We start from the raw sequence: 115,343 nt of genomic DNA on the forward strand, positions 1-115,343 counted from the left end.
AAATAGTCTGAAGTAAATTATCGAGTTTCCATAAAACAAGAAGCTGTTGGGGAAAACAACAGCAGCGGCGGTTAGACATAACAATATTGGTATTGCCATTTTTATTGAAGTGTCATGACTACCAACAAATGGCAATGCTATTTTTTCAGCTCTTTAGGCTTACCACCAACAATCTACGACCTGTTACATCAGCGTCATCAGCGTTCAATTTTTTGGAACACAGATGACGCAGATTATGCTGATACCCGCAGATTAAAAGTGGAGTTCTGTTACCATAAAACCGCGCAAATCTGCTAAATCAGCGTTATCAGCGTTCAATATTTTGGAACACAGATGACGCAGATTATGCTGATACCCGCAGATTAAAAAGGAGTTCCGTTATCATAAAACCGCGCAAATCTGTTACATCAGCGTCATCAGCGTTCAATTTTTTGGGACCCAGATGACGCAGATTTTGCTGATACCCGCAGATTAAACGCGGAGTTCTGCTATCATAAAACCGCGCAGATCTGTAACATCATTGTTATCAGCGTTCAATTTTTTTTGGAACACAGATGACACAGATTATGCTGATACCCGCAGATTAAAACGGGTTTCCGCTATCGTAAAACCACGCAACTCTGTTACATCAGCGTTATCAGCATTCAATTTTTTTTGGAACACAGATGACACAGATGACACAGATGACACAGATTATGCTGATACCCGCAGATTGGAAGCGGAGTTCCGCTACCATAAAACCGCGCAACTCTGTTACATCAGCGTCATCAGCGTTCAATTTTTTGGAACACAGATGACGCAGATTATGCTGATACCCGCAGATTGGAAGCGGAGTTCCGCTACCATAAAACCGCGCAAATCTGTTACATCAGCGTTATCAGCGTTCAATATTTTGGAACACAGATGACGCAGATTTTTGCTGATACCCTCAGATTAAAAACGGGTTTCCGCTACCATAAAACTGCGCAAATCTGTTAAATCAGCGTCATCAGCGTTCAATTTTTTTTGGAACCCAGATGACGCAGCTTTTGCTGATACCCGCAGATTAAAAAGGAGTTCCGCTACCATAAAACCGCGCAAATCTGTTACATCAGCGTTATCAGCGTTCAATTTTTTGGAACACAGACGACGCAGATTATGCTGATACCCGCAGATTGAAAGCGGGTTTCCGCTACCATAAAACCGCGCAAATCTGTTACATCAGCGTCATCAGCGTTCAATTTTTTTTGGAACCCAGATGACACAGATTTTGCGGATACCCGCAGATTGAAACGGAGTTCCGCTACCATAAAACCGCGCAAATCTGTTACATCAGCGTTATCAGCGTTCAATATTTTGGAACACAGACGACGCAGATTATGCTGATACCCGCAGATTGAAAGCGGGTTTCCGCTACCATAAAACCGCGCAAATCTGTTACATCTGTGTCATCAGCGTTCAATTTTTTTTGGAACCCAGATGACACAGATTTTGCGGATACCCGCAGATTGAAACGGAGTTCCGCTATCATAAAACTGCGTAAATCTGTTAAATCAGCGTTATCAGCGTTCAATATTTTGGAACACAGATGACGCAGATTATGCTGATACCCGCAGATTAAAAAGGAGTTCCGTTATCATAAAACCGCGCAAATCTGTTACATCAGCGTCATCAGCGTTCAATTTTTTTTGGAACCCAGATGACGCAGATTTTGCTGATACCCGCAGATTAAACGCGGAGTTCTGCTATCATAAAACCGCGCAGATCTGTAACATCATTGTTATCAGCGTTCAATTTTTTTTGGAACACAGATGACACAGATTATGCTGATACCCGCAGATTAAAACGGAGTTCCGCTATCATAAAACCGCGCAGATCTGTTACATCAGCGTCATCAGCGTTCAATATTTTGGAACACAGATGACACAGATTATGCTGATACCCGCAGATTAAATGCGGAGTTACGCTATCGTAGAACAGCACAAATCTGTTACAACCGCGTTATCAGCGTTCAATTTTTTGGAACACAGATGACGCAGATTTTTGCTGATACCCGCAGATTAAAACGGGTTTCCGCTATCATAAAACCACGCAACTCTGTTACATCAGACCTCACAGGTTTCCAAAACCTGTGAGGTCTTTTTGTTTTCTACGATCAAGCCAATTGATAAATGGGAAATTGAATGATTTAATAGTTCAAGTGAATCAAATATTGGGCAGTAAAAGCGTCAGGTTTTCGTAAAACCAGAAGATGTTGGTGGAAAACACCAACATCGGCGTCGCGAATCAAATAGTCTGAAGTAAATTAACGGGTTATTATAAAACAAGAAGCTGATGATGGAACATGCCAACATCTGCCGCGGTTGGATCAAACAATATTGGTATTGCCATTTTTATTGAAGTGTGATGTCTACCAGCAGATGGCAATGCTATTTTGTTCAGCTCTTTAGGCTTACCACCAACAATCTACGACCTGTTACATCAGCGTTATCAGCGTTCAATTTTTTTGGAACACAGATGACGCAGATTTTTTCTGATTCCCGCAGATTGAAAGCGGGTTTCCGCTACCATAAAACCGCTCAGATCTGTTGCATCAGCGTTATCAGCGTTCAATATTTTGGAACACAGATGACACAGATTATGCTGATACCCGCAGATTAAAAGCAGAGGTACGCTATCTTAAAACAGCACAAATCTGTTACATCAGACCTCACAGGTTTCCAAAACCTGTGAGGTCTTTTTGGTTTCTACGATCAAGCCAATTGATAAATGGGAAATTGAATGATTAAATAGCTCAAGTGCATTAAATGTTAGGAAGTAAAAGCGTCAGGTTTTCGTAAAACGAGAAGATGTTGGTGGAAAACACCAACATCGGCGTCGCGAATCAAATAGTCTGAAGTAAATTATCGAGTTTCCATAAAACAAAAAGATGTTGGTGGAAAACAACAGCAGCGGCGGTTAGACATAACAATATTGGTATTGCCATTTTTATTGAAGTGTCATGACTACCAACAGTTGGCAATGCTATTTTTTCAGCTCTTTAGGCTTACCACCAACAATCTACGACCTGTTACATCAGCGTCATCAGCGTTCAATTTTTTGGAACACAGATGACGCAGATTTTGCTGATACCCGCAGATTGGAAGCGGAGTTCCGTTATTATAAAACCGCGCAGATCTGTTACATCAGCGTCATCAGCGTTCAATATTTTGGAACACAGATTAAAAACAGCTTCTAATAGCCTAGTTTCTTCCGAACGCGCTCCAATACGGCATTGGCCACCAGTTTTGCTTTTTCAGCACCAATGGCCAAGGCTTCGTCAATTTCATGATGGTTGTTCATAAAATGGGTGTAGCGTTCACGAGGGGTTTCGAATTTGGTCAGGATCAATTCGTATAGCGCTTGCTTAGCGTGGCCATAACCGTAGTTTCCGTTTTCGTAATTGGCTTTCATGCTGCCAACTTCAGCTTCCGAAGCCAATAAACTGTAAATCGCAAAGCAATTACAGGTGCTCCAATTTTTAGCGGCTTCCAAAGGGGTGCTATCGGTTTCGATGGACATGATTTGCTTCCGTAGCTGTTTTTCTGGCAAGAACACGTTGATGTAGTTGCCCTTGCTCTTACTCATCTTCGCACCGTCGGTACCAGGGATAAGCATGGTGGATTCTTGAATCTTCCCTTCTGGAATCACAAAAGTATCGCCCATTTTAGCATGGAATCGCGAGGCCACATCTCGTGTGATTTCTATGTGTTGCATCTGGTCTTTCCCCACCGGAATGATTTCGGCATCATACAGTAAAATATCGGCAGCCATGAGCATGGGATAGCCAAAAAGTCCGGCATTGACATCTTCCAATCGATCTGACTTGTCTTTGAAACTATGCGCCAAAGTCAAACGTTGAAACGGAAAGAAGCAGCTCAAATACCAACTGAGCTCGGTAGTTTGTGGCACATCACTTTGCCTGTAAAACACCGTTTTTTCAATGTCCAACCCAAAAGCCAACCAGGTTGCTGCGGTAGAATAGGTGTTTTGCTTAAGCGTATCGGCATCTTTGATTTGGGTCAATGAATGGAGATCGGCAATAAATAAAAACGAGTCGTTCTTATCCGTTTTTGAAATTTCTATTGCCGGTAAAATTGCCCCCAGGATGTTCCCCAAGTGCGGTGTGCCGGTACTTTGTATGCCTGTTAGTATTCTTGCCATGTTTACTTCCCGCGCAGGCGGGAATCTTATTTTAATTAAACTATTTTTTCAGTCTTCAGTCGCAGTCTCCAGTCTCCAGTCCCAGTCCCAGTCGCAATAGCAGTCCAAGTAAAGTTCTTGCAATTTCAAGTCAACAAACTCTGCGCCCCTGCGCACAGGCAGGCAGGTCTGCGAGCAAATTCAATTTCAACCTCATCTTCGTCTTCCGTCTTCATCTTCAACTTCATCTTCAACTTCAACTTCAACTTCATTTTCGTCTCCCGTCTCCCGTCTTCATCTTCATCTTCATCTTCATCTTCAACTTCAACTTCATTTTCGTCTCCCGTCTTCATCTTCATCTTCATCTTCATCTTCGTCTTCGTCTTCCGTCTTCCGTCTTCCGTCTTCCCAAATCGTCAGCAAAGGTAATTTTTTTGCATCAAATGTTGAATTAAAATGAGTAGTTTTGAGCCTTATGAGAGTTTTGAAAATTATTTTTTGGGTCGTGTACCGTATTTGGTTCTACGTTTTGGTTGGCCTGCCAATTATTGTGCTGCTGCCTTTTTTGATGGTTTCCATCTTAAAGGAATCTTGGTATCCCTTCTTCTTTAAGTTGGCGCGATTGTGGGCCAGGTCCATTTTATTTGGGATGGGCTTTCGGGTAAAGATTGAAAGAGACGAGGTTCCAGACCCCAAAAAGAGTTATATGTTCATCGCCAACCACACCTCAATGGCCGATATCATGTTGATGTTGGTCACCGTAAAAAACCCATTTGTGTTTGTGGGGAAGGCAGAGTTGGTTAAAATTCCCTTGTTTGGGTTTTTCTATAAGCGGACTTGTATTTTGGTAGATCGCAACAATCCGCAGAGTAGGCAAGCGGTGTTCAAGAGGGCACAAAGACGGCTGCATCAAGGGCTTAGCATTTGCATTTTCCCCGAAGGAGGCGTGCCAGACGAACATGTTGTAATGGATAGTTTCAAGGATGGTGCCTTTAGATTGGCCATCAATCATCAAATCCCAATTGTGCCCATCGCCTTTGCCGATAATAAAAAACGCTTTTCCTTTACATTTCTAAGCGGAAGTCCGGGGCAAATGCGGGTCAAAATGTTGCCCTTTGTGGCGACTGAAGGCTTGACAAGCAAAGATGCAAAAACATTGAATCAAAAGCTGCGGGAAACCATATTCCAACAATTGAAGAAATTCCATTAAACCGAAAAAGCCGCTCTTGGCACAGAGCAGCTTTTCGTCGGTACTGCAATAAGATTGCAGTACCATCTAACCAACTAAAAAAACACTAACACTTAAAACTTAAAACTAAGTCCGGTATAAACACCAATAAAGAAAGGCTGAAAGTCGCCCGACGTATTGTTAAAGGTGTTTAATTGATATTTGAACGTAGGTTCAAGGTTTACTTTCAATTTTTTGCTAAGCTCATAGTCCAGGCCAATCCCGAAATTGGCACTATAGCTTAGATCGTTAACATTTGTGGCTTCGCCCATAAGGGTTTGGTTACCATTGGTTTCCACGGAAAAAATTTCGTTATTGTTTAAAAAAAAGGTGCTAAAACCACCAATAAGATTCAATCCCAGCTTGGTATTCAATACACTGTATTCAATTTCTATGGGCACTTCAATAAAGCCTAGGTTTTGATCTAGTGACACTTGCTCTTTGCTGAATAAAATATCTGGTGCTGAGGCAAAAGTCACATTTTTGGCGCTTAAAAAACTGTTATTGCTTTCGGCTGCGTTTAATTCAATGTTTGATAGTGAGGTTTGCGACCTTCCCAAGGTATTGGCGCTGTCAAAAATAAGTACATTGTTGGTTCTGTAGCCCAAATCGACTTTATTCATCCCAGCCCTGATTTTGAGTTTTTTGTTGATGGCATAACTGCCCTTGATACCATAACTTACATTCACATCGCCCTGCTTGGAGTTGTTCGCAAATTGGGCATCTAAGCTAGAACCACTGTTGCCTAATGAATTGAAATAAACAGGAGCCACATTTGGTGAAACGCTCCACTTGCTCTGTTGGGCTTCGTCTTCATCCTCAAGATCTTCAGGGTCATTTGCCAACGCAATGGCGGTTTCTATGGCGTTTTCTTCTTGGTTTTGCAGATTGTCTGTTAGCGTTTCCAAATTGTTTTTCGCTTCGGGATTAAAGGCTGCAATCCTGATTTTCGAAGCTGTATTTTCCTTTGAAACCAGCGCATTTGATTTTGAATCCTCAGCATCAGAATTTTCTACAGCTAATTTAGCTTCTGGATTCATTGGCTTTTGAGATTGTGCAATGGCTTCCGTTTGATTTATGGCAGCGCTTTTAAGCCTTGCTTCTTTCTGCGGAAGGGTTTGCTGCTGTGCTACTGCATTTTCAGATTGACCAGCGCTTTTCTTGGGTTCAGCTTTTTCTTCGGAAGCATTTGCAAGTGCATTTCTAGTGGTGGATGCCTCCCCATCTTTATTGGAGACCACAGCTGTGCTGCCCTGTGTTTCTTCGGAAGACTGCTGGTTGCCATTTGAAGCTGCTTCCGAAGCATTTTCAATAGTTTTGAGGCTGTCGGAATTGGTTTCAGTAGTTGCAACACGCTCTTGGGTTCCGTTTTTTGAAGAGAAATCACTTTGTTCTGAAGGATTTGCGTTTTGGCTATTGTCCGAATCGTTTTGTGCATTGGCATTCGAAGCATTTCGTCCTTCCGAAGCATTGGTGTCTGTATTGCTTTTGCTATCTACAATGGGGTTGTTCTTTATAGCGTTATTGTCGTTGTTGAAAACACCTTGGCCTACCGTAAACAACAGTGCCAAAAGGGCTGCAACCCCAGCGATTTTCAACCAGATAGGGATGATGCGACGTTTGCGCTTGTCTTTATGCAGTTCTTGTTCGATGTTTTTCCAAATGGCATCATCTGGGGTCACTTCAAAATCTTTGAACTGTTCCTTAAAGAGCTTGTCTATGTTCTTTTTTTCACTCATTATAAACTTTGCGAATTCGACTTCGCTTTGTACTGTTCTATTTTATCTTTTAAAATCGACCTTGCTCGCGCAAGATTGGATTTTGAGGTGCCAGTGGATATCTCGAGAAGGCTTGCAATCTCTTTGTGGGGATAGTCGTCCATCACATAGAGGTTGAACACCAAACGGTAGCGATCTGGCAATTCTTGGATGATGCCCAGTAAAAAATCAAGGCTAATGTTGTCATCATCCATCTCAATAGTGACCTCTTCAATTTGGTCTTCATTGACAATGTCAAATACACCAACGCTTCTATAGCGTTGCAAGGCGGTATTCACGGTTATGCGCTTGAGCCAGCCCTCAAAGGAGCCTTTGGCCTTAAATTGGTCTATTTTTTTAAAAATCGTGATAAATGCGTCTTGCAGGTTGTCTTCCGCTTCGGCATAATTACGCGAATACTTCAAGCAAATCGAAAACAGTTTACTCGCATATAGCTTATATATCTGGCTCTGAGCTTGCGTATCATTTCGCTTACAGTCGTCAATGAGTTGTTTTAAACTCACATGATTTAGGTATTAATTGATTTCTAATTTAATTAGTATTGACCGGTATTGCAATCTATATCTTTAATCCTTGTTGTTTGAAAAAGAAACAAGACTGTGAGAACAAAGAACAATCCCGAAAGCTTTCAGGATGATTGTATCTAGCTGACAAGCAGTTATAATTTGTATTGAAAATGCCATCTCACTCTCGCTAAAATTATTTCAAAAAAACAAGCTGTCAACTTGATAAGCTCTTAAACGCCCTGCCTCAAAAGGGTTTATTAGCTTTAATCACATTTAATCGGCCACTAATGATCTTTACTAAAAGTTCTAATCATTAAAAAAATTAGGCTTGCATAACAAAGCATTAAAAGTGAGTCCTAAATTGCTTACCGGCAGTTTTGCTCTTGATGCTTAACAACTATTCTACCACGGGAACTTCAACAATATAATAGGTGTCGTCGCCACTCTCATCTGTGCCTTGATAAAATCGGAACACATAAGGGTCTGTGCGTGTGACCTCAAAGTTAAAGGAAACTTCTACTTCCTCATCTTCGAGTTCCTCACAATTTTGTTCGGTATAAACGTTATTGATTATGGCAACGGTGCGTTCGTTTTCATTTATCTCATAATAAAAGTTGTGGAACACATGGCAGCTTGAAGGCCTAAAATAGGTCATTGATATCTCGTAAATGCCTCCAAACTCGAATTCCTCAGGAATAGTCACGCTCTCAATAGGCAAAATTTCTTGGTAAAAATTTGGAGTATCATCGTCTAAACTACAGGCGAATAAGGACATTGAAAGTACAACTAATAAAAAAATCTTTTTCATGTAATACTATTAAATAGGTTTTGTATCATTTATTAGATGCAATAGCTTTACAAAGGTTGCGTCAAAAACAAAAAAAATCCCAGAAGAGGGATTTTTTTTTGCTTTAGATCATTAATGTCCGATAAATGAAAATCAGATGGGCCTAATTATCAAATGTTTACGAATCAAGTCTTATGCCTGCCTGCCGGACAGGCAGGTCTTATGTCTTGAAGCGCAGCGGTCTTAAGTCTTTTTCGGACAACATTGATTTAGAAATATAAAAATACCCTGGTTGGAAAAAAGAATCCTACGTCTTACGTCCTACATCCTACGTCCTACGTCCCTTTCAAAAAGAGGTGTATGTTTTCTTTCTCAGAAATAGAACCTGTTAATTTTCTGGCTTGACTGCTTCCCTTACTTTTGCTTCCAGTTCATCCATCAATTCTGGATTGTCTTTAATCAAGGCTTTTACAGCATCTCTACCTTGGCCTAATTTGGTTTCGCCGTAACTAAACCAAGAACCACTTTTCTTGATGATTTCTTGTTCAACGGCAACATCTAAAATTTCTCCCACTTTTGAAATTCCCAGACCATACATAATGTCAAATTCAGCCATTTTAAATGGAGGTGCGACTTTATTCTTTACGACCTTAACTCTGGTCTTGTTGCCCATGACGCTGCCATCGGTCTCTTTGATTTGTGTGGAACGTCTAATGTCCAATCGAACGGAAGCATAAAATTTAAGCGCGTTACCACCGGTTGTGGTTTCGGGATTGCCAAACATCACTCCAATTTTTTCACGTAATTGGTTGATGAAGATCACGGTACACTTGGTTTTACTGATGGATCCTGTCAATTTTCTCAAGGCTTGAGACATGAGTCTTGCATGCAGTCCCATTTTAGAGTCACCCATTTCACCTTCAATTTCAGCTTTAGGTGTCAAAGCGGCTACCGAGTCAATTACTACAATGTCAATTGCTCCAGAACGAATCAAGTTATCTGTAATCTCCAAGGCTTGCTCTCCATTATCGGGTTGTGAAATGATGAGGTTGTCAATGTCCACACCCAATTTTTGGGCATAGGTACGGTCAAAAGCATGCTCTGCATCAATAAATGCTGCGATGCCTCCTGCTTTTTGCGCTTCGGCAATGGCGTGAAGCGTCAATGTGGTTTTACCAGACGATTCTGGTCCATATATTTCAATCACTCTTCCGCGAGGATAACCTCCAACACCCAAGGCGATATCCAAGCCCAAAGATCCCGATGAAATGGCTTCCACATCTACTACAGCTTGGTCGCTCATTTTCATGACCGTCCCTTTCCCGTAGGCTTTATCCAGTTTATCTAAGGTTAATTGAAGTGCTTTTAATTTAGCGTCTTTTTCACTGCTCATTTGTCTTGTTTTTTTGTATTAAAATGTCAGCTAAATTACAACATTCTTTAATTTCTTTGAGGCTATGACGCAACCTTTTTGAACTTTTCGCATCTACCAATTGTGATTGGGAAAGTTTGCTATGAAAAAGAAGACTTAAATAGTTCCAATTCCATTAAATCTAATTCCTTGTAAGAAATGAAATTTTTCAGGAAAATTGTTTTTAACAACGCATTAGGTGTTTCAGTTGCCATACATATAAATAGCAACTGTAAAGCCGATGGAGGCTAGCGCGTTATATATTTTTAAGTCACATTTAAAAATATTAATAACGAGTTAGTCCTCAGAAAAACCCTTCAGATCGTCTGAAGGGTTTTTTTTGCTTTAAATTCCAAATTCCAAATTCCAAATCCCAAACTCCAAACTCCAAACTCCAAATTCCAAATCCCAAATCCCAAACTCCAAACTCCAAACTCCAAACTCCAACTTGCTACCCACTACCAACTGAAGACTGATTTATAAATTTCTCGCAGACCTGCCTGCGGCAGTCAGGGGCGCAAAGCCCAATTCCCAATTTTAAATTACCTACTACCCACTACCCACTACCAACTGAAGACTGCAAACTGAGAACTGCCAACTGCCAACTGAGAACTGAGAACTGAGAACTATTTTTTTTCCCTACCTTTGCGCCCATTCATTTTTAACCTTAAAAACGTATAGCATGCAACTGTACAATACCTTAAGCGCTAAAGAAAGAGCAGAACTTATAGCTCAAGCGGGACAAGAACGCTTGACCCTCTCTTTTTACGCTTACGCCAAGATCAACGCTCCCAGAGCTTTTAGAAATCAGCTGTTCTTAGCTTGGAATCCTTTGGAGGTTCTGGGCAGGATTTACGTGGCACATGAAGGCATCAATGCCCAACTATCAGTCCCTGCGGAACATTTTCAGGACCTGAAAACCCATTTGGATAGCATTCCATTTTTAGAGGATGTGCGCATCAACATCGCCATTGAGCACGATAACTTCGCCTTTTTAAAGTTGAAGGTCAAAGTGCGCGATAAAATCGTTGCCGATGGTTTGGATGACGATACCTTTGACGTGACCAATAAAGGGATTCATGTGGATGCAGAAGCATTCAACAGCCTTATGGAGGATCCCAACACCATTTTGGTAGACATGCGAAACCACTATGAGAGTGAGATTGGCCATTTTAAAAATGCCATCACACCAAATGTGGATACCTTTAGGGAATCTTTGGATATCATTGAGGAAGACCTAAAAGACCATAAGGAAGATAAGAATCTGGTCATGTATTGCACGGGGGGTATTCGTTGTGAAAAGGCCAGTGCTTATTACAAACATAAAGGTTTTAAGAACGTATTTCAGCTGGAAGGCGGCATCATCCATTATGTGCGCCAAGTGGAAGCTGATCAAATGGAGAATAAATTTATTGGTAAGAATTTTGTGTTTGACCAACGCAGGTCTGAGCGAATATCAGATGATGTGATCGCCCATTGCCACCAGTGTGGACAACCTGCCGACACCCACGTGAACTGTGCCAATGATGCCTGCCACTTATTGTTTATCCAATGTGAGGATTGTCAACAAAAAATGGAAAACTGCTGTTCAAGCACCTGCATGGAAGTGAACCAATTGCCAAAAGACGAGCAAAAGGACATGCGAAAGGGGCAAGGCAACAGCAACGACATCTTTAAAAAAGGCCGGGCCGAGCATTTGTCTTACAAAAAGGATTTAAGAAATATTTTTGAGAATTTTCAGAAATAGCTTTTTTGGATTGACTTATGACAAAAGGACTTAAAACTTAATGACTTGAGTGTTTTGTTACAATGTTTAAAATTCGTCAATTGTCAATTGTCAATCGTCAATCGTCAATCGTCAATCGTCAATCCCAAATCCAAGCTTCATCCTTTCCTAATTTTTGAGGAGCTTTATGGTTTTTTGCTGTCCGTCATTGCCTTCCAAAGTGAGAAAATAAAGCCCTGCTGAAAGGGTTTCGAGATTGATGTGTTGTATCCCTTCCGAAATGTTAGAACTCCTTTTTATCATTTTGCCCAAAACATCAACCACGATGGCTTTAGTGACAGGAACTTTGGATCTGATCTGTAACACATCGTAAAAAGGATTTGGATAAACGGAAGTCTGCGAAAAGCTGGATTCATCAAGGTTGAGCGCATCGCTAACCGTGAAATTGGTAGTTTCGGTTTGGCCTTTAAAAGTAACTTCCCAAGTCCATTCGCCAACCGCATCCACCGGGAAAGACCAGTAATAATACCAAGAGGAGGCACTAGTCACCACAGTGATATTCCAGTCGTATAAGTAAGTGCCGTTTGGTCTAATGGCTTTGAGGTAAATAACATCGTCAACCACTTGGTCTCTCAAAAACGCGGTAAAGTAGATGGTGTCTGAAATATCAAATGCGCTACTTTCAAAAGTGGTTTCAGTGGTGGGACAGGTGGGAAAAAGATCTGGCACTTGCGAATGCGTCATCACGGCGTTGATGTTCGGTTTGAGATAAGGTTTTTGCTCCACCCACCAAGAGTCATTTCCGTTTAAGCTATTGCAGTCCCCGGCAAAAGGGTCAATCAATTGGGTGTAGCTGTTGTCTTCATAAACTTCAAAATGCAAATGTGGACCGGTTGAATTTCCTGAGCTGCCTACAATGCCTAAGTATTCACCCTCTGCCACCATATCACCAACAGATTTGGTGGTTAATGAACCGTTTTTCATGTGACCATACCAGGCCACGCTGCCATCACTGTGCTGCACATAGACCGCATTCCAAGGGTTGCTGTTAAAGTTACAGCTTCGGTCATATTGGCCATCACCTTTGGCGATAATCTGTCCGTCGGCAGCAGCAATGATCTCTGCACTGTCATCATCCATGAGTTTCCAAGGGAAAGGCCAAGTATAAATGTCAACGCCTTGATGGTTGTAACCCGCACTGGTATCGTAAGTAGTAGTGCCGCAATCGTAATCGGTAAGTTGGTTTGGGTAGGCAGCATTGTGATCTAAATAACCAGAAATACTCCAAACGTCATTAAAATCAATGCCATCTGCTTTTTGTACGGGCCATGAAAATAATACATGACCGTCTCTATGGGTTCCATTATAATTTAAGCGCTGCTCATTTTGAAGCATTGCTACATTGTTTTCAAGCTCTTGTATGATGCTTTTGCGGGCTTCGTTTGTGAGGCAAGGCGATTTTTCAGCATTGAAAACATACGCGCTTCCATTTACAGGCGTTTCTGGACTTTGAGCTTTTGCGATGTTAACGCCTAATAGCGCTAAGAGCAATATCGTAATTTGCGATTTCATAAGTCATGGGTTTTTGATTCATACCTGGTTACATCGTACTTGTTTGTAAATGTGAGCATTTCAAAATGTGAATTAGGCCAAAATAAAACAAACAATGGTTATTACAACGGTTTTTGTTGGGCAAACTCCTAAGATTATGCCAGGCGCAGTTTACACTACTCAATAAATAATCCTATCTTTACGCTTGAAAAATAAATTATTAATCTTCATTCAATACCTACTTTAGGCATTGAATTATATATAAAATTTCATGAGTTGTACGAGTTGCTCAACAAGTAAGGACGGACAACCAAAAGGATGCAAGAATAACGGAACCTGCGGCACAGATAGCTGCAATAAGTTAACTGTTTTTGATTGGTTGGCAAACATGTCCTTACCACAAGGCGAAGCCCCATTTATGGGCGTCGAGGTTCGTTTTAAGAACGGGAGAAAAGAATTTTATAAAAACACTGAGAATCTTACTCTAAGTATAGGTGATGTGGTTGCCACACAGGCCAAAGCTGGTCATGATGTGGGCATGGTCACGCTTACTGGAGAATTGGTAAGAATTCAAATGAAACGTAAGAAAGTGAGGCTCGACGACGAGGAAAACGTCTTGAAAATCTATCGTAAAGCCTCGCAAAGGGATATCGATATTTGGTCTGACGCTCGAGACAAAGAAGAGCCCATGAAGGTCAAGGCGAGACGCTTTGCCATTGATTTGAAACTTAAAATGAAAATCTCCGATATCGAATATCAAGGGGATGCCAGTAAGGCGACCTTTTATTATACTGCGGAAGAACGCGTTGATTTTAGGGAGCTTATCAAGTTGTTTGCCAGAGAGTTTAGAACCCGAATCGAGATGAAACAAGTCGGTTTTCGTCAGGAAGCTGCGCGATTGGGTGGGATTGGTTCCTGCGGAAGGGAATTGTGCTGCTCCACGTGGCTGACCGATTTTAGATCGGTAAGCACCTCTGCCGCAAGATACCAGCAATTATCCTTGAATCCGCTGAAGCTTGCCGGTCAATGTGGCAAACTAAAATGCTGCCTCAATTACGAACTCGATTCCTATTTAGACGCGCTTAAGGCTTTCCCTAAAAGTGACACCAAACTCTTTACCGAAAAAGGAAAAGCAGTATGCCAAAAAACCGATATTTTTAAAGGAGTGCTTTGGTATGCCTACGAGGGCGAATGGATGAACTGGCATGTGCTTACCACAGATCAAGCCAATGAAATCATTGATAAAAATATAAAACGTGAAAAGGTCACTAGCCTTGAAGAATATGCAGTAGACCTTGTTCAAGATACTAAAACCAGTTTTGAGAACGTTGTGGGTCAAGACAGTTTAACGCGTTTTGATAGTCCAAAACGCAACAAGAAACGTAAAAAGAAGAGCGGGAATCAACAAAACCGCAATAAGAAGCCTAGACCTGATGCAAAAAAGTAAGTTTTTCATTCTCATGTTCGTGAGTTCGCTCGTTTTTAGCTGTGACGATAAAAGAGTGTTTGACGAATACAAATCGGTTTCGGGAGCATGGGATAAAGACAGCGTGGTTGCATTCACAGTTACTGCACCAGATACCACCAACGCCTATAATTTATACGTCAACCTTCGCAACACTAACGATTACAAATACAGTAACTTATTCTTAATCGTTGAACTTAATTACCCTAACGGAAAAGCCATCAAAGACACCCTAAACTATACCATGACAAGACCAGATGGCAGTTTTTTGGGCACAGGCTTTACCGATGTGAAGGAAAATAAATTGTGGTATAAAGGCTATGAAGCCCCTTTTATGTTTGAAGAATCTGGAGACTATACCATCAACATCCAGCAGGCCATGAGACAAAACGGTATGGTCAATGGCATTCAAAAATTAGAGGGCATTACCGATGTTGGCTTTAGAGTGGAGCAGGCGTTAACAAATTGATTATGGCAAAAAAAACAGTCGCAAAAAAGAAGAACACTAACAAAGAAACTTCAGATTTTGCAAAATACATTAGAAGCTTTTGGCTCCTTTTCGCAGGAGCGATCCTGGCATTCTTTTCAATGTTCCTTTTGGCCTCTTGGGGGCTTTTGGGCGAAATGCCAGATTATACCATCCTCGAGAATCCGAAGACCTTTTTGGCCACCGAGATCATTTCTTCAGATAATAAAACGCTTGGTAAATTCTACCTAGACGATAATAGAACCCCAGTTGATTACAACGAATTGCCAAAAAACCTGGTAGAGGCGCTCGTCGCTACCGAAGATATTAGGTATTATGAGCATTCCGGGATCGATTTCCGTGGCACTTTGAGAGCCGTTGTAAAGCTAGGTGCCGGCGGTGGTGCGAGTACCATTTCCCAGCAATTGGCGAAACAGCTGTTTACAAAACAAGTGTCTTCCAACAAATTTCAACGTTTATTTCAGAAAGTAAGAGAGTGGGTCATAGCCATACGCTTGGAGCGACAATACACCAAGGAAGAGATCATTGCCATGTATTTCAATATCTATGACTTCGGAAACAATGCCGATGGTATTAGATCTGCTTCACGCATTTACTTCGGAAAAGAACCCATTGAATTGGATCTTAAGGAAGCTGCCATGTTGGTAGGGATGTTCAAGAATTCATCGCTTTACAATCCCATTCCTTCCAGAAATCCGGAAGGCACCAAGAACCGACGCAATGTGGTCTTGAACCAAATGGAGAAATACGAGTACATCAACCAAAAGACTGAAGATAGCCTTAGAAGTACCGGTTTGGATTTACAGTTTTCGCCAGAATCCCATCGCGAAGGTTCCGCCACTTATTTTAGGGCCTTTCTAGACAAATTTATGAAAGATTGGATCAGGGAGAATCCAAAACCCAATGGTGAGAAATACAACCTCTATAACGACGGACTCAAAATCTACACCACCATAGATTCCAGAATGCAGATGCACGCTGAAGATGCTGTGACAAGGCACATGCCTAGGTTACAAGCCGAATTTTTCAAGCAGAACACACCTGATCGCAATAAAACAGCGCCATTTTTAGAGCTCAATGCCAGCGAGATAGAAGATTTGATGAACCGAAGCATGCAGCGCTCTGAGCGCTGGCGTATCATGAAAGTGCAAGGCAAGACCAATGAAGAAATTCGTGAATCCTTTGAAGTGCCAACCCAAATGAGCGTTTTTGCTTGGGTTGATGGCAAGGCCAGTGAGATCGATACCATTATGAAACCCATTGATTCCATGCGGTATTACAAATCCTTCCTGCAACCAGGCATGATGAGTATGGATCCGCTAACAGGCCACGTCAAAGCTTGGGTAGGTGGGATGAATTACAGGCATTTTCAGTATGACCATGTCAATCAAGGCAAGCGCCAAGTGGGCTCTACCTTCAAACCTTTCGTCTATGCAACCGCCATAGACCAATTGCATCTTTCCCCTTGTGACACCATACCAAGACAACAAATTACCATTGAGGCCGATAAGTTTGGAAATCCGTTACCATGGACCGCAAAAAACTCCGATGGAAAATACGGTGGCTTCGTAACCCTTAAATATGCTTTGGCACATTCCATAAATACCGTGACTGCACGTTTAATGGATAAAGTAGGCCCGCAACCTGTGGCCGATATGGCTAGGAACTTAGGTGTAGAGAGCAACATACCCGCCGTGCCTGCCATTGCCTTGGGAACGCCAGATATTAGTGTTTATGAGATGGTGGCAGCCTATTCCACATTTGCAAACAAAGGGGTTTACAACAAGCCTGTGATGGTCACGCGTATCGAAGACAAAAACGGAACCGTGTTGTATCAATTTGTGCCAGAAACCAGAGACGTGCTTAGTGATGAAGTGGCCTACACCACCGTCAAACTTATGGAGGGTGTAGTAGAAAGCGGTTCGGGTGCTAGACTGCAACGCTCTTGGGATCCAGACTCTGGTATCTATAAAGAAATCATGACCGGTTATCCCTATGAGCTTAAAAACCCAATTGCCGGAAAAACAGGAACCACCCAGAATCAAAGTGATGGTTGGTTTATGGGCATGGTGCCCAACTTGGTTACCGGTGTTTGGGTAGGTGCTGAAGACCGTGCAGCGCATTTCAAAAGCATTACTTATGGTCAAGGTGCGTCAATGGCCTTGCCAATTTGGGGCTTGTACATGAAAGCCTGCTATGCCGATGAAGAACTCAACATATCTCAAGAACCTTTTGAAAGGCCTGAAAATCTATCGATTGAAGTCGATTGCAGCAAGGTTCCAACCGGTACTGAGGAGGTCGTTGATCCTTCCGATGAGTTGGAAGGCGTCTTGGACTTTTAGAAATAGCCATTTGAATACTAATAGCGAAGGCCATTCATTTTGAATGGCTTTTTTTGTAAACGGAATTTTTTAGATGCATTTACTGTGTTGTATTACTCATCAAGATTGGTCTGCTTTCCGAAGCTAAAAATAACCTTGGCTTTAACTTAAGCGCCAAAGCGCTGCGAAAGGGTTTTGTTTTTCTATTTTTGAAATACATAGTTCTAATTTCCAAACGATGTCTGTTCTAAAAAATGGCAGGACACAAAAGAGTTTCCGCAGTTTTAATAAAATTAGGTTTATACAAATAGTACCCAATTAATCATAGGTGTAGGTAAGATTTAAATTCGAATTCTAATGAAACATTTGCTAATTATTATTATTATTTTATTGAACTATCCGTTATCTGCCCAAGTGAAAAGTGGTTTTTTAACCTACGGCGAGTCTATAGTGCACGCCCCAGTAGACACCTCTAAAATTAAGGACAGACAAGTAAAAGAAATTATTGCACAGCAGAATTCAGCAATAGAGCAGGCCTTATCATCTGATTCAGACTTGTATGAATTGAGCTTTAACAGACAGGAAGCCAATTTTCAAGTTATTCCTTTTGTTGAAAATGACATAAATCCATATTTGAAAAGAGCAGTTTCGCCAGGTATTTATTATAGCAATTTGAAAGAGGATTTTAAGCTTCATCAATTATTTGCTTATGATGATTATTACCTGATAAGGCAGAATGCCAACGTTTACGTTTGGAACATATCAAAGGAGAAAAAGAAAATTGGCGATTATACGTGCTACAAGGCTACAACTACCATAGAAAATGGTAGAACTATTAAAACAGAGATTACTGCTTGGTTTACTCCAGAGATCCCTTTCCGGTTTGGGCCTAAAAACTATGGAGGGTTGCCAGGTTTGATTTTGGCTTTAGAAGAAAGAGGACATTATTTTTATGCTAAAAAGATTGTTCTAAAACAAGAAGAGAAAAAAGTAAAGATTCCACATAAAGGGAAGCAAGTTAGTCAAACAGAATTTACAGAAATAGGTAGGGCTGTTATGAAACAAATGAAAGGGGAAGATTAATTCCAGCAAATGGGAATGATGTTTATTTATGAAATTTTGCTAGATGTTAAAAAGGCTGCTTGTTTTAATACTGTTCTTAATTTCCTGTGTGTCGTTACATTCACAAAATATTGAAGTTTCTGGACGAGTCACAGACACCATCGAATCTCCCTTATATTACGCCAACATCCCAGCCATCCCAGATGCAGATGACCAAAAGCTGCGTTTTGCTGTTTTAGATGTCATTGATAATTTCAAATAAATTCAGTTTAAATGAAATTTTAACAGTTTTCGAAAAACAACCACCTATAAACCCTAGGGTTTCAAGCTTATTTTAAACCACCAAATTTTAAAATGTTAAATTCTACCGTTTTTAGACCTCCAAATTACGGTTTTACCGTACTCTTGATATTTGGTCTAGCTTCGCGAGCTAAATAACTTATTAACAATTAATTAAGTTAAAATTCAACCTAAAAAGGGTTGCAAAAACGTTTTTTTTATTCGATTTTTGAATCGTTGAAAATAGTTTATTGGATCATTTGCAAAGTCGCCCATAGATTATTCAAGACAAATTAGATTGACCTAAAAATCAAGCTTGTTTATTTTTATTTTGACAAGACTTTGCGACTTACCAATGGCTTTGCAACCTAGACTTTGTGATTTTTAGACTTTGCGGTATAATTAAATATGAACCAGCCTGTGTAAACTAATAACATGGGTTTAAAATTTAGAAATTATGAAAAAAAAAGATATTTAGCCTTATGGCTGCGGTTTTACTCGTATGTAGTTCCTTAAATGCTAATGCAGTTGTAAAACAGGATGCGGGTTGTTTCGAAGGTGCTGATTTAGCGGCATCTGCCTTAGGAGGTTTGTATGGTTATTCGTATTATCAAGAGTATTTACTTTTCAATGCTTTATACGATAACTGCGAATCAAATGGAGGATGGGATTAACATTTAATTAACTATCAGTAGTTAAGGCTACTGATAGTTATAATTCGATAACTTATGAAAGAGAAATTAATTATACTAATACTTTTAATTACTCATTGTAGTATTGGGCAATCATTGAGTGGATACGCAGATTACAATAAAAAGTCAATTGTCAATGATTCCTTATTAAAAAACAATGATGATATTGATCCTGAAATAGTTAGAACAATTCAAAAAGCGAGCAATAATTTAGAAAAAACAAATTACAGACTCTATTTCAATGATTTAATTGGTAAATATGAGAAAATAAAATCTTTATCTTCAGATAGTGAAAGTAAATTGTCTATTAATATGTCAAAACTTTTATCGGGCTTTATTGGTAACTCTGCATTCTACAGTAAAAAAGATAGAATTATTATAATTACAGAAGAAATTTACGGAGAAAAAATTCTGATCAAAACCAGTTTTGATAGTTTAAATTGGAAATTAACTAACGATACCAAAATTATAAGTAATCTGACTTGTTACAAAGCAAAAACAAAAAAAAGTGTAGAAGGTAGATCCGGAAAAAAAGTTATAGAGATTATAGCGTGGTACGCACCAGAAATTAATCTACCTTATGGTCCAGATGGTTATGGTGGACTCCCAGGTTTAATTGTTCAATTACAAAAGGAAAATATTATTACATTCTTAAAAAAGATTGAATTCCAAGATGAGATGATGAAGTTGAAGTTACCTAATAAAGGGAGAGTTATGACTGAAACTGAGTTTAATGCTCTTATGAAGGATGCTGTAATTAATCGAAGAAAACACTACAGGAAGAATTGATACGGAAAATTAGGCTAATAAATAATTTTTATGCTATTATCTTAATGATTAGAAATAGTATTTTTATTCTCATATTATTACATTTTTCTAATTCATATTCTCAACAAATTGAAGGAAAAATTATATACAAAAGCAAAATTGAAAAAGTTACTGATAAAGAAAATTCAGCTTTAAATGCCTTAAATAGAGTAATTGAAAATAACGATTATGCTGATTTTGAATTATCCTTTAAAAATAATGAAACCCTATTTAAAATTGCTCCAAATTTAGAGCAAGGGGATAATGAATTGAATTTGTCCAAAATATTGTTAGGTGCGAGGTATATATTTTATAGTAATAATCAAAAGCATGAGATGTTCTATCAATTAGAAGCATATGGCGCTTTTTTCCTTATTAGTTACGAATCAATTAAATGGGAGTTAACTAAGGATAGCAAAAAAATAGGAGATTACAATTGCTACAAAGCTACAACTACTAAAAAAGTGAGAAATAGCAGGGGCGTTTTTGAACATAAAGTTACTGCCTGGTACACACCCGAAATTCCAATTTCTATTGGTCCTAAAGGATATCATGGACTACCTGGGTTGGTTTTAGAGTTGCGAGAAAAAAATAAAGTTTATGTTGCCAAAAATATAAATTTAAATAATTTGGAGGAAAACATAACCATTCCAACGAAAGGAAGAAAAATATCACAATACGATTTTGATAACATTGGAATAGAAATGGATGAAGCTAGACAAAGAGACTAAAAATTTAGCGAATGTTCTGGGTCGTTTGGTTCTTATTATTTTACCATTTTTATCACTTAATAGTCAAAACATTGTTGTGTCAGGTCAAATAACAGACACCCTGCAAACCCCTCTATCCTACGCCAACATCCTAGCCATCCCAGATGCAGATGACCAAGAGGTGCGTTTTGCAATTACAGAAGCCGATGGTAGCTATAAACTTGGGCTTGCCAAAAACCAGAGTTACAAAGTGACCGTGAGCTATTTGGGCTATAGCTCCCAAATTTTGGAGATTACCACTACCGAGGAAGATATCATTAAAAGCTTTATACTTCAAGAAAACCCTGATCAGCTCAATGAGGTCGAGCTCAACTATACGCCTCCAATTTCAGTAAAGAAAGATACCATTACCTACAACGTCGATAGCTTTAAAACCGGGGAGGAACGCAAATTGAGAGATGTGCTTAAAAAGCTGCCTGGCGTGGAGGTTGATAGAGATGGTAACGTTACGGTGCAAGGCAAAAAGGTAACTAAGGTGCTGGTGGAGAACAAGACCTTTTTTACAGGCGATAGTAAATTGGCGGTCAACAACATCCCTGCCGATGCGGTTGACCAAGTTGTGGTGCTTGACAATTACAACGAAGTCGCCATGCTCAAGGGGCTTCAGGACAGCGACGATATGGCCATGAACATCAAGCTCAAGGAAGACAAAAAGAAGTTTGCCTTTGGCGATGTAGAAGTTGGCGCTGGCATCAAAGATCGCTATCTCATACATCCCAACCTGTTCTATTACAGTCCGAAGACCAACATCAATTTTATCGGCGACCTTAATAACCGCGGTGTCAAAAGTTTTACCTTTAGGGATTATCTGGAGTTTGAGGGCGGTTTTGGTAAGCTGTTGGAAGATACTGGTAATTATTTCAGCCTTTATAATAGTGATTTTGCCCAATACCTCAATAACCAGGATTTCAAGTCCAACACCAACCAATTTGGCGCTTTGAACATTAGACAGGCCATCAACTCTAAAACCGATATTAGTGGTTACATCATTACTTCCAACTCAAAAACCGAAACCGAGAGCAGCACTTTAAACGAATACCTCAATTTTACGGAGCCTTTTGTTGAAGAGCGTAACATCAATAATACACTACGTAACTTCTTTACCATAGCAAAAATCACGCTGGATTACGACCCAAGCTATGATGAGGATTTGGCCTATAACAGTTTTGTGAAACTCAGCAATAATGACAGCAACGGTTTGATTGCGACCATTAACCCAACCCAAAGCAACCGCATCAATACCAGGACCGATGTTACAGGTATTAATTTGAAACAGAACCTGAGTTACAGTAGAAAATTATCCACAAACCACACCGCCACTTTGGAGGCCACCTACGAATTTCAAAATGACAAACCCTTGACCGAGTGGCTTACCAACCGACAAATCCTGCAGGGCTTGATTCCGTTGGAAGATGATGTGGTTTATAACATACTGCAAACCAAACACTCCAATGCGCATAACGTCAACGCCATTGTAAAAGACTATTGGGTGCTCAATAATTTCAACCATCTCTATGCCAGTGTTGGTGTTAATGCTGCCTTTACCCATTTTGAAAATCAAGATGTGCAACTGTTGAGTGATGGAAGCGTTAATAATTTCAGTTCCGCAGGTTTTGGCAACGACTTTGGCTATGATTTTATAAATACCTTTGTTGGTTTTGAGTATAAATTCCAGATTGGTATCGCCACTTTTAAACCCATGTTGTATTACAATTTTTACAAGTGGAACACCAAACAATTTGACGAGCGCTTTTCCAACCAAAAAGCACTCTTGCTGCCAAAATTTACCACAAAGGTGGAATTCAACAACAGTGAAAAATTGAATTTTAGATACCAGCTAAATGCGCGCTTCCCAAGTATCGATCGCTTGGCCAATAATTTTGTGCTATCCAGTTTCAACTCGGTGTTTAAGGGCGACACTACTTTAGACAATCAATTGTATCATTCGGTCAATTTGAGTTATTACAAATTCAGTCTGTTCAAAAACCTCAATTTCAATATCAATTCCAGCTATAATAAAAAAATAAAATCGTTTAAGACTGTGACTCAATTACAGGGGATTGAGCAGTTTTCCACCGCCATACTTTTTGACAGACCCGAGCAGAGTTGGATGTTAAGCAGTCGATTTTCCAAAAAAATCAAGAAGCTCAAGTACAATTTCAGTGCACGATATAGCTATACTGATTTTTACCAGTTGCTCAACGGCCAAACCAATCTCAACATTTCAAAGTCGCTGTCATCAACGCTTAGTATAGAGACCTCATTTAAAGAGCATCCCAATGTTGAAGTCGGTTATACAAAGGATTTCAATAATTACAGGGCATTTGGAGCGCCTAATAATTTTGAAAACGATCGCTTTTTCATCAACTTGGATTATGACTTTTTGGAGAATTTTATCCTCAAGGCCGATTATAGTTTTGATGCCTATAACAACAAGAGCGCCAACATCAAGAATACCTTTGATACTGCAAATGCTTCGCTGTTCTATCAGCTTGAGGACAGTCCCTGGGGCTTTGAAATCAATGCCAGCAATCTATTTGATGTGGGTTTTAAGCAACAGAACAACTTTAACAGCTTTGTGATTAGTGATAGCAAGACCTTTATACTTCCTAGGATTATCATGTTCAAGCTGGCTTATAAGCTGTGAAATCGAGTTTGAGGGTCAATTATCTTTTCTTGCAAGGTTTTCACAAACTTGAAAGTCTTTTCGAATTTCTGAGTCATACCTACAAGGTCTAAAAAAAGACCTTGCAGGATATACAATAGCTATATGAAATTAGTACTGAGCGAAGTTTGAGAACGTGATTCAGTTTTATAGGGCCGAATTTATACAGAAAAATACCTTTGGTGTGTTCAATATCTTCCGTTTTCAAAGTCAAGACTTCAATAATTTCCAAATCCCTCTTTTATTTCGTAATTTTCAGAAGCAAAAACACACACAGATGATTAGTAAAAAAGTAGCCAATGTTTCCGAAGCTTTAGAAGGCATAAAGGACAATATGACCCTGATGTTGGGCGGTTTTGGGCTTTCTGGTATTCCCGAAAATTCCATCTCCAAATTAGTCGAACTCAATGTAAAGGGTTTGACCTGTATTTCCAACAACGCCGGCGTAGATAATTTTGGGCTGGGCCTTTTGCTCCATAAAAAGCAAATTGATAAAATGGTGTCGTCTTACGTGGGCGAAAACGCAGAGTTTGAGCGCCAAATGCTCTCGGGTGAATTGGAGGTGGAGTTGATACCGCAAGGCACTTTGGCCGAACGTTGCCGGGCAGCACAAGCCGGATTTCCAGCGATTTATACCCCTGCTGGTTTTGGTACTGAAGTTGCTGAAGGCAAGGAAACTCGTGAGTTCGACGGAAAAATGTATGTCTTGGAACATGCTTTTAAAGCCGACTTTGCCTTTGTAAAAGCATGGAAAGGCGACGCAGCAGGGAACCTTATTTTTAAAGGCACCGCTAGAAATTTCAATCCTGTGATGTGCGGCGCGGCAAAGATTACCGTCGCTGAGGTGGAGGAGCTCGTACCGGTTGGCGAACTGGACCCCAACCAAATCCATATTCCTGGTATTTTTGTGCAGCGCATTTTCGAAGGCAAGAACTATGAGAAACGCATCGAGCAACGCACGGTAAGACCGAAGTTATAAATGAGATGGTTCAAACAGACTAGACATCTGTTTTGTTCCTGAAATGACAAGTATTCAATTTGAGATTGTATTTTCAGAGAATGAGCAGATTTGTGTAAACCTGCCTACCGGACAGTCAGTTTCGGGATGTTCGTGGCCAAAAATTTTTACAAGATAAAGCGAGATGACTAAAGCACATCGCGACAGCTCAATTTAAAACCAATCCATTTCAGCTAAAAACCCAAGTATCCTTCAATAAAAATATATATAATCATGTTAGATAAAAACGGAATCGCAAAACGCATCGCCAAAGAGGTCAAAGATGGCTATTACGTCAACCTAGGTATTGGCATCCCAACGCTGGTCGCCAATTACGTGCGCGACGATATAGAAGTAGAGTTTCAAAGTGAAAACGGCGTCTTGGGCATGGGGCCTTTCCCTTTTGAGGGCGAGGAAGATGCTGATATCATCAATGCCGGGAAACAGACCATTACCACTTTGCCTGGTGCCAGTTTCTTTGATTCGGCCTTGAGCTTTGCCATGATCCGTGGTCAGCATGTAGATTTAACCATTCTCGGCGCTATGGAAGTGGCCGAAAATGGAGACATTGCCAATTGGAAGATTCCTGGCAAGATGGTAAAGGGGATGGGAGGCGCCATGGATTTGGTCGCCAGTGCCGAAAATATCGTCGTGGCCATGATGCATACCAATCGCGCAGGAGAATCTAAATTGTTAAAACGATGCTCCCTGCCACTAACAGGAGTGGGTTGTGTCAAAAAAATAGTCACAAATTTGGCAGTCATTGAAGTGACCGAAAATGGCTTTAAACTATTGGAACGCGCTCCAGGCGTATCTGTAGACGAAATTATAGCCGCTACTGAAGGCCATTTGCTTGTGGAAGGCGACATCCCAGAAATGCAGCTGTAAGCATTCCGAAGCTAATATCGAGACTGCGTATTCAAATGCGCTTAGTCAGGTCGTTTTTGGTTGTTCAACAGTGCCTTGCCTTCAGACGATAGCGGGTCTGTAACCATATGAAATAATCTGCCAGCCAGCCTTCGGAAGGGTCAAATGGTTATTGAAACCTTGACTTACCTGAAGGAGCATTCTTATAAATTTTCAGCCCCATTCAAAGGCATGCAAAACATGTCCTTTTCTGCGTCAATCTGCGAAATCTGCGGGATTCATTTCCAGATTTGCTTATGCGCAGATGACTCCGATATCTGCAAATGTTTTCAAGACAACACGCTGCCATTGTTGGTGTTTTTTACCAACAATCCCATGCGAGTGGGTTTTAGATTCAATTCAGGATCCTGTTTTAACCGGTATCCTGAAGACAGTCCTTGAGTCACTTTCCAACCAATTAGAAGATGTTGGTGGAAAACACCAACATCGGCTTTTTTGGTGTTTTTCAGAATGTCACGGATGCAAGACGCGATGTCTTGTATTGAAAATCGTCATCAACCCCCGCGCATCGGGAATACTATTTTCAGCCCCATTCAAAGGCATCGCAAAACATGTCCTTTTCTGCGTTTATCTGCGAAATCTGCGGGATTCATTTTCCAGATTTGCTTATGCACAGATGACGACGATTCCTATAAATGTTTTCAAGACAACACGCTGCCATTGTTGGTGTTTTTTACCAACAATCCCATGCGAGTGGGTTTTAGATTCAATTCAGGATCCTGTTTCAACCGGTGTTTGGGTGGTAGGTCTTGAGTCGCTTGCCAACAAGTTAGAAGATGTTGGTGGAAAACACCAACCTCGGCTTTTTTGCTGTTTTTCAGAATGTCATGGATGCAAGACGCGATGCCTTGTATCCAAAATCGTCATCAACCCCCGCGCATCGGGAATACTATTTTCAGCCCCATTCAAAGGCATCGCAAAACATGTCCTTTTCTGCGTTTATCTGCGAAATCTGCGGGATTCATTTCCAGATTTGCTTATGCGCAGATGACTCCGATATCTGCAAATGTTTTCAAGACAACACGCTGCCATTGTTGGTGTTTTCACCAACAATCCCGTGTGAGCAGGTTTTGGACTCAAATCAAGAACCTGTTTCAACCGATGTTTGGGTGGTAGGTCTTGAGTCACTTTCCAACGTATTAGAAGATGTTGGTGGAAAACACCAACATCGGCTTTTTTGGTGTTTTTCAGAATGTCACGAATACAAGACGCGATGTTTTATATTGAAAATCGTCATTAATCCCCGCGCATCGGGAGTACTATTTTCAGCCCCATTCAAAGGCATCGCAAAACATGTCCTTTTCTGCGTTTATCTGCGAAATCTGCGGGATACATTTCCAGATTTGCTTATGCACAGAGTACTCCGATATCTATAAATGTTTTCAAGACAACACGCTGCCATTGTTGGTGTTTTTTACCAACCAACCCGTGTGAGTGCGTTTTGGATTCAATTCAGCATCCTGTTTTATTGGTATTTGGATGGTAGGTTTTGAGTCACTTTCCAACAAGTTAGAAGATGTTGGTGGAAAACACCAACATCGGCCTTTTTGCTGTTTTTCAGAATGTCACGGATGCAAGACGCGATGTCTTGTATTGAAAATCGTCATCAACCCCCGCGCATCGGGAATACTATTTTCAGCCCCATTCAAAGGCATCGCAAAACATGTTCTTTTCTGCGTCAATCTGCGAAATCTGCGGGATTCATTTCCAGATTTGCTTATGTAAAGATTACTCCGATACCGGCAAAATCAAGATCCTGTTTTAATTGGTGTTTGGAGGGTGGTTCTTAAGTCACTTTCCAACAAATTAGAAGATGTTGGTGGAAAACACCAACATCGGCCTTTTAGTGTTTTTCAGAATGTTATGGATATATGACGCTATGTTTGGTTTTGGATTTCTCACTGCGCTCCAATTTGGTTTCCAACAGTGCAACTTGATTTTGAATGCTCCTGAGCTGCCATTGTTGGTGTTTTCCACCAACAATCCCATCCGAGTGAGTTTTAGATTCAATTCAGGATCCTGTTTTAACCGGTATCCGGAAGGCAGTCCTTAAGTCACTTTCCAACCAATTAGAAGATGTTGGTGGAAAACACCAACATCGGCTTTTTTGCTGTTTTTCAGAATGTCATGGATATAAGACGCGATGTTTGGTTTTGAAAATCGTCATCAATCCCCGTGCATCGGGAGTACTATTTTCAGCCCCGTTCAAAGGCATCGCAAAACATGTCCTTTTCTGCGTCAATCTGCGAAATCTGCGGGATACATTTCCAGATTTGCTTATGCGCAGATGGCTCCGATACCTACAAATGTTTTCAAGACAACACGCTGCCATTGTTGGTGTTTTTTACCAACAATCCCGTTTGAGCAGGTTTTGGACTCAAATCAAGAACCTGTTTCAGTCGGTGTTTGGATGGTAGGTTTTGAGTCACTTTCCAACAAGTTAGAAGATGTTGGTGAAAAACACCAACATCGGTCTTTTTGCTGTTTTTCAGAATGTCACGAATACAAGACGCGATGTTTTATATTGAAAATCGTCATTAATCCCCGCGCATCGGGAGTACTATTTTTTCAGCCCCATTCAAAGGCATCGCAAAACATGTCCTTTTCTGCGTTTATCTGCGAAATCTGCGGGATACATTTCCAGAATTGCTTATGCGCAGAGTACTCCGATATCTGCAAATGTTTTCAAGACAACACGCTGCCATCGTTGGTGTTTTTCACCAACAATCCCGTGTGAGCGGGTTTTAGATTCAATTCAAAAACCTGTTTCAGTCGGTATTTGGATGGTAGGTCTTGAGTCACTTGCCAACCAATTAGAAGATGTTGGTGGAAAACACCAACATCGGTTTTTTGCTGTTTTTCAGAATGTCATGGATATAAGACGCGATGTTTGGTTTTGAAAATCTTCATCAATCCCCGCGCATCGGGAATACTATTTTCAGCCCCATTCAAAGGCATCGCAAAACATGTCCTTTTCTGCGTTTATCTGCGAAATCTGCGGGATTCATTTCCAGATTTGCTTATGCGCAGATGACTCCGATATCTATAAATGTTTTCAAGACAACACGCTGCCATTGTTGGTGTTTTAACCAACAATCCCATGCGAGTGGGTTTTAGATTCAATTCAGGATCCTGTTTTAACCGGTATCCGGAAGGCAGTCCTTGAGTCACTTTCCAACCAATTAGAAGATGTTGGTGGAAAACACCAACATCGGCCTTTTTGGTGTTTTTCAGAATGTCATGGATGCAAGACGCGATGCCTTGTATTGAAAATCGTCATTAACCCCCGCGCATCGGGAGTACTATTTTCAGCCCCATTCAAAGGCATCGCAAAACATGTCCTTTTCTGCGTCAATCTGCGAAATCTGCGGGATTCATTTCCAGATTTGTTTAAGCGCAGATGGCTCCGATACCTACAAATGTTTTCAAGACAACACGCTGCCATTGTTGGTGTTTTTTACCAACAATCCCGTGTGAGCGGGTTTTAGATTCAATTCAGGATCCTTTTTCAACCGGTGTTTGGGTGGTAGGTCTTGAGTCACTTTCCAACGTATTAGAAGATGTTGGTGGAAAACACCAACATCGGCTTTTTTGGTGTTTTTCAGAATGTCATGGATATAAGACGCGATGTTTGGTTTTGAAAATCTTCATCAATACCCGTGCATCGGGAGTACTATTTTTCAGCCCCGTTCAAAGGCATCGCAAAACATGTCCTTTTCTGCGTCAATCTGCGAAATCTGCGGGATTGTTTTCCAGACTTGCTTATGCACAGATTACTCCGATACCGGCAAAATCAAGATCCTGTTTTAATTGGTGTTTGGAGGGTGGTTCTCAAGTCACTTTCCAACAAATTAGAAGATGTTGGTGGAAAACACCAACATCGGCCTTTTAGTTGTTTTTCAGAATGTTATGGATATATGACGCGTTGTTTTGTTTTGGATTTCTCACTGCGCTCCAATTTGATTTCCAACAGCGCAACTTGATTTTGAATGCTCCTGAGCTGCCATTGTTGGTGTTTTTTACCAACAATCCCATGCGAGTGGGTTCTAGATTCAATTCAGGATCCTGTTTTAACCGGTACCCTGAAGACAGTCCTTGAGTCACTTTCCAACCAATTAGAAGATGTTGGTGGAAAACACCAACCTCGGCTTTTTTGCTGTTTTTCAGAATGTCACGGATGCAAGACGCGATGTTTGGTGTTGAAAATCGTCATCAACCCCCGCGCATCGGGAATACTATTTTCAGCCCCGTTCAAAGGCATCGCAAAACATGTCCTTTTCTGCGTCAATCTGCGAAATCTGCGGGACTGTTGTCCAGATTTGCATATGTAGAGATTACTCCGATACCGGCAAAATCAAGATCCTGTTTTAATTGGTGTTTGGATTGTAGGTCTCAAGTCACTTTCCAACAAGCTGGAAGATATTGGTGGAAAATACCAACATCGGCCTTTTAGTGTTTTTCAGAATGTTATGGATATATGACGCTATGTTTGGTTTTGAAAGATTCAACAATTCCAGCATCGTGATTACTGTTTTCAGCCCTATTAAAGGGCATTCTCAAGATGTTCTTTTCTGCGTCAATCTGCGAAATCTGCGGGATACATTTCCAGATTTGCTTATGCAAAAATTACTCCGATATCTGCAGATCTTTTCAGTACAATACGAAAAATGAATATACCAGAAACTGTGATTTGAACACTACGAGCATTCTGAAAAAACCAAAACAGCCTAAGAAATGCTTAACACCACTTTATCACAAGTGGCTTTTTTAAGAATCAAACCAATAACATGTAGGAATATTCTACAAAATATCTGTTAAATGTTAAATAATGATGTCATTCATCGATTTTTAATGTCTTTAAACTGATATATCTAAAAATATGTTTCATATTAGCAGAACCAAATTGAAACACATAGAATGAATGTTTAACCTACTTTATGATTTGCCCCAAATCTATCATAAATTTTAAGCCTATGAACTTTTTTGCCCCAAACCTACCTAGTCCTACTATTGCTGAAAACAAGCTAACCACTGGTTTTCAAAACACTTTAAGATTGCTAAGTGGCATCTTAAAACTAACTAAAAAAATATTCATGCTATAACCCTTTTGGGATAGCATGAATAAGTTTTTTAGTGTATTCTTTTTTCGGCGCTGCATAAATCACATCGGCGTCATCCATTTCTTCGATATGCCCTTGATTCATCACAATGAGCTGATCCGACATATATTTGACCACCGCTAAATCATGTGAGATGAAGATATAGGTAAAGCCGAAATTGGCTTTCAAGTCATTCAGCAAATTCAAAACCTGCGCTTGTACCGAAATATCCAAAGCCGAAACCGACTCATCACAAACAATCAATTCTGGTTCTAAAGCGATGGCTCTAGCAATTCCAATACGTTGGCGTTGCCCTCCGGAAAATTCATGCGGATACCGATTGTAAACTGAAGCTTCTAAACCCACTTTCTCCAGTAAATCCAAGACTTTTTGTTTCCGTTCTTTGTCTGAAGATCCAATATTGTGAACTTGCATGGGTTCTAAAATGGCCTGCCCAACAGATAATCGCGGATTCAAAGACGCATAGGGATCTTGAAAAATGATCTGGATGTCTTTTCTAAGTGCTCTTACTTCCGTATTGGATAGTTTTGTAATGTCAACGCCTTTATAAAGGATCTGTCCTGCGGTGGCTTTATCCAATTGTAGAATGGCGTTGGCGAGTGTCGATTTTCCGCAGCCAGATTCGCCAACCAAACCTAAGGTTTCTCCTTTGTACAATTTAAAGGACACGCCGTCTACCGCCTTAAAATGTTCAGGTTTTGAGAACCATCCGCTTTTGGAGATGTATTCTTTTTCCAGGTTTACGACTTCCAATAAGGGCGATTGTGCGTATAATTTTTGATGCTGAATTTGTCTTTCTTCCGAAGAAATAATCGTTTTGTTGGCGCTATCATTGATAAAATCGGTAATGGTTGGCAATTGCAGCAAACGGGTTTCCATAGAAGGTTTGGAGTTGACAAGTGCTTTGGTGTATAAATGCTGTGGCGATTTAAAAACGGTACGTACATCGCCTTGTTCTACAATCTCGCCTTGGTACATTACCAAAATGCGATCTGCAATTTCTGAAACCAATGATAAATCGTGCGAAATGAAGATAATGCTCATGCCTTCTTCAGCTTGTAATTGCTTTAGCAGAAGAATGATTTCCTTTTGAACGGTCACATCGAGCGCTGTGGTGGGTTCATCGGCAATGAGGATTTTAGGTTTGCAGGCGATCGCCATCGCAATCATGACGCGTTGTTTTTGTCCGCCAGAAATTTCATGGGGATAAGCCTTATACACCCGTTCTGGCATTGGTAATTTCACTTTCTCAAAGAGGGAGAGCACTTCAGTCTTAGCTTCGGTTTTTGATAATTTGGTATGTTGTCTCAAGATTTCCAAAACCTGCTTTCCGCAGGTCATCGATGGGTTTAAGGAACTCATGGGTTCTTGGAAAATCATTGCGATGTCATTGCCACGTATTTTCTGAAAGGCTTTCGTTTCTAGGCGGGTTAGGTCTTTCCCCTCAAATAAAATGCTTCCGTTGGTGATTTTTGAAATCCGCTTCGGAAGCAAACCAAGAATCGCCAAGGACGAAACCGATTTTCCTGAGCCAGATTCACCGACGATGCCTAAGATTTCGTTGGGTTGTAAGTCGAAGGCTATATTGTGGATGATTTCTATCGCTTTGCCTTCCGAATAAAAGGAAATGGATAAGTCTTTAACCGTTAATAATTTTGATTCTGGCATGTGTAAATGTATGGAATTTCATCAAAAGTGCTGTGGTAAAACCGTACTCTAAAAAAAGAGGGTGCATTACAGCTAAAATGTTTTTGTAGCTCGTACATATTAACATTAATTTAATACATTCAACAAATTTACTAACACCAAAACCAAATCTTATCATGAAAAACAAGATTACTTTGACATTATTGCTTTTCGTTGCGCTGTTTTCAGTAAGCGCTCAAGAGCGTGAATGTGCCACTATGGCCAACCTCGAATTGCGGAAACAGTTAGACCCTGGATTAGAGTCCCGAATGCAGCAAATTGAGATTTTTACCCAGAACAAGATTGAGGAGCTGCAAACAAGCAGGATAGATGGGAGCGTTATTACCATTCCTGTTGTAGTGCATGTGCTGTACCGCAACAGTACCGAAAATATTAGTGTGGCACAAATACAGTCTCAATTAGATGTTCTGAACGAAGATTTTAGACGTACAAATACCGATGCCGACAACGTTTGGTCCCAAGCAGCAGACGCTCAAATTGAGTTTTGTTTGGTTAGCGTAGATCCTAACGGAAACGCGACAAATGGGATTACCAGAAAATCTACCAATCGCAGAAATTGGGGGCTTAATGATGAAATGAAAAGTGCTGCCACTGGTGGGGTTGATCCTTGGAATACGAGTGAATATCTCAATATGTGGATCGTGCCTCAAATGTTAAGACCAACTGGCGAAACAATTTTGGGTTATGCGCAATTTCCTGGAGGAGATGCAGCAACCGATGGTTGCGTAATGTCTTATAACTATTTTGGTAACACTGGAGCCGTTTCGGCGCCTTTTGACGGCGGTAGAACAACGACTCATGAAATAGGACACTATTTTAACTTACGTCATATTTGGGGAGATTCAAATTGTGGCAATGACCTTGTGAATGACACACCAACAGCAGCAACAGCAAACTACGGTTGTGCTACGGGGAATTTTTCCTGTGGTTCAACAGATATGGTTCAAAACTATATGGATTATTCTGATGATTCCTGTATGAACTTATTTACATCAGGTCAAAAAAATAGAATGCGCGCGGTTTTGGCTGCTGGAGGTGCGAGACGTAGTTTGGCATTATCAGATAAATGCGGCGCTGTGGCACAACCAACCTGTAATGACGGCATCCAAAATGGAGATGAAACTGGTGTTGACTGTGGCGGTTCTTGTACACCTTGCCAAACCGGTAACCAATATTGCGCGTCACAGGGCAATAGTGTAAACGATGAGTATATTTCTCGAGTTCAGGTTGGCAGTATCAATAAAGCTTCGGGTGCACAATTGTATTCCGATTTTACAAGTACCGCTTCAGATTTGAATAAAGGTGGCAACTATACTTTGACCATTACACCAACTTGGACGGGTTCTACCTATGCTGAAGGCTATGCGGCATGGATTGACTATAATGACGATGGTGATTTTACAGATTCTGGTGAGCAAATTTTCTCTAAGGCAGCTTCAACCGCAACGCCTGCAACAGGAAGCTTTACCGTACCCTCAGGAGCTTCAAGTGGCAATAAGCGTTTGCGTGTTGCAATGAAATACAATGGCATACCAACAGCTTGCGAAACTTTTGGCTATGGTGAAGTTGAAGATTATACGGTAAATATTACAACGGGCAGCAATCCGCCAGCGGGTTGTGCCAATGCGATTGCCGCGTTCCCTTATTCTGAAGGTTTTGAAGCTGGATTTGGAGCTTGGTCTCAAGCTACCGATGATGATTTCAACTGGACCAGACGTTCTGGCGCAACGCCATCTAGTAATACGGGACCTTCAAGTGCAAGTCAAGGCACTCAATATGCGTTTATGGAATCCAGTACGCCTAATAACCCCAACAAGCGTGCTATTTTGGTGTCACCATGCTTCGATTTGACAGGACAAAATCAAGCAAGCTTTAGTTTTGATTACCATTTATATGGTACAAATGCCATGGGTAATTTGAAACTGGCCATTAGTACTAACGATGGTGCGTCTTGGACCACAGTTTGGAGCAAAGCTGGCAACCAAGGCAATGCTTGGAATACCGCAACGGTAGATGTTTCGGCTTATGCAGGAAACACTATCAAACTGAGATTCGACGGAACTACGGGAACCACCTGGCAAGGCGATATGGCGATTGATGCCATAAGCTTGACCAATGGTGCGGCCGATAAATGTGCCGGTGTGTCGCCTTATAATGGAAGTCAGTCCTATGCAGTGGGCGATAAAGTAACCTATCAAGGCAATCTGTTTGAGCGTAGTAATTCTGGTTGGACCAATTTAGGTGCTTGTGGCACTGCAAGAGCGATAGTTGAAGGCTCGGTTGACCATTTGGGACTTGAGATTTCCATTTATCCGAATCCGGTTAAAGGAGAACTGCTTTTTGTGAAATCTTCTGCGGAAAACCTTTCATTCAACATTAAGACTATATTAGGTCAACAGGTATCAAAAGGTGCTTCGACCGAAAATGGTGTAGATGTTAGCAAGCTGAAAGCTGGCATGTACTTTATAAATATTCAGAATGGTGATGAGGTAATTACCAAGAAGTTTATTAAACAATAAACTTTAAATTTTAATTTTGAAAAGGTCCAGACTTCGGTTTGGGCCTTTTTTATTAGCATCAAATAGCGTTAAACTAAGTACTTTAAGACATGTCGCTTTAGCTTCTAAAACAGCCGCTAATTTTCACGAAACCATTCGTTTCCTTGAAACGCACTCAATGCGACACTATTCATATCGCGAATTCAAGAGACTTGCAGTCTGTCTCAAAAAATCAAATGCACTTTTTAGTCCATAGTGGCTTAAACAATGTATGTCAGACTTTCAATTGATAGGGCGATTTAAGTCTTAGGTCCTAAGTCTTGCTGTCTTAGGTCATTCACCAACTACTAAAAAGCACTTCTAAAAATCATACACTCATAATCTCATTGTCATGCAATAAGGTGTCGCCGCGTAATCTCAAGAAGATTTGGGCCACGGCGATGGTGTCTTTTTCGCAATAGGCAATGATGCGATCCAGTTCTTTTTCCTTGTAGTAGACCCGATAGACCTCAGAGCCATCAATATCATCTTTTGGTGAGGGGATGCCCAAAACATTGGTGAGCAATTTTAGAGAGGTGTAGGTTTTGTAATCGCCAAATTTCCAAAGCTCAAGCGTGTCTAGATGCGGGACTTCCCAAGGTTTTTTTCCGAAGAGATTTAATTTATGGGGCAGCTCTATATTGTGAATGATCATACGTCTCGCGATATACGGAAAATCAAATTCCTTCCCATTGTGAGCGCAGAGTAAGTGCTTGGTCTGGCTGAAATGCGTGATGATGAGGTTTTTGAAATCTTTCAGGATTTTGATTTCATTGCCAGAAAAAGAAGAGACTCGAAAGGTTCGTACATCGGCTTCCATTTTCACGTAACCAACGGAGATGCAGATGATCTTACCAAATTCGGCCCAGATGCCGGCACGGTCGTAGAAGGCTTCCGCAGTAAAATCCTCACGCCTTTGGTATTTAGATTTATGCTCCCAAAGCTCTTGTTTGGTGTGGTCCAACTCAGAGAAATATTCCGTCTCTGGAACCGTTTCGATATCTAGGAAGAGGATGTTTTCTAAGTTGAGTTTGCTTATCATATTTTTTTAGCTGTGTTTCTATAAAATTAATCTTTATTATCCCAATTATAAAAAATAATATATTGATTTTCAGGATCAAAGCTTAGTGATTGAGAAAACAACTTTACTAATACGCTTATTTGTTTAATCGGTTTTCTTAGCCTCGAGTAATAAAAAAGAGCATGATAGAAAGGAATTGCAAATGGCTAAAACTTGAGCGATAAAATAAAAAAAATCCAGTTAGTTACAACTGGACTCATTTATAGGCTTAAGTAATTAGAAGGTCGAATTACTCATTCAACATCTCATAAGCCTCTTCAATATACAAACCAATATCAGGTGTAAAGGTTTCTAAGGCATCGCCTGGGCCTTTGGAGTGGCCCAGTCTCACGATCATCACGTTATCTTCTGGCTGCACCATTACGTATTGGCCCAAATGACCACGCATCATGTAAAAATCCTTGCCTAAATGTTTTTTGAGCCACCACCCGTAGCCATATTCTGGACTGGATGGGAAACGTGGTTTTATGGATTTGGCGATGAAGGCGGAATCCAAAACCTGTTTTCCGTTCCATTTGCCATGGTCTTTGTAGAGTTTGCCAAAGCGCGCAAAGTCTTTGGCATTGCTCGCAATGCAGCAATAGGCCTTGACCAAGTCATGCGTTTCACTGTCTACTTGCCAAAGGGTGGCGTTTTCACTGCCTAAGGGTTTCCAAAAACTTTCCTCAAGATAGGTGTAAAGATTCTTACCCGTAGCTTTTTCAATAACCATTGCTAACATTTGAGTGTCGCCACTGGCATATTTGTAGGCGGTACCGGGTTCATTTACAACTTTGAGTCCGTTGATGACTTTCGATAAATCGTCGTCAAAATAAGCACGTGTGGTAATGGATAAGGGCGAATAATAAGCTTCAACCCAATCGGTGCCCGAACTCATGCTCGAAAGGTCACCCACCGTCATCTTTGCAGCTTTGCCTTCACAAAATGCGGGCAGAAAATCGCAAACGGGCTGGTCAAGACTTTTAATGTGACCCTCCATAATTGCTTTGCCTAACATGCCGGAAACATAGCTTTTGGCCATTGAAAAGGAATTGGATTTGGAATCTTCTCCAAAACCATCGTAATACTCCTCAAACCAGATGCTATCGTTTTTGATGATCACATAGGCAATCGTGCCCCAGTCTTTATTTGCTTTTTTGAGACGTTCGGTGGCATTTACACTATTATAATCGATGTGGTTTGGCCAAGGTTGAGGGCTGCCATTGGCAATAGCTTGATTGTCAAATTCCTTATAATCCTCTAAATAGGCGGTGCTGTGCCCTTTGAGATAAATGGTGCGCACTGCTTTAATAAGATAATCGGTATCGGTAATGTATAGGATTGCAATGATCAAGGCAATAAGAACGACCAGGAATTTGAGTAGGTTTTTTAGGAATTTCATTTATTGGATTGGTTTTTAATAGTGAAATAGAAATCATTAAATATAATCAAAAATTGAAAAGAGCTTGTTTTCACTTCGGACTACTACTGAAGAATGTATATTCAGGTTAGGTTTTAAAAAGTGTAGGACATCAGGATTTCAAAACAGGCTCTGCTGCTTATACGGATCCTCGTGCTCCAACAACCACTTTTTGCGATGTAAACCGCCGGCGTAACCGGTTAGGCTTCCGTCGCTGCCAATCACGCGATGGCAGGGCACAACTATCCACAGTGGATTTTTCCCGTTGGCATTCGCCACAGCTCTTATGGCCTTGATGTCGCCCAATTGTTTGGAAAGTTCTAGGTAAGAAATTGTTTTTCCGAAGGGAATCGCTTCTAAAAGTTGCCAAACCGATTTTTGAAAATCAGTGCCTTGCGGATTTAATTTTAGGTCAAAGTTTTGCCGAACACCCTCAAAATATTCGCGAAGTTGAATCACAGCATCCTCCAATTCATCAGGAATAACGTCGGTTTCTTTTTCTACGGAATTGAGTACGGTCACTTCAGAAATACCTTCCGTGTCGCCTAAGATCTTGGTAAAACCCAAGGGGGTGTTGATGATGCAGGACTCCATGCGGTTTTATTCGGTTTTATGGTCTTCTGCATCCTTTTCTGTATGCTCTTCGGAAGGAGTATTGCCCACGATCCCCAGCTTTTTAGCTCTTACCTCCCAACTTTTCCTGGCCATACTTTGAAGGTCTGATACGTTGTCACTCTCATCCATAATTTCCATACCCAAGAGGGTTTCAATCACATCTTCCATAGTAACCAAGCCACTTACCGAGCCATATTCATCGACCACCAAAGCCATATGGTTTCTGGTTTCCACCAATTGGTCAAACAAAAGTGGAATGGGCATTTCACGATCAATAACGATGATGTGACGTTTGATTTCAGATAATTTTTTATCGCCATTATCCAATGCCATTTCCTTAAAAACCTCATCTTTTAATACCAGTCCCCTAATATTATCTGCATCTCCAGCATAAATTGGGATTCTTGAAAACCGTAGATTTATATTTTTATTGAAGAAATCCTGAACGGTTGTGTTCTCGTCCTCGGCTTTCATAACGGTTCTAGGGGTCATCACATCTCTGGCGAAGACCTCTTTGAAGTTCAAGAGGTTTTTAATGATCTTACTTTCATTTGCCTGAAAAACGCCTTCTTCATGTGCCATATCGGTCATGACCAAAAAGCCTTCTCTACTCAAGATACTGCCATGGCCTTTCCCGCCAATCAATTTCGTGGTGAGTTGCAAAAGCCAGAGTATACCGGTGTATTTAAGCGGAAAGATCATGACCCTAAGCGCTGTGGTGGTAAAATTGGCGAGGTTTTTCCAATAGGTGGCGCCAATGGTTTTAGGAATGATTTCTGAAGCGACCAAAATAAGGATCGTCATGATCGTGGAGACGACGCCCACCATGATATCCACGGTGAAATTAATACCAAACAAACTCGATTGCTCGCTACCGTAGAGCTCGGCGTAGGCCACTTTAGCCTGTACACCAACTAATATCGCACCAACAGTGTGTGCAATGGTATTTAGGGTTAAGATGGCAATAAGCGGCCGGTCTACGTCATTTTTTAAAACTTGTAATTGCTCGGCATATTGCTTGCCTTCCTGTTTTTTTAATTTAATGAAGGTGGGCGTGATACTTAGTAAAACAGCCTCAAGAATAGAGCATAAAAAGGAAACGAAAATGGAGATAATGGCATAAAGAAGTAATAAGCTCATTGGTTTATGATTTGATCGCTAATTTAAGGATATAATAAGGTTAATAGTTGTGCTTTTGCTTAAATTACGCACGCAGATCAACTTTCTAAGAGGATACTGGTATTCGGGACACCGTATTGCGAGATGCGCTCCAAAAAAGTGATGAGTTCCTTATTGTCTTTGAAAAAAGCTAAGATACATAAGCAATCGTCGCCTGTGATGCGATCGCAGCGTTGCACTTCTGTTAAATGGGCTATTTGATTGTAGGCGGTTTTTAAGGTGCTCGATTGGTGTATTTTCAAAATGATGTAGGCCTTAGTGCGTATTCCCAATTTTTCGTGATTGAGCTTTAGGGAATAGCCTAAAATAATACCCTTTTCCTCCAACTGCTTTACGCGCTTGCCAATGGCGGGCGCCGATAATTCTACCGATTTCCCAATGTTAGCCAAAGATTCACGGGCATTTTTGCGAAGCATTTCGAGTATTTTTAAATCGATGTCGTCCATTTGTAATCCGAAGTTTTTTGTTGCTTTGGTTTGTTATCGAAACTAAATGTAGGAAATTAAATTGGATTGCTTATAAAATTCCAAATTCCAAATTCCAAATTCCAATTTTTAATCAACAATCAACAATCAACAATTAACAGCCCAACAACTTAACCACATCTTTGGCAAAATAGCTCGCAATCACATCGGCACCGGCACGTTTAATGGCAGTGATTTGTTCTAACATGACGGCATCATGATCGAGCCAGCCTTTTTCAGCAGCCGCCTTTACCATGGCGTATTCGCCAGAAACTTGATAGACGGCGACCGGCACATTGAAAGTGTTTTTGATATCGCGAACAATATCGAGATAGCACAACCCTGGTTTTACCATGACGATATCTGCCCCTTCATTGATGTCCATTTCGGTTTCCTTGATGGCTTCAGAGCGATTGGCAAAATCCATTTGGTAGGTTTTTTTATCCTTCGGAATGTCTTGTGCATCTACAGGCGCCGAATCCAATGCATCACGGAAGGGACCATAAAATGCAGAAGCATATTTTGCCGAGTAGCTCATGATGCCAGTATCAGTATACCCACTGCCTTCCAAAATCTCGCGAATGGCCAAAATACGACCGTCCATCATATCGCTAGGTGCTAAAAAATCGGCACCTGCCTGCGCGTGCGACAAACTCATTTTGGCAAGCACTTCAACCGACTCGTCGTTGCGAACACGTCCGTTTTGAACGATGCCGTCGTGACCATACGCACTGTAGGGATCAAAGGCAACGTCGGTCATGACCAACATATCGGGACAGGCATGCTTTACCGTTTTTATGGCACGTTGCATGAGTCCGTCGGGATTGTAGGTTTCCTTTCCGGTATTGTCTTTTAACTTATCTTCTACTTTCACAAAAAGCAGCACCGATTTTAAGCCCAAGGACCATAATTCCTTGACTTCTTTTTCCAGTAAATCCAAACTGTAGCGAAAATAATTTGGCATGGAAGCGATTTCGTCTTTTATATTTTTGCCTTCTACCACAAAGATGGGCACTAAAAAATCGTTGGGAGAGAGCACGGTTTCGCGCACTAGGCTTCTAATGGATTCGTTGGTTCTTAATCTTCGGTTTCTTATTAGTGGATACATAGTTTAAGTTTTTAATTTTCAGATTTGAATCTGCTATAATTTAATGATTCTTTTTTTAAATTTTCGATATCGCTCAGTGCTCCGACGAGAAATCTCAAACCCAATCCACCGGATTTTGTAAGACTTCAAGTAGTTTTTCCTCTGCACTTCCAGGGGCTGGATGATGGTCATATACCCATTGCACATGCGGCGGAAGGCTCATTAAGATACTTTCAATGCGCCCGTTGGTTTTGAGCCCGAATAGTGTGCCCTTATCATGTACCAAATTGAACTCCACATAACGACCACGTCTTATCTCTTGCCAGTTGCGCTGGGTTTCGGTATATGGCAAATCCTTGCGTTTTTCAACAATCGGGGCGTATGCATCCAAGAAGCTATCGCCCACTTCGGTTACGAAATCATACCAATCTTGCATGCTCATGGCATCGGTTTTCTTGCAATAGTCGAAGAAGAGTCCGCCAATGCCCCGACTTTCATTGCGGTGGGTGTTATAAAAATACGTATCACAACGGTTTTTATAATGTGGATAAAAACTCTCATCATGTTTGTCGCAAGCGGTTTTGCAAACTTGGTGGAAGTGCCGGGCATCTTCGTCAAATAAATAGAATGGGGTAAGGTCTTGGCCGCCACCAAACCATTGGTCCACGATATTCCCATCTTGATCGTACATCTCAAAATAGCGCCAATTGGCATGTACTGTGGGCACCATCGGGTTTTTGGGATGTAGCACGAGACTCAATCCGCAGGCAAAAAAATTGGCATCTTTAACGCCAAAATAGCTTTGCATGCTTTCGGGCAAGGCACCATGCACGCCAGAGATATTCACGCCGCCTTTTTCAAAAACTTTGCCGTTTTCAATGACTCGGGTTCTTCCGCCACCGCCTTCGGTGCGGTCCCAAAGGTCTTCTCTAAATTTGGCTGTGCCATCAATGGCCTCGAGTTTGTCGCAGATGCGGTCTTGCAAGTTTTGTATGTAAGTGTAGAATTTTGTTTTCATTGTTGACTTTTCGTTCAAACCTACAAGGTCTTCGAGACCTTGCAGGTTGTGATCATCTTGCGGGTGGTCCTGATGCAGGTTGCTTGATTGACCTGCAAGGTTTTCAAAACCTTGTAGGTCTGCACTTGTAATATTTGATGCTTGCTGCAAAGTTCTCAAATTTTCGACAGAATCAAAAACCCTTTCAATTTCTGAGTGGTCTAATGTGAAAGGAGCAGGGTTATTGCCGTTAACATAATAGAAATAGGATGAAAATGGATATTCTTTTATAGCATGTGTTGGATTTGAATGCACATAAAGTATTGCGTTTTTGAGATAGTCCTCAGAAATTAAACGCTTCCGTTTAAAATGTTTTTCAAACAAACTCCCGGTTCGGTGCTGTTGCTTGTTAAACGCTTTTGCATAAGCATTGAAAAGATTTGAAAACGCCTCAGTGATTTTGTTTTCATCGCTTACTTTAACAACCAAATGAAAATGAGTATTCATTAAACAAAACGCAATAATTTGTACTTTATGAGAAATGTGCTTCCCAACTAGATTTAGAAAATAAGATTTGTTGTCATCATTTTTGAAAATAGTCTCACTATGGATGCCACGGTTATAGATGTGATAGTAAAAATCTTTTTCTAATTTTTCTAATTTCATAATTGTCAAATTTAGAATAGGTTTAGAACATGATTCGTTTCAAACCTACAAGGTCTTTGAGACCTCGCAGGTTGGCCCTGATTTCAAACCTACAAGGTCTTTGAGACCTTGCAGGTTGGCTGTCTTTGCAGGTTGGTTGTCTTTGCACGTTAAACTCAGTATCAACTTTCAATATCTCTTATTTTTCAACTCATACAACTCCATGTCCAAAGCTGTGCCGCCATTAGGTGTAAATTCATTTTTCAGGGTTTTAATCCATTCAAATCCACAATTTTTGGCGACGCTCACACTTGGCAAATTGGTTTTGTGAGTGATGATTTGCAAGGTCTCCAGTTTTAGGGTATCAAAAGCATAAAGGGTTAATGCGTTTACGGTTTTTGAGGTCAAGCCTTTACCTTCAAAGGAATACCCAATGCAATAGGCAAACTCACCCTGTTTTTTCTTCCAATCCAGCTCCTTGATATAAAATAGTCCTGCGAGTTCTCGGGTTTCAGAATGTTTGAGTGTAAACACAAATTCTTGATTGCTTATGAATTGCTCCACCTTCTGGGCAACAAAAAGCTTGGAAAGGCTAGGGTTTAGATTCTGTTCTAAGGTCTTCGGAAAAAAACGCTTCAATCGATCGGCATTGGCGACCATGAAATCGCATATTTTCCAAGCATCACCATCATGAATGGCAGCGATTTCAAAACTGTCGAATGTTGCAATCTTCATGAGAAATTTTAATTTGAATGGCCTTCCTTCCGAAGCATTTTACCTGAAGCTGCCGCAGGGAGCAGGCCTTCTGTTTGCAGCAGGTTTACGGTTTTAATGGAGGCTGCCGTCACGCTCAAGGGCAAGACTAGAATAATACCAATTCCCGGAATGAACAGAAATAGCATAAATACCAATCCGTTGCCAATGGCGACACCGCGATGCTGTTTCACGAAATTAAGGCTTTCCTTATAATTAAAATGACGTTCCAAGGTATAATCCATATTCCCGAAACCTGCATAATAGGCTTGTACCAAAAAGAGTAAAATCGTGGAAAATATGTTGACCACAGGAATGAATTTGAGCAATAATAGTGGGATGGAGATCAGTAATTCTTTGACTAGGTTTCTTCCATTGATTCGCAGCCCTCGCCATAACTGTTGTTGAAAAGAGGTTTTGCGATGCTCGTGTTTTTGAATGCCTGTGAGATGGGCTTCTATTTTTTCTGAAACCGGACTCATAAATGGCGCAGAAAAGGCCATGATGATGTGCTTGTAAACAATGAGCCCAATGACCAAGACCATGATGCCGCCAAGAACACTGGAGAAGGAGGTAAAGCTGTCTTTGCCCCAATCCCAAATCCATATTTTAGCGATGAAACGGCCAATATCATCTGAAAGTCCGTAAGCCGAAAAACCAATTAAGCTTGCCGTAAGGATGCTGATGAGGATGGGAACGAAAAAGTATTTCCAGAGTTTGAGGCTTGCCATTAATTTGAACACGCCTGAATATGCCTGGATGCCTCTAAAAATGTTGTTGATCATAGGCCTATACTTAACTCTTTCCACAGGAAAGGGGGTTTATTCTGAGTCTTTCTTTATTTTAGATTGCTGTTATCAAATCAATATTGTCCGGCAGGCAGGCATAAGACTTGATTCGTAAACATTTGATGATTAAGCCCATCTGATTTATATTTTTAATTTCAAAACTTAAAATGTCTTTTAGAGCCTAAGCAAGCTATTATATTTAAAATTTGCCTAAGAGCTTGCTGCTGTCAACAAAATCATTGTTTATAAAAGTTTAATCGGACAACAATGTTACCAAATATTAAAATTAAGGATTTTAATAGACAGTTCTACATGTTTTTGAATAGCGTACGCTTCACAGTTCCTCGCTTTTGGAAAGCTTAGGATGGGCTCTTATAACTTTTAACCGCATCAATAAAAGCGCCTGCATTTTCAACAGGGATGTTAGGTAAAATGCCATGGCCCAAATTGACGATGTATTTATCCTTACCAAACTCGTTGATCATTTGGTGCACCATTGTTTTTATTTCTGAAGGCGATGAAAACAAGCGTGTTGGGTCAAAATTACCTTGCAAGGTTATGTTTCCTCCAGTTAAATAGCGCGCATTTCTAGGAGAACAAGTCCAATCTATACCTAAAGCGGAAGCACCAGAATTGGCCATCTCGCCAAGCGCGAACCAACAACCTTTACCAAAAGCGATGACTGGGGTTTCGTCTTTTAAGGCATTGATGATTTGCTGAATGTATTGCCAAGAAAATTCCTGATAATCAACTGGGGATAACATGCCTCCCCAAGAATCGAATACCTGCACGGCATCACAGCCTGCCTTTACTTTTTCCTTGAGATAGGCAATGGTGGTATCGGTAATTTTTTGAAGCAATTGGTGCGCTGCAATGGGATTTGTAAAACAAAATTCCTTGGCTTTATCAAAATTTTTGCTGCCTTGGCCTTGCACGCAGTAGCACAAAATGGTCCATGGCGAGCCTGCAAAACCAATCAACGGAATCTCGTCATTGAGCTTTTCTTTAGTGGCTTTAATGGCTTGGTATACATAATTCAAAGCCTCTTTGACGTCTGGCACAATTACATGATCCACATCCTTTTGAGTACGGATGGGATTTGGCAAATAGGGACCAAAATTGGGTTTCATTTGTACCTCAATGTTCATTGCCTGCGGAATCACAAGGATATCGCAAAACAAGATTGCTGCATCCATCCCAAAACGTTTTATGGGCTGTACCGTGATCTCACTGGCGAGCTCTGGCGTTTGGCAACGCGTGAAAAAATCATACTTGGCCTTGATTTCCATGAATTCTGGAAGGTATCGTCCGGCTTGGCGCATCATCCATACTGGTGGTCGCTCAACGGTTTCGCCTTTTAGGGCTCTTAGGAATAGGTCGTTTTTAATCATAATTATGAATATTGGCTTTTAGCTTTTAGCTATTAGCATTTGGCAGAGCTAATGATTTTTTAATTTCTCAAAATAGTTTTGAAAAAACCTGCAAGGTTTTCAAAACCTTGTAGGTTTCAATATCAGTTAATAAATTCTAAGACTTTATTAACAGCCAACACCTAATCGCCAAAATGTTCATTAACCAAATCAATCACACTCTCCACGCTGGGCATCTTTGCAATTCTAACATCCTCAAAATGTTTACTGGCTTCTAGTGCGGTGGTTTCTCCAATACAAAAGGCAACCATATCATCTGCGGCCACATTTTCTTTTTTGAAACTCTGTACGGTTGATGGGCTATAGAACATAACTCCTTTTACAGAATCCTCGATCTTTTGTGCATCATGTTTGGTTTCGTAGGCAATGACTTCCTTGACGTCAATGTGATTTTCGGCGAGAAGATTTGGCAACTCATCCAAACGAATATCACTGCAGAAATAAGTGACTTCAGTACCATCAATATACTCGATGAGGTGCTCAGCCAGTTTCTTGGCGCTGTTTTCAGTGTGCTTGACTTTGCCAATCTTGCGTTCTACCAAGCGTTTGGTGCGTCTCCCCACGCAATAGATGTTTTCAAATTTCAATTCTTCCGCAGAAAAATTGTTCAAAAGGGATTCTACTGCATTTTTACTGGTAAGGACCACGTTTTTTGGAAAGGGTCTCAAAACCGTTTGGGTCATGCGGTTGAAATTGATTTTTACGAAATCGGAGCTGTCTGAAATGACATCATCATGAAAGTGCTGTTTCTGCTCGTCACTCAAGGTTTTGGTAGAGTAAACATTGACTTCCTTGGAAGCCTTCTTAAGTTCATCCATGAGTCGCTTACCACCGCGATCAATGATAAAATTGGCGCAATAGGCCGCTATGTTATGATGTCTACCCAAGATTTCCTTGCGTTCGACTTCAATTTTTTTGCTTCCGTCGAGGCTTAACAACACGCCTTTAAAATTCACCTCCTCATTTTTGATATAGGCCAAGGCGCCAATAGGTGCGGAACATCCACCTTCCAAAAGATTCAGAAATTTACGTTCAATCGAAGTGCAGATTTGAGTTTCTTCATGGTTGATTTCGGCACAGATCTCCCGTGTTTCGGTATCAGCTTCCAAAGCGGCAACCATGATGGTGCCTTGGGCCGGTGCGGGTAACATCCAGTCCAGGTTAAAACTGTTCTCGGGCGTTTTATCGAGGCGTCCCAATCCTGCTGCTGCAAATATGGCAGCATTCCAGTCGCTATCTTCCAATTTTTGCAGGCGTAAATTCACATTGCCTCTTAAACCCACAACGGTATGGGTTGGGTAACGGTTGAGCCATTGGGCACGTCTGCGCAAACTGCCTGTGGCAACCACGGCTTCACGTTGTGAGATAAACTCCTCATTGTCATTGAAGACTAGGCAATCGTTATGATTGCCGCGTTTGATGACCGCTGCCTGCACGATTTGCTCGGGCAAGACTGTTGGGACATCTTTGAAGGAATGCACCGCAATATCAATGTCGCCGTTGATTAGGGCGAGATCTAAGGTTTTGGTAAAAACACCAGTGATTCCCAATTCGTTGATGGGGCGGTCTAACATGAGATCGCCAACAGATTTGATGGGAACAATTTGGGTGCGGTGACCTAAGGTTTCGAGTTGCTGTTGTACTGTGGTGGCTTGGTATAGCGCGAGTTCGCTATCACGGGTTCCAATTCTAATAAGTTTAGGCATTGTCTATAGCTGCTTCTAATTGAAACACTTTTTTTATGAGTTCTAGGCTATCGTCTGTAGAAACGTCGTCGCCTTTTAAATGATGTGCAAAATGATTCGTGATTTTTTGAATGATGTTATTGCTAATCAATGTGGCTTGAACCTCATTGAAATCGCTCATCTTTTTGCGTTGTGTATCCAATTCCGCCGTAGCGAAATCGTTTAATTTAAGTTTTAAAGCTTTAATGGTAGGCGCAAATTTTCGGGTGGTCAACCAAGCATGGAAGTCCAAGCGTATTTCTTCAATAATCGCCTCTGCAACCGGTATTTGGGCCTTTCTTTTCTCTAAGGTGTTGTCGGTGATTTTTGCCAAATCATCTAAATGCACAAGCGTGACATTGTCTAGTTCGGTTACATTACTATGCACGTTTTTTGGGATGGATAAATCCAAAATCAACAATGGCTTGCCGGTTTGGATGCAATGTTTATCTACCGTTGGATTTTGCGCGCCTGTGGCCACGATCAAAATGTCTGAAGCATTGATCTCTTCCTGAAGGTTGGAATAATCCTTGACCAAGAGGTTGAATTTACCGGCAATGGCTTCCGCTTTGTCTTTGGTTCTATTGATTAAGGTAATGTGTGAATTCTTGGTATGCTTGACCAAATTTTCACAGGTATTTCTGCCAATTTTTCCTGTTCCGAAGAGTAAGATATTTTTTTCTGAAACCGCTTCTATGTGGTTCATGATATATCTAACCGAAGCAAAAGAGACGGAAGTCGCGCCCGATGAAATCTCGGTTTCGGTCTTGATGCGTTTGGAAGCTTGAATGACTGCATTGATCAAGCGCTCTAAAAACGGATTGAACAATTGCATTTTTTTGGAAAGTCTTGCGCTTACTTTCAACTGACTTATAATCTCAAAATCCCCAAGAATCTGACTGTCTAAACCTGAGCCTACACGAAAGATATGGGAAATGGCTTCTGCATTTTTATAGACATGAGCCACTTTTTGAAATTCTTCAACCGTACCTTTAGTATTGTCACACAACAATTGGATAAGTTGAAAAGGGTGTTGGGCAAAACCATAGATTTCGGTGCGGTTGCAGGTTGATGTTATAATAAGACTCTCAATACCGCTTGCTTTGGCTTGGTTGAGAACCGCAAGTTTTGCAGTCTCGTCTAAACTAAAATGACCACGAACTTCGGCGTCTGCTTTTTTATAGCTGAGTCCAATCGCGTAAAATGTGGTGCCTTTTGACCTAGTGTAGTGCTCCATATGTGATTTGGGAAAACAATTCCGAAAAATTTCATGACAAAAGTATAAAGGACTTGTGATTAAAAACAACGCTAGACGAACTTTAAGTATCGCTTGTGGTTTTTTAAAGGTTTTTTTTACAAAAGACTGATAAATATCATATTTTTGCAGTATTCATAAGGCCTTAAACGGCTTTAGTTTAGAATCAATCTAAATAACAACAAAAAAGATATGGCTTTATCAAGTTTAGAAAATACCGCTAGAGGTTCTTTTAAGGAAACCAAAGTGGAAGATGGGTTTTTTGTGTTGACATTTCAAAACGAGGAGGATCATCTTCAAACCTTGGAACGGGATATCGACAATAATTTCATTCAGTTTCATTATTGCATCAAGGGCTCCAGTGAGTTTGTGTTTAATAATGGCGCGTATCGCTTGCAGATTGCTGAAGAAAATTCGTTGTTGCTTTACAATCCGCAACGGGATTTACCCATTCATTTAGACGTCAATCCCAAATCCTGGCTGGTTTCTATTTTGGTTTCGATAAAAAAGTTTCACGGACTCTTTTCTCAGGAAGCCGATTACATCACATTTTTAAGTGAGGATAATAAGGACAAAAAATATTATAAGGACGGAAAGATTTCGCCTTCCATGGCGATTGCGCTCAACCAATTGATCAATTACAATCTCAATGCCTCCATTAAGACGCTTTATTTCAAAGGAAAGGCCTTAGAATTGTTGAGCCTGTATTTTAACCGAAGCGAAGAGGCCGATATTGAGCAATGTCCGTTTTTGGAAGACGAGACCAACGTGATCAAAATTAGAAAGGCGAAGGACATCATTATTGCCAGAATGGCTGAGCCACCAACCTTGCAGGAACTCTCTGAAGAGATTGGATTGAGCCTGAAGAAGCTTAAAGAAGGATTCAAGCAAATCTATGGCGATACGGTTTACAGTTTCTTATTTGATTATAAAATGGAAGTCGCCCGTAAATTGTTGGAAGCGGGTAACCACAATGTCAATGAAGTGGGTCTAAAAGTGGGTTATAGTGCCTCAAGCCATTTTATCGCTGCCTTCAAAAAGAAGTATGGCACCACACCGAAGAAGTATTTGATGGCTTTGGGTTAGTGCGTTAAAAAAATGTAAAAATCTGACCCATATCTATATATTCTATCAATTGTAGTAATACTATCGTATTTTTGCAAAAACAAAACTTCATGAAAAATAGTCTTATACTAATACTCGCCTTGATGATGTCTGTTTCTGTCGCGAGTCAAGCTTACAAAGCCGACATCAAAAAAGAAGCCCAGACTTACTACGATCATTTAACCAACAAAAATTTCGACGCCATTTTTGATTACATGTACCCGAAGATTTTTGAGTTGGCTTCTCGCGAGCAAATGCGTGCTGGCATGGAGCAAATGTTCAATGGCAAAGACATGAAAATCGAGTTCATCGCCAACGATGTGGTAAGTGTGACCGATACAATGGAAGTGAAAGGCGTCACTTATGCTGCTGTGTTTTACAACAGTAAGATGCGTATGACCTTTCTTTCTGAAAAAGACAAGCCCGAAGCCGAACGGAAGGAGTTTTTAAAGCTGATGCAATCTACCATGGAAACCCAATTTGGGCAAGCAAATGTCATTTCTGAATTAGAAAACATGGCTTTGGTAATCAACATGGATGCCAATATGTTCGCAATCAAGGACCCGCAGTACGAAGGCTGGAAATTTATTGGTAATGATGATTCGATGAAGCCCTTGGTGGATTCCGTCATTCCTGAAACGGTTAGGACTGGTTTGATGGAAAACTAAGGATGAAGAACTCGTTTTAGATCGCAACAGGCCATTAGTTTGAAGAGATTTTAAAACTAGACATTACAAAAGCTAATAATTGTTAGAAAAACACAATCATTTTGAATAAAAAAGGAGTCTTGCTAGTCAATTTAGGATCGCCAGAAAGCCCCGAGCCTAAAGATGTTAAAACTTATTTGGGGGAATTTTTAATGGATGAGCGCGTCATCGATGTGCCCTATTGGGCAAGAGCTTTGCTTGTGAAGGGCATCGTGTTGAATACGCGCCCTAAAGCTTCCGCGAAAGCGTACAAAAAAATCTGGTGGGATGAAGGTTCCCCATTGATTGTACTATCGGAGCGGCTCCAGGAAAAACTTCAGCAGGAAGTGGAGTTTCCGGTGGCTTTAGCTATGCGTTACGGCAGCATGACCATTAAAAAGGGACTTCAGGAATTGGCAGATCAAGGCGTGGATGAGGTGTTTTTGATCCCACTCTACCCACAATTTGCCATGGCCACCACAGAGACCATTGTGGTTTTGGCAGAAGAAGTTAGAAAAGCCCACTTTCCGCAGATGAACATTCAGGAATTACCGGCCTTTTATAACGAACCGGAATATATAGAAGTCTTAGCCAACTCCATCGCCAAACATTTGGAAGGCAAGGATTACGAGCAACTCTTGTTTTCATACCACGGTGTGCCAGAGCGCCACATTAGAAAAAGCGACATTACCAAATCCCATTGCCAAATTGATGGTTTGTGCTGTAAAACGCCTTCCCCGGCGCACGAGTTTTGCTACAGGCACCAGTGTTTTGAAGTGACACGTTTGGTTGGAGAAAAACTGAAATTGAAAGAAGGTAGCTTTTCAACCTCCTTCCAATCCCGATTGGGCTTTGATCCCTGGTTGCGACCTTACACAGATAGAACCATCGAGCGCATGGGCAAGGAAGGCGTCAAAAAGATGGCCATCGTTACACCCGCTTTTGTAAGCGATTGTTTAGAGACTTTAGAGGAAATTGCCATGGAGGGTGAGGAGATTTTCCACGAAATGGGTGGGAAGGATTTTACCACAATCCCTTGCTTGAATGATGACCGGGCATGGGTAAAACTCTTGGCAAAATGGATCAACGAATGGTCATCTACTGAAACTATAACCGCTTAATGGCTGGCATAAGCTCCAAGGATTTAGGCACACTGCCCATTGGCAAATTACTAATCAAACAGGCGGTGCCTGCATCAATTGGTATTTTGGTAATGTCGCTCAATATCTTGATCGATACTATTTTTGTGGGCAACTGGATTGGATCTACGGCAATCGCAGCGATCAACGTGGTATTGCCGGTGTCGTTTTTTATTGCCGCCTTGGGGATGAGTATTGGTATTGGAGGCTCTTCGATTATTTCGAGAGCTTTGGGTGCCGATAATATGCCAAAAGCCTTGAAGGTTTTTGGGAATCAGCTCACATTAACCTTGCTGCTTACGGTGACCATGGTCATTTTCGGACTCTGGTATATTGATGACATCATACCAGTCTTTGGTGGGAAGGGCGCTATTTTTGATCCGGCAAAAGTCTATTATGAGATCGTCTTGTATGGCATCCCATTTTTGGCGGTTTGTATGATGGGCAATACGGTGATTAGGGCAGAGGGTAAGCCAAAATTTGCCATGTATGCCATGATGTTTCCCTCGGTGGGAAATTTGATTTTGGATTACTTTTTTATCAATGTGTTTGATTGGGGCATGGCAGGTGCAGCTTGGGCTACCACAGGATCCTACATTTTGTGCTTCATTTTTATCGTTTGGTTTTTTCTTTCAAAACATTCAGAATTAAAAATAGATTTGGCCCACTTGGGTTTAAATTGGTCTATTGTTAAGGAAATCAGTTCGCTTGGTTCTGTGACCTTGGCCAGACAGGCAGTGGTAAGCATTACCTATCTGTTTATGAACAATATCCTGTATGATTTGGGCGGCGAGACATCGGTCACCTCTTATGCCATTGTTGGGCGAATGTTGATGTTTGCGTTGTTTCCGGTTTACGGGATTACCCAAGGCTTTTTGCCCATTGCAGGCTACAATTATGGGGCGCAACAATACGATAGGGTTAAGGAAACCATTTTTACCGCCCTAAAATATGCCGCGGGTTTGGCAACGGTGGTTTTTATTTTGTTGATGGTATTCCCAGAAGCGATTACACGCTTATTTACCCAAAATGCCGACGTGCTTAGGGAAACGCCTGGAGAAATGCGCTGGGTGTTTGCAGCAACACCCATAATTGCGATACAGTTGATTGGTGCGGCCTATTTTCAGGCGGTTGGGAAGGCGATACCGGCCTTGTTGCTCACATTGACCAGACAGGGATTTTTCTTCATCCCACTCATCTTGATCTTGCCCCATTATATGGGAGAGATTGGTGTTTGGATCAGTTTTCCTATTGCCGATGTGCTGTCCACCATAGTTACGGGCTTCTTCTTGTTTCGGGAAATGAAGCTGAAACTGAATCAACCTGTTTCCGAAGTCACCTAAAAACAATATTTTTATTCAGTATATTTTAAAGCTGAAAACACTGAAGCTAAACGAGTGCAATGGAATACTACAACTACATAAAATCCTTACATCTCATTTTTATTGTGACCTGGTTCGCAGGACTGTTCTATATCCCGAGACTGTTTGTCTATCAAATTGAAGCCTCTCAAAAACCGTCGCCCGAAAAGGAGATCCTGGGCAAGCAGCTCAAACTCATGGCCAAGCGTTTGTGGAACATCATTACTTGGCCTTCGGCAATCTTGGCCACATTTTTTGCCATTTGGTTGCTCATCCTACAGCCGTTTTGGTTACAACAATCATGGATGCACGTGAAACTTGGGTTTGTGGTGTTGCTGATTTTATACCACTTGAAAACACATCAATACTACAAACAGCTGCAGCGTGATGAGGTCAAAAAATCCTCAAACTTCATGCGCTTATGGAATGAAGGCGCCACCTTTATCCTTTTTGCGGTTGTTTTTTTGGCCATTTTAAAGAATGCCATCAATTGGATTTTTGGGGTTGTTGGGATTCTGGTACTTGGCATTTTACTAATGCTTGGCTTCAAGCTATATAAACGCATTAGGCAGCAAAATCCGAATGCCTGATTGAACTTTCGAATCCTTACTTTTTATTTTTTTGAGCGCTTATTTAAGTTTTTTGCTATTTTCTTTATTAAGGAATTCCTTATTTAAGTTTTTAGCCATTTTATTTATTAATAAATCCCTTATTTAAGTTTTTTGCCGTTTTCTTAAATAATTTTCCGCTTTTATAACATGTTGTTGTGCTTTCCAATCCTACAAAATTGTTGTGAATTCCTCTAAAAAACACAAATAATGATCTTTAAAATTTTGTTTAAGGTCAATAACGAGCAAATGTGGGATTCCAAGGATTTTGGAAGGGTTTTTGCTATATTTAGCCAACTTCTTATCACAACATGAAACTAAACAAACTCTCCTTAAGGGTCCGTATATTTTTCGCCATGATTCTTTTGGTGCTCATTGCTTCCATTCTTATTGCAGCGGTAACCATTTTTCAATACAACGAAGAGGCGCAGGACTATCACAAACAACGTCTAGAGCGCAAAGAATTCGCAATCGTTAGCCACATCAACAAGGTCATCAAAGAAACCACCTGGGAGGTCGAAACCGAGAAAATCCCACTTATTTTCAAAGAGCATATCTATGATATTGCCGAGATCCACAGCCTGCAGGTCAATCTTTACGATTTGGATGGCACGCTATTGATATCCTCAAAAGCCAGTATCTCTAACGATAAGGATTCCAATTGTATCCCAGCCGGCATCCTGAATGCCATATCAAACACCGCCGCGCATCGCTACGTGCAGAAAAACGAAAAGAATGGAGAGACCTTTCAAGCTTCCTATTCTTACATAACTGATGGCAAGTTTAAGCCTTTGGCCATTTTGAACCTGCCCTATCTGGAAAACGATGACTTTTTAAATCGCGAACTTACTGAGTTCTTGGAACGCTTGGGCTATGCGTATCTTTTTATGTTGCTCATTGCGATAACACTGGCCTTTTTATTGTCAAAATACATTACCAGAACGCTCAAGAATATTAGTGAGAAGATCAAAGAAACCCGATTGGAACGGCGTAATAAGAAGATTGATGTGTCCTCATCTAGTGAAGAAATCACAACGCTTATCAACTCCTACAATAGCATGATTGATGAGTTGGAGGAAAGTGCGGTCAAATTGGCCATCAATGAACGCGAGCAGGCTTGGCGCGAAATGGCAAAACAGGTGGCGCATGAAATCAAAAATCCCTTAACACCCATGCGATTGAGTGTACAGAGCTTTCAGCGTAAATTTGATCCCCAAGATCCCCATATTCACCAAAAGGTCGATGAATATACCAAGACGCTCATTCAGCAAATCGACACCATGAGCTCCATAGCATCTGCTTTTTCCAATTTTGCCAAAATGCCAGCCCAACAAAATGAGACCTTAAACGTGGTGGCCATTGTGAAACTGGCATTGGATATTTTTAGCGAAGATTACATTGAATTTTTTGCGGAAGAACCAGAAATCCTAGTCAACTTTGATCGCACCCAATTGATTCGGGTGATTACCAACTTGGTTAAAAATGGCATTCAGGCCATTCCGGAAGACCGGGAACAACCCCGAATCCATGTTAGGGTGTTTTCCGAAGAAAACAATGTGAAGATCACAATTGCCGATAATGGGAAGGGCATTTCCGAAGTCAATAAAGATAGGGTGTTCGAGCCCAAATTCACCACCAAATCCAGCGGGATGGGGCTGGGTCTGGGAATGGTCAAAAATATCGTGGAAACTTATCATGGAAATATTACCTTTACAACACAACAAGGAGAAGGTACTGTGTTTACGGTCACTTTTCCGAAACGTTAACCAAATAAATCAAAATTGATATGGCTTACAACAATCTCATTGCCCAAACCAACAATGGCATAGCAACCATCACCATAAATCGTCCTAAAAAACTCAATGCCTTGAACATGGAAACCATTCAAGAATTGCATGAGGCTTTTAAAGACGCCAATAAAGACACACAAGTTAAAGTGATCATCCTTACAGGGAGCGGCGAAAAGGCTTTTGTGGCAGGAGCAGATATTAGTGAGTTTGCAGATTTTGATGAGAAAGAAGGCGGCGAGCTGGCTGCAAAAGGTCAAAAACTCCTGTTCGATTATATAGAAGCGCTTTCCACACCGGTGATTGCAGCTGTAAACGGATTTGCCTTAGGTGGCGGTCTCGAGTTGGCAATGGCCTGTCATTTTAGAGTGGCGAGTATCAATGCTAAAATGGGCTTGCCAGAAGTGTCTTTGGGCGTCATCCCCGGTTATGGCGGTACGCAACGTTTGCCACAATTGGTGGGCAAGGGGCGCGCTATGGAAATGGTAATGACCGCTGGTATGATTGATGCCAACCAAGCTTTGGAGTACGGTTTGGTAAATCACGTGACCTCAGAGGATGAGCTTATGGCCCTGACTGAAAAGATTGCCGGTAAGATCATGCGCAATTCTTCAGTCGCTATCAAAGCTGTTATCAAAGCCATTAACGCCAACTATAAGGATGGTGTTGATGGGTTTAAAACCGAAATCAAACAATTCGGAAAATGCTTTGGTACGGAAGATTTCAAGGAAGGCACCACCGCCTTTTTAGAAAAGCGAAAGGCTGATTTTCCTGGGAAATAACTAGACTGTCAAATGATAGAACCGAGATGTTTTAGATGTTAATGATTTAACAAGGATGTCTCAGCTATAATAGATACAGCTGGTTTAACTGCGTATGTTGCATTTTAAAGCAACACCATTTTTTTTAAGTATTAGTTAATTTGCGGGTTGTTAGCTGACTCATCTATCAATTTGTAAATTAGATAGAACGGGTATGCTAGTATTAATGAAATTAATAAAATGGGACTTGCCAACGCTAATAATATATGTGATTTTGTCATAAAATTCGGGTTTAAGGTGTTTACGCCTATACACTACAAAGGTCATTGTTTTTTAAAGCACTGAAAACATGTATTTTGGTATATTTATATGCTATATTAACCCTGTTTGTGAGTTATTGGCATTCGCATGATAATTATTAACATATTTTAAGAGATACTACAGGCTGTAGCCATGATTTTGAAGGATGCCACGTAACTTTGATTATCTACAGGTTTGTTATTTCATGTCAAGGTTCAATTCAGAGTCATATTCCAAAATCAAAGGTAGGGGCGCTCAAAAAAATGTCCATAATCGTTTTTTTGAGTTGAGTCATGAGCAGCGCGATGATTTTTTGAATTATTGCGCCATAGAAGGCGAGCAACCGGACCAAAATAAGACGGAATACCTTAAAGTCTTTCCCAAAACCATAGTCAATAAAGTCAAGAGTCCCGATGTGGGGATGGCCTATTCCATGAACATGTATCAAGGCTGTGAACATGGTTGTGTGTATTGCTACGCTCGAAATTCGCATGAATTTTGGGGTTATGGAGCTGGCTTGGATTTTGAACGGAAGATTTTGGTCAAAGCCGATGCTCCAAAATTATTGGAAGCCTTTATCAAACGAAAATCTTGGCAGGCGCATCCCATCGTCATGTCTGGCAATACAGACTGCTACCAACCAGCCGAAAAAAAGCTCGAGATTACCAGAGCCTGTTTGGAAATATTTTTGAAATACAAGCACCCAGCCTCCATCATAACAAAAAATGCATTGATCCTAAGAGATTTGGATTTGCTGAAAGCTTTGGCAAAAGACCATTTAATTAGCGTCAATATGAGCATCACGTCGTTGTCTGAAGACACCCGGCGCATTATGGAACCCAGAACTGCCAGCATCAAAAAACGCTTTGAAGCTGTAAACCTATTGAGTGAGCATGGGATTCCTGTTAATGTGATGATGGCGCCAATCATTCCGTCCATCAATAGTCATGAAATTTTAGCCTTGGCAAAATTGGCTTCGGAAGCTGGCGCATCCAAATTTTCACATAGCATCGTGAGATTGAACGGTGCCATTGGTCAGATTTTTGCCGATTGGCTTCATAAAAGCTTACCCGATCGCGCTGAAAAAGTGTTGCACCAAATTGAAGACTGCCACGGTGGGACGCTCAGCGATTCCCGTCTTGGCACTCGAATGCGAGGCGAGGGGCAAATTGCTAAACAAATCAATGACTTGGGAAAGTTGGCAAGATTAAAATATTTTAAGCACAAGTCCATGCCATGTCTCAACGTCGATTTGCATGAAAGCTATAAGGATGGGCAATTGCGGTTGTTTTGAGCGACACTCTTGGAAAACACAAAACCACGCTCAAAAAAGAGCGTGGTCTCTTGAGTGTCGTGACCCTGCCAGGATTACTCCCGTGATCCTTTGGTGCTCAATGTTGCAAATAAGAGACCACGCAGCCCAGAAAAAGGGCTGCTGGTTTTGCGTTTTCCCTTCGTTTACGCAAACCTTCGGTTGGCGACACTCTTGGAAAACACAAAACCACGCTCAAAAAAGAGCGTGGTCTCTTGAGTGTCGTGACCCTGCCAGGATTACTCCCGTGATCCTTTGGTGCTCAATGTTGCAAATAAGAGACCACGCAGCCCAGAAAAAGGGCTGCTGGTTTTGCGTTTTCCCTTCGTTTACGCAAACCTTCGGTTGGCGACACTCTTGGAAAATACAAAACCACGCTCAAAAAAGAGCGTGGTCTCGTGAGTGTCGTGACCCTGCCAGGATTAGCTTTCCTGTTAGTGCAATGTTGCAAATAAGAGACCACGCAGCCCAGAAAAAGGGCTGCTGGTTTTGCGTTTTCCCTTCGTTTACGCAAACCTTCGGTTGGCGACACTCTGGGAAAACACAAAACCACGCTCAAAAAAGAGCGTGGTCTCTTGAGTGTCGTGACCCTGCCAGGATTCGAACCTGGATCTAAAGTTTAGGAAACTTTTGTTCTATCCCTTGAACTACAGGGCCATTTTTAATTGGCCACAAGATATGAAAAAACCTGCCGATGTCAATGTGTTTCTGTGATGCTCAACTTCTTATTGATTGTGTTTAGTGCTCTTATAAATAAATAAGCTATAGCTGTGCATGTGTGCTATTCGCCATTATTCTAATATCTTTAAATCACTCTGAATTGCATTAATTATCGTTTCATTTATTTCTAATTCACTAGCAATCTCCGCCCATCTAGGTATTAAGGCTTGAACATCCTCAGTAATTCCTTTTGGGTTTTTAATCGAAAATTCTTCAGCAATAGCAAGTACATCTTTAATTAGAATTGCTGTACGCTTTCCATTGATGGATAAAGCTCTGGATGTTGTTTTGAACGTAAATAGCGGATCGAGTGCATAGGTTAAATCATAAGCAGGCCCTAAATTCCAACTATTACTTTCTTTGTTATAGATAAAACTATGGTTCTTCAAGTGGTCGTCCACATTTCTAAATACTAGATTGAACACCATACGCTTGAACAGTTGCTGTAAATCTTTATGTGGTACTTCGAGTCCTAAAGCAACCTTGAAAACATTCTCATAGGAAGAGTTATCCGGTTGACTTTTAAAGTCCCAACCTGTTAAACCAGTCACGGTTAACATGTGTTGCTTTTTTCCGTGCTGTCTGTCAAACCTAAGTGTTGCAAAGTGTTTGTTTTCAATAAGCTTGGAAGGCATCATATGTATGCCTGTTTCTTGTGCTAATAAGTAATACGCGTATTCTACTTTTTCTCTATTGTAGCCATCACTATCGTCTATATGTAGTTTTACTAAGTAGTGGTTATAGTCTTCACTAATGGCTCTATCTCCAGCAATAACCGCTCCTGTTTCCTTATGTTCTGAGATTAAGATTTTAGGTCTTGCACCACCAGCCGAGGTGCCTATTTTAAAAACGTGTAGTAATGATAATTCGTTGAGGTCTTTACCTGTAGTGTCCTCCTTTAGTTTGAGCAGCTTTTCTAGAATTGTGATTACCTCATCAATATTGACATGAGTTGTATTGGGTATTTCTTTGATAGGGCGGTATTCTAGCGCTCCCATACCACGATCTGCTACATAGGCTAATTGCTCAAGAGGTGTTATCTTTTGGATTCCTCGTGCTGTTAGCCATTCTTGAAATATAATAGTGCCAAAGGTGTCTGGTAACGAATCTGCAATCATTGGCGGTAAGCCTTGAAAGGTGTCTTGTTGGTATTCTGTGAAGACCTGTGCTTCCTTTGTTCGTTTGAAAATAAACGGAAATAGCTTTGAGTACTTTCCAGTCTCTAGGAATTCTGGATGGTATTGAAAATAGGATTTCCTTTGGTCTAAGTCGTATCCTAATTTTCCAACCTCTAGGCCAAAAGCAATTATATCTATGATGTTATCTCTAGCCATTTATTAATACAGTGAAATATCGCTTTGATTTGTATTGATCGTATCTATTGCTTTAGTAATTGATTGTAATAACCCAAAGTGATTGGCTACTTTCAACACATTATCTAGCGTGGCGTTTTTGCCATTCTCGATGTTCTGAATCGTTGTGCTTGAAACATCTAGCAGCTCCGCTAAATCTTCTCGAGACAAATCATTTGATTTACGAAGCCCCTTGCAAACTTCGCCAATCTTGACTTTCACATCTTTTATAGTTATTACCTCTAACATAATATTACCATTATATTGTCTAGTATAGGCTTATTTAGTCAAACAAACCATTTTATTGGTAAATATCAATAATTGATAATGCTGTTGTTTTCTATTTTCATGTTTTTAAGTTTTACCCAGGGTATCAAGTATTCTTTCCTTCGATCCCTGCCGTAACTACTGTTTCGGTATTCACTTTAAAAGTGTTTCGAACTTTACAATGACTTGCTTGCTCATCCAACCTTACAGCCTCTTATTTGGTTCCTGTTCATTGGTATCGAGTTTTGTAGTCGGTATTTGCTCATTATTTAAGCGCAAATAACCTTAAGTCCTATCCTCACAGACAGCAAACTTGAGACCTATCAATGATTCAGCGTGTTACTCCTGCCCACAAGGGACTTGCTCCCTCTAAATTAATTATTTACCTTTCGGTAAATAAAAGACGCCCATTTTAGGCACACCCACCATGTATAAAATTAATAACCGAGATAGTAATAAATATGACTATTGTAGCCTGCATATAATTAAGTGGTAAACTGAAAGTTTAGAGCTTCTTAACCGGTAACTATTCTTATACAAACCGTGAGTCAATGTAATAAATAACAAATGAGAGCAAATTCATTCAATACGGGAGTAGCAATTGAATACCTTGTTCTTTCCAAACTTTACAGACTAGAACTTGAAGCATATGTAAGCCAAGGGAATAAGAAAAGTGTTGACATTCGTGTTATTAGAGAGGATGAAACACCTGTTTCAATTAATGTGAAATCTGTGAGAGGTTATTCTTCTCTTGTCGTTAATAATGTTGAGCCAAAACATGACCATTTTATTTTTTTGTAATCTATAACAATCAATTTGGAGCCCTAAATATTGAACCTGATATTTTTGTTGTACCAAGTATTGAAATTTCAAATATCACTGAAACTTATGGTAAGGAAAAAAGAGTTTTAAAGGGGCAATTAACAGAATACAAAAACAAATGGGATTATATATCTAATGGCTATGGTGAAGATGGGTGGTTAATGGATGAAGAGGAGGAACAATGGATTGATTTCGTTAATTGTCACGGAGAAATTAGAAATGGAAAATCAATATCCAAAACTTGAAAAGATACAATATAGAACCATATTTATTCCTGTAATTACAGAACAAACTACCAATAAATCAGCATATCAAACAACCCCCTTTTGATAAACACATATTGAAAATAATAAAACACATAATTTAGAAGATTTATTACAAGTAATTAGAAGCCAAAACACAAAAGGAGAAACTCAAAAATTTGGAGATTGAATTGTGATAGAATTAAAACGAAGAAATACAATTGCCTAACACGGGATATGTTTTGACCCCTATAAAATAAGAGTTTTCTTTTAAATTTCGTTAGTTATATTATGCGCTAATCATTTCAGTTTAATTGACAATAATTTTAAAACCAATCAAATGACAAAAATATATACAAAGTCAGAATTTCAAGAATTGGAGTTCGATTCAAAATGTGTAATAATTGAAAGCCTGTTGACCAATGCGTATTTTGAGGGACAAGAAAAAATAGGTTTTCAAGTTGAAATAGATGAAAACAACAATCTATTGCCAGTTCCTAGCGAAATTAAAGAGATGGAAAGCAAAAAGTTTGAAGCTTTGATACTTGACCTAACTGAAAAGCTTTTTGCAGAAAAAATAGAAATTGAATTCGATACTGAATATTAAAGCTGCCCATAATAAATTTTAGTGGTTAACTATAGCCGACCAAAGAAAATAAAGACATGATCTTGGCGAATTCAATGCCATAAAACACGCGCTAACCAAAACGAATAGCTCATTTTATTATAGAATCATATAATTGAGGAATACTGATAGTTTTGTTTATATTCGAAAAGCAAAAAAAATGAGCAAGCATTTACTTTCAATTTCTAATTAAAACAAGCCTAAAAATAGATATGTCCACTAACAAACTAACCCTAGAAACCCTTGAATCTTGGCTATGGGATTCCGCTAACATATTAAGAGGAAGTATTGATTCCTCAGATTTTAAAAATTATATATTCGGATTGCTATTCTTAAAACGTTCCAACGACGTATTCGAAGAAGAAGTAGAGCAAATCATGAAACGTGACAAGGTCTCCAGAGAAATTGCCGAAGACGACACCTATTTCCAACTTCCACCAGAATCTCGCTGGGAAAGCATCAAGAAACACACCGAGAACATTGGCATTGCCTTAGATAAAGCCTTTGCCGCGATGGAGCGTGAAAACACCAGTTTAGAAGGTGTGATGACGGCCACCAAATTTGGAGATAAAGAAAAATTAAGCGACGAACTCCTACAACGTTTATTACGTCATTTCAATCAACATTCATTACGTAACGACCATCTAGAATCCAACGATTTGCTAGGTGATGCTTATGAATATCTCATTAAAATGTTTGCCGATGACGCAGGTAAAAAAGGAGGTGAATTCTACACACCTCGTGGTGTGGTTCAACTTATTGTTCAGCTTATAAAACCAGAACCAAAACAAAAGGTTTACGACCCTACTTGTGGGTCTGGCGGTATGTTAATTGAATCTGCCAGATATATAGCAGAGCAACCAAATGGTAAAGTAGGCAACAACATCAACGTGTCCTTATTTGGACAAGAAAAGAACCTAGGTACCTGGGCGATTGGAAAGCTAAACATGTTACTCCATAATTTTATGGACGCCGACATTCGCAAAGGCGATACGCTTATAAACCCACAGCATAAAAACGATAATAACGAACTTACACTTTTTGACAGAGTCATTGCTAATCCTCCTTTTTCTCAAAACGGTTGGTGGACACCAGCCGAAAATTCCATTGAAGTCAAACTCGATAAAAACGGAAAAGAGAAAAAGGTGTCTCCCAATTATAACAAAGTAGTAAGCGATCCTTACGGCCGTTTTCAGTTTGGAATTCCTCCAAGAGGTTATGCCGATTTAGCATTTCTACAACACATGATTGCCGTATTAAAACAAGACGGAAAAGCAGGCGTCGTTTTACCGCATGGCACGTTATTTAGATCGGGCTCAGAAGGAAAAATTAGACAAGGTTTATTAGAAGCCGATCTGGTGGAAGGCATTGTAGGCTTGCCTTCTGCCTTGTTTTACAATACAGGCATTCCAGCCTCCATCTGGATAATCAATAAAAACAAGACCGAAGTTCAAAAAGGCAAAGTGACCATTATTGATGCCAGTAGTGATTACAAAGAAGGTAAAAACCAAAATGAATTACTGGAAGCGCATGTTGCAAAAATTGTAAATGCTTATGATGACTCCACTGATGTCGATAAATACATGCGTATTGTTGACCTTAAAGAAATAGCCGATAACGATTACAACCTCAATATTTCACGATTTATTGATACCAGCGAACCTGAGGTTGAAGTGGATATTATAGCGGTGCATCAAAAGCTGGAAGTATTAGAGCAAAAGGAAGCTGAGATTGATAAGAAATTGGCTGAGTTTTTAAAGGAGTTGGGGATATGAAAGAATATATCAGCCATCCAAAACTTGGGAAAATACCTTCTAATTGGAAAAGTTCAAAGCTTTCTGAAATAGTAAATTTAGAACATGGTTTTCAGTTTAGAAAAGAAGATTTTACAGAGTCAGGTATTCCTGTAATAAAAATCAATAATATAATTGGAAATGATTTAAATCTAGATAATCTTTCATTTATAGATTCTTCGAGGCTTGAGGAGTTTACTAGGTTTCTAATAAAAAAAGATGACATATTGATGTCGTTAACCGGAAATATTGGAAGGGTACTTGAAGTTGGATCCATTCAAAGAGACTTTGTTCAAAACTATCGGGTGGGTAAATTCGTTCCAGTCAATAGTAATGAACTTTATAACCGATATATAAAGTATTTATTAAGCTCTCCTTTAGTTCTAAGTCAGTTTTTCAAGTTTTCAAATCAATCAGCACAAGCAAACTTTGGGAAACAAGATATGGATAAAGTTTGGGTCACAATTCCGACTTCTCCCTCAGAACAAGAAAAAATAGCCAACATCCTAAGCACCGTCGATGCTAAAATAGAAGTCATATCCCAACAAATTACCGAAACTCAAGAACTCAAAAAAGGTTTAATGCAGCGGTTGTTAACCAAAGGTATTGGTCACACTGAGTTTAAAGATTCGTCTTTGGGGGAGATTCCTAAGTGTTGGGACGTTATTCCAATCTATGAATTACGAAATAAACAAGATAGATATGGATTTACAGGTGGACCTTTTGGTTCAGATTTGAAGTCAGAACACTATACTGAAAATGGAGTTAAAATTATACAGTTACAAAATATCGGAGAAGGTGAGTTCATAGATAAAGGCACCACGTACACATCTAAAGAAAAAGCTGATGAGCTTTTTTCTTGTAATATATTTCCAAATGAAATAATTCTTGCAAAAATGGCCCCAGTTGCACGATGTTGTAAAGTCCCAAGTACTGACGAGAGATATGTAATGTGTTCAGATGGCATAAGGCTGTCTGTGGACACAAATAAATTTGATAATGAATTTGTATACCAAGCTCTAAATTCAAAATATTTTAGAGACGAAGCGGAATCAAAAAGTACCGGAACTACGAGAGCTAGAATTGGTTTGAAGGATTTAAAATTGATACCAATTCTAGTTCCTAAATATATAGATGAACAAAAAAAACTTGCCAATATTTTATCGACGGTAGATGGGAAACTAGACCTTTTATCCGAAAAGAAAACCACGTATCAAGAACTCAAACAAGGTTTAATGCAACAGTTATTAACGGGGAAAGTTCGTGTAAACGTTTAAATTTAAAAAAGTCTAAATTATGAAATTTGAAGTTTATTGTGATGAGAGCAGTCCAGAAGTTTTATGGGATAGAACAGCAAATAAATATTTGGTTCTTGGAAGTGTTTGGATACCGTCGGATTTTCGCGAGGAACTTAAAGAAGCTATCAAGCAAATTAAAAATAAACATAATTACAGAAATGAAATAAAATGGAATAAGGTTTCCCCTTCTTCATTTAACTTTTATAAGGCATTAGTGCATTATTTTTTTAGTACGGATAGTATTCGATTCAGAGCGATAATCGTGGAAGCTGATAAAGTTGACATGGTCAAATTCCATAATGACGATAGTGAGCTTAGTTTTTATAAATTCTATTACCAACTATTACATCATTGGATTTTAGATTTCAATGAATATTATATTTTTATTGATCACAAAATAAACAAAGATCTGAATAGAATCCATAATCTTAAAGACGTTTTGAATCAAGCCAATTTGTTTTCAAGTATTGAAAATGTTCAGGCGTTGCCATCACATGAATTGCTCGGAATTCAAATGGCTGATTTTTTAATGGGTGCGATAAATGGAAAGATGAATGGCAAGATTACTAGTGAGACTAAGAAAGAAATTATTAATGAAATTGAAAAACGATTAGGCCATGCAATTATGGCAACGCCTAAAGCAGAAGAAAAATTTAATATTTTTAAAATTAATCTTCAAGGTGGTTGGTAATGGCATATAAAAAGTTAAAACCACATAAGATTGATGAAGCAACTCGAGAAATTGAGCTGCGACAACTATGGAAAGTTGAATATTGCGATAATAATAAACCTGTTTTTACTCACGATGGAATTGAGGTAAGTTTTTATGAGGATATGTTTGACCATTGTTTTTTTGAAAGTGCTGAATGGAAGGAGAAAGATAAATCGATTTTATCATTGAATAGATTAGAAAAAATGTTGTGGATAAAAGACACTTTATCTGATATCAGCGCATTGATGAAACAAGGCTGGGACAGAAATAAAAAAAGGTATGTAAATAATAGAAGGGTAAATTTTGTTAAGGATGGATATATTGTAGTAATTTCTATAAATAAATCCTTAACAAAAGCAAGATTTATCACTGCTTTCGAATTTCAAAATGACGAGAAAAAACAGGAAGTTCTAAATAGTCCAGATTGGATTCGAGAAAAAAAGGCATAAAAAAACGCTGATTACTGGTTCAGCGTAGACCTTTTTAAATTCCAGACCTTAGGTAAAGAACACTGCAAATATACATACATTTTATGTATTTACAAAACTAATTATGTATATAGATAACTAATAAAGTAGAAGATGAATATTAGCCCAGAATATATCCATAGTGAACTCCCAGCAATAAAACTATTCCAACAATTGGGATATCAATATTTTGATGCTAGTATTCATGATGAACGTACAGACATTACCGAAGTACTTTTAAAGGATCGGCTATTAGCGTCCATTAAAAAAATAAACCCATGGATAAACGACAACAATCTCAATAAAGCTTATACCGAGTTAACATCGGTTAATGGCGCATCGTTAATGGAAATCAACCAAAAGATCTGGGAACTAATTCGAGGTGGCACGTTTACAGTAAAACAGGTTATTAATGGCGTTGAGGAGTTTAAGGCGGTTCATTATATTGATTATTTAAAGCCTGATAATAATGACTTTCTGGTGGTCAATCAGATACGCTTCCATGGCAGGTTTCAAAACTCTATTCCAGATCTGGTGGTCTATATTAATGGTTTACCTATTGGTATTATAGAATGCAAATCGCCAACCGCACAAAACGCATGGGATAAAGTGTTTAGCGATTTAGAGTATTATCAAAAGAACTCTGAAAAGCTATTTCACTTCAATCAAATTTGTGCTGGTATTTGGGATGTTGGCGGCAAGTATGGCGCCATCCATTCGCCACAGCAATTCTATTCGGTTTTTAAAACCAGTAAGGAAGATACCGACATAATCTCTCAATCAAAGAAAGAACAAGACAAATTAATCATCGCTTTATTCAAGAAAGAACGCCTTTTGGATATCATACGCCACTTTGTGTTGTTTGAATTGGAGGAAGGCCGCACTATTAAAAAGTTGCCGAGGTATCAGCAATTGCGAGCTACCAATAAAACCATAGCACGATTGCAAGCTGGTGAAGGTGGTGTGGTTTGGCATACACAGGGAAGCGGCAAGAGTTTGACCATGGTATATGTCGCCAGAAAATTACAAGCGCCAGAATTTGGTTTTGATAATCCTACAGTTATGATCATGACAGATCGTAAGGATTTGGACAGACAAATTACCACCACCTTTCAGAATGTTGGATTTAAGAATGTCAATCAAGCTTCCTCAGTCATTCATTTAGATAAATTACTGCGGAATGATTATGGCGGAATCATTACGACCACGCTTCAGAAATTCCAAGAAACCGATAAAGAATCCACCGATACTACCGACCAAACAGAATTGGAAGAACGTGGGAATCTGAGGATTGAAAAACTGCTTAATGATAAAACGCTTATCAAAATCACTAAAGAATTCCAAAAAGGAAAGTGGGTTGAAATAGAGCGTGAAGAAATAGATCTAGAAGAACTTTCCACAAAAGAGAACTTATATGTTTTAGTAGATGAAGCACACCGAAGCCATTACGGATTTCTAGCATCATTTATGCGTACGGTTTTACCAAACGCCAAGTTTGTTGCCTTTACCGGAACACCTATTTCAAAGGAAGATAAATCAACGCTTGGCGAATTTTATGGCGGCGATTATATCGATGTGTATACCATAACGGAAGCTGTTGCCGATGGTGCAACCGTGGAATTATTATATGATGAAGGCACTGCCTTATTAAGTGTCAAAAAAGAAGAACTTGACGAAGAGTTTGAAGCGAAATTTGGTCATTATTCTGAAGATAAAAAAGATAAATTAAAGCGAGAAGCTTTACGGAAGTATCAATTATCCAAAGAACGCATTGAAGTTATTGGCAAACACATGATTGACCATTTTAGAGATAAAATTTTTCCTGATGGACATAAAGCCATGATCGTTTGTAGTGGCCGTAAGGCAGCAATTAAATATCAGCAAACTTTACATCAATTAAGAGAAGAAGGCTATCACGATTTTGATTCTAAAGTGGTTGTGAGTATTGGTTCTCCTAAATCGGATGCCATTGCAAAAGACTATTACGAAACCTTAGAATGGAACCGCAATAATCCAACCAATCCAAAACCAATTTATGTCGTGCCACCAGAAGCTATAAAAGATGCTACGGATAATTTCAAGCTCCCTTTTGGCAACGAAGCCGAAACGGAAAAGTCTGGTAAAAAGAAGTTTGATAATACAGCTTTCATCATTGTGTCCGATATGTTATTGACCGGTTGGGATGCGCCAATTGCGTCCTGTTTATATTTAGATAAACCCTTGAAAGAGCATAATCTTTTGCAAGCCATTGCGCGAGTGAACCGTTCGAGGAAAGGAAAAAGTGCTGGATTTATTTTGGATTATAACGGCATTACCACCTATTTGATTCAGGCCTTGGAAATCTTCTCTGGCGATATTAGACCAGACGATATTTTAAAGAATATCAATGAAGAGTTTCCGAAGCTGGAAATGAACCACACCAAGCTGGTGGACTTCTTTAACCCTATGAAAATAGACCGAAAATACCATCGCAATGATTATATAGACGCTGCGGTTAGATATATAGAACCCATGAATCTGCGTGATGATTTTAAGGTGTTTTTAAAGGACTTTAATAAATCGATCAACATTGTGTTGCCAAATACAAAAGCACTAAAGTATCAGGACGATTTCAAGCTGTTCAATGAAATCAAATTAAGAGCTCGAAATGCGTTTCCAGATGATGACGAGCTGAAAATCAGCAAAGATGAAAGCAAGATGCTTCAAGGCATGATTGACGAACACTTGAAAGCTGAAGGTGTTGAAAATCTGTTGCGCGAACCCATATCTATTATTGACAAGGATAAGTTTAAGGAAGAAATCATGAATGCATCACCAGCCACCAAAGAGCTGAAGATGCGTAATAACTTAAAGCATACGATCAAAGTAGGTATCGATAAGAATCCAGATTTCTATAAACCTTTAGCACAGCGTCTCGACGAACTATTAAAGCAAAAAAAGGATGAACGCATCACGCAATTGGATTTACTGAAAGCGTATGCCGACATTCAAGACAAAATCATTGCTCAACAAAGAGAAGGTAAAGACAAAGGCTTCAACACAGAGCGAGAAAGAGCTGTTTATGATTCAATGAAGGTCATGTTTGGTTACGATGCCGAAGATGCTACAAAAACTATATTTGACCTCATCAAAGGCGAATTGAACATTGTAGGCTGGCAAGCTAAAGGGCAAGTTCAAAAAGATATTGAAAACAAGATTAGACGCTATTTAACAACAGCCAAAATAGAGCGAGAGGATGCCAAAGCAAAAGCAAAGGAGATGGTAGCTGTTTTAATAAAGAATGAAGATGCCTAGCGTACAATACGGACATAAAACTATACAGTATTCAGTTCTTGAAAAGGCAGAACTTAAATCGCACTATATCAGTGTTGCGAAGGGTGAAGGTGTTGTCTTAAAAGGCAAAGCCATATCTGATGACCACGCTCGTAAATTGATACTTAAAAAAGCAAAATGGATTATAGATAAGTTAGATCTTGTAAGCTACATTGGCGATGAAGCTATTGTTACAGGATCCAGAATTCAATATTTAGGAAGAAAATATTACGTTGAGATTTTTGTTGCTAATGATAGTGATGAAGTTTTCATTGATTTCACGGAATCTAAGTTTAAAGTCACTCTGCCCAAACATTTACATAACCAAACGTCAATTCAGCAAGCCTTTCAAGATTTTCTGAAAGTAAAAGCAGAAGAGAAAATCACACCTAGACTTCGAAAATGGTCAAAGACAACAGGGCTAGAATTTAACGCGCTGAAATTTATGCAACTTGAAAAGCGTTGGGGGAGTTGCACGCCTTCTAATAATATCATAATTAATGTAGAAGCGATTAAGCTACCTTTTTCTTTGATCGATTATCTTATTGTGCATGAATTGGTGCATACCAAAGTAAAAAGTCACTCCAAAGAATTCTGGGCTGAACTATCTAAGCATATTCCCAATTGGAAAGAACTGGATGAGAGGATGTATGGGATGAAGTTGTAGGAGAGGTAAAGTCTCGGTTCGATTAAAAAATGAAGCAACATGCATTTACCCGCCAAATGAAGGGTTTTCTATTTTCATGTTTTTAAGTTCTGCGCGTTCATTTTTTTCTTTGTTAACTCTGTAAATAGATACAGTCTTGAAACTTATATGTGATGCCATAAGTCCAGCCTTATGTTGGGGGATGGAATCTCAAAATGAGTGTTTCCGGGAAAAGAAATTTTGAGTTAGACAATTGGTATGCAATTCTTGTTTTCAAGTAGGACACCCAGCTTTTTGAATAGGACACCGAATAGGATACCTTTTTGATAAAATACTTGGAAGTTGTCATTTGGTTCCTTATAACCTAATGATGTCTATAAAGAGGATTAACCTCCTATAACACTAACTAGAAGTCAAAACCGACCAAAACAAAAAAGAGCTACATTTTCATGTAACTCTTTCTCTGCTCCTCCTTTTGGGCTCGAACCAATCCCGAAAGCTTTCGGGACTCGATTAACAGTCCTTGTATTTCTGCAATAATTTAAGGTTGATCTCCTCGAACTTGACAAGATTTTGAATTTAGATCTTGCTCTTCATTCTTTTGATATGCGTTTCAATCGACAAGCCTTGTCTCTTTGATGAACAGTCGATTTTATGATAGAGCGCCCAATCCTTTGCGTTATGGGTATATTTTCTCTGCTCTGGGTTTTGATGAAATATCAAGCGCAAATCCAGATTTGAAGTATAGCCGACGTAAAACCGATCGAGTTTTTCAGAATATAAAATGTACACACGATGATTCATGCGCCTAAGCTAAACAAAAAAGAGCTACATTTTCATGTAACTCTTTCTCTGCTCCTCCTCTTGGGCTCGAACCAATCCCGAAAGCTTTCGGGACTCGATTAACAGTCCTTGTATTTCTGCAATGGTTTAAGGTTGATCTCCTCGAACTTGGCAAGATTTTGAATTTAGATCTTGCTCTTCATTCTTTTGATATGCGTTTCAATCGATAAGCCTTGTCGCTTTGATGAACAGTCGATTTTATGATAGAGCGCCCAATCCTTTGCGTTATGGGTATATTTTCTCTGCTCTGGGTTTTGATGGAATATCAAGCGCAAATCCAGATTTGAAGTATAGCCGACGTAAAACCGATCGAGTTTTTCAGAATATAAAATGTACACACAATGATTCATGCGACTAAGCTAAACAAAAAAGAGCTACATTTTCATGTAACTCTTTTTTTGCTCCTCCTCTTGGGCTCGAACCAATCCCGAAAGCTTTCGGGACTCGATTAACAGTCCTTGTATTTCTGCAATAGTTCAAGGTTGATCTCCTCGAACTTGGCAAGATTTTGAATTTAGATCTTGCTCTTCATTCTTTTGATATGCGTTTCAATCGACAGAATATAAAATGTACACACGGTGATTCATGCGACTAAGCTAAACAAAAAAGAGCTACATTTTCATGTAACTCTTTCTCTGCTCCTCCTCTTGGGCTCGAACCAAGGACCCTCTGATTAACAGTCAGATGCTCTAACCAACTGAGCTAAGGAGGAGTGTTTATCGCTTTAGCGAGCTTGTCTTCTGCAAGCAGGCGCAAATATATATCATTTTTAAAGTTAAACAAAATGACTTTTGTCTTTTATTCAAAATTTTTTCAAAGAAAGCTGCAAGTGCTTTAGTGTGAAGTTAGAAACACGGCGCGAATCTCGAATGTTCACTAGATCCAATCATTGATATTGGCAGACAATACCATAACGATCAAAATGATGAATCCTACCAACTGCGCGCGTTCCAAGAATTTTTCGCTTGGTGCACGGCCCGATACCATCTCATAAAGTAAGAACATCACGTGGCCACCATCTAAGGCAGGTATTGGCAGTAAATTTAACACGCCCAACATAACCGATAAAAAGGCTGTCAACACCCAAAAGGCTTGCCAGCTCCAAAATGGAGGGAAAATATCGAAGATGGCCTTAAAGCCACCCACGCCCTTATAGGCGCCTGTGCTTGGGTTGAAAATTGCTTTTAATTGTGCACCATATTTCTGCATCGTCTCTACAAAATCGCGTCCCCCTTCTGCAAAACTCTCTCCAAAAGTATAGGTTTGTAAGGTAATGTCGAAATAGCCTAGCTCAGCAAATCTATCTCTATCCATTCCTGGAAAGATGCCGAATTTACCATTTTCATCTACTTTCAATGTTGCAGTAAATTCATCATTACCTCTCAAAACACCAACTTGGACCGTTTTATTTTTATAATTGGCCATGATAGAATTCAATTGATCAAAGTACTTGAGCTCTTGGCCTTCAATGGAGGTTATGATATCCTCAACCTTAAGATCTGAAGATTTGTTGAATGAAGAGTCCGCTATTTCCCCAACCATAAATGGGATGCGTCGCTCGAAAAGTTGTCTGCTATCTGCTGAAGTAAACTGACCTAAAAAATCTTCTGGGAGCGCAATGACCTTCGTCTCGCCATCCCTGTCAATGGTAAAGTTCTCTGCACCAATGATGTTTGATCTCACATCATAGTCATTCACAACCTCCATGTCGTTGACCTTTAGTATTTTGTCGCCAGTCTTGAAGCCGATATCTTGAAGCAATTGATTTTCAATCCAATACCCATCCTTCAAACTAGCAAGGCTTGTGGTTTTATCACCATAGGCAAAGGCCAAGCCCACATAAATAAAATAGGCTAGAATAAAATTGACAGTTACACCACCAAGCATGATGATCAAACGCTGCCACGCTGGCTTAGAACGGAACTCCCAAGGTTGTGGCTCTTGAGCCATTTGTTCCTTGTCCATGCTCTCGTCAATCATGCCGGCGATCTTCACATAGCCACCAAGTGGTAACCAGCCAATACCGTAAACCGTGTCGCCAATTTTTTTCTTGAAAAGTGAAAACTTGACATCAAAAAAGAGATAGAATTTTTCTACTCTGGTTCCAAATAATTTTGCTGGTATAAAATGTCCTAATTCGTGAAGCACGATTAGTAGTGAAAGACTCAGTAAAAATTGGGAAATCTTTATTACAAACTCCATGTATTGCTAATCAAAAAAAATTATAAGTTGCGAAAGTACGGTTTTAACGTGGGTTAGAAAACTAAATTTATTTCACAACTAATTTTTTAACACCGATTTGGTAATAACACCATCTGTGGTTTTTAACTGTAAGATCAACAGGCCGGAGGCCATGCTTGAAATATCAATCGTGGCTGAAAACTCTGAATCATAAAGGGTTTGACCCAAAATGTTGTAAATTTTCAGTTCTGAAACCTGCAGTGCTTCCGCCTTTTTGATATGGATGAGGTCTGAACTGGGATTTGGATACACGGTAATTCCTGTATCAAAAGCAAATGCATCTGTACCTAAAACGACTGTATTGTTCCTGGAAATAATATCAGATTCAGGATCAAAAATGAGCGTTTGCACGTCAAAGTTGACGGTTTCTGTATAGCTTTGGTTGTTGCTGCTATTATTTAAAACGAGGTCTTGGGATTGCCCATTATTGCCCAGTAGTCTTAGGGTTACCGGTGATTCAAAAAAGGACACCGATGGATGACTTTGGGTTTGTGAAATTGTTAAATGGAGTGCGGTGGCTTCGGGTTGGTTCCAGTTGATGGTGTAACTTGGGTAGCCTTCATTGAAAAGCCAATCCTCGAAAAATTCGGAAAGCTCAGTTTCTGTTTCGGTTTCTACCACGGAAATAAAATCTGCTGTTTTAGCGTAACCATAAGTGAGATCTGGAGCATCGAGATAGGCTTGCAGCGCCCCAAAAAATGGAGCATCCCCAAGTTTCTTCCGAAGCATATGAATGACCATAGCTGCTTTATTGTAGCTAAGCCTTCCGCTAAAAATCCTTCCAACGTTAAGGGTATCGGCGTCGCTAATATAAACGGCACCGTCGGGTTGGAGGGTTATGGAGCCATTGACTTGCTGTTTCCAAGTGGTGAATTCGTCGTTGCCATCAAAGTTTTCAATGACCAGTCCAGACATGTAGGTCGCAAAACCTTCATTGAGCCAGATGTCTTTCCAACTGCCACAAGTCACTTTATTGCCAAACCATTGGTGGCCTAATTCATGCGCGATCAAATTTCTGCCCAAACTCCCCATAAAAGAGACCGTGGTATGCTCCATGCCACCTCCCCAGCCAAATTGGGCATGACCATATTTTTCGTTGGCGAAAGGATACTCTTCAAAGAGATCACTGTAAAGGTTCATGATGTCTACGGTCACAGGGGTTCGTGCCTGTGCATAGGCTAAGTCTTCGGGATATACGTAATTAACGATATCAAAGGGGCTACCGTTGTTATCTACTGTATGTGAATAGACCTCATAATTGGTGGCAGCAATGGCCACCAAATAAGCAGGAATGGGATAACGGTGTTTAAAATGTGTGGTTTTATTGCTGCCAGAGATGGTTTGGCTTTGCTCCAAGCCATTGGAAACTGCAACGTAATCTTGATTGGAGGGTGTTTTGATTGGTGTCGTTAAAAACACATCAATAGAATCAATCTTATCAATGAGATCCTGTTTGCACGGCCACCATGCCTTCGCGCCATAAGGCTCGGAAAGTGTCCAGATTATAGGTTCATTGTCATGCGTAGTTTGCTCAAAGGAGCCAAAACCAGAACTAATGGGGTTGCCCGAATAAGCCACCGTCAACGAGTCCAATTGACCGGCAGCTTGATTGGTTGGCAGGCTTATAACCAATTCGTCGTTGGCATTTTGGGTAAAGGAAAGACTGTTGCCGCGTTGTAAAACTGCGCTAACGACCATATTGGAGGCCAGGTCGAAGGTAATGGCATCCATATCGCTTTTGGCTTCAAAATAGGTGGTAACTTCGCCGTCTATGAAGGCTACGGAAGGATTGACCTCCAATTCCAATCTATTGTATTTTAAATCGTAATTGCCGGTATTGAGATTGGCGCGCTGCATCATTTTGCCTAAGGCAGATTTGGCTTCTGCCTCACGAATGTTATTGATGGTTTCATTGTAATCTTGTGCAAAAACTGTAAATCCTATGAGAGAACATAGGCTAAGTAGACGTGTTTTCATGAAGTTATATTTTCTTTATAGCGTGTTAAAAGTACTCATTTTTGATGGCTTGTGTCGTATTTTTGCACCCAAAATATAGCTAACCCTAATTAGCACTTATGTTATCCTACATCAAAAAATTCAAGTTATTTTTTATTTCCTTAGCCATTTTGTCAATCATCATTATGGCGATCATCTACAACATTTTGAATGTTGAGCAACCATTACCCGTTTACCAGCCGGTTAGAATAGATGCCTCGCTGGTGGATAGTACCATTCAGAATAAAAGAAAATACCACAGCATTGCCAATTTTAAACTCATCAACCAAAATGGCGATACCATAACCGAAGCCGATTACAAGGATAAAATCTATGTGGCCGATTTCTTTTTTACCACCTGCCAAACCATTTGCCCCATCATGACCGATCAAATGTACAGGGTGCAAGAGGCTATTTTGGAGGATGATGAGGTAAAATTGTTATCCCATAGTGTCACGCCCGAAATCGATTCGGTGGCACAATTGAAACGTTATGCGATAGAAAAAGGGGTCAACGATGCCAAATGGAATCTGGTCACGGGTGATAGAAAGCAAATTTATGACCTTGCTAGAAAATCATATTTGGTAGTCAAGGATGATGGCTTGCAAGATTACGGGATGATCCATACCGAGAATTTTGCCCTCATCGATAAGGATAAGCAAATTAGAGGCATGTATGATGGTACCAGTAAAGCTTCAGTAGATTCCTTGTTGGTGGCGATCAAAAAGCTGAAAAAATCCTATAAATAATTCCAAAGTCTTTAACAAAAGCTAATCGTATGTTGGATGTCAGTCTGAGCGCAGTCGAAGACATTTGGAAAATCGGTTGATTTGTCATTTCTACTGGCTCAATATGACGCGGTCTAATTGTGGCATGGTCCAAAAAATAATTCATAAAAATTCTGGCTGAAGATAATTTTCTTATTTTTCCGAAGGATAATAATTCAATTGGATGATTTTGCCATGAATGTGATGGACGAAATATGATTTTAAAGCGTATTCAAACCGATAAAAGCGGTTGAAGATTGGTATAAGAAGTCCTAAGTCTTTTTTGGTCTTATGTAAGACTCAAAAAATGATATATCGTTCTTCCAAAAAAATATTGGTACAACGAATTGAATAAATAAATTCAACAAAGATGAATTGGTTGCTACTCATCATCGCGGGCTTATTTGAAGTTGCCTTTGCGTTCTGTCTCGGGAAAGCCAAGCACGCCTCAGGAAACGAAACCCTTTATTGGTACCTTGGCTTTTTGGTGTGCTTGATAGTGAGCATGTCGCTTTTGGTAAGGGTCACACAAGAACTTCCCATTGGCACCGCCTATGCCGTTTGGACAGGGATTGGAGCAGTGGGAACGGTTTTGATAGGTATTTTTATCTTTAAGGAACCTGCCACCTTTGCGCGGGTGTTTTTCATTTGTACTTTAATTGCATCCATTATTGGATTGAAGCTGGTTTCACAGTAGCATATTAGCGCTTTGAAAATTCACAACAAGTGAGATTGGTGAAATCACTTCAGAAATTAAGGTATTTCAAACATTAGAAAATTTGCTTCTGAAAGCATTTAGAACTAACCAAACCGCCGTTTCTATCGGGAACGTTAAATTCAGTCATTTAAATCCACCACAATTTTTTTACGCTGAATAATTCTGTTATTTTTGCTTCTTTAAAATCAATCTAAATAAGACTTGCAAATTACCTTAGCACAACTAAAAAGAGGGCAACATGGCATTATTGCCGATGTGTCTTCGATACATATCCCGCTTAAGTTATTGGAGATGGGCTGTTTGCCAGGTAATCTGGTAGAATTGGTGCAAGTGGCACCATTCTCCGACCCCATGTATCTCAACATCAATGGCACCCATTTGGCCATAAGAAAAGAAACTGCGCTACATATTATAATAGACCTTCCCGATGTCTAAACAAATTAATGTCGCTCTTATTGGCAACCCAAATACTGGTAAAACATCGGTGTTCAATGCACTCACAGGTTTAAACCAAAAGGTGGGTAATTATCCCGGTATCACCGTAGAAAAAAAGCAAGGACTTTGCAAATTGCCTAGAGGCGTCAAAGCGCATATTATAGATTTGCCAGGGACTTATAGTTTAAATGCATCCTCATTAGATGAAAATGTGGTGATTGAACTGTTGCTCAATAAAAACGACAAGGATTTTCCTGATGTTGCCGTTGTGGTAAGTGATGTGGAGAATCTAAAGCGAAATTTGCTCTTATTTACCCAAATCAAGGATTTGGAGATCCCCACAATCTTGGTCATCAACATGTCTGACCGCATGCGGAAAAAAGGCATTTTGCTCGACATTCCGCTTTTGGAGAAAGAACTTAATACAAAGATCGCGTTAGTAAGTACCAGAAAGCGCGAGGGCATTGACAATCTCAAACAATTAATTGCAGATTACAGGAAGCTCTCAACCGAGCCTTGCCTGAAAGCTTCAGAGATAGACAGCGTTTATTTTGATAGTCTCAAGGAGGCTTTTCCCAATCAATTGCTCTATAAATTATGGTTGGTCATCACACAAGATGTCAACTTTGGTAAAACCGATCGCAATGAAATTGAAACCATCAACAGTTTCAAGACCAAAAGTAAGGCAGACCTAAAGCGCTTGCAACAAAAGGAGACCATTAAACGCTATCAGTTTATCAATAATACGCTTAAAAAAGGACAGACGGTTGACTTGGCCTCTGCCACCGATTTACGCATTAAATTAGATCGCATCTTGACCCACAAAGTCTGGGGCTATTTGATTTTCGGAGTGATTTTGTTGACGATTTTTCAAGCGATTTACGATTGGGCACAAGTCCCTATGGATTTGATCGATAGGCTATTTGTGTTTTTAAGTGAATGGACCAAATCAGCCCTGCCAAGTGGCGTGTTTACAAGTTTACTGGCTGAAGGAATCATTCCAGGGCTTGGCGGTATTGTGATTTTCATTCCGCAGATTGCCTTTTTGTTTTTGTTCATTTCCTTGTTGGAAGAAAGTGGGTATATGAGCAGGGTTGTGTTTTTGATGGATCGCATCATGCGTCGTTTTGGGTTGAGTGGTAAAAGTGTGGTTCCCTTGATCTCTGGAACCGCTTGTGCTATACCCGCAATTATGGCCACCAGAAACATAGAAAGCTGGAAAGAACGCTTGATCACTATTTTGGTAACGCCATTCACAACCTGTTCTGCGCGTTTGCCAGTGTATTTGATCATTATAGAATTGGTAATTCCTGAAGGAAGGTTTTTAGGATTGGGCTACCAGCCGCTAACCTTAATGCTGTTATACATTATTGGTTTTGCAACTGCACTCGTTTCAGCGTGGATGTTGGATCGGATTTTAAAGATCAAGAAAAAGACCTTTTTTGTGGTTGAGATGCCCAATTATAAGTTGCCCTTATTTAAAAATGTGGCCATAACCGTGATTGAGAAAACCAAAGCCTTCGTGTTTGGTGCAGGGAAAATCATCTTGGCCATTTCCATAATATTATGGTTTTTGGCGTCTTATGGCCCAGGAGATGATTTTAATAACGCTGCAGAAATTGTTTCGGCCCAAAGCAGCTCAAAGGATTTTTCTTCGGAAGAATTACGGGAAGAAATCGCATCTTATAAATTAGAGCATTCCTATATTGGTATCGCAGGCCATGCTATTGAACCAGCGATTAGGCCCTTGGGCTACGACTGGAAAATAGGGATTGCCATTGTGAGTTCTTTCGCGGCGAGGGAAGTTTTTGTAGGCACCTTGGCGACCATTTATAGTGTGGGCAGTGGTGATCAAGAAACCATAAAATCACGAATGGCTGGGGAGGTTAATCCTATTTTGGGCGGACCACTATTTAATTTTGCCAGTGGGATTTCATTGTTGTTGTTTTATGCCTTTGCCATGCAGTGTGCGAGTACCTTGGCAATTGTAAAAAAAGAGACCAATACCTGGAAATGGCCAATGCTTCAGCTTTTTATCATGAGCGGTTTTGCTTATGTTGTGGCTTTGGTGGCCTATCAATTGCTGATTTGAAACTGGATTAAAATTTCGTTAAAGCCTAGTATTCTTAGGTTTTCGAAGATTTTATCTTTAAATTATAGCTAGTGCTTTTAATTTCTTAAAAATGAGAGCTTATTATGAACACGATCATTCAAAATATACTGGTATTTTCAGCTCTGGCCTATGCGATTTGGTATTTGTTGCGTAAGTTCGGTATTCTTCCGAAGCGAAAAAAAGCATCATCCAAAGCCTGCGGTGGGGATGATGGTTGCGGTTGCCATTAATTCAGGAACATTTTTCAGCAGCTTTAAAGCGTTTCTAAGAATAAGTTTTTGGCTACACTTTGCGATACTACCAGTTCCTTATCCTTCAGTTTTATTTTTACCGATTGGTCAAAGGGCTCCTTATGAACCACTTCAAAACTCGTTCCCAAGCCTATTTGGTTGCTGTCCAAATATTTCAAAAATTGCGACGAGTCGTCTTTCACACCAATACAGCGATAGGATTTGTTTTCCAAGGCCTGTGTTAGGGTAATTTTTTCAATAGTGTTGAATTTGCCATTCTTGTCTGGAATGGGGTCGCCATGGGGATCATACTTCGGAAACTCTAAAAAACGGTCGAGCTCGTCAATTAGTTTTTCAGATTTGATATGCTCCAATTGTTCAGCCACATCATGAACCTCATCCCATTTGAAGTTCAATTTTTCCACTAAAAATGTTTCCCACAAGCGATGTTTCCGAATCACCTTAACCGCATGTGAACGCCCAGCATCAGATAGGGTGGCGCCTTGGTAGGGCACATGGATCAACATTTGCTTATCTGCCAATTTTTTGACCATATCGGTAGCAGAGGAAGCCTTGGTTTGCATCTCCTCAGCAAGTGCATTTGTAGAGACACCACTGCCACTAAGTTGCTCTAAATGATAAATGGCTTTCAAATAATTTTCTTCAGATAAGGTCACAGGCTTACAATTTTAGGTAAAGATATATTTTTTTTATTAAAAACCTTTTTTTAGTTTTGTCTAAAAATATAATTACACAAAGCTAATCACTTAAGCCATGAGAAACTTTACTATAATATGCTTGTTTCTGGGAGCATCGGCTTCTGCACAAAATGGTACAGCGAAAGTTTCTGGCCAAGTCACTGCGGAAGGACTTGCAGTGCCATTTGCAAGTGTTTACGTCAAGGGAGGGACAAATGGAACGAATACTGATGAGAACGGACGATACCAATTAGAGCTTTCAGTTGGAAAAGTCACACTCGTGGCTCAATCTCAAGGTTATAAGACGCTTAGCAAAACGCTTAGCATAAGCGCAAATGAAGGTCAAATAGTCGATTTCGTGTTGGAAGAAAGTAACGCCGTCTTAGACGAAATAGTGGTCACAGGAACCAGAACCGAGAAACGACGTACCGATTCGCCGGTAATTGTCAACCTTATCAATAGCGAAACCTTGGAGCAAGTAGTGGCGACCGATCTTTCTGAAGGCCTGCGGTTTCAGCCCGGACTTCGGGTTGAAATGAATTGCCAAACCTGTAATTACAGCCAGATCCGAATGAATGGTCTGCAGGGTGGTTATTCACAGATCTTGATCAATGGTCGTCCCATTTTTAGTCCGCTCACGGGACTTTACGGTTTGGAGCAAATCCCAGTTAACATGATCGAGCGCATTGAAGTGGTGCGTGGCGGTGTTTCAGCATTATATGGTTCAAGCGCCATTGGTGGCACCGTAAACGTCATCACCAAAATCCCTAAGCAAAATGGTTATAGCTTCAGTTATGCCTACCAAAACATCAATGGCGGTGCAGATCAAAGTCTAATCAACGGTAACGCGACTGTAGTGAGTAAGGATTATAAATCTGGAGCCAATTTTTTTGTCAATACCCGAACACGAACCGCTTATGATGCCAATGGCGATAATTTTTCTGAACTCCCAGAACTGAAGGATAATTCTTTTGGTATCAATGCGTTTTACCTTCCTACTGAAAATTCTAAATTAGAAGTGAGTTTCAGTAGTTTGTATGAATATCGATTTGGAGGCGAGATTGTTGAAAAACCCGCCTATTTAACCCAACAGTCTGAAGAACGCGACCACCACGTGCTTATGGGAAGTTTGGATTATCAAATTAATTTCAATGAAGACAAAAGCGCCCTGATTCTATATTATGGGGGTCAAAGAACAGATCGAGATCACTACACAGGCATTATCCCAGATGATGAGACAGAAAAGAATGCTTTTTTCGCAGATCCTCCCTATGGCGTTTCTGATGTAATCACGCACCAAGGTGGCCTGCAGTACAACCACAAGTTGGATGCTTTTTTAGGTGGCACTACTGTGCTAACCGCAGGCGCGGAATACCTGTACGATGATGTTTTTGATGAAATTACAGCTTATGATTACGAGATAGACCAAACCACAAGAAATTTGGGTGTCTTCTTTCAAAACGATTGGGAAGTTACCGAGTCCTTTAATTTTCTGGCTGGTTTTAGAGTGGATAAACACAATTTGGTGGATCATGCGATTGTGAGTCCGAGAGTATCTTTGCTTTATAAGTTGGAAGAAACCACACAGTTTAGATTGGGCTGGGGCACGGGATTTCGTGCGCCACAGGCCTTTGACACCGATTTGCACATTGCTTTTGCAGGAGGCGGTGTCTCAAGGATTTCGTTGGCAGAGAATCTGGAAGAAGAACGATCCAACAGTTTTACGGCATCGGTAAATTATGACAAAGCCACCGAGCATTTTATCGCTGGATTCACTTTAGAAGGATTTTATACGCATTTGAATGATGCGTTTTATCAATTTCCGCTTGGTGAAGACGCGTTTGGCGAACGTTTTGAAAAAAGAAATGGCAGCGGTGCTACGGTAAAAGGCATTACTTTAGAAGCGCGAGCCAATTTTGACTATGTGGTTGAATTGGCGGCCGGCTTTACCTTACAATCCAGTTTGTATGATGATGCCGTTGAAAACATTGAGGGTCTTGAATTAAAAAGAGAATTTCTAAGAACTCCAAACGATTATGGATATGCAACGCTTACTTACACACCCACCAAAAAACTTACAGCGAGTGCAAACCTCATTTATACCGGTAAAATGGACATCATCCATTTTGCAGGAGAAGGGACTGGTCAAGATGTTGATGAATACGACGTGACGCCAACTTTTACTGAGTTGAGTCTGCGTGTAGGTTACACCTTTAATTTACCAAAAGTAAGTACTAACATAGAACTCTTTGGCGGCGTTAAGAATGTCACAAACAGTTATCAGGCTGATTTTGATACCGGTAAAAATCGGGACAGTAATTACATTTATGGTCCAGCAGCGCCTAGAACTGTTTTTGTAGGTTTAAAATTGGATTCACTTTAATCATTTAAAAGTTTATGTGGAGAATCATCATCATCATTTTAATAGTGTTTACAAGTACTGCTTTCGCTCAACATGAGGAAAAAGTGAATTGGCTGAGCTTTGAGCAATTGAACGATTCTCTAAAGGTCAAACCCAAAAAAGTGTTTATAGACTTTTATGCAGATTGGTGTGCACCATGTTTGAGGATGCAGCGGGAGGTCTTTACCGATGAGACCATCGTAAAAATCTTGAGCAACGACTACTATGCAGTAAAAATGAACGTGGAAAGCACCGATACCATCAGTTTTGGAAATCAGCAGTTCATAAACAAACGTGCCAAGCGACGAAACCCAGTACATCAAATCCCCAAGTTGATGGCAAGTCAAAAAAACAAGCCGTTTTCCTTACCTGCTTTGGTGTTTATGGATGAGAATTTCCAGGTAACCGGACGTTATTTTCAATATTTGAATGTGAGCCAACTGAAGGAGATTTTGTTGAATTGACAAGCAGCATGGCATAGTGGCAACGATCAAGTCATGATTCTTTCTCAAGGTAGCTGTATTTTAAGCGCTGTAGGAGTATGTGGTCGTTAGGATACTTTGGCCACTAAAAATCATAAACCTACTTGTATTGCGTACTCATCTTATACGGAGTGAATTCTTTGAGCTCGCTCAATTTTTAGTATATTCGCAACTTAAATTTAGACTAATGAAAAAAATAATGTCTGGCTTGCTGGTTTTACTCGTTATGGCAAACTGTAAAACAGAGCCCAAAAACAGCAACGGAAAACTCAATATCGTGACCACCACCACCATGATTACAGATTTGGTGGAGAATATTGGTGGCGATAAGGTCAACATTCAAGGCTTGATGGGAAGCGGTGTGGATCCGCATTTATATAAGGCCAGTGCTGGTGATGTGACCAAATTGAGCAATGCCGATTTGATTTTTTATGGCGGCTTGCATCTTGAGGGTAAATTGGTGGAAGTCTTTGAGAAAATGGAAAGCCAAAACCTTAAAACCGTAGCCGTTTCTGACGCGTTGGACAAAAGCACCCTGATTGGGTCTGAATACTTTGCGTCCAATTACGATCCGCACATTTGGTTCGACGTGAATAATTGGGAAAACATCACCAAATTTGTGGTTGAGAAACTGTCAATGGCCGACCCAGAAAACAAAGAATTCTATATGGAAAACGGGGAGCAATATTTGAAAAAATTGGAAAACCTGAATACCGATATCAAATCCATCATTGAGGGTCTTCCGAAGGAAAAACGTGTTTTGGTAACAGCACATGACGCCTTCAGTTATTTCGGAAAAGCCTATGATTTTGAAGTGGTTGGTTTACAAGGGCTCTCTACGGCCACGGAAGCTGGCGTGCAAGATGTTCAGAAAATTTCAGCCTTTATCATAGAAAGAAAAATCAAAGCCATTTTTGTGGAAAGCTCGGTGCCAAAACGCACCATTGAGGCCTTGCAGGCATCGGTAAATTCTAAAGGACACCACGTGGAAATTGGGGGCACTTTATATTCAGATGCTTTAGGTAATGCTGGTACTTTTGAAGGCACCTACATTGGGATGTTCAAATACAATGTGAAAACCATAGTTGGGGCACTGCAATGAGTTCGGGTTTAGCAGTTTTCAAGCTAAAAAAATCAATCTTCAGAGCCTCTAGGGTTTCTCAAAATCATAAGCATTATGAAATCACATAATTCAGATCAACATGAGAAAACGGTCACAGCTGCTGAAACTGTTTTCGCCGTAAAAGTGGATGACTTAACCGTAGCTTACAATTATAAGCCTGTGCTTTGGGATATTGATCTGGAAATTCCTGAAGGGGTTTTGATGGCTATTGTTGGCCCAAATGGCGCGGGCAAATCCACTTTGATCAAATCCATCTTAGGCATCTTAAAGCCCATTGCAGGTAGTGTGTCTATTTATGGCAAACCTTACAAGGAACAGCGTTCCTTGGTGGCCTATGTGCCGCAAAAGGGAAGTGTGGATTGGGATTTCCCCACCACAGCGCTGGATGTGGTCATGATGGGGACTTATGGGAGTTTGGGCTGGATCAAAAGGCCTAAGCAAAGAGAAAAGAAATTGGCCTTGGAAGCGCTTGAGAAAGTCGGGATGCTGTCGTTCAAAGGCCGTCAAATAAGTCAGTTATCTGGTGGCCAACAGCAGCGCATTTTCTTGGCTAGAGCATTGGTGCAGGATGCCTCCATCTATTTTATGGATGAACCGTTTCAAGGGGTAGATGCTTCAACCGAGATTGCCATCATCAATATTTTAAAGGCCTTGAGAAAAGCTGGAAAAACCGTCGTTGTGGTGCATCACGATTTACAAACCGTGCCAGAATACTTTGATTGGGTTACCTTTTTGAACGTCAAGAAAATCGCAACCGGCCCTGTCAAGGATATCTTTAACGATGATAATTTGACCAAGACTTACGGGATCAATTACAAGGTAAGCATACAGGAGTGAATATTCCTGCGAACGCAGGAATCTCATGATTTGAAATGTGATTTTGGGTGAGTTCAATTTTAGTCACAGCCTCAGTCTCAGTTGCTCTTACTTTCGTGATTTTGATCAACATTATTAAACAACCTTGATTGGCACGAACTGAACTTTGTGTTACTTTTGAATAGAATCACAAGCGCAATTAAATCTAGAGCGCTTCAGAAAAAATTGATAGATGAAATCCAGAATTTATTTAAAACAGTGGTTACACTCAAAACCAGAGCATTACAGCAGTAAAACCGATCTGCATTATCTAAAAATTGCAAATAGCATTTATTTGGGTTTAGAGAATAACCAAAAATTGGTGTTAAAGCAATTCATGGATGAGGCCGATGTTGCAAGCCTATGTTGCTTCATTACCTGCTATTATGAGGATGTCATTTCCCAAACCAATATCTGGAAGGCATTCAAAACGTTATATGCAAAATCCTATGGTAAGGCATTGCCGTTTTATACCCTTACTGAAGAGTACTTGGACGAGGAAATCAACGCGGAAGATGTGGCATTTCTGATTTGGTATTTTCTGAACACAATTCAAGGCGAAAAATTTGTAAGTCCGCACAATGAGTTTATCACAAATATCGCCAAGCAAGCCATGGAGGTCTTGAATGAGGACTATGAATTTGCACCAGAGAATACGGTGCTTAAGAAATTCTATCAGATAAACTCCGAGCATTTTGATGCCACTGATGAATTCTATCAAACACGAGATTTTTTGTATGCCGTATTTTTTGATTCCTATCTTTTCTATACAGACATCAAACGTCGCTTTGAACAGGATGTTTTTGAAACCATTGAGGACCTTTCCGAAGAAAAACCTCAAATGGTCATGAGCTACATCAGAGAAGTGACCGAGGCTTACACCTTCAGCAAATCCAGCGCGCTGCTGGCCCTTAATGCAAAGGACTGGGCGAGCGCAGTTGTTGGCGAAACCGATGCGCATTATAAATCACTTACCAGCATATCGCAAAAGGTAAAAGGACTGTTTCTATACAAATCACAAACTGAAACAGACGTGACCCTAGAGCACATCGCTTCTGGGATGTTATTTAAAATGACCAAAAAATCCTTTGATTCTTTAGAGGATATAGAGGAAGATTACATCATCTATATCGGCTTGGTAAAATACAATGGAGAATGGTGGTTTTCTGGTAATTTTTCCGCTTCTCCCTTTAACGCGGATTTGATTCTGGACGAAAAAAACTCTGCGAAATCAAGATCTGAAGTCAGCTTTTTAGAAGATCAAGCGCAAATGGCATCGATTATGGAGCAGCAAAAACAAGCCTTTTTAGACTTCAACCAAGGGTCTTTGGTCGCCTTTTTGAGTGCTGCCGACTTGAATCCTTTTTTAGAGGCCTACATGACTTTTTTCAATGATTCACTGAAGCTTTCCGATCAAGAAAAGGAAGCTGCACATAAAAGAACCAAGGCCGATGGCTATTTTGGAAACACTGCTAAGGAAGATCCCCTTGAAGGTGAAGACAAGGTCTTTGTGGTGTATTTCAACCCTAAATCGGGCATTGAGTTTTATGATGACATCATCAATGCATTTCCAGATGAAAGAAATTCTTTTTTTACGGAAGAGAGTCGGGAGGATGTGCAATACATTCTAATGTCGGCAACCTGCTCCACCGAATTTACCAACTACTTCGTCGAGCACTACAAAGACCGATTGGACTATTTCAAAAGCGAACCCTATAAGTCCTATTTGAATGATTTGGATTTCTTACTTAGATTTTGGAAAAAAGACAATTACCATACCAAAAGCACCGTGGTGCTAACCGGTAAAGATGGGCAATAACATAAAAGTTAAATTTGAACTTACAGGAATATTTCTCTTTAGTCTTTAGTGACTACACCCTGCGAACCATTACCTTGGGCACCGCCATTCTTGGCGCAGTTACGGGCATGTTGGGCAGTTTTGCAGTATTGCGAAAACAGAGCCTGTTAGGTGACGCCATCTCGCACGCGGCATTACCGGGTATCGCCATTGCGTTTTTGATTACTGGGGCAAAAGATAGCAATACACTTTTGTTGGGTGCTTTGGTAAGTGGCTTGATTGGCACCTTTTGGATTCGAGGCATCGTAAGCAAAACACACTTAAAGTCTGATACGGCACTCGGTCTCATTTTATCTGTGTTTTTTGGCTTCGGCATGTTGCTGCTTACCTACATTCAAAAACAACCCAACGCTAATCAAGCCGGGTTGGACAAGTATTTATTTGGGCAAGCAGCAACGCTTGTGGAAAGTGATGTTTGGCTCATGGCCATTGTCACAGGGGTATCCTTATGCGTGATGTTGCTATTCTGGAAGGAATTCAAGATCTTATTGTTTGATAAGGATTATGCAGAAACCTTGGGATTCAATACCAAAACCATTGATGTGCTCATTACCGTTTTTATCGTGTTAGCGATTGTTTTGGGCTTGCAAACGGTTGGTGTGGTTTTGATGAGTGCGATGTTATTGGCGCCAGCTGCAGCTGCACGGCAATGGACCAACAGTTTGTCGACGATGGTGGTTTTGGCTTCAGTTTTCGGGGCCTTTTCGGGAGTTTTCGGTACAGCCATTAGCGCCAGTCAAAACAATTTATCCACAGGCCCAGTGATAGTGATTGTGGCTGCGGTTTTTGTTTTGATATCCTTTATTTTTTCGCCAAGTCGCGGACTTTTGTTCAGACAGATTCGGTTTGTAAAAAACCGCCGCGATCTAGAACTTCAAAAGACCTTATCGTTTATGTTCCATATTGCCGAAACCCACGATGATATTTCCCACCCGCACGAAATTAGGATCTTGAATAATTTTCAGGGATTTACAAAAGGCAGCTTAAAAACATTAGAGGAAAAAAATTACATCCGCCTTGAAGGCAGTACTTGGAGTTTGACGGATCAAGGTTTTGAGACCGCTTCCAATTTGTACAACCAACAACACCAGAACAATGAGTAGCGCACAATTTGAAATACAGCTTATTGCGAGCATTGTCGCCATCGCCTGTGCGATTCCTGGTACTTTTTTGGTGTTGCGAAAAATGGCCATGATCAGTGATGCGATCAGTCACTCGATTTTACCAGGCATCGTGGTGGGATTCTTTATCACTCAAGATCTCAATTCGCCTTGGTTGATATTGTTGGCAGCGTTTACTGGTGTGATTACTGTGGTTTTGGTAGAGAACATCCAGAAAACCGGTTTGGTAAAAGAAGACACCGCCATTGGCTTGGTGTTTCCGGTGTTGTTTAGTATTGGAGTGATTTTGATTGCCAAGAACGCCAATGACGTGCATTTGGATATCGATGCGGTGTTGTTGGGCGAACTCGCCTTTGCTCCTTTTGATAGAATTTATATGGGAGGGGTTGATGTAGGCCCCAAATCACTATGGGTTATTGGGTCTATTTTGCTCATAACGATCACGCTTTTGATCTTGTTTTTCAAGGAGCTTAAGTTGAGCACTTTTGATAAGGGTTTATCGGCGTCACTAGGCTTTTCGCCCATCGTGATCCATTATGGCTTAATGTCGGTCGCATCCGTAACCACCGTGGGTGCTTTTGATGCGGTAGGTGCCATTTTAGTGGTGGCCTTGATGATTGCTCCGGCAGCTTCCGCTTATTTATTGACAACCGATTTAAAAAAAATGCTGTTGCTATCCATAGGTTTTGGCATTTTGAGCGCCATTTCTGGCTATTGGATGGCGTATTGGCTCGATGCTTCCATCGCAGGATCAATCACGACCATGTTGGGAATTTTATTTTTGGTCGTTTATTTATTTGCACCAAGTAAGGGTATCATTGCGGTGTTATACCGAGAAAAACAACAACGCACCGAAGTCTCATTGCTCACGTTTCTACTCCACTTAAAAAACCATGAGGAAGAAAGTGAACGCCACGTCAAGCACCTAAATGAGCATATCAATTGGCAAAAAGTCCGCTCGCGAACCGTGTTGGATTTGGCACTTAAAAACAATATGATCGCGATCGATAACAAAATTGTGTCCTTGACCCCAAAAGGCGATGAATTTACCACCCAAGCCATAGATTATATCATTACCAATGAAGACGCGCAGATCGAAGACATGAAAGACGATTTCTTTTTGTTTAGGGGATGATTTTGCTGGGGTTTTTTAGGTTTGAACCTTCCAGCATGCTTAGAATTGGCATGAAATTACACGTAATTCCAGACAATAACAAAGCGCGAAGAAGCATTTCTAAAGTACTCCTTCAGTTTGATAAAACGCGTCATAAGTGTTTAAAAAACGCCTCCTCTGAGACGTTGTGCATTGAGTGCAGTAATGCTTTCGAGCAGCAATAACTAGATCATAAAAAAGCAATGTTAAAAAGTATTATCCAAAAATGGAAATGATCTACATTTGAAGTCTAAAAAACGAATCGGTTCAGCGTGACCAGATTTACATTCAAATTAAATATTATGAATTTCTTGAATTTTGTTGCAGGCAAGGGAGGCTTTATGATTCTCGCATTGATTGTTATCGCATTGTTTATGTATAGAAAATACAAATCAGAGCGCTATTTCAAAGAGGTTGAAAAGCGCATAAACAATAGGAAAAAGCAATAGTACAATTGCTACTGAGTCGGCATCTTCTGAATGGGGCGCTACTTAAAAGTGCGACTAAGACTGCGACTGCAAACTGACGACTGGCGACTGCCTACTGTAGACTGTGGACTAACAACTAAAACCCACGTTCCTTCTGCAATTGTTCATAGGCCAATTGTACTTGTCTAAATTTTTCCTCAGCACCTTCTTGGTGTTCTTTTCCTAAGTGCATCACTTTATCGGGATGGTATTTTTTCGCCATCTTCCGGTAGGCCGCTTTTACTTCATCGTTCGTGGCCGCTTTTGTAATTTCCAAGATCTTGTAAGCGTTATCGCTACTGTTGTAGAACATCGCCTTGATGCTGTCATAATCCCTTGACGAAATTCCCAAATAACCTGCGATCATATAAATCTGTGAGACCTCCGTATCAGTGACCATACCATCGGCTCTGGCAATTCCGAAGAGAAAATGCAGCAATTGCAAGCGTGACGCATGGTCCATCATTTGCTTGATCTGCAAACAAACCTGCCTGGTCGGGATTTGTTGTTTATTGATATTCTTAAAGAGACTGAAGGCCTGGTTGGCGCGATCCTTGCCATACATACTCACAAATTGTTGGCGTACAAAATCGAGCTCACGCTGGTCTTGATGCCCATCGGCCTTAATCACAACCGAAGCCAAAATAAGCAAGCTTACCTCAAAATCGCCAGGTTGGGTTTGCGGCCGCTGTTGCGCACTACGAAAAGTGCCGCGTGTCGACTGACGTGAAGCGTCCTGCTTGCGATCACCCTGCCCTAAAAAGGGAAAATCGCTCTTTGACGCGCCATCCACCAAACTTCCCAAGGCCAAACCAATAATAGCACCTATTGGTCCGCCAAAAGCCCATCCTAAAGCACCGCCAATCCATTTTGTAACACCCATATAATTATTTATTGAAATCGAGGCCAAAGATACCAATGTTAGTTGTTTTTTAAGTTTTATATTGGTGAAATGATTTTTTGGGAAGATTTAATACCGATTGAGGACTCAAGACTGAAGTCTGAAGACTGCAAACTGAAGACTGCAAACTGAGACTTTTTTTACACATTCTCAATCGTGTTGGACGCAACCTTTTCGAGGATGAGGCATCTTATAAACACAATCATAAACCACAACCACCATGAACTATCGCTTATTGATTTTGCTTACTTTGATTACCACTGCCTTTATAGGCTGTAATGATGACGATCCCAATAGGATTGACGCTGTGCCGTCTATTTCTGGAACTTGGAATTTGAGCAATGTCTCTGGCGGATTTGTGGGCACAGACGTTGATTTTGAAGACGGTTTGATTACATGGAGCTTCAATACCGAAACCTCGCAGGTCAAGGTTATAAATTCAAACGCAGATCCGGTTGCCTTTGATGGCTTGCCTTCTGGCACTTACGATTATGTTTTAGAGAACAATGCCGGTGTTGAAACATTAAAAGTTGATTATCTAGACATGACGGTTAACGCAATGAGTAATACCCAAATGCTATTGGATGATGGCATTGCCTATGATGGTTTTTTACTCAGTTTCAGTAGATAAACCTCTTTTTCTTCGGAAGTTTCAGACATTCAAAATCTTAATTGTGCTATTTTATCAAAACCCTGCCCAAGATTGCGAATTGTCAACTCAAAACTGAAGACTGGTGAACCAAAAACCCCTCACAAATTTTCCTTATCTTTGCAGTCCCGATTCTGAAGTTTCGGAACGGAAAATATATTAATCTTAAAAATTTATAATAGATGTACCCAGCAGAATTAGTAAAACCAATGCGTGAGGATTTGACCAAGGTTGGTTTCGAAGAATTACATACTTCAGATGAAGTGAAAACAGCGTTGTCAAAAGAGGGCACTACTTTAATTGTAGTGAATTCGGTATGCGGTTGTGCAGCAGCAAATGCGCGTCCAGGAGCGCGTATGAGTTTACAAAACACCAAACGTCCAGAACATATTGTAACGGTATTTGCAGGTGTGGATAAGGAAGCGGTAGATGAGGCGAGAAGCCACATGGTGCCATTTCCTCCAAGTTCCCCTTGTATGGCCTTGTTTAAGGATGGTGAATTGGTGCACATGTTAGAGCGCCATCACATTGAAGGTCGCCCTGCCGAATTGATTGCAGAAAACCTGATGGACGCGTACAACCAACACTGTTAAGAACAGCTCGAAGTACGACTTTAAAAGTGGGACGTCTCTCAAAGGAGAAAACTACTTAAAAACAAAAACCACGAATATTTCGTGGTTTTTTGCTTTTGTAAAGCTTTGATATATCTTTGTTTCATGAGAAAATTACTTGCCTATCCCTTAACGGTGATTTATTTGATTTGCTTTGGGATAACCATTTTGGTTTTTCATCCCATACAGTTATTTTGCTTTAAGGTTTTTGGCTATCAGGCGCATAAAAAATCAGTTGATGCCTTGCAGTTTTTTTTAATACGCTGTCTCACCATTTTAGGCACGCGCATTACTTGGAAAAACGATTTCGAGCTCCCCATAGACAAACCTTTGTTGATCGTGTCTAACCATCAAAGCATGTACGACATTTCCCCGATAATGTGGAACCTGCGGAGACATCATGTCAAATTCGTGGCCAAAAAAGAACTCGGTAAGGGCATTCCCAGCATTTCCCAAAATTTGCGCGATGGTGGTTCGGTGTTGATTGACAGGAATAATCCGCGGCAATCGTTACCTGCCATGTTGCAATTTGGTGAGTACATTGAAAAGACCAAACGCGCAGCTGTGATTTTCCCGGAAGGCACGCGCAGCAAAGATGGTTATCCCAAACCTTTTAGAATGCGTGGCCTGGAGTTGTTGATCAAAAAAGTACCTTCCGCAGTGATTGTTCCCATCACCATAAATAATTCTTGGAAGATGTTGCGCTATGGCAAATTTCCCATGGGCATAGGAAATCATATCACTTTTACTATTCATAAGCCCATAGAAATCGCTATCTTTACAGACAAGAAGGCGCTCCTAGAGCGGGTTAAAAGCACAATTGTTAATGCCATTGAGCATTAAAACTAAAACTTTAAAACTATGTCATTAAAAAATATAAGATTGGAAGTGATGCAGCATCTTGAAAAGGATGTTGAATCGCTAATACAAAAATATTTGATTCCTACTGAAAAAATCTGGCAGCCTAGTGATTTTTTGCCAAATTCTGAAAGTGAAAACTTTTATGAGGAAGTTAGGGAAATTAGAGAACTGTCTAAAGATCTACCTTATGACTTTTGGGTGGTTTTGGTGGGTGATATGATTACTGAGGAAGCCTTGCCAACCTATGAATCCTGGTTGATGGATGTGGAAGGTGTTGGCCAAGTCGAGCATAACAGTTGGTCTAAATGGGTAAGACATTGGACTTCCGAAGAAAACCGCCATGGTGATGTGCTCAATAAATACCTCTACCTTTCTGGGCGTGTGAACATGCGTGAGATAGAAATGACAACGCAGCACCTCATTGCCGATGGTTTTGACATAGGCACCGATCGCGATCCTTACAAGAATTTTGTTTATACCAGTTTTCAAGAATTGGCAACTTATGTTTCACACAACCGTGTGGCAAAAATGGCCAAGGAAAAAGGCAATAAACAACTCGCTAAGATGTGTAAGATCATTTCTGGCGACGAGATGCGCCACCACCATGCGTATTCCGAATTTGTGGAGCGTATTTTTGTGGAAGATCCTAGTCAAATGATGATGGCTTTCCATTACATGATGAAGCAAAAAATTACCATGCCAGCCCATTTCTTAAGGGAATCTGGCGATAAAATAGGCACTGCCTTTGAAGAGTTTTCCAATACCGCCCAGCGCATTGGCGTGTATACCTCGGCAGATTATGTGGAAATCCTCCAAAAACTCATTGATCGTTGGGATATTGGTAACATCAAGGGACTTTCCGATGAAGCCGAAAAAGCACGTGAATATTTAATGAAATTACCCTCACGAATGATACGATTGTCAGAGCGCATGAAAATTCCCGAAAATTCCTATGAGTTCAAGTGGGTGCAGCCTGCGGTTTCAAGATGAAGCTGGAACACAGATAACGCTGATCAAGCAGATGCTCACTGATTTTAAGTTGGGGATTAATCTGCGAAAATCAGTAAAAATCAGTGTCATCAGCGTTCGATATTTGGAACACAGATAATGCTGATTAAGCAGATGCTCACTGATTTTAAGTTGGGATTAATCTGAGAAAATCAGTAAAAATCTGTGTCATCAGCGTTCGATATTGGAACACAGATAATGCTGATTAAGCAGATGCTCACTGATTTTAAGTTTAGATTTATCTGCGGTAATCAGTAAAAATCTGCGTCATCAGCGTTTGATTGGAACACAGATAATGCTGATTAAGCAGATGCTCACTGATTTTAAGTTGGGATTAATCTGAGAAAATCAGTAAAAATCTGCGTCATCAGCGTTCGATATTGGAACACAGATAACGCTGATCAAGCAGATGCTCACTGATTTTAAGTTGGGATTAATCTGCGAAAATCAGTAAAAATCTGCGTCATCAGCGTTCGATATTTGGAACACAGATAATGCTGATTAAGCAGATGCTCACTGATTTTAAGTTGGGATTAATCTGCGAAAATCAGTAAAAATCAGTGTCATCAGCGTTCGGTATTTGGAACACAGATAACGCTGATCAAGCAGCTGCTCACTGATTTTAAGTTGGGGATTAATCTGCGAAAATCAGTAAAAATCAGCGTCATCAGCGTTCGGTATTTGGAACACAGATAACGCTGATCAAGCAGCTGCTCACTGATTTTAAATTTAGATTTATCTGCGAAAATCAGTAAAAATCAGCGTCATCAGCGTTCGATATTTGGAACACAGATAATGCTGATTAAGCAGATGCTCACTGATTTTAAGTTTAGATTTATCTGCGAAAATCAGTAAAAATCAGTGTCATCAGCGTTCCATAACTTGCAAGAAATATGACTTCAGACACACAAATTTCCAACACCATCGCCTTTGTCAAGAAAGAACTTTATAATGCTGAAGGCGGGCACGACTGGTTTCATATCGAGCGCGTCTATAAAAATGCGATGCTTATTGCCAAAACCGAAACGGTAGATCACTTAACCGTGGCACTTGGGGCATTGTTGCATGATATTGCCGACAGCAAATTTCATGATGGAGATGAGACTGTGGGGCCAAGGAAAGCCAGAGAGTTTCTGTTTGAGCAAAACGTCGATTCAAAAGTGATAGAACATGTGGTTCAAATCATTGAAAACATATCTTTTAAAGGCGGAAATTTTCAGCAAAATTTTGCTTCTGCGGAATTGGATGTTGTTCAGGATGCCGACCGCTTAGATGCTTTGGGAGCGATTGGTATTGCCAGAACTTTCAACTACGGCGGTTTTAAAAACCGAAAAATCTTCGATCCAGACATCAAGCCCAGTCTCAACATGACCAAAGCGGAATACAAGGGCTCAACGGCACCAACAATCAATCATTTTTACGAGAAGTTACTGTTGTTAAAAAATCAGATGCATACCAGCACCGGACGCAAATTGGCAGCAGGTCGCCACGATTTCATGGAACAATTCCTAGAACAGTTTTATGACGAATGGGACGGTTTGAACTAAACTAACAATTCATTTTGATTATACCGATGTAGAGATGTGATTTATCGCATCCATCACATATCTACGACACCAAATATTGATTCTTGATTCTACTAGCGCAGCGGTCTTAATTCTTTTTTCAAGTCGCATATAAATTCGTCAACCCCTTTCTATATTTAGAAGCACTCTTGCCGGTCATCTCCTTAAACAATTTATTAAAGTGTGAAAAATTATTGAAGCCGCATTCAAAAGCCACGTCGGCAATGCTCATTTCACTTTCAGAGAGTAATTTTGTAGCGTGCACCACACGATATTCATTGACCAACTTGGTAAAGGTCTTACCCGTTGATTTTTTAAAATACCGGCAAAAAGCAGGAACGGTCATACTTACCGCCTCAGCAATTTCATCTAGAGTAATGTGTTGCTTAAAATGAGTATTGACGTACTTATAGATGATGTCAATTTTTGAGCTGTCCTGCTTTTCGGTCTCGAAGACAAAGCCTTCCGCATTCAAAATCTCGTAATCCTCAGCTTCAGCTAAAAGGTGAAGTATCTTGATGAGCAGTAAAATACGGTCAAAACCCTTGAGTTCATTAAGTTTCTGTATTTTTTTTCCAACGCGCTTTTTGGTTTTGGGCTTAAAGAGAATTCCGTTTTTTGCACGTTCAAAAAGAATGTTGATGCTTGCCATTTCAGGAACATCAAAAAAGTAGGCGCCTAAAAAGTCAGGATTGAATTGTACCAAGACTTCAGAGCCTTGTTGTGTCAATCGATCCTTAAAGCCGTTGTGAGGCAAATTAGAGCCCAATAAAAGTAATTGGCTATTGTTAAAGTAAGAGAGGTGATTTCCAATATGGCGTTTTCCAGAGCCCTTGTCAATAAAGACCAACTCAATTTCTGGATGAAAATGCCAAAATGCTTTAGAATCGGCTGAGGCCGAAGTGCTTTTCTTTACAAACACCGAGCTTCCAAACTCTGGGCTTATTTTTTCTAAGGTTGGTTTTCTGTGCATCCTAACAATGAGCTGTTAATGAAACACAAAGGTACATCATTTCAAAAGCAAAATATATTCAAAATTCGCATTATTATATGCTATATTATCATTAACATTTATTTAATATCGAGCTTATAGTTAATTTAGAACATAAATTGGTCAAATCTGATGTTTTCTATGCGTGCATAGCAGTTTATCTTTGCCATGTAATCCTTAAAACCAATATGTAATGAAAACAGTAAAACAAGTATTAGCAGTCGTATTCATGTTAACAATAGTAACAGGTTACGCCAATGACGTCAAGAACGAACCCACAAGCAGCTCGGCCACCTTTAGATTCTTAAATGTAAAGAAAGGCCATCAAGTAAGTATTAAAAATGATGAAGGCAGAGTAATTCATAGGGAAACGGTAAAAAGAAACGGTGACTATGCAAAGCGCTTTGACCTTAGCGATTTAGAAGATGGTAATTACACTATTGAGCTGGACAAGGATTTTGAGATCATCATCAAACCCTTTAAGATGGTTTCGAATGAAGTTATCCTTTTAAGCAAGCTACAAACATCGATATTTAAGCCTGTGGTTAGAACGAAAAAGAACCATTTGATGATTTCAAAACTGGCTTTGAACAACGAGTCTTTAAACATCGAACTTTACTACAATGATGAATTGATTCATAAGGACGAATTGAAAGGAGCGAAAATTTTAGAACGCATCTACACCTTATCACCATCTGAAGAAGGTATCTACGTGCTAAGAATGTCTTCTGGAGATCGAACCTTTGTAGAACGCTTCAGGATCTAAGGATCTCAATGCTATTCAAATTTTAGGACGTCCTCAAATGAGGACGTTTTTTTATGATTACATTTTAAATCCGTTTCAATGTCGAGATGTATAAACTTTCAAAAGCAATTGATCAGGAAACAAATTTTATGTTTTATATGGCTGTGCTTTTTTTAACTTGTAACGCAAATTGGCAGCAGGTCACAACGATTTCATGGAACAATTCCTAAAACAATTTTATGCCGAATGGGAGGGTTTGAACTAAGCTAACAACTCATTTTTTTTTACCGATATGGAGATGCGATTTATCGCCTCTATGACGCATTTATTACATCAGGTTGCATATCTACCATCGCGACTACATCGAGCGCTATTGCTGGCAAAAATTTGGCATCGTCCATTGAGAATGTTGATTTTAATGTGAAGCGCTTCGTTTGATCTTAATGAGCAACACTAATAGAAAGAATATCACTAAGAGCCCTCCCAACATCCAATACCAAAAATAAGATGTCGATGTTAGGTGAATTGGTAAGGTGTCGCCTATGAGCACCAAGCCCGCCCAATATTGTGGCGATAGGGTTCTGCCCTTGGCAGTGGCAATGTAGTCTAGTTTTGCTTTTTGCAGCGCTTCATCCTTTGGCAAACCATCCTTGATGTACCCATAAAAATTCTCAATGATGGCAGCACTGCTCTGTTCGTCAATCTTCCAGAGACTGGTAAGAATGCTTTCACTACCCGCATAATTGAAAGCATGAGCCAATGAAATCATGCCTTCGCCCGCTTGATAGGTTGGTTTTCCGGTTTCACAGGCGGTCAAAATAGCGAGGTTTGACGAGAGGTTCTGGTTGTAGATTTCGTAAGTATAAAGTGAATTGTCTTCCGAAGCCATTGAATCTTTCACATTTTTGGCAAAGATGAGTCGCGAGAGTTCGGGCGACACGTTGTTAGACTCTGCGTGCGTGCCAATATGGATGATCTTGTGTTCTTTGGCGTGCTGTGTGAACAGCTGTTTACTGGCTTTTTCATTAATAAAGGATTCTCCAGTAAAAAATTTTGATGAGTTTTGAGCTAAATTTTTACTGAAGGGTTGCGGTAGTAAAGTGAGATAAGTACGGTCCATAGTAATGGAATCCTTAATTTTTAAGGTATAATCCGTTTTCATTTTACTGTTGAATTCAGGGGCAAAGCCAATGAAATTATCACTAAAAAGCGTTTGGGAAGCTGTTCTATTCGTTAAAAGCAAACTATAATTATAGGAGATGATATATTTGGCAAGCAAGCTTTTGGTTTCTAATTCTTTAAAACTGGCAATTTTTTCTGGGGTCAAAGATTCAAAACTCAAATTGAACAATTGCCCATTTGGGATGATGATCACGTGATTGGTGTTGATTCTATCCTCAAAAGGCTGCCAAAGTTCTACGTAAAGTTGATGCAATAATTCACTTGATGTTTCAAGGTCCCAAAGTTCGTTTGTTAAGGCTTGCACGTTTTTTTGCAGATCCTTCGGATTCAATCTTACAAGGTGCTTTTCAGATTTATTGATCAGAATGGCATACGTGGCCTCATCTATATTCAAATAACGTACTACCGTGGTGTGGTCTGCAATGGCGCGTTTTAAGTTTTTAACAGGTTGCGAAATTGTGGCATATCGCATTTTGTAATATTTTGGAAAGCGGGTTTTTAAAGTGTCTAAAAACAGTTGCCATTCTTTTTCTACATCGAGAAAGGATTGAATGTTTTCTGAATGATCTAGCGTGAATGACATCTCGTTTTTTAATTGCAGTTCTCGCTCTAAAACAGGTTTTGACACATCTTTAAATGAGATGGAGTTCTTAAGATTCAATCGTGATCTAATGCGATTGTAAACGGCCGACTCATTAAGTTCTATGATTTTGTCTAGATAAATGGCTTCTTTTGTTTTTTGGTACAGGTCCAGTGCTACTTTTTTTGAAAAGTTTGAAATTGATTGGTAGTCTGTCATGAGTATACTGAGATCCTCATTTTTATAAACCCTTGTCTTGCGATCTTCCAACAGGGAAATTGCCTTATCCAATGCGATTAGTTGTTGCTTTAGAAAACTCGTGTCTTTGTTGGGTTGAAGTTCATATTGCGCTAAGGCTTTCAATAAAATGAGCTGCGGTTTGTGAAAGTCTTTTTGTTTGGAGTCGGCAGCAGATGCGGCTTTGTTGAGATATTGATTTGCCTTATCCACCCAAATCAAGCTTTGCTCATACTGCTGCAATTTGTAGTTGACCATAGCCAAATTTAGCAATTGCTTTACAAGGGTAAAATTATCGTCTCCCCCGTTTTTTAGAACATAGTCATAGCCCGTTTGGGCAGTGTTCAATGCGGCTTCGTGTGCTTGATTTTCTGCTAGAAACAGGGATTTATTTCTCAAAAACGATAGGAATTCAATATCGTAATCATTGCCTAAGGCTTCCTTGAAATACTGTTCACTTTGCTCGTAGTATTTTTTTGCTTCGGAAGTATTCTTTTTTACGGCATGGGCTTCAGCTAAAGCATGAAAACCTGCAGCTTTCCAATACGGGTTTTCTATAGCATTGACTTCGAACTGCTTAAGGCCTTCATTTAAATAGGATATGGCGTCATCGTAGTTTTGAAGTGAAAGGCTCGATTGCCCGATTTGAATGAGCGTAGCACCTAAATCAGAATCATCGGCTTCTCGTAATGTTTTCTTTTTCTGATAGGCAAAAAGCATCAAGTCATGCGCTTTCTGAAGGTTTCCCTGTTCATTGTAAAACACCGCCATATTTGAAATGGCCCTTAACTGAAACCGTTTAGCCTTTGAGACCACATTTTCGTCGCTAAGGGCATGGATGGTTTTTTCATAATTTGAGATCACTCCGTTTTGTATGGCAATGGCCTTGTCCAAATTGCCTTGCCCATATTCCAATAAGGATATGTTGGACTTTATGACAGTGGCCAAATATAAATTCATTATAGGATCGCCCTTTGCCATTGCTATGGCTTCAATTGCTTTGGAGTAATAGTAGCTGGCACTGTCTAATTTTGAGGACATCCACATTGTGGCGCCAACAGCATTGTACCCGTCGGAAAGCTGTGCTTTTGAAGTAAATTTATAGCTTTCGAAACGCTTTAGGGCTTTCTGAAAATTGGTTTTGGCCTGATCTACGTTGCCAAGTGACAGGTAGGTCGCTCCAATATTGTATTCGGTTTTGCCAATCTCCTCTGGCGTGGCATCTCTAACTTCTTTGATAATTTTCAAAGCAGTAGTGGTGATGTCAAGTGATTTTTGGTTATTGCCTATTTCGTCATAAAAATCTGCAAGTTTCAAGAGCGCTTGATAGTAGCTTCGCTTGTTTTTTGATTTTGTATTGATATAGTCTAAAAAAGCATCGACCTTTTTACTGGCTGTTTTGGCATCGGATTTTTGCAGTTCAATTTTACCTACGTAATACGTGTATTTATATAAGGAATCATTGAGATTATGAGATTGGATATAAGCGAGTTGTTCGTTTAACCTGGCTTCAGCATTAAGTATTTCGCCCTTAAGCATTAAAGAATCCAAAATACTCGTATTCAGGATTGGAGTTTCTTGAGCCTGTAGCAATGAAGATAGCATCAAAATGAAAATACAAAATGAATATCCCTTCATATGACCTCGTATTATGGATTCTTTTCCAATTCTGAAAGTAGCAATTGGCTATCTTCAGTGGCACTTAAGCTTAAGTTCTTTTTAGCAAGTGCAATATTACCTTCCTTTAAATAGGCCAATCCCAAATAATAATAAGCATCATTTAATAATGGGAATGCCGTATTTTGGGTTGATTTTTCCAAAAATGGAATGGCGCGTTTTTGATTTTTATCGGCGAGATAGGCAACTCCCAAAAAGTAGTCAAGTGTGTCATTTTCTATGCTTAAAGCTTCCCATTTCTCAATGGCAATTTTGTAATTGCCTTGCTTGTAATCCACCATGGCATCATAGAATTCAAAGTTGGTAGAGCTGCTCATCGTGGTTGGTAAACCGGGATCTGGCGTGAAATATTCGGCATATAAACGCTCGTTCTGGGTAGTGCTAAACCACCAAAAACCACCTATGGCCGCAAAGATAAGTATGGCGGCGGCAAACTTGCCCCAAAGCATTGTGGACTTGGTTTTGCTATTGGAGCTTTCCATCTGCGATTCTGGGAGCGCCTCATGAAATTCGTCAAGACGTTCCTTGAGCGACTGGTTGCCAATGCCCAACAAGAGCGTTTTTATATCTGCGACATGAGTTCTAAATTGAGGGTCTTCTGCAAGACGCAGCTCAAAATCGAGTGCCTCTTGTTTGCTCATGGTTTTGTTGAGGTGTCGCTCAACGGTTTCCAATAATTCTTGTGATATGTTGTTGCTATTTTTCAATGTTTCTTAATTTGAGGCTAATACGATGGAACGTAATTTTTCCATGCATCGGTATTTTTTGTTACGAACGGAGCTTTCTTCAATAGCCATTTCGGAAGCGATGTCCCGCAAGGATTTCTGTTCAAAATAAAAAGTCTTTAATAGGCTTTTGCACGGCTCGCCCAGATTTTTAAAGGCTTCCATGGCAAGGTTGAGTCTTTTTGTTTCTTCAGGGTCTTCATGGGTTTCCTCATCTTGCGATAGAAATAGACTGCGTTCTTCCGTCAAGGATTGTGTGCTTTTGAAACGTTTTGAACGCAAGACATCCAGCCATTTGTTCTTTGAAATTTGATAGAGATACCCTTGCAGTGCCGAATCATTTTCGGGAGCAAAGCGACCAGTTCTCAAATTGTTCCAAACTGCGATGAAGGCTTCTTGATAAATGTCCTTGGCATGTGCTTTTGAACCGCTGTTTTTTAAAATGAGCTGCTCTATTTTAGGATAGTTGGCCATATAAAATTCTTTTAAGGCAAGAGAATCGTTGTCTTTGATGGCATTTATCAGCTGCAGTTGATGTTGGATTTTGTAGACTTGGCTCATGTTAGTGACTAATCATGAGTAAGATACATTTTTTTAAGTGGTCACCAAATACTTAGCTATTAAATGATCTTTTTGACGATTATTTGCGCGTTACAGCATTTTTGCCAAACCAAGCCCCTCCAATTACAATTAGAAATACTCCAGACCAGCGCATGTAATTGAAAGGTCCAGAAGGCTGATCCATCTTAAATTCAAAGGTTGATTTCCCAAAGGCGTCTTTATCGGTTTTGATTTGATGTGCTGCTTCTGGCAATTCAATGGTATAGATTTGTTGCAAACTGCCACCGTATTCTGGAGGGCTGCTAACCAACATGTATTTATGCTTGGTTAGGGCTGTGAGTTGTGCGTCTTTTTGGTCTGTGTTCATGATCCATTTGCCGCGTTTGTCTATTCTACAGGCGCCATAAGCATTTAGACTTAGGGCAAAGGAGCGGTTCATATCGTCTTTGTCAAGTTTAAAATCGTCCACGAAAAATGCAGGCATGCCTCTTTCAATCTCGCGCTTGAGGGCTGAAGGATTGTTTCCGTAGCTTCCATTCCATTGTTGCCATTGAGAGGCGTTCATGGTCATGGAGATCGTGACTTTAGCATTGCCGATGCTGTCAATTTTCATATTTATGTTTTGTTTGGATTGCTGTGCGAAAATGAATAGTGCATTCAGCAAAAAAAGAGCGAGCAATGGGATTTTTATAGTTTTCATGATTTTGGTTAAATTAATGTGGTCTGAATAAAAAGATGAATGATTTAAAATGTAACTGAAAAGCTTTACTGTGTATCTAGGCGTTGAAATCAAGTCTTGCTTCTTCAATCGAAAATTAATAGGCTTATCTAATGCTATTGAACACTTGGTTGATGATGCCCGTTTTTTGATTGTAGGCATAACTTGGAGCGCCAACCGCCACAACACGGATTCCGTTTTGTGATTTCAAACATTTGCCCACCCAATTGAAGGTGCTGCCATCTTGAGCTTGGGTTTGCCCCGAAATAGTATTGCCATTGGATTGGTATTGCATCTGCATCCCAAAATTCAACATGTATTGATCAATGGTCTGCATGGCTTCTTCAATCGAAGCAGCAGGAATATCATAGATACTTACTGTGGTTAGTTGGTCTGGAGCCACCACTTGGGCCGTGAGAATGGGTACTTGTGGGACGGGGCGCATCATGGTTTGCCAACCATTTGGTATCGCAAAAGACAGTGCACTGGTCTTAATGCTGTTCTCTGGCACAATGATCTCCGTATTGCTTGGCCGGCGGTTGGGTTGGGTCTCATTTTTGGGTTGCACCGGCTGCTCAGAGCTCCATGAGGCCACAATATCATCCACTTTTTTTCTCATGAAATCATTATCCTTAAGATCCATTGCAGTGACGCCTTGTTGGTTTACGGCATGAATGTCTACCAAGGTATATCTAGGGTCGCCACTTTGGGCGCGCTCCATGAACTCTTTTAGATTTTCGTTTCCTTTCTTGAAAGCTTCTTCTGCTGAGGCAATACCGCCAAGACCTTGGCCATTGATACTCGTGGCCTCAATAGCAAAGTATTGACCATTCATTTTAAATCCAGGATAGGCATGACCAGGCACCATATAAATAATGGGATCCAAACCTGCCGCAGAAAGTACGCTGGCATACAAACAACTCAATTCAATGCACAAGCCAGTGTTGCCGGTAATCACTTCCCTGGGTAGTCTAATTTGCTGTACGATGGATTGAATGTCTTCGGTAGACTGCGGAATGCCTTTGGTGCCACTATAAACCATGTGGGATTTTCTTGTGGCTTCGTAGATATTTGCTAAAAAGCGTACGCCATCTTCGGGTTTTCTTGTGATGGAGGCTGCTTCGCCCTTCATCATTTTTTCCTGAAGGTTTTGCGTGTAATATTTAACAACGGGATCGTTTGGTGTCACAAAACAGGCAATAAGTGCATCATTGTCATACATGTCGCTCCAAGTGCTGATCTCTTCAGTTTTAACGCCAGTATAGACATACTCGTTGCGGTTGGTGATTTTAAAACTAAATTCTTCTTCAATGATGTCATCCTCTTCAGCGCCATCCCAAGAAATTTCGATTTGCGCCTTTTCAATGGATTCTGTGGATTTTTCGGTAATATCATCCTTGAATTTTGGATAGCAGGGAATTACCAAGGTTTGACCTGGAAACATCTGTCCAGAAACGGTAAGTTCCGTCCAGTCAATATAATCTGGGATACGGTATTTTACGGTAACATCCTCTAGAGTTTGATTGCTTTTGTTGGTGATTTTAGCCTTGAACAAATGGTATTTGCCGTTGAGTGCATCAGGATTTGAATACACACGATGCACTGCGGGCATTATAAAAGCCGATTTTTCTATTTCAACCTCAAGTTCTCCAGAATTGGAGCTTGGGATTATGAAACTTGTTGCAAAACACAGGATGCCTACAAGTGCAATTGCCAATGGGATAAATTTAGATTTCATTTTAATTGGGTTTAGGATTATTGCCTCTTTACAGCAACATCGTTAAACTTTTAAAATGTCATCACTTTAAATCCCTCCAGAGGGTTTTATTCCCCGAGGCGTGCCTTGAAATACAAAGAACATCTTTCAGTGCATACCTTGTGGGTTAGCCCATAGGTTATTGATTAAAAATAGAGGAAAGAAAATTGAGAAAGGAAATTAGTCGGAAGCTGATTAAACGGAATGAAGCATCCTAAGGCGCCGATTTAGAATGGAATGCTCACAAAGTAGTTTCAGATGCTTAGTCTTGAACCCAAAGCATTATCATCTTGCGTCAAGCAGCAAGTTTTGAAGCCGGCTGAACATCTGATATTTGGAACTTTACTTTCGGAATTTAGACTTATTTAACCTTGGCATACTTTTCACTCAAATTCTTAAGCATCTCCTCGGTCATTTTATCCAGGTCAAATTTCTGATTCCAACCCCAATCGGTTCTCGCTTCAGAATCGTCGATGGATTTAGGCCAGGTGTCAGCGATTTTTTGTCTAAAGTCTGGGCTATAAGAAATTCTAAAATCTGGAATGTGTTTTTTTATGGCTTCGGAAACTTCTTTAGGTGTAATGCTAATGGCTGCCAAATTATAAGAAGAGCGTATTTTTACTGTCTCGGAAGCTGCATCCATCAATTCTACCATCGCGTTGATGGCATCGTCCATAAACATCATTGGGAGTTCAGTGTCTTCCTTTAAAAAGCACTCATAGCTTTTGTCGAGTATGGCCTGGTGGTAGATTTCAACCGCATAATCGGTAGTGCCGCCTCCTGGCATGGTTTTCCAGCTAATGATTCCTGGAAATCTTAGGCTTCTCACGTCCACACCGTAATTTTTGTGGTAGTAATCGCACCAACGCTCACCAGCTTGTTTGGTAATGCCATACACTGTTGAGGGCTCCATAATACTGTGTTGGGGTGTGTCAACTTTTGGTGTGGTAGGGCCAAAAACCGCAATGCTCGACGGCCAGAACACTTTTTTGATAATGCCTTCCTTAGCGAGATTCAATACATGAAATAGGGAATTCATGTTGAGGTCCCAAGCTTTCATGGGGTATTTCTCACCAGTGGCACTCAACATGGCTGCCATAAGGTAGATGGTGTCTATTTTGTGTTTATCCACACAAATTCTAACCGAAGCTTGGTCTTGGGCATCTACAATTTCAAAAATACCTGAGTTAACCAGCGCTGTATTTTCATAGGTTATATCGCTGGCAATGACGTTATCGTCACCATGTAGCTCGCGCAGTTTATACGTGAGTTCAGAGCCTATTTGGCCAGCAGCGCCAATGATTAGAATTTTAGACATGGTATTGGGTTTAAATCTGCATCAAAAGTAGTAAGAATATCAAGCGCATAAAAGCTTAAGCACGCTATATTTTTGTTAATTGCCTATAAAGCTTGTGTCTATTTTATATATTTACCCCGAATTCAATCTTGAAATTATGCGCTTAAAAACGCTCTTCTACATAAGCTTAACTGTTTTTCTTTTTAATTGTCAAGAAGCTAAAGTCTCTCAAGAAAAAAAAGAGACACAGGCAGAGATAGAGGCGAGAACCATTGGCCCTAAAGACATCGAAGCATTGGAATATACAGAGTTTAGCTTAAGTCAAGATGCAAAAAAAACAGTGACCGATTGGCAAAAATACAAAGACCTCAACGTCCAAGTGCTGCTTTTGAAATCGGCCGATTTTAGCTTCTTCAACGATGATCGCACTAATGTATTGACCTTCATCAAGGATCTTAAGGCCGAAATGCCAAAAGCGATTAGAACTAAACCCATTGAAGCGCGATTTAGTGCTTTAGACACCAAATTGCAAAAACTCAACAGTACCTTACTATTATATAACAGCACTAAGGCAGAAAAACTTGAGAGTGTCAAGGAGTTTTTGATAAGTGTCTCTAATTTCAACCTCCAAATCAATAAGAAATTGGAGTTTGAGAAGAATAATATTGGCAGGCCAGACATGAACCCGTCTCAGTTATAACCACTCACAAATTTATTTGAACACGATTAATTTAAGGATTTAAACCAATTTAATTTTAATTTTTATGAATACTAAAATCAGTACCATTTTTATGGTGTCGGTCATTGGGATTTCTTCATTTACAGGTTGTAAGGATGATTCCAAGAAAGACACTGCCATGGCAGAGCAAACGCCAGGCATCGAACTGGAAAGCATGGATACCAGCGTAGATCCCAAAGACGATTTTTACAATTACGTCAACGGAAACTGGATCAAGAACAACGAGATCCCAGAAGATGAGACCCGCTGGGGAGGTTTCAATGTTTTGCGAAAATCAACCCGACAAGACGTGTTGGATATCGTCAATACCGCAAAAGAACTCAATAAATATGAAGATGGCAGTGACCAGAAGAAAGCGCTTTTAGTGTATCAAACTGAGTTGGACACTGTAGCGAGAAACGAAGCCGGTATTAAGCCTATTGAACCGCTACTAAGTAAGATCGATGGGATTAATACTTTAAAGGATTTGCAAACGGTCATTGCTCAAAATAATGGAATTTCAGCGCCTTTCGTGGGTATTGGTGCCAATGCCGATTTAAATGACAGCAGCACAAACATCGCTTGGGTCTATCCAGGTGGTTTGGGCTTGCAGCGCGACTATTACTTGGATATGGATTCCAAATCAAAGGAAATTAGAGGCCAATACCTGGCACATGTATCACGCATGTTGCAATTTATCAATTACAGCAAAGCCGATGCCGATGCAGCAGCCAAAAGAATCATGGAAATGGAAACCCAATTAGCAGAACCTAGATTGGATAAAGTAGCCATGAGAGATGCGCGTAATTACAATAATATGTCGGCAGTTTCCGATTTGGATAAAATGACACCGGCGATTGATTGGAGCAAAATGATTTCAGATTTAGGCATCAAAAGTGAAATCGATACTCTAAACATCATGCAGCCTAAATATATGGCGGCACTCAATTCATTCTTGAAGAACACGTCAATCAAGGATCTTAAGAGCTTGGTGGATTGGAGTACTTTAAACAGAGCTTCGGGGTATTTAACCACCGAGATTGAAATGGCCAACTGGGATTTTTACGCAAAAACCTTAACTGGAGCCAAAAAAATGAAACCTGCCGATGAGCGAGCGCTTGGAACTGTAGATGGCAGTGTAGGTGAAGCGATTGGTAAATTGTACGTTGAGGCGAAGTTTCCACCAGAGGCTAAGGAAAAAGCAGAAAAAATGATTGCCAATATCATCACGGCTTTTCAAAATAGAATAGAGAAATTGGATTGGATGACCAACGACACTAAGAAAAAGGCCATTGAAAAACTAAATAAGTTTACCGTTAAGATTGCTTATCCAGATGAGTGGGAAGATTACTCCGAATTAGAGGTTAAGGAAGGCAATAGTTTTGCCGATAACATGATGGCAGTGATCAATTGGTCTTCCAGAAAAAATTTGGACGAAATTGGCCAACCTGTGGATCGCACGGAATGGGGCATGGCACCACAAACAGTAAACGCCTATTTCAACCCAAGTAACAATGAAATCGTATTTCCTGCAGCTATTTTGCAACCCCCTTTTTATAATTACAAAGCAGATGAAGCGGTTAATTATGGTGGCATTGGCGCAGTGATTGGTCACGAAATATCACACGCTTTCGACGATTCTGGAGCACGTTATGATGCCGAAGGAAATCTTAAAAACTGGTGGACCGATGAGGATCTTGAGAAATTTACCACACGGGCAAATGCCTTGGCAGATCAATACAGTGCCATTGAAGTGATGGACAGTCTTTACATCAACGGAAAATTTACACTGGGAGAGAATATTGGAGATCTTGGTGGTGTACTCGGTGCATACGATGGATTGCAACTCTTTTATGAAAACAATGAAAGACCAGGCGAAATAGACGGCTTTACGCCAGAGCAACGTTTCTTCATGTCTTGGGCAACCGTTTGGAGAACCTTGACCAGAGAAGACGCCCTGAGAACACAGATCAAGACCGATCCGCATTCTCCTGGGATTTATAGAGCAACACAACCATTGAAAAACGTAGATGCATTTTATGAGGCATTCAATATCAAGGAAGGTGACAGCATGTACATCGCACCAGAAGACCGCGTTAGAATTTGGTAGTTTCAAGTAGGACGTTTGAAGTTTGAAGCACGAAGTAAAATGACTGAAGACCGAAGACTGAGGACTGAAGACTGAAGACTAAAAAAGTGGATATCCAATTAAGGGTATCCACTTTTTTTTGATCTCGTTTATAGCTTGCTTATTCCTTGTCTTTGGGAGGCGTCACTTTTCTTGCTTCCAGAGCATCCTTACTTAGTTTGGCGATGTTGAAATTGGGTGCCATCACAAGCGCTTCGTCGAGTAGGCCAATGGCTTGATCCAGATTGTCAGCTTTATTCATATTAAAAACCACCAAGGCTTTCATGTAGGTAAACGCCGCTTTTAAAGGCACTTCATACGGACGTTGAGATTCGTAGAACGCGCGTTTCATATCGTCGGTAGCATTGATTAAACCATATTCCACCTGAGCTTTAGCACCTGCAAAATCTTGGTTTATTGTCAGTAAGTCGGCAATTTCATAAGCAATGTAGGGGTTGGAGTCCCTTTTAAAAAGTTCGTTGTAAAAAGTCAGCGCACGTTCAGGTTGGTTCATCGCCTTTAAGGCAATGGCCTTGACTTCAACATTGATATCGGCATCATTTGGCCCTTTTTCAATTCCAATAGTATTGAGCGCTTCAAGGTTTCTACCTTCAGAAACATAGACGTAAGCCAAGGTATCCAAACGGGCTTGGTTTGGAGCGATTACATTGAGATGCGTTAAGGCATTGATAACACCTTGTACATCCCCTTGGCCTTTCATTTGAAGGTAATAGGCCTCAAAATGTTTTTTAAGTTGATCGTTGTTTTGTGCTGTAACACCTAGCGTGGTAAGCATGATAACGGTAAGTAAAATCTTTTTCATGGTATTTTTGTTTGAAAATTGTAAGCCTTTAGTTCTAATAACTTTTAGTTAGTGGTTAATTTCTTTGACTCCAACATTGAACATTGGACATTGAATCTTTTAGCGCCCAAAACTAAAACAATTTGTTGCATAATATCTTAAAAGACTGCTAATTGTTAGATTTGATGCTCAAACTGAAACTTTAAGCGTTGTAACAATTTATTAGAAGCGATGGTTTTTCCTTTACTTGCACACTGCTCATCAAACTGCGGAAGCGGTAGGTTTTGCTGCTCACAGGCCTTGGTATAAAATTCTTTTTTTGCAGGGTGTGAGGGAAAGGAGGCATTGAATGCTTCGTTCCACAACTTCTGGGAAATGATGCTTTTTATAATAGCGATGGCATCGTCGCGATGAATGAGATTTACCGGCGCTTCCGGATTTTGAATCTGGTTACGACCAGAAAGATAAGTCGCCGGATGGCGGTTAGGGCCTATGAGTCCGCTAAGTCTCAAGATCGTGGCGTTGAAATTGTTGTTTTGTTGAAAAAGGCCTTCCGCAGTGACTAATTTCTGAGCGGTTTCAGATTTTGAAAAGGTTGAGGCTTCGGTAATTACTGGCATATTCTCGTCATCGGCGTACACCGAAGTTGAACCAATGAATACAAGCTGCTCCACCGAAGAATTTTCAATGTGTGGCAGTAACTGTTGCATTTCACCCACATAATCCTGTTCTGGATTTTTCCGAAGTCTTGGCGGGATATTGAGCACTAGAATTTTACAACCCTCAAGACAGGCCTTGAGCTGGCCAGCAATGCCTTCCGAAGTAACATCCAGCAAAAAGGGACGAATGCCTTCCAGGGCCAAAACCGCCAATTTTTCTTCGGAAGTTGTAGAACCATGAATCGTATGGCCTTCTGCCACGAATTGTTTTGCGAGTGGTAGGCCTAACCAGCCACATCCTATTATTGCGATGGGGGATTTTTGTTCCATAGTATGTTTTGAAAAGGCAAAGGTATGAAATGACAGCGGGTCGCTTGATTTTTTTAAGCTAGAAGCTAAAACCCTAAAGATTTTTTGGACGTTTGGAAGTCCTGCGCGTTGATGTTGATGTTCTGAGGGCTTGCAATTTGCGATTCCTCTGGAGTTGTAATCAACGCATTGAATTTGAGTTCGATAAAGCTTTAATCCCTCTGGAATTATTTGAAATATAAATAGTGGTGTGATCGGCGTATTAGGGTTTATGCATTGAGATTGTAAATTATTTGAATGTGATAAAACAATGACAGCGGCATTGCAGGTTTATAGCCTAGCACAAAAAAACAAGATCCCTTTTTACAATGCTTTAACCTTGCTGAAAGTGTTTGTAGGCGAAACAAATATGTCCGAAATTTTAATATGAGCAATTACAATGCGCTTTATGTCACATCGCAAACCGCAAACTATTAGATTCTATTATTTACGGCGTATCAATGCCGGCGGCATTGCAGGTTTATAGCATGAATAGGAGGAACAAATCCCGACTCCAGCGGAGTCGCACATTTTTACGCCAGGCACAAATTGAAACCTGAACTACGAAAATTTAAAGGGGTGTTTTAGAGCTCAAAATCGATCAGGCTATTTTTACGATATCATCTAAAAAACCGAAATCGCAATGTCACAACCTAAACCCATCGTTGATTTCAATTGGTATAATTCGTTTATTTTGAGTAACTTTAAGGTCAATCCAACTTAAAAATCTAAAAATTATGGGAATCAAAAGTTTTCAAGGAGCCAGGAAACAGCAAAGCACTACAGAGGTTGCTGCACTTAAGGTGAGTGATTATATGACTCGGGAATTGATCACATTCAGACCCGATCAAATGGTTGAAGAAGTCATACAGGCTTTGATTAAATACAAGATTTCGGGTGGGCCGGTGGTCAATGAGAACAATGAACTTATTGGTGTGATTTCCGAAGGGGATTGCCTCAAGGATCTTAGTGAAAGCAGGTATTACAACATGCCTATGGAACAACATAAAGTGGAAAACCGCATGGTAAAAAATGTGGAAACCATTGATGGCGATATGAACGTTTTTGATGCTGCCAAAGTATTCTTGGATTCTAAAATTCGCCGTTTCCCTATCGTCGAAAACGGTAAATTGATTGGACAAATCAGCCAAAAAGACATTTTAAAGGCATCCTTGGATTTGAAAGGCCATAATTGGAGAAAGGATTGATAAAATTTACGTTCTCTTAGCCTCGTACCAAGGCTTAGAAAATTTTAGTATACATAAAACCTCACAGTCGCGAAAATTCGGGACTGTGAGGTTTTACAATTTGCGTAGTTTTGGTTCAACCAAGGCTTCCGGCAAATCGGTAATGATGATTTTTTGGCCTTCCGAAGCTTCCAAACTAGCGATTTGAGCATAGGGATACTCTGGTATTGGTTCACTGAGGGATTTCCATTGGGCGATACCGGCAACGGTAATTTGCTCTCCAATTTCTATAATACCTTCCTTGTAGCTCAATTGCTTGTTGAAGAGTCCGAAAAAATTTTTGGTTTCGATTTGGTACTGATGCAGGAGGGACTCAAATGCTGGCGTTGGGTCGTTGAAGGTGCCAGAATCCTGTTCTTGTCAACATTAAGATAGCTAATATAGTTCCTGGGATGCTCCTCAGGGTTTACGACCACATAGTGGGCATGACGCTGCACAAAAAACGCTTCAAATTTGGTCTCATGCACCAAGGTTTTCCAATAGGAACTTTTGCCGCTACTTTTCTTCTGTTCGATTTTGATGTCGTAAAAAATACATTTTCTTTTGCTGTAAGGTACAATTAACGGGTCTTTTACATGAAGCGCTTTACCAGTAATCTTGGAGAATGAATTACTTTTCAAACTGGCCACTGGCAAATCAGGAAGCTTCGCAAGCGTTCGCAAGATTACCTTTTTAGCGCTAAAATAGTGGCTCAAAAAAGCAACAACCGCAAATACGCACATGGCGATTGCGAAAAGGAGGAAACCATTCATAAAGGAGAGATAGTGGTTGGTTGGAACTATTTGAAATTTCTTGTCAAATGAAAATTAGCTTTCGATTTGACGGCGTACGTTTTTATGCTGAAGCCTTTTTTGAAGTTTAAGATACTCAAAGACGGGTTCAACTCTCACGCTTTACCAAGGCATAATAGTCGGCTTCCAAAGGCAAATAACCCTGATCATAGACAAAGTAATAGACGGTGCCCACTTTGGTGGTATAAATGCTGGTAAAGTAATTGAAATCGAAACCCTGTTCAATAAGTTTGGCTTTGGAGCATTTGGTCTTTTGCTCAGGATTGAGTGTTTCGAGTATGCGATAGTTTTTCCGCAGTCGGTTATTGGTGTTGCGAATGATGTTGCGGTGGTCTTTGTTGATGGTGTTGTTATAGGAATTTCGGCAGGCATCACTACAGAATTTCTTATCGATTCTACCAACAATTTTGTCACCACATTCCGGACATTGCTTTTGCATGGGCTTAGCGCTTAAGTTGCTAACTTATAGTTTTTATGACTGTTTGGAAGAACTAATTTAGTGAAATTTGCTGAGCTTTTAAATCCCTCCAGAGGGTTTTATTGCCCGAGGCTCGCCTCGAAATGGAATGAACATCTTTCAATGCATACCTCATGGGCTTGCCTCGAGGTTATTGATTGGTGGCTAGTTTTAAGTGCCACTTGCCTCAAGCCAAATGGAGTGATTAAGCGCGGATAGTGCTGCATTCAATCGAAACAAACGTACTAACCAAAGATTTTAGCTTTAATAATGCGTGCGTTCATCTCGGCAATGTTTACGATTGAGATGCTCTCAGGACATTCTACTTCACACGCACCTGTAAACGTGCAACTGCCAAAACCTTCCGCTTCCATCTGTGAGGTCATCTCTATCACGCGTTTATGTGCCTCGCTTTCGCCTTGCGGCAAACTATTGAGATGATTGATTTTAGCGGAAGTAAAAAGTGCTGCGGAAGAATTTTTACAAGTGGCCACACACGCGCCACAGCCTATACAGGCCGCTGCATCCATAGCCGTATCGGACACCTCTTTAGCTATGAGAATGGCGTTTGCTTCGGGTGCTGATCCTGTTTTTGAACTTATATAAGCACCACTTTCTATGATGCGATCAAAGGCAGAGCGATCTACGATAAGATCTTTTAGGACTGGGAAGGACGCTGCTCGCCAAGGTTCTATTACCACAGTATCACCATCGTTAAAACTTCTCAAATGCAATTGGCAAGTGGTTATTTGATCGTGTGGGCCATGCGCTCTGCCATTGATAAAAATCCCACATTGGCCACAAATGCCTTCTCTACAGTCATATTCAAAGGCAATGACTTTTTCATCACGTAAAACCAGCAATTCGTTAAGGTGGTCTAAAGCTTCCAGAATGGACATGTCTTCCGTTAAATCATCTACCTCATAGGTTTTAAGCATGCCTTCTTCCGCAGGGCTATCTTGTCTCCAAATCTTAAATATAATTTTCATATCCTATTTATTTATAGCTGCGAACCGTGGGTTGTACAAATTCAAATTCTAGGGCTTCCTTATGTAATTTAAAATGGCCATCATTGTATTCCCAAGCCGACACATAGCCATATTCGTCATCTTTACGAAGCGCCTCACCGTCATGCGTTTGAAATTCCTCCCTAAAATGTGCTCCACAAGATTCTTCACGATCAAGCGCATCTTTGCACATCAATTGTGCTAGTTCAATAAAATCGGCCAGGCGCAGCGCTTTCTCCAATTCGGTGTTGAGCTCGTTGCTTGCTCCGGTCACTTTCACATCGTTCCAAAAAGCGGTTTTAATGTCTTTGATTTCTTCAATGGCCTTTTCCAACCCTGTTTTATTTCGGCTCATGGCGCATTCTTGCCACATGATCTTGCCCAAGGCCCTATGAAAATGATCGACGGTGCGGCTGCCATTGATGGCAAGAATTTTTTTGATGTGTGATTGGACCTCTCGTTCTGTTTGCTCAAATTCAGGATGGTCACAAGTGTAAGATGGCGCTTTAGATTCCGTTGCCAAATAATTATTAATGGTATTGGGTAAAATAAAGTAACCATCAATACTGGCTTGCAATAATGAATTTGCTCCTAAACGATTTGCACCATGATCAGAGAAATTACATTCGCCAATGGCGTACAATCCAGGAATAGTGGTCATCAATTCATAGTCTACCCAAAGCCCGCCCATTGAGAAATGTGCGGCAGGAGAAATCATCATTGGCTGTTGATAAGCATCTATACCGGTTATTTTATGATACATGTCAAACAGATTGCCATACCTGTCTTTTATGCTGTCCAAACCGAATTTTTTAATAGCATGCTGAAAATCGAGATACACGGCATTCTTTAATTTTCCAACGCCAAATCCAGCATCAATGCGTTCTTTGGCAGCTCGTGACGCAATATCTCTTGGCGCCAAATTTCCAAAACTGGGATATTTGCGCTCTAAATAATAATCGCGCTCAGCGTCTGGAATGGCGTTGGCATTTCTTGTGTCATCTTGTTGTTGAGGCACCCATATACGCCCATCGTTGCGAAGCGACTCCGACATTAAGGTAAGCTTTGATTGTGCCTCACTGGATTGTGGCAATGCGGTTGGGTGTATCTGGGTAAAGCTAGGCGCAGCAAAAAAAGCGCCTTTCTTATGGGCTTTCCATAAAGCACTTCCATTGCAACCTATCGCCAAGGTTGAGAGTCTAAAAACTCTTGAATAACCGCCTGTTGCCAAAACAACTGCATCTGCAGCAAAACGTTTGAGTTGACCGCTTACCAAATCCCGAACAATAATCCCTTTTGCCTTGCCATTAATCACGACCAGATCCAACATTTCGCTACGCGGATACATGACCACCTTTTTCGCTTTGACCATTTTATACAGTTGTGAGTAGGCAGCCAATAAAAGCTGTTGTCCGGTTTGTCCACGCGCATAAAACGTACGTTGAACTTGAACACCGCCAAAACTGCGGTTCACTAATGTGCCACCGTACTCTCTAGCAAACGGTACGCCCTGTTGTACAAAATGATCAATAAGTGGTGATGAAAGTTCTGCCAATCTATAGGTATTGGCCTCGCGAGATCTAAAATCACCTCCTTTTAAGGTGTCGTGGAACATGCGATACACACTGTCACCATCATGCTGGTAATTTTTAGCGGCATTAATGCCACCTTGAGCCGCGACAGAATGTGCGCGTCTGGCCGAATCTTGATAGCAAAAACATTTGACATCATAGCCTAGTTCCGCCAATGTTGCGGCGGCACCAGCGCCTGCCAGCCCCGAGCCCACTACAATGATGTTTAATTTCTTTTTATTGGCAGGGTTGATGAGCTGCGATTTCAACTGATAGTTGCGCCATTTGTCTTCTAATCTGCCTTCTGGAATTTTTGCGTCTAACTTCATTTTTTAT

General features: G+C 40.3%; 97 protein-coding genes and 2 tRNA genes. 53 read left to right on the forward strand and 46 right to left on the reverse strand.

Features of this window, described 5'->3' with window-relative positions:
• Positions 1-933 precede the first annotated feature (933 nt).
• From ESY88_RS21025 to ESY88_RS21445, 3 genes are all read right to left on the reverse strand, one after another.
• A complete protein-coding gene (locus ESY88_RS21025) occupies positions 934-1,110 on the reverse strand; it encodes a hypothetical protein (RefSeq protein WP_189702586.1) in 177 nt (58 codons plus the stop codon).
• Between the two features lie 2,103 nt (positions 1,111-3,213).
• Positions 3,214-4,182: a tryptophan--tRNA ligase gene (trpS, locus tag ESY88_RS11185; protein ID WP_147086008.1), complete on the reverse strand. Its 969-nt coding sequence runs from the start codon at positions 4,180-4,182 to the stop codon at positions 3,214-3,216.
• Between the two features lie 125 nt (positions 4,183-4,307).
• On the reverse strand, positions 4,308-4,514 hold the full coding sequence (locus ESY88_RS21445) for a hypothetical protein (RefSeq protein WP_223270803.1): 207 nt from the start codon (positions 4,512-4,514) through the stop codon (positions 4,308-4,310).
• A 122-nt stretch (positions 4,515-4,636) separates the two neighbouring features.
• On the opposite strand from ESY88_RS21445, the gene ESY88_RS11195 reads away from it, so the two are divergent.
• Positions 4,637-5,371: a lysophospholipid acyltransferase family protein gene (locus tag ESY88_RS11195; protein WP_147086087.1), complete on the forward strand. Its 735-nt coding sequence runs from the start codon at positions 4,637-4,639 to the stop codon at positions 5,369-5,371.
• A gap of 92 nt (positions 5,372-5,463) precedes the next feature.
• Here the strand turns inward: ESY88_RS11195 and ESY88_RS11200 are convergent, their stop codons facing one another.
• The 4 genes from ESY88_RS11200 to recA form a co-directional block, all read right to left on the reverse strand.
• On the reverse strand, positions 5,464-7,128 hold the full coding sequence (locus ESY88_RS11200) for a hypothetical protein (RefSeq protein WP_147086007.1): 1,665 nt from the start codon (positions 7,126-7,128) through the stop codon (positions 5,464-5,466).
• Positions 7,128-7,670: an RNA polymerase sigma factor gene (locus tag ESY88_RS11205; RefSeq protein WP_147086006.1), complete on the reverse strand. Its 543-nt coding sequence runs from the start codon at positions 7,668-7,670 to the stop codon at positions 7,128-7,130. The genes ESY88_RS11200 and ESY88_RS11205 overlap by 1 nt, the downstream gene beginning before the upstream one ends.
• A 400-nt stretch (positions 7,671-8,070) precedes the next feature.
• The gene (locus tag ESY88_RS11210) at positions 8,071-8,481 is read right to left on the reverse strand and encodes a hypothetical protein (RefSeq protein ID WP_147086005.1); all 411 of its coding nucleotides are present in this window, start codon (positions 8,479-8,481) and stop codon (positions 8,071-8,073) included.
• A 367-nt stretch (positions 8,482-8,848) separates the two neighbouring features.
• Entirely contained in the window at positions 8,849-9,853 is a 1,005-nt protein-coding gene (recA, locus tag ESY88_RS11215; protein ID WP_147086004.1) for a recombinase RecA, read from the reverse strand.
• Between the two features lie 700 nt (positions 9,854-10,553).
• Here recA and trhO point away from each other — a divergent pair.
• The gene (gene trhO, locus ESY88_RS11225) at positions 10,554-11,618 is read left to right on the forward strand and encodes an oxygen-dependent tRNA uridine(34) hydroxylase TrhO (protein WP_147086003.1); all 1,065 of its coding nucleotides are present in this window, start codon (positions 10,554-10,556) and stop codon (positions 11,616-11,618) included.
• 147 nt (positions 11,619-11,765) lie between these two features.
• Here trhO and ESY88_RS11230 read toward each other — a convergent pair whose 3' ends face one another.
• A complete protein-coding gene (locus tag ESY88_RS11230; RefSeq protein ID WP_147086002.1) occupies positions 11,766-13,169 on the reverse strand; it encodes a peptidoglycan DD-metalloendopeptidase family protein in 1,404 nt (467 codons plus the stop codon).
• A gap of 250 nt (positions 13,170-13,419) precedes the next feature.
• On the opposite strand from ESY88_RS11230, the gene ESY88_RS11235 reads away from it, so the two are divergent.
• From ESY88_RS11235 to ESY88_RS21035, 12 genes are all read left to right on the forward strand, one after another.
• Positions 13,420-14,595 (forward strand): PSP1 domain-containing protein, encoded by a 1,176-nt coding sequence (locus ESY88_RS11235; protein WP_147086001.1) that lies wholly within the window; start codon positions 13,420-13,422, stop codon positions 14,593-14,595.
• Positions 14,582-15,082 carry a gliding motility lipoprotein GldH gene (locus ESY88_RS11240; RefSeq protein ID WP_147086000.1) on the forward strand — a complete coding sequence of 167 codons (501 nt, stop codon included), beginning with the start codon at positions 14,582-14,584 and terminating at the stop codon, positions 15,080-15,082. The genes ESY88_RS11235 and ESY88_RS11240 overlap by 14 nt, the downstream gene beginning before the upstream one ends.
• A 2-nt stretch (positions 15,083-15,084) precedes the next feature.
• Positions 15,085-17,442 carry a penicillin-binding protein 1A gene (locus tag ESY88_RS11245; RefSeq protein ID WP_147085999.1) on the forward strand — a complete coding sequence of 786 codons (2,358 nt, stop codon included), beginning with the start codon at positions 15,085-15,087 and terminating at the stop codon, positions 17,440-17,442.
• Positions 17,443-17,778: 336 nt separating this feature from the next.
• Positions 17,779-18,504 carry a GLPGLI family protein gene (locus tag ESY88_RS11250; protein WP_147085998.1) on the forward strand — a complete coding sequence of 242 codons (726 nt, stop codon included), beginning with the start codon at positions 17,779-17,781 and terminating at the stop codon, positions 18,502-18,504.
• Between the two features lie 88 nt (positions 18,505-18,592).
• Positions 18,593-18,745 carry a hypothetical protein gene (locus tag ESY88_RS21030; RefSeq protein ID WP_189702587.1) on the forward strand — a complete coding sequence of 51 codons (153 nt, stop codon included), beginning with the start codon at positions 18,593-18,595 and terminating at the stop codon, positions 18,743-18,745.
• 499 nt (positions 18,746-19,244) lie between these two features.
• Positions 19,245-19,436 carry a hypothetical protein gene (locus ESY88_RS11255; RefSeq protein ID WP_147085997.1) on the forward strand — a complete coding sequence of 64 codons (192 nt, stop codon included), beginning with the start codon at positions 19,245-19,247 and terminating at the stop codon, positions 19,434-19,436.
• Between the two features lie 54 nt (positions 19,437-19,490).
• The gene (locus ESY88_RS11260; protein WP_147085996.1) at positions 19,491-20,243 is read left to right on the forward strand and encodes a GLPGLI family protein; all 753 of its coding nucleotides are present in this window, start codon (positions 19,491-19,493) and stop codon (positions 20,241-20,243) included.
• Positions 20,244-20,287: 44 nt separating this feature from the next.
• Positions 20,288-20,992, forward strand: a complete 705-nt coding sequence (locus tag ESY88_RS11265) for a GLPGLI family protein (protein WP_147085995.1) — start codon at positions 20,288-20,290, stop codon at positions 20,990-20,992.
• On the forward strand, positions 20,970-23,678 hold the full coding sequence (locus tag ESY88_RS11270) for a carboxypeptidase regulatory-like domain-containing protein (RefSeq protein ID WP_147085994.1): 2,709 nt from the start codon (positions 20,970-20,972) through the stop codon (positions 23,676-23,678). The genes ESY88_RS11265 and ESY88_RS11270 overlap by 23 nt, the downstream gene beginning before the upstream one ends.
• A 295-nt stretch (positions 23,679-23,973) precedes the next feature.
• Positions 23,974-24,675, forward strand: a complete 702-nt coding sequence (locus ESY88_RS11275) for a CoA transferase subunit A (RefSeq protein ID WP_147085993.1) — start codon at positions 23,974-23,976, stop codon at positions 24,673-24,675.
• Positions 24,676-24,927: 252 nt separating this feature from the next.
• Positions 24,928-25,581 carry a 3-oxoacid CoA-transferase subunit B gene (locus ESY88_RS11280; RefSeq protein WP_147085992.1) on the forward strand — a complete coding sequence of 218 codons (654 nt, stop codon included), beginning with the start codon at positions 24,928-24,930 and terminating at the stop codon, positions 25,579-25,581.
• Between the two features lie 815 nt (positions 25,582-26,396).
• Positions 26,397-26,996: a hypothetical protein gene (locus ESY88_RS21035; RefSeq protein WP_189702588.1), complete on the forward strand. Its 600-nt coding sequence runs from the start codon at positions 26,397-26,399 to the stop codon at positions 26,994-26,996.
• A 2,512-nt stretch (positions 26,997-29,508) separates the two neighbouring features.
• Here the strand turns inward: ESY88_RS21035 and ESY88_RS21040 are convergent.
• Together ESY88_RS21040 and ESY88_RS11285 are read right to left on the reverse strand one after the other, a co-directional pair.
• The gene (locus ESY88_RS21040) at positions 29,509-29,676 is read right to left on the reverse strand and encodes a hypothetical protein (RefSeq protein WP_189702589.1); all 168 of its coding nucleotides are present in this window, start codon (positions 29,674-29,676) and stop codon (positions 29,509-29,511) included.
• A 1,040-nt stretch (positions 29,677-30,716) separates the two neighbouring features.
• Entirely contained in the window at positions 30,717-32,408 is a 1,692-nt protein-coding gene (locus tag ESY88_RS11285; RefSeq protein ID WP_147085991.1) for an ABC transporter ATP-binding protein, read from the reverse strand.
• Positions 32,409-32,563: 155 nt separating this feature from the next.
• Here ESY88_RS11285 and ESY88_RS11290 point away from each other — a divergent pair, with 155 nt between their 5' ends.
• Positions 32,564-34,966, forward strand: coding sequence for a GEVED domain-containing protein (locus ESY88_RS11290; protein ID WP_147085990.1), 2,403 nt, complete (start codon positions 32,564-32,566; stop codon positions 34,964-34,966).
• A gap of 346 nt (positions 34,967-35,312) precedes the next feature.
• On the opposite strand, the gene ESY88_RS11295 is transcribed toward ESY88_RS11290, so the two are convergent.
• The 12 genes from ESY88_RS11295 to hemA all read right to left on the reverse strand — a co-directional run bounded on the left by ESY88_RS11295 (position 35,313) and on the right by hemA (position 48,383).
• A complete protein-coding gene (locus ESY88_RS11295) occupies positions 35,313-36,026 on the reverse strand; it encodes a 3'-5' exonuclease (protein ID WP_147085989.1) in 714 nt (237 codons plus the stop codon).
• A gap of 268 nt (positions 36,027-36,294) precedes the next feature.
• Positions 36,295-37,446, reverse strand: a complete 1,152-nt coding sequence (locus ESY88_RS11300) for a serine hydrolase domain-containing protein (RefSeq protein WP_147085988.1) — start codon at positions 37,444-37,446, stop codon at positions 36,295-36,297.
• Positions 37,447-37,584: 138 nt separating this feature from the next.
• On the reverse strand, positions 37,585-38,058 hold the full coding sequence (locus ESY88_RS11305; protein WP_147085987.1) for a methylated-DNA--[protein]-cysteine S-methyltransferase: 474 nt from the start codon (positions 38,056-38,058) through the stop codon (positions 37,585-37,587).
• Positions 38,059-38,064: 6 nt separating this feature from the next.
• Positions 38,065-39,219, reverse strand: a complete 1,155-nt coding sequence (locus ESY88_RS11310; protein WP_147085986.1) for a CNNM domain-containing protein — start codon at positions 39,217-39,219, stop codon at positions 38,065-38,067.
• A 77-nt stretch (positions 39,220-39,296) separates the two neighbouring features.
• Positions 39,297-39,704, reverse strand: a complete 408-nt coding sequence (locus ESY88_RS11315; protein WP_147085985.1) for an Lrp/AsnC family transcriptional regulator — start codon at positions 39,702-39,704, stop codon at positions 39,297-39,299.
• A gap of 133 nt (positions 39,705-39,837) precedes the next feature.
• On the reverse strand, positions 39,838-40,830 hold the full coding sequence (hemB, locus tag ESY88_RS11320; RefSeq protein ID WP_147085984.1) for a porphobilinogen synthase: 993 nt from the start codon (positions 40,828-40,830) through the stop codon (positions 39,838-39,840).
• A gap of 94 nt (positions 40,831-40,924) precedes the next feature.
• Positions 40,925-41,827 carry an oxygen-dependent coproporphyrinogen oxidase gene (gene hemF, locus ESY88_RS21450; protein WP_223270806.1) on the reverse strand — a complete coding sequence of 301 codons (903 nt, stop codon included), beginning with the start codon at positions 41,825-41,827 and terminating at the stop codon, positions 40,925-40,927.
• Between the two features lie 813 nt (positions 41,828-42,640).
• Entirely contained in the window at positions 42,641-43,186 is a 546-nt protein-coding gene (locus ESY88_RS11330) for a GNAT family N-acetyltransferase (protein ID WP_147085982.1), read from the reverse strand.
• An 8-nt stretch (positions 43,187-43,194) separates the two neighbouring features.
• The gene (locus ESY88_RS11335) at positions 43,195-43,989 is read right to left on the reverse strand and encodes an EI24 domain-containing protein (RefSeq protein ID WP_147085981.1); all 795 of its coding nucleotides are present in this window, start codon (positions 43,987-43,989) and stop codon (positions 43,195-43,197) included.
• Between the two features lie 362 nt (positions 43,990-44,351).
• The gene (hemE, locus tag ESY88_RS11340) at positions 44,352-45,383 is read right to left on the reverse strand and encodes a uroporphyrinogen decarboxylase (RefSeq protein WP_147085980.1); all 1,032 of its coding nucleotides are present in this window, start codon (positions 45,381-45,383) and stop codon (positions 44,352-44,354) included.
• Positions 45,384-45,544: 161 nt separating this feature from the next.
• Positions 45,545-47,128, reverse strand: a complete 1,584-nt coding sequence (gene hemC / locus ESY88_RS11345) for a hydroxymethylbilane synthase (RefSeq protein ID WP_147085979.1) — start codon at positions 47,126-47,128, stop codon at positions 45,545-45,547.
• A complete protein-coding gene (hemA, locus tag ESY88_RS11350) occupies positions 47,121-48,383 on the reverse strand; it encodes a glutamyl-tRNA reductase (protein ID WP_147085978.1) in 1,263 nt (420 codons plus the stop codon). Before hemA ends, hemC begins: the two co-directional genes overlap by 8 nt.
• A gap of 210 nt (positions 48,384-48,593) precedes the next feature.
• Here hemA and ESY88_RS11355 point away from each other — a divergent pair, with 210 nt between their 5' ends.
• From ESY88_RS11355 to ESY88_RS11390, 8 genes are all read left to right on the forward strand, one after another.
• Positions 48,594-49,487 (forward strand): helix-turn-helix transcriptional regulator, encoded by an 894-nt coding sequence (locus ESY88_RS11355; protein WP_147085977.1) that lies wholly within the window; start codon positions 48,594-48,596, stop codon positions 49,485-49,487.
• 89 nt (positions 49,488-49,576) lie between these two features.
• Positions 49,577-50,173, forward strand: a complete 597-nt coding sequence (locus tag ESY88_RS11360) for a hypothetical protein (protein ID WP_147085976.1) — start codon at positions 49,577-49,579, stop codon at positions 50,171-50,173.
• 101 nt (positions 50,174-50,274) lie between these two features.
• Positions 50,275-51,312 carry a ferrochelatase gene (gene hemH, locus ESY88_RS11365; protein ID WP_147085975.1) on the forward strand — a complete coding sequence of 346 codons (1,038 nt, stop codon included), beginning with the start codon at positions 50,275-50,277 and terminating at the stop codon, positions 51,310-51,312.
• Positions 51,312-52,673, forward strand: coding sequence for an MATE family efflux transporter (locus ESY88_RS11370; protein WP_147085974.1), 1,362 nt, complete (start codon positions 51,312-51,314; stop codon positions 52,671-52,673). Before hemH ends, ESY88_RS11370 begins: the two co-directional genes overlap by 1 nt.
• Positions 52,674-52,732: 59 nt before the next feature.
• The gene (locus ESY88_RS11375) at positions 52,733-53,281 is read left to right on the forward strand and encodes a CopD family protein (protein WP_147085973.1); all 549 of its coding nucleotides are present in this window, start codon (positions 52,733-52,735) and stop codon (positions 53,279-53,281) included.
• Between the two features lie 329 nt (positions 53,282-53,610).
• Positions 53,611-55,065, forward strand: coding sequence for a sensor histidine kinase (locus tag ESY88_RS11380; RefSeq protein ID WP_147085972.1), 1,455 nt, complete (start codon positions 53,611-53,613; stop codon positions 55,063-55,065).
• Positions 55,066-55,085: 20 nt separating this feature from the next.
• On the forward strand, positions 55,086-55,868 hold the full coding sequence (locus ESY88_RS11385) for an enoyl-CoA hydratase/isomerase family protein (RefSeq protein WP_147085971.1): 783 nt from the start codon (positions 55,086-55,088) through the stop codon (positions 55,866-55,868).
• A gap of 484 nt (positions 55,869-56,352) precedes the next feature.
• Positions 56,353-57,441, forward strand: coding sequence for a PA0069 family radical SAM protein (locus tag ESY88_RS11390; RefSeq protein ID WP_147086086.1), 1,089 nt, complete (start codon positions 56,353-56,355; stop codon positions 57,439-57,441).
• A gap of 603 nt (positions 57,442-58,044) precedes the next feature.
• On the opposite strand, the gene ESY88_RS11395 is transcribed toward ESY88_RS11390, so the two are convergent.
• From ESY88_RS11395 to ESY88_RS11405, 3 genes are all read right to left on the reverse strand, one after another.
• Positions 58,045-58,116 (reverse strand) — tRNA-Arg (locus ESY88_RS11395).
• 134 nt (positions 58,117-58,250) lie between these two features.
• On the reverse strand, positions 58,251-59,513 hold the full coding sequence (locus ESY88_RS11400; protein ID WP_147085970.1) for a type II toxin-antitoxin system HipA family toxin: 1,263 nt from the start codon (positions 59,511-59,513) through the stop codon (positions 58,251-58,253).
• Positions 59,514-59,516: 3 nt separating this feature from the next.
• A complete protein-coding gene (locus ESY88_RS11405; RefSeq protein ID WP_147085969.1) occupies positions 59,517-59,780 on the reverse strand; it encodes a helix-turn-helix domain-containing protein in 264 nt (87 codons plus the stop codon).
• A gap of 585 nt (positions 59,781-60,365) precedes the next feature.
• On the opposite strand from ESY88_RS11405, the gene ESY88_RS11410 reads away from it, so the two are divergent.
• The 8 genes from ESY88_RS11410 to ESY88_RS11445 all read left to right on the forward strand — a co-directional run bounded on the left by ESY88_RS11410 (position 60,366) and on the right by ESY88_RS11445 (position 69,736).
• On the forward strand, positions 60,366-60,599 hold the full coding sequence (locus ESY88_RS11410) for a hypothetical protein (RefSeq protein ID WP_147085968.1): 234 nt from the start codon (positions 60,366-60,368) through the stop codon (positions 60,597-60,599).
• Positions 60,600-61,202: 603 nt separating this feature from the next.
• A complete protein-coding gene (locus tag ESY88_RS11415; RefSeq protein ID WP_147085967.1) occupies positions 61,203-61,469 on the forward strand; it encodes a hypothetical protein in 267 nt (88 codons plus the stop codon).
• Positions 61,470-61,699: 230 nt separating this feature from the next.
• Complete coding sequence (locus ESY88_RS11420; RefSeq protein ID WP_147085966.1) at positions 61,700-63,262, forward strand: type I restriction-modification system subunit M; 1,563 nt, start codon at positions 61,700-61,702, stop codon at positions 63,260-63,262.
• Entirely contained in the window at positions 63,259-64,557 is a 1,299-nt protein-coding gene (locus ESY88_RS11425) for a restriction endonuclease subunit S (RefSeq protein ID WP_147085965.1), read from the forward strand. The genes ESY88_RS11420 and ESY88_RS11425 overlap by 4 nt, the downstream gene beginning before the upstream one ends.
• 19 nt (positions 64,558-64,576) lie before the next feature.
• Entirely contained in the window at positions 64,577-65,269 is a 693-nt protein-coding gene (locus ESY88_RS11430) for a DUF3800 domain-containing protein (RefSeq protein ID WP_147085964.1), read from the forward strand.
• Positions 65,269-65,739 carry a hypothetical protein gene (locus tag ESY88_RS11435; protein ID WP_147085963.1) on the forward strand — a complete coding sequence of 157 codons (471 nt, stop codon included), beginning with the start codon at positions 65,269-65,271 and terminating at the stop codon, positions 65,737-65,739. Before ESY88_RS11430 ends, ESY88_RS11435 begins: the two co-directional genes overlap by 1 nt.
• A gap of 132 nt (positions 65,740-65,871) precedes the next feature.
• Positions 65,872-69,051, forward strand: coding sequence for a type I restriction endonuclease subunit R (locus tag ESY88_RS11440; protein ID WP_147085962.1), 3,180 nt, complete (start codon positions 65,872-65,874; stop codon positions 69,049-69,051).
• The gene (locus tag ESY88_RS11445) at positions 69,044-69,736 is read left to right on the forward strand and encodes a M48 family metallopeptidase (RefSeq protein ID WP_147085961.1); all 693 of its coding nucleotides are present in this window, start codon (positions 69,044-69,046) and stop codon (positions 69,734-69,736) included. The genes ESY88_RS11440 and ESY88_RS11445 overlap by 8 nt, the downstream gene beginning before the upstream one ends.
• A gap of 558 nt (positions 69,737-70,294) precedes the next feature.
• Here the strand turns inward: ESY88_RS11445 and ESY88_RS11450 are convergent.
• The 5 genes from ESY88_RS11450 to ESY88_RS11470 form a co-directional block, all read right to left on the reverse strand.
• Positions 70,295-70,519, reverse strand: a complete 225-nt coding sequence (locus ESY88_RS11450; RefSeq protein WP_147085960.1) for a GIY-YIG nuclease family protein — start codon at positions 70,517-70,519, stop codon at positions 70,295-70,297.
• A 164-nt stretch (positions 70,520-70,683) separates the two neighbouring features.
• Positions 70,684-70,908, reverse strand: coding sequence for a GIY-YIG nuclease family protein (locus tag ESY88_RS11455; RefSeq protein WP_147085959.1), 225 nt, complete (start codon positions 70,906-70,908; stop codon positions 70,684-70,686).
• A 288-nt stretch (positions 70,909-71,196) separates the two neighbouring features.
• A tRNA-Asn gene (locus ESY88_RS11460) sits at positions 71,197-71,270 on the reverse strand.
• Between the two features lie 164 nt (positions 71,271-71,434).
• Positions 71,435-72,760 carry an RIP metalloprotease RseP gene (gene rseP, locus ESY88_RS11465; protein WP_147085958.1) on the reverse strand — a complete coding sequence of 442 codons (1,326 nt, stop codon included), beginning with the start codon at positions 72,758-72,760 and terminating at the stop codon, positions 71,435-71,437.
• Positions 72,761-72,838: 78 nt separating this feature from the next.
• Positions 72,839-74,776, reverse strand: coding sequence for a M1 family aminopeptidase (locus ESY88_RS11470; RefSeq protein ID WP_147085957.1), 1,938 nt, complete (start codon positions 74,774-74,776; stop codon positions 72,839-72,841).
• Positions 74,777-74,874: 98 nt separating this feature from the next.
• Here ESY88_RS11470 and ESY88_RS11475 point away from each other — a divergent pair, with 98 nt between their 5' ends.
• The 5 genes from ESY88_RS11475 (at position 74,875) to ESY88_RS11495 (ending at position 79,057) form a co-directional block, all read left to right on the forward strand.
• Positions 74,875-75,543 (forward strand): SCO family protein, encoded by a 669-nt coding sequence (locus ESY88_RS11475; RefSeq protein ID WP_147085956.1) that lies wholly within the window; start codon positions 74,875-74,877, stop codon positions 75,541-75,543.
• 388 nt (positions 75,544-75,931) lie between these two features.
• On the forward strand, positions 75,932-76,258 hold the full coding sequence (locus tag ESY88_RS11480; RefSeq protein ID WP_147085955.1) for a DMT family transporter: 327 nt from the start codon (positions 75,932-75,934) through the stop codon (positions 76,256-76,258).
• Between the two features lie 222 nt (positions 76,259-76,480).
• A complete protein-coding gene (locus tag ESY88_RS11485; protein WP_147085954.1) occupies positions 76,481-76,714 on the forward strand; it encodes a FeoA family protein in 234 nt (77 codons plus the stop codon).
• A complete protein-coding gene (feoB, locus tag ESY88_RS11490; RefSeq protein ID WP_147085953.1) occupies positions 76,707-78,806 on the forward strand; it encodes a ferrous iron transport protein B in 2,100 nt (699 codons plus the stop codon). Before ESY88_RS11485 ends, feoB begins: the two co-directional genes overlap by 8 nt.
• A gap of 104 nt (positions 78,807-78,910) precedes the next feature.
• Positions 78,911-79,057 (forward strand): FeoB-associated Cys-rich membrane protein, encoded by a 147-nt coding sequence (locus ESY88_RS11495; RefSeq protein ID WP_147085952.1) that lies wholly within the window; start codon positions 78,911-78,913, stop codon positions 79,055-79,057.
• Positions 79,058-79,080: 23 nt separating this feature from the next.
• On the opposite strand, the gene ESY88_RS11500 is transcribed toward ESY88_RS11495, so the two are convergent.
• On the reverse strand, positions 79,081-79,734 hold the full coding sequence (locus ESY88_RS11500; protein WP_147085951.1) for a metal-dependent transcriptional regulator: 654 nt from the start codon (positions 79,732-79,734) through the stop codon (positions 79,081-79,083).
• Between the two features lie 97 nt (positions 79,735-79,831).
• On the opposite strand from ESY88_RS11500, the gene ESY88_RS11505 reads away from it, so the two are divergent.
• From ESY88_RS11505 to ESY88_RS21045, 8 genes are all read left to right on the forward strand, one after another.
• Positions 79,832-82,138 (forward strand): TonB-dependent receptor, encoded by a 2,307-nt coding sequence (locus ESY88_RS11505; RefSeq protein ID WP_147085950.1) that lies wholly within the window; start codon positions 79,832-79,834, stop codon positions 82,136-82,138.
• 14 nt (positions 82,139-82,152) lie between these two features.
• Entirely contained in the window at positions 82,153-82,620 is a 468-nt protein-coding gene (locus ESY88_RS11510) for a thioredoxin family protein (protein WP_147085949.1), read from the forward strand.
• Between the two features lie 205 nt (positions 82,621-82,825).
• Positions 82,826-83,740, forward strand: a complete 915-nt coding sequence (locus ESY88_RS11515) for a metal ABC transporter solute-binding protein, Zn/Mn family (protein ID WP_147085948.1) — start codon at positions 82,826-82,828, stop codon at positions 83,738-83,740.
• Positions 83,741-83,815: 75 nt separating this feature from the next.
• The gene (locus ESY88_RS11520) at positions 83,816-84,598 is read left to right on the forward strand and encodes a metal ABC transporter ATP-binding protein (RefSeq protein ID WP_147085947.1); all 783 of its coding nucleotides are present in this window, start codon (positions 83,816-83,818) and stop codon (positions 84,596-84,598) included.
• Positions 84,599-84,809: 211 nt separating this feature from the next.
• A complete protein-coding gene (locus tag ESY88_RS11525) occupies positions 84,810-86,435 on the forward strand; it encodes a DUF3843 family protein (protein ID WP_147085946.1) in 1,626 nt (541 codons plus the stop codon).
• Between the two features lie 14 nt (positions 86,436-86,449).
• The gene (locus ESY88_RS11530; RefSeq protein WP_147085945.1) at positions 86,450-87,577 is read left to right on the forward strand and encodes a metal ABC transporter permease; all 1,128 of its coding nucleotides are present in this window, start codon (positions 86,450-86,452) and stop codon (positions 87,575-87,577) included.
• Positions 87,570-88,730 (forward strand): metal ABC transporter permease, encoded by a 1,161-nt coding sequence (locus ESY88_RS11535; protein ID WP_147085944.1) that lies wholly within the window; start codon positions 87,570-87,572, stop codon positions 88,728-88,730. Before ESY88_RS11530 ends, ESY88_RS11535 begins: the two co-directional genes overlap by 8 nt.
• Positions 88,731-89,050: 320 nt before the next feature.
• Positions 89,051-89,197 (forward strand): hypothetical protein, encoded by a 147-nt coding sequence (locus ESY88_RS21045; protein ID WP_189702590.1) that lies wholly within the window; start codon positions 89,051-89,053, stop codon positions 89,195-89,197.
• A 115-nt stretch (positions 89,198-89,312) separates the two neighbouring features.
• Here the strand turns inward: ESY88_RS21045 and ESY88_RS11540 are convergent, their stop codons facing one another.
• Positions 89,313-90,098 carry a TerB family tellurite resistance protein gene (locus ESY88_RS11540; protein WP_147085943.1) on the reverse strand — a complete coding sequence of 262 codons (786 nt, stop codon included), beginning with the start codon at positions 90,096-90,098 and terminating at the stop codon, positions 89,313-89,315.
• 238 nt (positions 90,099-90,336) lie between these two features.
• On the opposite strand from ESY88_RS11540, the gene ESY88_RS11545 reads away from it, so the two are divergent.
• The 5 genes from ESY88_RS11545 to ESY88_RS11565 all read left to right on the forward strand — a co-directional run bounded on the left by ESY88_RS11545 (position 90,337) and on the right by ESY88_RS11565 (position 94,792).
• Positions 90,337-90,747: a hypothetical protein gene (locus ESY88_RS11545; protein WP_147085942.1), complete on the forward strand. Its 411-nt coding sequence runs from the start codon at positions 90,337-90,339 to the stop codon at positions 90,745-90,747.
• Between the two features lie 200 nt (positions 90,748-90,947).
• Positions 90,948-91,358: a BrxA/BrxB family bacilliredoxin gene (locus tag ESY88_RS11550; protein ID WP_147085941.1), complete on the forward strand. Its 411-nt coding sequence runs from the start codon at positions 90,948-90,950 to the stop codon at positions 91,356-91,358.
• 123 nt (positions 91,359-91,481) lie between these two features.
• Positions 91,482-92,219 (forward strand): lysophospholipid acyltransferase family protein, encoded by a 738-nt coding sequence (locus tag ESY88_RS11555; RefSeq protein ID WP_147085940.1) that lies wholly within the window; start codon positions 91,482-91,484, stop codon positions 92,217-92,219.
• An 18-nt stretch (positions 92,220-92,237) separates the two neighbouring features.
• A complete protein-coding gene (locus tag ESY88_RS11560) occupies positions 92,238-93,227 on the forward strand; it encodes an acyl-ACP desaturase (protein ID WP_147085939.1) in 990 nt (329 codons plus the stop codon).
• Positions 93,228-94,138: 911 nt separating this feature from the next.
• Entirely contained in the window at positions 94,139-94,792 is a 654-nt protein-coding gene (locus ESY88_RS11565) for an HD domain-containing protein (RefSeq protein ID WP_147085938.1), read from the forward strand.
• Between the two features lie 118 nt (positions 94,793-94,910).
• Here the strand turns inward: ESY88_RS11565 and ESY88_RS11570 are convergent, their stop codons facing one another.
• Positions 94,911-95,783 carry an AraC family transcriptional regulator gene (locus ESY88_RS11570; protein WP_147085937.1) on the reverse strand — a complete coding sequence of 291 codons (873 nt, stop codon included), beginning with the start codon at positions 95,781-95,783 and terminating at the stop codon, positions 94,911-94,913.
• Between the two features lie 211 nt (positions 95,784-95,994).
• On the opposite strand from ESY88_RS11570, the gene ESY88_RS11575 reads away from it, so the two are divergent.
• Positions 95,995-96,567 carry a hypothetical protein gene (locus ESY88_RS11575; RefSeq protein ID WP_147085936.1) on the forward strand — a complete coding sequence of 191 codons (573 nt, stop codon included), beginning with the start codon at positions 95,995-95,997 and terminating at the stop codon, positions 96,565-96,567.
• Between the two features lie 394 nt (positions 96,568-96,961).
• Here the strand turns inward: ESY88_RS11575 and ESY88_RS11580 are convergent, their stop codons facing one another.
• From ESY88_RS11580 to ESY88_RS11605, 6 genes are all read right to left on the reverse strand, one after another.
• Positions 96,962-100,183, reverse strand: a complete 3,222-nt coding sequence (locus tag ESY88_RS11580) for a CHAT domain-containing protein (RefSeq protein ID WP_147085935.1) — start codon at positions 100,181-100,183, stop codon at positions 96,962-96,964.
• Positions 100,184-100,194: 11 nt separating this feature from the next.
• Positions 100,195-100,929 (reverse strand): tetratricopeptide repeat protein, encoded by a 735-nt coding sequence (locus ESY88_RS11585; protein WP_147085934.1) that lies wholly within the window; start codon positions 100,927-100,929, stop codon positions 100,195-100,197.
• 6 nt (positions 100,930-100,935) lie between these two features.
• Entirely contained in the window at positions 100,936-101,508 is a 573-nt protein-coding gene (locus ESY88_RS11590) for an RNA polymerase sigma factor (RefSeq protein WP_147085933.1), read from the reverse strand.
• A 79-nt stretch (positions 101,509-101,587) separates the two neighbouring features.
• Positions 101,588-102,208, reverse strand: coding sequence for a hypothetical protein (locus tag ESY88_RS11595; RefSeq protein ID WP_147085932.1), 621 nt, complete (start codon positions 102,206-102,208; stop codon positions 101,588-101,590).
• A gap of 124 nt (positions 102,209-102,332) precedes the next feature.
• Positions 102,333-103,964, reverse strand: a complete 1,632-nt coding sequence (locus ESY88_RS11600; protein WP_147085931.1) for a hypothetical protein — start codon at positions 103,962-103,964, stop codon at positions 102,333-102,335.
• A gap of 379 nt (positions 103,965-104,343) precedes the next feature.
• Positions 104,344-105,300: an NAD-dependent epimerase/dehydratase family protein gene (locus ESY88_RS11605; RefSeq protein ID WP_147085930.1), complete on the reverse strand. Its 957-nt coding sequence runs from the start codon at positions 105,298-105,300 to the stop codon at positions 104,344-104,346.
• Between the two features lie 136 nt (positions 105,301-105,436).
• Here ESY88_RS11605 and ESY88_RS11610 point away from each other — a divergent pair, with 136 nt between their 5' ends.
• Both ESY88_RS11610 and ESY88_RS11615 read left to right on the forward strand, forming a co-directional pair.
• Complete coding sequence (locus tag ESY88_RS11610; RefSeq protein WP_147085929.1) at positions 105,437-105,979, forward strand: hypothetical protein; 543 nt, start codon at positions 105,437-105,439, stop codon at positions 105,977-105,979.
• 64 nt (positions 105,980-106,043) lie between these two features.
• A complete protein-coding gene (locus tag ESY88_RS11615) occupies positions 106,044-108,107 on the forward strand; it encodes a M13 family metallopeptidase (RefSeq protein WP_147085928.1) in 2,064 nt (687 codons plus the stop codon).
• Positions 108,108-108,246: 139 nt separating this feature from the next.
• Here the strand turns inward: ESY88_RS11615 and ESY88_RS11620 are convergent, their stop codons facing one another.
• Positions 108,247-108,948, reverse strand: a complete 702-nt coding sequence (locus ESY88_RS11620; protein WP_147085927.1) for a tetratricopeptide repeat protein — start codon at positions 108,946-108,948, stop codon at positions 108,247-108,249.
• 155 nt (positions 108,949-109,103) lie between these two features.
• Positions 109,104-109,916, reverse strand: coding sequence for an NAD-dependent epimerase/dehydratase family protein (locus tag ESY88_RS11625; RefSeq protein WP_147085926.1), 813 nt, complete (start codon positions 109,914-109,916; stop codon positions 109,104-109,106).
• Positions 109,917-110,671: 755 nt separating this feature from the next.
• Here ESY88_RS11625 and ESY88_RS11630 point away from each other — a divergent pair.
• Positions 110,672-111,142, forward strand: a complete 471-nt coding sequence (locus ESY88_RS11630; RefSeq protein ID WP_147085925.1) for a CBS domain-containing protein — start codon at positions 110,672-110,674, stop codon at positions 111,140-111,142.
• 93 nt (positions 111,143-111,235) lie between these two features.
• Here the strand turns inward: ESY88_RS11630 and ESY88_RS11635 are convergent, their stop codons facing one another.
• The 5 genes from ESY88_RS11635 to ESY88_RS11655 all read right to left on the reverse strand — a co-directional run bounded on the left by ESY88_RS11635 (position 111,236) and on the right by ESY88_RS11655 (position 115,336).
• Positions 111,236-111,433, reverse strand: coding sequence for a hypothetical protein (locus tag ESY88_RS11635; RefSeq protein WP_147085924.1), 198 nt, complete (start codon positions 111,431-111,433; stop codon positions 111,236-111,238).
• Positions 111,430-111,933, reverse strand: coding sequence for a hypothetical protein (locus ESY88_RS11640; RefSeq protein ID WP_147085923.1), 504 nt, complete (start codon positions 111,931-111,933; stop codon positions 111,430-111,432). The genes ESY88_RS11635 and ESY88_RS11640 overlap by 4 nt, the downstream gene beginning before the upstream one ends.
• 127 nt (positions 111,934-112,060) lie before the next feature.
• Positions 112,061-112,411 (reverse strand): hypothetical protein, encoded by a 351-nt coding sequence (locus tag ESY88_RS11645; RefSeq protein WP_147085922.1) that lies wholly within the window; start codon positions 112,409-112,411, stop codon positions 112,061-112,063.
• 263 nt (positions 112,412-112,674) lie between these two features.
• Entirely contained in the window at positions 112,675-113,418 is a 744-nt protein-coding gene (locus ESY88_RS11650; protein ID WP_147085921.1) for a succinate dehydrogenase/fumarate reductase iron-sulfur subunit, read from the reverse strand.
• Positions 113,419-113,425: 7 nt separating this feature from the next.
• Positions 113,426-115,336: a fumarate reductase/succinate dehydrogenase flavoprotein subunit gene (locus tag ESY88_RS11655; RefSeq protein ID WP_147085920.1), complete on the reverse strand. Its 1,911-nt coding sequence runs from the start codon at positions 115,334-115,336 to the stop codon at positions 113,426-113,428.
• Positions 115,337-115,343: the final 7 nt, after the last annotated feature.

The organism is Subsaximicrobium wynnwilliamsii (genome assembly GCF_007997225.1).
Taxonomy (GTDB): domain Bacteria; phylum Bacteroidota; class Bacteroidia; order Flavobacteriales; family Flavobacteriaceae; genus Psychroserpens; species Psychroserpens wynnwilliamsii.

Coding starts and splice junctions, on each gene's coding strand:
- ESY88_RS11390 (WP_147086086.1), top strand. CDS start 56,353: ATGTCAAGGTTCAATTCAGAGTCATATTCCAAAATCAAAGGTAGGGGC.
- ESY88_RS11315 (WP_147085985.1), bottom strand. CDS start 39,704: ATGGACGACATCGATTTAAAAATACTCGAAATGCTTCGCAAAAATGCC.
- ESY88_RS21035 (WP_189702588.1), top strand. CDS start 26,397: ATGTTGGTGGAAAACACCAACCTCGGCTTTTTTGCTGTTTTTCAGAAT.
- ESY88_RS11305 (WP_147085987.1), bottom strand. CDS start 38,058: ATGGAGTCCTGCATCATCAACACCCCCTTGGGTTTTACCAAGATCTTA.
- ESY88_RS11650 (WP_147085921.1), bottom strand. CDS start 113,418: ATGAAAATTATATTTAAGATTTGGAGACAAGATAGCCCTGCGGAAGAA.
- ESY88_RS11420 (WP_147085966.1), top strand. CDS start 61,700: ATGTCCACTAACAAACTAACCCTAGAAACCCTTGAATCTTGGCTATGG.
- ESY88_RS11620 (WP_147085927.1), bottom strand. CDS start 108,948: ATGAAAAAGATTTTACTTACCGTTATCATGCTTACCACGCTAGGTGTT.
- ESY88_RS11535 (WP_147085944.1), top strand. CDS start 87,570: ATGAGTAGCGCACAATTTGAAATACAGCTTATTGCGAGCATTGTCGCC.
- ESY88_RS11640 (WP_147085923.1), bottom strand. CDS start 111,933: ATGAATGGTTTCCTCCTTTTCGCAATCGCCATGTGCGTATTTGCGGTT.
- ESY88_RS11545 (WP_147085942.1), top strand. CDS start 90,337: ATGAACTATCGCTTATTGATTTTGCTTACTTTGATTACCACTGCCTTT.
- ESY88_RS11430 (WP_147085964.1), top strand. CDS start 64,577: ATGAAATTTGAAGTTTATTGTGATGAGAGCAGTCCAGAAGTTTTATGG.
- ESY88_RS11605 (WP_147085930.1), bottom strand. CDS start 105,300: ATGTCTAAAATTCTAATCATTGGCGCTGCTGGCCAAATAGGCTCTGAA.
- ESY88_RS11255 (WP_147085997.1), top strand. CDS start 19,245: ATGGCTGCGGTTTTACTCGTATGTAGTTCCTTAAATGCTAATGCAGTT.
- ESY88_RS11285 (WP_147085991.1), bottom strand. CDS start 32,408: ATGCCAGAATCAAAATTATTAACGGTTAAAGACTTATCCATTTCCTTT.
- ESY88_RS11525 (WP_147085946.1), top strand. CDS start 84,810: ATGAAATCCAGAATTTATTTAAAACAGTGGTTACACTCAAAACCAGAG.
- ESY88_RS11405 (WP_147085969.1), bottom strand. CDS start 59,780: ATGTTAGAGGTAATAACTATAAAAGATGTGAAAGTCAAGATTGGCGAA.
- ESY88_RS11375 (WP_147085973.1), top strand. CDS start 52,733: ATGGAATACTACAACTACATAAAATCCTTACATCTCATTTTTATTGTG.
- ESY88_RS11595 (WP_147085932.1), bottom strand. CDS start 102,208: ATGAAAACTATAAAAATCCCATTGCTCGCTCTTTTTTTGCTGAATGCA.
- ESY88_RS11425 (WP_147085965.1), top strand. CDS start 63,259: ATGAAAGAATATATCAGCCATCCAAAACTTGGGAAAATACCTTCTAAT.
- ESY88_RS11610 (WP_147085929.1), top strand. CDS start 105,437: ATGCGCTTAAAAACGCTCTTCTACATAAGCTTAACTGTTTTTCTTTTT.
- ESY88_RS11575 (WP_147085936.1), top strand. CDS start 95,995: ATGAAAACAGTAAAACAAGTATTAGCAGTCGTATTCATGTTAACAATA.
- ESY88_RS11480 (WP_147085955.1), top strand. CDS start 75,932: ATGAATTGGTTGCTACTCATCATCGCGGGCTTATTTGAAGTTGCCTTT.
- ESY88_RS21045 (WP_189702590.1), top strand. CDS start 89,051: ATGAATTTCTTGAATTTTGTTGCAGGCAAGGGAGGCTTTATGATTCTC.
- rseP (WP_147085958.1), bottom strand. CDS start 72,760: ATGGAGTTTGTAATAAAGATTTCCCAATTTTTACTGAGTCTTTCACTA.
- ESY88_RS11565 (WP_147085938.1), top strand. CDS start 94,139: ATGACTTCAGACACACAAATTTCCAACACCATCGCCTTTGTCAAGAAA.
- ESY88_RS11295 (WP_147085989.1), bottom strand. CDS start 36,026: ATGATAAGCAAACTCAACTTAGAAAACATCCTCTTCCTAGATATCGAA.
- ESY88_RS11520 (WP_147085947.1), top strand. CDS start 83,816: ATGAAATCACATAATTCAGATCAACATGAGAAAACGGTCACAGCTGCT.
- ESY88_RS11475 (WP_147085956.1), top strand. CDS start 74,875: ATGTTATCCTACATCAAAAAATTCAAGTTATTTTTTATTTCCTTAGCC.
- ESY88_RS11560 (WP_147085939.1), top strand. CDS start 92,238: ATGTCATTAAAAAATATAAGATTGGAAGTGATGCAGCATCTTGAAAAG.
- hemB (WP_147085984.1), bottom strand. CDS start 40,830: ATGTATCCACTAATAAGAAACCGAAGATTAAGAACCAACGAATCCATT.
- ESY88_RS11400 (WP_147085970.1), bottom strand. CDS start 59,513: ATGGCTAGAGATAACATCATAGATATAATTGCTTTTGGCCTAGAGGTT.
- ESY88_RS21445 (WP_223270803.1), bottom strand. CDS start 4,514: ATGAAGACGGGAGACGAAAATGAAGTTGAAGTTGAAGATGAAGATGAA.
- ESY88_RS11380 (WP_147085972.1), top strand. CDS start 53,611: ATGAAACTAAACAAACTCTCCTTAAGGGTCCGTATATTTTTCGCCATG.
- ESY88_RS11230 (WP_147086002.1), bottom strand. CDS start 13,169: ATGAAATCGCAAATTACGATATTGCTCTTAGCGCTATTAGGCGTTAAC.
- ESY88_RS11240 (WP_147086000.1), top strand. CDS start 14,582: ATGCAAAAAAGTAAGTTTTTCATTCTCATGTTCGTGAGTTCGCTCGTT.
- ESY88_RS11235 (WP_147086001.1), top strand. CDS start 13,420: ATGAGTTGTACGAGTTGCTCAACAAGTAAGGACGGACAACCAAAAGGA.
- feoB (WP_147085953.1), top strand. CDS start 76,707: ATGTCTAAACAAATTAATGTCGCTCTTATTGGCAACCCAAATACTGGT.
- ESY88_RS11260 (WP_147085996.1), top strand. CDS start 19,491: ATGAAAGAGAAATTAATTATACTAATACTTTTAATTACTCATTGTAGT.
- hemF (WP_223270806.1), bottom strand. CDS start 41,827: ATGAAAACAAAATTCTACACTTACATACAAAACTTGCAAGACCGCATC.
- ESY88_RS11300 (WP_147085988.1), bottom strand. CDS start 37,446: ATGAAATTCCTAAAAAACCTACTCAAATTCCTGGTCGTTCTTATTGCC.
- ESY88_RS11440 (WP_147085962.1), top strand. CDS start 65,872: ATGAATATTAGCCCAGAATATATCCATAGTGAACTCCCAGCAATAAAA.
- ESY88_RS11195 (WP_147086087.1), top strand. CDS start 4,637: ATGAGAGTTTTGAAAATTATTTTTTGGGTCGTGTACCGTATTTGGTTC.
- ESY88_RS11310 (WP_147085986.1), bottom strand. CDS start 39,219: ATGAGCTTATTACTTCTTTATGCCATTATCTCCATTTTCGTTTCCTTT.
- ESY88_RS11625 (WP_147085926.1), bottom strand. CDS start 109,916: ATGGAACAAAAATCCCCCATCGCAATAATAGGATGTGGCTGGTTAGGC.
- ESY88_RS11245 (WP_147085999.1), top strand. CDS start 15,085: ATGGCAAAAAAAACAGTCGCAAAAAAGAAGAACACTAACAAAGAAACT.
- ESY88_RS11630 (WP_147085925.1), top strand. CDS start 110,672: ATGGGAATCAAAAGTTTTCAAGGAGCCAGGAAACAGCAAAGCACTACA.
- ESY88_RS11435 (WP_147085963.1), top strand. CDS start 65,269: ATGGCATATAAAAAGTTAAAACCACATAAGATTGATGAAGCAACTCGA.
- ESY88_RS11330 (WP_147085982.1), bottom strand. CDS start 43,186: ATGAAGATTGCAACATTCGACAGTTTTGAAATCGCTGCCATTCATGAT.
- ESY88_RS11455 (WP_147085959.1), bottom strand. CDS start 70,908: ATGAATCATTGTGTGTACATTTTATATTCTGAAAAACTCGATCGGTTT.
- ESY88_RS11445 (WP_147085961.1), top strand. CDS start 69,044: ATGCCTAGCGTACAATACGGACATAAAACTATACAGTATTCAGTTCTT.
- ESY88_RS11415 (WP_147085967.1), top strand. CDS start 61,203: ATGACAAAAATATATACAAAGTCAGAATTTCAAGAATTGGAGTTCGAT.
- ESY88_RS11615 (WP_147085928.1), top strand. CDS start 106,044: ATGAATACTAAAATCAGTACCATTTTTATGGTGTCGGTCATTGGGATT.
- hemE (WP_147085980.1), bottom strand. CDS start 45,383: ATGATTAAAAACGACCTATTCCTAAGAGCCCTAAAAGGCGAAACCGTT.
- ESY88_RS11505 (WP_147085950.1), top strand. CDS start 79,832: ATGAGAAACTTTACTATAATATGCTTGTTTCTGGGAGCATCGGCTTCT.
- ESY88_RS11275 (WP_147085993.1), top strand. CDS start 23,974: ATGATTAGTAAAAAAGTAGCCAATGTTTCCGAAGCTTTAGAAGGCATA.
- ESY88_RS11370 (WP_147085974.1), top strand. CDS start 51,312: ATGGCTGGCATAAGCTCCAAGGATTTAGGCACACTGCCCATTGGCAAA.
- ESY88_RS11335 (WP_147085981.1), bottom strand. CDS start 43,989: ATGATCAACAACATTTTTAGAGGCATCCAGGCATATTCAGGCGTGTTC.
- ESY88_RS11360 (WP_147085976.1), top strand. CDS start 49,577: ATGAAAAATAGTCTTATACTAATACTCGCCTTGATGATGTCTGTTTCT.
- ESY88_RS11385 (WP_147085971.1), top strand. CDS start 55,086: ATGGCTTACAACAATCTCATTGCCCAAACCAACAATGGCATAGCAACC.
- ESY88_RS11645 (WP_147085922.1), bottom strand. CDS start 112,411: ATGCAAAAGCAATGTCCGGAATGTGGTGACAAAATTGTTGGTAGAATC.
- ESY88_RS11550 (WP_147085941.1), top strand. CDS start 90,948: ATGTACCCAGCAGAATTAGTAAAACCAATGCGTGAGGATTTGACCAAG.
- ESY88_RS11470 (WP_147085957.1), bottom strand. CDS start 74,776: ATGAAAACACGTCTACTTAGCCTATGTTCTCTCATAGGATTTACAGTT.
- ESY88_RS11510 (WP_147085949.1), top strand. CDS start 82,153: ATGTGGAGAATCATCATCATCATTTTAATAGTGTTTACAAGTACTGCT.
- trhO (WP_147086003.1), top strand. CDS start 10,554: ATGCAACTGTACAATACCTTAAGCGCTAAAGAAAGAGCAGAACTTATA.
- ESY88_RS11265 (WP_147085995.1), top strand. CDS start 20,288: ATGATTAGAAATAGTATTTTTATTCTCATATTATTACATTTTTCTAAT.
- ESY88_RS11290 (WP_147085990.1), top strand. CDS start 32,564: ATGAAAAACAAGATTACTTTGACATTATTGCTTTTCGTTGCGCTGTTT.
- ESY88_RS11570 (WP_147085937.1), bottom strand. CDS start 95,783: ATGCACAGAAAACCAACCTTAGAAAAAATAAGCCCAGAGTTTGGAAGC.
- ESY88_RS11495 (WP_147085952.1), top strand. CDS start 78,911: ATGAACACGATCATTCAAAATATACTGGTATTTTCAGCTCTGGCCTAT.
- ESY88_RS11270 (WP_147085994.1), top strand. CDS start 20,970: ATGAAGCTAGACAAAGAGACTAAAAATTTAGCGAATGTTCTGGGTCGT.
- recA (WP_147086004.1), bottom strand. CDS start 9,853: ATGAGCAGTGAAAAAGACGCTAAATTAAAAGCACTTCAATTAACCTTA.
- ESY88_RS11580 (WP_147085935.1), bottom strand. CDS start 100,183: ATGAAGGGATATTCATTTTGTATTTTCATTTTGATGCTATCTTCATTG.
- ESY88_RS11210 (WP_147086005.1), bottom strand. CDS start 8,481: ATGAAAAAGATTTTTTTATTAGTTGTACTTTCAATGTCCTTATTCGCC.
- hemA (WP_147085978.1), bottom strand. CDS start 48,383: ATGGAGCACTACACTAGGTCAAAAGGCACCACATTTTACGCGATTGGA.
- ESY88_RS11590 (WP_147085933.1), bottom strand. CDS start 101,508: ATGAGCCAAGTCTACAAAATCCAACATCAACTGCAGCTGATAAATGCC.
- ESY88_RS11250 (WP_147085998.1), top strand. CDS start 17,779: ATGAAACATTTGCTAATTATTATTATTATTTTATTGAACTATCCGTTA.
- ESY88_RS11355 (WP_147085977.1), top strand. CDS start 48,594: ATGGCTTTATCAAGTTTAGAAAATACCGCTAGAGGTTCTTTTAAGGAA.
- hemC (WP_147085979.1), bottom strand. CDS start 47,128: ATGCCTAAACTTATTAGAATTGGAACCCGTGATAGCGAACTCGCGCTA.
- trpS (WP_147086008.1), bottom strand. CDS start 4,182: ATGGCAAGAATACTAACAGGCATACAAAGTACCGGCACACCGCACTTG.
- ESY88_RS11555 (WP_147085940.1), top strand. CDS start 91,482: ATGAGAAAATTACTTGCCTATCCCTTAACGGTGATTTATTTGATTTGC.
- ESY88_RS11280 (WP_147085992.1), top strand. CDS start 24,928: ATGTTAGATAAAAACGGAATCGCAAAACGCATCGCCAAAGAGGTCAAA.
- ESY88_RS11450 (WP_147085960.1), bottom strand. CDS start 70,519: ATGAATCATCGTGTGTACATTTTATATTCTGAAAAACTCGATCGGTTT.
- ESY88_RS11515 (WP_147085948.1), top strand. CDS start 82,826: ATGAAAAAAATAATGTCTGGCTTGCTGGTTTTACTCGTTATGGCAAAC.
- ESY88_RS11410 (WP_147085968.1), top strand. CDS start 60,366: ATGAGAGCAAATTCATTCAATACGGGAGTAGCAATTGAATACCTTGTT.
- ESY88_RS11200 (WP_147086007.1), bottom strand. CDS start 7,128: ATGAGTGAAAAAAAGAACATAGACAAGCTCTTTAAGGAACAGTTCAAA.
- ESY88_RS11540 (WP_147085943.1), bottom strand. CDS start 90,098: ATGGGTGTTACAAAATGGATTGGCGGTGCTTTAGGATGGGCTTTTGGC.
- ESY88_RS11655 (WP_147085920.1), bottom strand. CDS start 115,336: ATGAAGTTAGACGCAAAAATTCCAGAAGGCAGATTAGAAGACAAATGG.
- ESY88_RS11600 (WP_147085931.1), bottom strand. CDS start 103,964: ATGAAATCTAAATTTATCCCATTGGCAATTGCACTTGTAGGCATCCTG.